The 115,343-nt window shown below is 37.8% G+C and carries 129 protein-coding genes and 2 riboswitches (2 of these 131 cut by a window edge); of the genes, 100 read left to right on the top strand and 29 right to left on the bottom strand.

The annotated features are described in order from the left end of the window. The 11 genes from AC3A54_RS15010 to yunB all read left to right on the top strand — a co-directional run. Window positions 1-593, top strand: the 3' portion of a protein-coding gene (locus tag AC3A54_RS15010; protein ID WP_309859606.1) for a MetQ/NlpA family ABC transporter substrate-binding protein. The gene continues 247 nt to the left of window position 1, outside the view; the window shows 593 of its 840 coding nt (coding positions 248-840); the start codon falls outside the window, past its left edge; it ends in the stop codon at window positions 591-593. A 405-nt stretch (window positions 594-998) separates the two neighbouring features. Then, the gene (gene sufC / locus AC3A54_RS15005; protein ID WP_308082628.1) at window positions 999-1,784 is read left to right on the top strand and encodes a Fe-S cluster assembly ATPase SufC; all 786 of its coding nucleotides are present in this window, start codon (window positions 999-1,001) and stop codon (window positions 1,782-1,784) included. A 21-nt stretch (window positions 1,785-1,805) separates the two neighbouring features. Further along, a complete protein-coding gene (sufD, locus tag AC3A54_RS15000; protein ID WP_487655044.1) occupies window positions 1,806-3,116 on the top strand; it encodes a Fe-S cluster assembly protein SufD in 1,311 nt (436 codons plus the stop codon). Further along, window positions 3,116-4,345: a cysteine desulfurase gene (locus AC3A54_RS14995; RefSeq protein WP_308082630.1), complete on the top strand. Its 1,230-nt coding sequence runs from the start codon at window positions 3,116-3,118 to the stop codon at window positions 4,343-4,345. The genes sufD and AC3A54_RS14995 overlap by 1 nt, the downstream gene beginning before the upstream one ends. After that, window positions 4,335-4,775, top strand: a complete 441-nt coding sequence (gene sufU, locus AC3A54_RS14990; protein WP_487655043.1) for a Fe-S cluster assembly sulfur transfer protein SufU — start codon at window positions 4,335-4,337, stop codon at window positions 4,773-4,775. Before AC3A54_RS14995 ends, sufU begins: the two co-directional genes overlap by 11 nt. 55 nt (window positions 4,776-4,830) lie before the next feature. Beyond that, entirely contained in the window at window positions 4,831-6,228 is a 1,398-nt protein-coding gene (gene sufB / locus AC3A54_RS14985) for a Fe-S cluster assembly protein SufB (protein WP_309859616.1), read from the top strand. A gap of 276 nt (window positions 6,229-6,504) precedes the next feature. Further along, window positions 6,505-7,350: a DUF72 domain-containing protein gene (locus tag AC3A54_RS14980; protein WP_487655042.1), complete on the top strand. Its 846-nt coding sequence runs from the start codon at window positions 6,505-6,507 to the stop codon at window positions 7,348-7,350. A gap of 40 nt (window positions 7,351-7,390) precedes the next feature. Then, window positions 7,391-8,212 (top strand): sulfite exporter TauE/SafE family protein, encoded by an 822-nt coding sequence (locus AC3A54_RS14975; protein WP_487655041.1) that lies wholly within the window; start codon window positions 7,391-7,393, stop codon window positions 8,210-8,212. Between the two features lie 9 nt (window positions 8,213-8,221). Further along, window positions 8,222-9,571 (top strand): bifunctional metallophosphatase/5'-nucleotidase, encoded by a 1,350-nt coding sequence (locus AC3A54_RS14970; protein WP_487655040.1) that lies wholly within the window; start codon window positions 8,222-8,224, stop codon window positions 9,569-9,571. A gap of 75 nt (window positions 9,572-9,646) precedes the next feature. After that, window positions 9,647-9,949 carry a YunC family protein gene (locus AC3A54_RS14965; RefSeq protein WP_308082636.1) on the top strand — a complete coding sequence of 101 codons (303 nt, stop codon included), beginning with the start codon at window positions 9,647-9,649 and terminating at the stop codon, window positions 9,947-9,949. Window positions 9,950-10,036: 87 nt separating this feature from the next. Continuing rightward, a complete protein-coding gene (gene yunB, locus AC3A54_RS14960) occupies window positions 10,037-10,837 on the top strand; it encodes a sporulation protein YunB (protein WP_487655039.1) in 801 nt (266 codons plus the stop codon). A 27-nt stretch (window positions 10,838-10,864) separates the two neighbouring features. Here the strand turns inward: yunB and AC3A54_RS14955 are convergent, their stop codons facing one another. Then, a complete protein-coding gene (locus AC3A54_RS14955) occupies window positions 10,865-11,857 on the bottom strand; it encodes a M23 family metallopeptidase (RefSeq protein WP_487655038.1) in 993 nt (330 codons plus the stop codon). 181 nt (window positions 11,858-12,038) lie between these two features. Between AC3A54_RS14955 and lipA the strand changes: the two genes are divergently transcribed. Beyond that, window positions 12,039-12,956 carry a lipoyl synthase gene (gene lipA / locus AC3A54_RS14950; protein ID WP_309859629.1) on the top strand — a complete coding sequence of 306 codons (918 nt, stop codon included), beginning with the start codon at window positions 12,039-12,041 and terminating at the stop codon, window positions 12,954-12,956. 49 nt (window positions 12,957-13,005) lie between these two features. On the opposite strand, the gene AC3A54_RS14945 is transcribed toward lipA, so the two are convergent. Beyond that, entirely contained in the window at window positions 13,006-13,659 is a 654-nt protein-coding gene (locus tag AC3A54_RS14945) for a YhcN/YlaJ family sporulation lipoprotein (RefSeq protein ID WP_487655037.1), read from the bottom strand. 113 nt (window positions 13,660-13,772) lie between these two features. On the opposite strand from AC3A54_RS14945, the gene AC3A54_RS14940 reads away from it, so the two are divergent. Beyond that, window positions 13,773-14,048 carry a YutD family protein gene (locus AC3A54_RS14940; RefSeq protein ID WP_308082641.1) on the top strand — a complete coding sequence of 92 codons (276 nt, stop codon included), beginning with the start codon at window positions 13,773-13,775 and terminating at the stop codon, window positions 14,046-14,048. A gap of 44 nt (window positions 14,049-14,092) precedes the next feature. Here the strand turns inward: AC3A54_RS14940 and AC3A54_RS14935 are convergent, their stop codons facing one another. After that, window positions 14,093-14,377: a cytosolic protein gene (locus AC3A54_RS14935; protein WP_335532749.1), complete on the bottom strand. Its 285-nt coding sequence runs from the start codon at window positions 14,375-14,377 to the stop codon at window positions 14,093-14,095. Between the two features lie 56 nt (window positions 14,378-14,433). Next, complete coding sequence (locus AC3A54_RS14930) at window positions 14,434-14,700, bottom strand: DUF3055 domain-containing protein (RefSeq protein ID WP_335532747.1); 267 nt, start codon at window positions 14,698-14,700, stop codon at window positions 14,434-14,436. Between the two features lie 185 nt (window positions 14,701-14,885). Here AC3A54_RS14930 and AC3A54_RS14925 point away from each other — a divergent pair, with 185 nt between their 5' ends. From AC3A54_RS14925 to AC3A54_RS14915, 3 genes are all read left to right on the top strand, one after another. Further along, window positions 14,886-16,187 (top strand): EAL domain-containing protein, encoded by a 1,302-nt coding sequence (locus AC3A54_RS14925; RefSeq protein WP_487655036.1) that lies wholly within the window; start codon window positions 14,886-14,888, stop codon window positions 16,185-16,187. Window positions 16,188-16,205: 18 nt separating this feature from the next. Next, window positions 16,206-16,643: a DUF86 domain-containing protein gene (locus tag AC3A54_RS14920; RefSeq protein WP_487655035.1), complete on the top strand. Its 438-nt coding sequence runs from the start codon at window positions 16,206-16,208 to the stop codon at window positions 16,641-16,643. A 228-nt stretch (window positions 16,644-16,871) separates the two neighbouring features. Further along, entirely contained in the window at window positions 16,872-17,636 is a 765-nt protein-coding gene (locus tag AC3A54_RS14915; protein WP_487655034.1) for a TIGR01457 family HAD-type hydrolase, read from the top strand. Window positions 17,637-17,687: 51 nt separating this feature from the next. Here AC3A54_RS14915 and AC3A54_RS14910 read toward each other — a convergent pair whose 3' ends face one another. Further along, on the bottom strand, window positions 17,688-18,209 hold the full coding sequence (locus AC3A54_RS14910; protein ID WP_309859647.1) for a phosphatidylglycerophosphatase A family protein: 522 nt from the start codon (window positions 18,207-18,209) through the stop codon (window positions 17,688-17,690). Between the two features lie 399 nt (window positions 18,210-18,608). On the opposite strand from AC3A54_RS14910, the gene yutH reads away from it, so the two are divergent. Both yutH and AC3A54_RS14900 read left to right on the top strand, forming a co-directional pair. Beyond that, window positions 18,609-19,616 (top strand): spore coat putative kinase YutH, encoded by a 1,008-nt coding sequence (gene yutH, locus AC3A54_RS14905; protein WP_487655033.1) that lies wholly within the window; start codon window positions 18,609-18,611, stop codon window positions 19,614-19,616. A 91-nt stretch (window positions 19,617-19,707) separates the two neighbouring features. Beyond that, window positions 19,708-20,697: a 2-hydroxyacid dehydrogenase gene (locus AC3A54_RS14900; RefSeq protein ID WP_487655032.1), complete on the top strand. Its 990-nt coding sequence runs from the start codon at window positions 19,708-19,710 to the stop codon at window positions 20,695-20,697. Between the two features lie 48 nt (window positions 20,698-20,745). On the opposite strand, the gene AC3A54_RS14895 is transcribed toward AC3A54_RS14900, so the two are convergent. After that, window positions 20,746-20,967, bottom strand: coding sequence for a NifU family protein (locus AC3A54_RS14895; RefSeq protein WP_087946365.1), 222 nt, complete (start codon window positions 20,965-20,967; stop codon window positions 20,746-20,748). A gap of 165 nt (window positions 20,968-21,132) precedes the next feature. Between AC3A54_RS14895 and AC3A54_RS14890 the strand changes: the two genes are divergently transcribed. Next, the gene (locus tag AC3A54_RS14890; RefSeq protein WP_487655031.1) at window positions 21,133-21,459 is read left to right on the top strand and encodes a YuzD family protein; all 327 of its coding nucleotides are present in this window, start codon (window positions 21,133-21,135) and stop codon (window positions 21,457-21,459) included. A 36-nt stretch (window positions 21,460-21,495) separates the two neighbouring features. On the opposite strand, the gene AC3A54_RS14885 is transcribed toward AC3A54_RS14890, so the two are convergent. Further along, entirely contained in the window at window positions 21,496-22,563 is a 1,068-nt protein-coding gene (locus tag AC3A54_RS14885; protein WP_487655030.1) for an NAD(P)/FAD-dependent oxidoreductase, read from the bottom strand. Window positions 22,564-22,788: 225 nt separating this feature from the next. Between AC3A54_RS14885 and AC3A54_RS14880 the strand changes: the two genes are divergently transcribed. Together AC3A54_RS14880 and erpA are read left to right on the top strand one after the other, a co-directional pair. After that, complete coding sequence (locus tag AC3A54_RS14880) at window positions 22,789-23,028, top strand: YuzB family protein (RefSeq protein ID WP_487655053.1); 240 nt, start codon at window positions 22,789-22,791, stop codon at window positions 23,026-23,028. A 130-nt stretch (window positions 23,029-23,158) separates the two neighbouring features. Next, window positions 23,159-23,524, top strand: coding sequence for an iron-sulfur cluster insertion protein ErpA (gene erpA, locus AC3A54_RS14875; RefSeq protein ID WP_335546851.1), 366 nt, complete (start codon window positions 23,159-23,161; stop codon window positions 23,522-23,524). Between the two features lie 38 nt (window positions 23,525-23,562). On the opposite strand, the gene AC3A54_RS14870 is transcribed toward erpA, so the two are convergent. Next, window positions 23,563-24,561, bottom strand: a complete 999-nt coding sequence (locus AC3A54_RS14870; RefSeq protein ID WP_308082654.1) for an NAD(P)/FAD-dependent oxidoreductase — start codon at window positions 24,559-24,561, stop codon at window positions 23,563-23,565. A 471-nt stretch (window positions 24,562-25,032) separates the two neighbouring features. On the opposite strand from AC3A54_RS14870, the gene AC3A54_RS14865 reads away from it, so the two are divergent. From AC3A54_RS14865 to kapD, 9 genes are all read left to right on the top strand, one after another. Further along, the gene (locus AC3A54_RS14865) at window positions 25,033-26,250 is read left to right on the top strand and encodes an NAD(P)/FAD-dependent oxidoreductase (protein WP_308082655.1); all 1,218 of its coding nucleotides are present in this window, start codon (window positions 25,033-25,035) and stop codon (window positions 26,248-26,250) included. A gap of 88 nt (window positions 26,251-26,338) precedes the next feature. Further along, window positions 26,339-26,833 (top strand): NUDIX domain-containing protein, encoded by a 495-nt coding sequence (locus tag AC3A54_RS14860; protein ID WP_487655029.1) that lies wholly within the window; start codon window positions 26,339-26,341, stop codon window positions 26,831-26,833. Window positions 26,834-26,989: 156 nt separating this feature from the next. Then, window positions 26,990-27,115 carry a YuiA family protein gene (locus AC3A54_RS14855; protein WP_308082657.1) on the top strand — a complete coding sequence of 42 codons (126 nt, stop codon included), beginning with the start codon at window positions 26,990-26,992 and terminating at the stop codon, window positions 27,113-27,115. 141 nt (window positions 27,116-27,256) lie between these two features. Next, entirely contained in the window at window positions 27,257-27,580 is a 324-nt protein-coding gene (locus AC3A54_RS14850) for a YuiB family protein (RefSeq protein ID WP_335546844.1), read from the top strand. A gap of 117 nt (window positions 27,581-27,697) precedes the next feature. After that, window positions 27,698-28,309, top strand: a complete 612-nt coding sequence (locus tag AC3A54_RS14845; protein WP_487655028.1) for a 3D domain-containing protein — start codon at window positions 27,698-27,700, stop codon at window positions 28,307-28,309. Between the two features lie 299 nt (window positions 28,310-28,608). Further along, complete coding sequence (locus tag AC3A54_RS14840; RefSeq protein ID WP_487655027.1) at window positions 28,609-30,114, top strand: leucyl aminopeptidase; 1,506 nt, start codon at window positions 28,609-28,611, stop codon at window positions 30,112-30,114. 120 nt (window positions 30,115-30,234) lie between these two features. Beyond that, the gene (locus tag AC3A54_RS14835; RefSeq protein WP_487655026.1) at window positions 30,235-30,483 is read left to right on the top strand and encodes a hypothetical protein; all 249 of its coding nucleotides are present in this window, start codon (window positions 30,235-30,237) and stop codon (window positions 30,481-30,483) included. Between the two features lie 123 nt (window positions 30,484-30,606). Further along, the gene (locus tag AC3A54_RS14830; protein ID WP_487655025.1) at window positions 30,607-30,990 is read left to right on the top strand and encodes a hotdog fold thioesterase; all 384 of its coding nucleotides are present in this window, start codon (window positions 30,607-30,609) and stop codon (window positions 30,988-30,990) included. Between the two features lie 347 nt (window positions 30,991-31,337). Continuing rightward, on the top strand, window positions 31,338-31,961 hold the full coding sequence (gene kapD, locus AC3A54_RS14825; protein WP_335532716.1) for a 3'-5' exonuclease KapD: 624 nt from the start codon (window positions 31,338-31,340) through the stop codon (window positions 31,959-31,961). 39 nt (window positions 31,962-32,000) lie between these two features. Here the strand turns inward: kapD and kapB are convergent, their stop codons facing one another. Then, on the bottom strand, window positions 32,001-32,381 hold the full coding sequence (kapB, locus tag AC3A54_RS14820; protein WP_487655024.1) for a kinase-associated lipoprotein KapB: 381 nt from the start codon (window positions 32,379-32,381) through the stop codon (window positions 32,001-32,003). Between the two features lie 323 nt (window positions 32,382-32,704). Between kapB and AC3A54_RS14815 the strand changes: the two genes are divergently transcribed. The 7 genes from AC3A54_RS14815 (at window position 32,705) to AC3A54_RS14785 (ending at window position 36,807) form a co-directional block, all read left to right on the top strand. After that, a complete protein-coding gene (locus AC3A54_RS14815) occupies window positions 32,705-33,241 on the top strand; it encodes a peptidylprolyl isomerase (RefSeq protein WP_374121061.1) in 537 nt (178 codons plus the stop codon). A gap of 90 nt (window positions 33,242-33,331) precedes the next feature. After that, window positions 33,332-33,544, top strand: coding sequence for a hypothetical protein (locus AC3A54_RS14810; RefSeq protein WP_308082667.1), 213 nt, complete (start codon window positions 33,332-33,334; stop codon window positions 33,542-33,544). A gap of 96 nt (window positions 33,545-33,640) precedes the next feature. Beyond that, complete coding sequence (locus tag AC3A54_RS14805) at window positions 33,641-34,189, top strand: superoxide dismutase family protein (RefSeq protein WP_487655023.1); 549 nt, start codon at window positions 33,641-33,643, stop codon at window positions 34,187-34,189. 136 nt (window positions 34,190-34,325) lie between these two features. Continuing rightward, on the top strand, window positions 34,326-34,745 hold the full coding sequence (locus AC3A54_RS14800; protein ID WP_487655022.1) for a hypothetical protein: 420 nt from the start codon (window positions 34,326-34,328) through the stop codon (window positions 34,743-34,745). A 128-nt stretch (window positions 34,746-34,873) separates the two neighbouring features. Further along, window positions 34,874-36,067, top strand: a complete 1,194-nt coding sequence (locus AC3A54_RS14795) for an alanyl-tRNA editing protein (RefSeq protein WP_487655021.1) — start codon at window positions 34,874-34,876, stop codon at window positions 36,065-36,067. Window positions 36,068-36,136: 69 nt separating this feature from the next. Then, window positions 36,137-36,514: a PH domain-containing protein gene (locus AC3A54_RS14790; RefSeq protein ID WP_308082671.1), complete on the top strand. Its 378-nt coding sequence runs from the start codon at window positions 36,137-36,139 to the stop codon at window positions 36,512-36,514. 29 nt (window positions 36,515-36,543) lie between these two features. After that, window positions 36,544-36,807: a DUF1871 family protein gene (locus AC3A54_RS14785; protein ID WP_308082672.1), complete on the top strand. Its 264-nt coding sequence runs from the start codon at window positions 36,544-36,546 to the stop codon at window positions 36,805-36,807. A gap of 160 nt (window positions 36,808-36,967) precedes the next feature. On the opposite strand, the gene AC3A54_RS14780 is transcribed toward AC3A54_RS14785, so the two are convergent. Further along, window positions 36,968-37,171 carry a helix-turn-helix domain-containing protein gene (locus tag AC3A54_RS14780; RefSeq protein WP_308082673.1) on the bottom strand — a complete coding sequence of 68 codons (204 nt, stop codon included), beginning with the start codon at window positions 37,169-37,171 and terminating at the stop codon, window positions 36,968-36,970. A gap of 212 nt (window positions 37,172-37,383) precedes the next feature. Between AC3A54_RS14780 and yugI the strand changes: the two genes are divergently transcribed. From yugI to AC3A54_RS14765, 3 genes are all read left to right on the top strand, one after another. After that, complete coding sequence (gene yugI, locus AC3A54_RS14775; protein WP_335544585.1) at window positions 37,384-37,791, top strand: S1 domain-containing post-transcriptional regulator GSP13; 408 nt, start codon at window positions 37,384-37,386, stop codon at window positions 37,789-37,791. Between the two features lie 160 nt (window positions 37,792-37,951). Beyond that, window positions 37,952-39,151, top strand: coding sequence for an ornithine--oxo-acid transaminase (locus tag AC3A54_RS14770; RefSeq protein ID WP_487655020.1), 1,200 nt, complete (start codon window positions 37,952-37,954; stop codon window positions 39,149-39,151). Window positions 39,152-39,175: 24 nt separating this feature from the next. Continuing rightward, a complete protein-coding gene (locus AC3A54_RS14765; protein WP_420489824.1) occupies window positions 39,176-40,447 on the top strand; it encodes a Glu/Leu/Phe/Val family dehydrogenase in 1,272 nt (423 codons plus the stop codon). Window positions 40,448-40,500: 53 nt separating this feature from the next. Here the strand turns inward: AC3A54_RS14765 and AC3A54_RS14760 are convergent, their stop codons facing one another. After that, window positions 40,501-40,731: a DUF378 domain-containing protein gene (locus AC3A54_RS14760; protein WP_335544583.1), complete on the bottom strand. Its 231-nt coding sequence runs from the start codon at window positions 40,729-40,731 to the stop codon at window positions 40,501-40,503. A gap of 139 nt (window positions 40,732-40,870) precedes the next feature. Between AC3A54_RS14760 and AC3A54_RS14755 the strand changes: the two genes are divergently transcribed. From AC3A54_RS14755 to AC3A54_RS14745, 3 genes are all read left to right on the top strand, one after another. Beyond that, window positions 40,871-42,034: an iron-containing alcohol dehydrogenase gene (locus AC3A54_RS14755; RefSeq protein ID WP_487655019.1), complete on the top strand. Its 1,164-nt coding sequence runs from the start codon at window positions 40,871-40,873 to the stop codon at window positions 42,032-42,034. 175 nt (window positions 42,035-42,209) lie between these two features. After that, window positions 42,210-43,559 carry a glucose-6-phosphate isomerase gene (locus AC3A54_RS14750; RefSeq protein WP_335544581.1) on the top strand — a complete coding sequence of 450 codons (1,350 nt, stop codon included), beginning with the start codon at window positions 42,210-42,212 and terminating at the stop codon, window positions 43,557-43,559. Between the two features lie 102 nt (window positions 43,560-43,661). After that, window positions 43,662-44,069: a YugN-like family protein gene (locus tag AC3A54_RS14745; RefSeq protein WP_487655018.1), complete on the top strand. Its 408-nt coding sequence runs from the start codon at window positions 43,662-43,664 to the stop codon at window positions 44,067-44,069. A gap of 2 nt (window positions 44,070-44,071) precedes the next feature. Here the strand turns inward: AC3A54_RS14745 and AC3A54_RS14740 are convergent, their stop codons facing one another. From AC3A54_RS14740 to AC3A54_RS14730, 3 genes are all read right to left on the bottom strand, one after another. Then, entirely contained in the window at window positions 44,072-45,052 is a 981-nt protein-coding gene (locus tag AC3A54_RS14740) for a potassium channel family protein (RefSeq protein WP_335544579.1), read from the bottom strand. A gap of 111 nt (window positions 45,053-45,163) precedes the next feature. After that, complete coding sequence (locus AC3A54_RS14735; RefSeq protein WP_487655017.1) at window positions 45,164-45,751, bottom strand: helix-turn-helix domain-containing protein; 588 nt, start codon at window positions 45,749-45,751, stop codon at window positions 45,164-45,166. A 16-nt stretch (window positions 45,752-45,767) separates the two neighbouring features. Next, the gene (locus AC3A54_RS14730; protein ID WP_487655016.1) at window positions 45,768-47,036 is read right to left on the bottom strand and encodes an MFS transporter; all 1,269 of its coding nucleotides are present in this window, start codon (window positions 47,034-47,036) and stop codon (window positions 45,768-45,770) included. Between the two features lie 203 nt (window positions 47,037-47,239). On the opposite strand from AC3A54_RS14730, the gene AC3A54_RS14725 reads away from it, so the two are divergent. The 4 genes from AC3A54_RS14725 (at window position 47,240) to AC3A54_RS14710 (ending at window position 51,305) form a co-directional block, all read left to right on the top strand. Next, complete coding sequence (locus AC3A54_RS14725) at window positions 47,240-48,916, top strand: DUF6044 family protein (protein ID WP_487655015.1); 1,677 nt, start codon at window positions 47,240-47,242, stop codon at window positions 48,914-48,916. Between the two features lie 20 nt (window positions 48,917-48,936). Continuing rightward, window positions 48,937-49,974 (top strand): glycosyltransferase family 2 protein, encoded by a 1,038-nt coding sequence (locus AC3A54_RS14720; RefSeq protein WP_487655014.1) that lies wholly within the window; start codon window positions 48,937-48,939, stop codon window positions 49,972-49,974. Continuing rightward, the gene (locus AC3A54_RS14715) at window positions 49,943-50,374 is read left to right on the top strand and encodes a GtrA family protein (protein ID WP_487655013.1); all 432 of its coding nucleotides are present in this window, start codon (window positions 49,943-49,945) and stop codon (window positions 50,372-50,374) included. The genes AC3A54_RS14720 and AC3A54_RS14715 overlap by 32 nt, the downstream gene beginning before the upstream one ends. A 304-nt stretch (window positions 50,375-50,678) precedes the next feature. Further along, on the top strand, window positions 50,679-51,305 hold the full coding sequence (locus AC3A54_RS14710) for a LysE family transporter (RefSeq protein ID WP_487655012.1): 627 nt from the start codon (window positions 50,679-50,681) through the stop codon (window positions 51,303-51,305). 35 nt (window positions 51,306-51,340) lie between these two features. On the opposite strand, the gene AC3A54_RS14705 is transcribed toward AC3A54_RS14710, so the two are convergent. Further along, window positions 51,341-52,669 carry an amino acid permease gene (locus AC3A54_RS14705; protein WP_487655011.1) on the bottom strand — a complete coding sequence of 443 codons (1,329 nt, stop codon included), beginning with the start codon at window positions 52,667-52,669 and terminating at the stop codon, window positions 51,341-51,343. Between the two features lie 35 nt (window positions 52,670-52,704). Further along, complete coding sequence (locus tag AC3A54_RS14700) at window positions 52,705-52,869, bottom strand: hypothetical protein (RefSeq protein WP_308082691.1); 165 nt, start codon at window positions 52,867-52,869, stop codon at window positions 52,705-52,707. Window positions 52,870-53,074: 205 nt separating this feature from the next. Here AC3A54_RS14700 and AC3A54_RS14695 point away from each other — a divergent pair, with 205 nt between their 5' ends. Beyond that, window positions 53,075-53,830 carry a yteA family sporulation protein gene (locus tag AC3A54_RS14695; RefSeq protein WP_487655010.1) on the top strand — a complete coding sequence of 252 codons (756 nt, stop codon included), beginning with the start codon at window positions 53,075-53,077 and terminating at the stop codon, window positions 53,828-53,830. Window positions 53,831-53,881: 51 nt separating this feature from the next. On the opposite strand, the gene AC3A54_RS14690 is transcribed toward AC3A54_RS14695, so the two are convergent. After that, entirely contained in the window at window positions 53,882-54,082 is a 201-nt protein-coding gene (locus AC3A54_RS14690) for a YozQ family protein (protein ID WP_308082693.1), read from the bottom strand. Between the two features lie 97 nt (window positions 54,083-54,179). On the opposite strand from AC3A54_RS14690, the gene AC3A54_RS14685 reads away from it, so the two are divergent. From AC3A54_RS14685 to AC3A54_RS14650, 8 genes are all read left to right on the top strand, one after another. Then, window positions 54,180-54,317, top strand: a complete 138-nt coding sequence (locus tag AC3A54_RS14685; protein ID WP_308082694.1) for a hypothetical protein — start codon at window positions 54,180-54,182, stop codon at window positions 54,315-54,317. A gap of 21 nt (window positions 54,318-54,338) precedes the next feature. Further along, window positions 54,339-55,235, top strand: a complete 897-nt coding sequence (locus tag AC3A54_RS14680; protein ID WP_487655009.1) for a cation diffusion facilitator family transporter — start codon at window positions 54,339-54,341, stop codon at window positions 55,233-55,235. Between the two features lie 219 nt (window positions 55,236-55,454). Next, window positions 55,455-56,393: a magnesium transporter CorA family protein gene (locus AC3A54_RS14675; protein WP_487655008.1), complete on the top strand. Its 939-nt coding sequence runs from the start codon at window positions 55,455-55,457 to the stop codon at window positions 56,391-56,393. A 175-nt stretch (window positions 56,394-56,568) separates the two neighbouring features. Further along, entirely contained in the window at window positions 56,569-57,834 is a 1,266-nt protein-coding gene (locus AC3A54_RS14670; protein WP_487655007.1) for a S8 family peptidase, read from the top strand. A 140-nt stretch (window positions 57,835-57,974) separates the two neighbouring features. Beyond that, the gene (locus AC3A54_RS14665) at window positions 57,975-59,207 is read left to right on the top strand and encodes a tetratricopeptide repeat protein (RefSeq protein WP_487655006.1); all 1,233 of its coding nucleotides are present in this window, start codon (window positions 57,975-57,977) and stop codon (window positions 59,205-59,207) included. Continuing rightward, window positions 59,204-59,347, top strand: a complete 144-nt coding sequence (locus tag AC3A54_RS14660; RefSeq protein WP_487655005.1) for a hypothetical protein — start codon at window positions 59,204-59,206, stop codon at window positions 59,345-59,347. Before AC3A54_RS14665 ends, AC3A54_RS14660 begins: the two co-directional genes overlap by 4 nt. 123 nt (window positions 59,348-59,470) lie before the next feature. Further along, entirely contained in the window at window positions 59,471-59,644 is a 174-nt protein-coding gene (locus AC3A54_RS14655; protein ID WP_487655004.1) for a hypothetical protein, read from the top strand. A gap of 90 nt (window positions 59,645-59,734) precedes the next feature. Further along, window positions 59,735-60,136, top strand: coding sequence for a cytosolic protein (locus AC3A54_RS14650; RefSeq protein ID WP_309859765.1), 402 nt, complete (start codon window positions 59,735-59,737; stop codon window positions 60,134-60,136). A 244-nt stretch (window positions 60,137-60,380) separates the two neighbouring features. On the opposite strand, the gene AC3A54_RS14645 is transcribed toward AC3A54_RS14650, so the two are convergent. After that, window positions 60,381-61,355 carry a nuclease-related domain-containing protein gene (locus AC3A54_RS14645; protein ID WP_487655003.1) on the bottom strand — a complete coding sequence of 325 codons (975 nt, stop codon included), beginning with the start codon at window positions 61,353-61,355 and terminating at the stop codon, window positions 60,381-60,383. A 276-nt stretch (window positions 61,356-61,631) separates the two neighbouring features. Between AC3A54_RS14645 and AC3A54_RS14640 the strand changes: the two genes are divergently transcribed. Further along, window positions 61,632-62,471, top strand: a complete 840-nt coding sequence (locus tag AC3A54_RS14640) for a pirin family protein (RefSeq protein WP_487655002.1) — start codon at window positions 61,632-61,634, stop codon at window positions 62,469-62,471. Between the two features lie 45 nt (window positions 62,472-62,516). Here AC3A54_RS14640 and AC3A54_RS14635 read toward each other — a convergent pair whose 3' ends face one another. Then, window positions 62,517-64,028 (bottom strand): MDR family MFS transporter, encoded by a 1,512-nt coding sequence (locus tag AC3A54_RS14635; RefSeq protein WP_487655001.1) that lies wholly within the window; start codon window positions 64,026-64,028, stop codon window positions 62,517-62,519. A gap of 200 nt (window positions 64,029-64,228) precedes the next feature. On the opposite strand from AC3A54_RS14635, the gene AC3A54_RS14630 reads away from it, so the two are divergent. Next, entirely contained in the window at window positions 64,229-65,095 is an 867-nt protein-coding gene (locus tag AC3A54_RS14630; RefSeq protein ID WP_487655000.1) for an aldose epimerase family protein, read from the top strand. A 52-nt stretch (window positions 65,096-65,147) separates the two neighbouring features. Here the strand turns inward: AC3A54_RS14630 and AC3A54_RS14625 are convergent, their stop codons facing one another. Together AC3A54_RS14625 and AC3A54_RS14620 are read right to left on the bottom strand one after the other, a co-directional pair. Beyond that, window positions 65,148-65,531, bottom strand: coding sequence for a VOC family protein (locus AC3A54_RS14625; RefSeq protein ID WP_335544561.1), 384 nt, complete (start codon window positions 65,529-65,531; stop codon window positions 65,148-65,150). Window positions 65,532-65,555: 24 nt separating this feature from the next. Further along, window positions 65,556-66,119, bottom strand: coding sequence for an NAD(P)/FAD-dependent oxidoreductase (locus AC3A54_RS14620; RefSeq protein WP_487654999.1), 564 nt, complete (start codon window positions 66,117-66,119; stop codon window positions 65,556-65,558). Window positions 66,120-66,284: 165 nt separating this feature from the next. Here AC3A54_RS14620 and pxpB point away from each other — a divergent pair, with 165 nt between their 5' ends. The 9 genes from pxpB (at window position 66,285) to AC3A54_RS14575 (ending at window position 74,949) form a co-directional block, all read left to right on the top strand. Next, window positions 66,285-67,019 carry a 5-oxoprolinase subunit PxpB gene (pxpB, locus tag AC3A54_RS14615; RefSeq protein ID WP_487654998.1) on the top strand — a complete coding sequence of 245 codons (735 nt, stop codon included), beginning with the start codon at window positions 66,285-66,287 and terminating at the stop codon, window positions 67,017-67,019. Beyond that, on the top strand, window positions 67,016-67,780 hold the full coding sequence (locus AC3A54_RS14610) for a LamB/YcsF family protein (protein ID WP_487654997.1): 765 nt from the start codon (window positions 67,016-67,018) through the stop codon (window positions 67,778-67,780). Before pxpB ends, AC3A54_RS14610 begins: the two co-directional genes overlap by 4 nt. Beyond that, a complete protein-coding gene (locus AC3A54_RS14605; protein ID WP_487654996.1) occupies window positions 67,780-68,724 on the top strand; it encodes a 5-oxoprolinase subunit C family protein in 945 nt (314 codons plus the stop codon). The genes AC3A54_RS14610 and AC3A54_RS14605 overlap by 1 nt, the downstream gene beginning before the upstream one ends. A 201-nt stretch (window positions 68,725-68,925) precedes the next feature. Continuing rightward, entirely contained in the window at window positions 68,926-70,503 is a 1,578-nt protein-coding gene (locus AC3A54_RS14600; RefSeq protein ID WP_487654995.1) for an ABC transporter substrate-binding protein, read from the top strand. 154 nt (window positions 70,504-70,657) lie between these two features. After that, window positions 70,658-71,614 carry an ABC transporter permease gene (locus AC3A54_RS14595; RefSeq protein WP_487654994.1) on the top strand — a complete coding sequence of 319 codons (957 nt, stop codon included), beginning with the start codon at window positions 70,658-70,660 and terminating at the stop codon, window positions 71,612-71,614. Between the two features lie 27 nt (window positions 71,615-71,641). Further along, window positions 71,642-72,472, top strand: coding sequence for an ABC transporter permease (locus AC3A54_RS14590; protein WP_487655052.1), 831 nt, complete (start codon window positions 71,642-71,644; stop codon window positions 72,470-72,472). A gap of 18 nt (window positions 72,473-72,490) precedes the next feature. Then, a complete protein-coding gene (locus AC3A54_RS14585) occupies window positions 72,491-73,495 on the top strand; it encodes an ABC transporter ATP-binding protein (RefSeq protein ID WP_487654993.1) in 1,005 nt (334 codons plus the stop codon). Further along, the gene (locus tag AC3A54_RS14580; protein ID WP_487654992.1) at window positions 73,488-74,468 is read left to right on the top strand and encodes an ABC transporter ATP-binding protein; all 981 of its coding nucleotides are present in this window, start codon (window positions 73,488-73,490) and stop codon (window positions 74,466-74,468) included. The genes AC3A54_RS14585 and AC3A54_RS14580 overlap by 8 nt, the downstream gene beginning before the upstream one ends. A gap of 19 nt (window positions 74,469-74,487) precedes the next feature. Next, window positions 74,488-74,949 carry a hypothetical protein gene (locus tag AC3A54_RS14575; protein WP_487654991.1) on the top strand — a complete coding sequence of 154 codons (462 nt, stop codon included), beginning with the start codon at window positions 74,488-74,490 and terminating at the stop codon, window positions 74,947-74,949. Here the strand turns inward: AC3A54_RS14575 and AC3A54_RS14570 are convergent. The 4 genes from AC3A54_RS14570 to AC3A54_RS14555 form a co-directional block, all read right to left on the bottom strand. Beyond that, window positions 74,946-75,149 carry a hypothetical protein gene (locus AC3A54_RS14570; protein WP_487654990.1) on the bottom strand — a complete coding sequence of 68 codons (204 nt, stop codon included), beginning with the start codon at window positions 75,147-75,149 and terminating at the stop codon, window positions 74,946-74,948. The genes AC3A54_RS14575 and AC3A54_RS14570 overlap by 4 nt on opposite strands. 121 nt (window positions 75,150-75,270) lie before the next feature. After that, complete coding sequence (locus tag AC3A54_RS14565) at window positions 75,271-75,666, bottom strand: hypothetical protein (RefSeq protein ID WP_487654989.1); 396 nt, start codon at window positions 75,664-75,666, stop codon at window positions 75,271-75,273. 160 nt (window positions 75,667-75,826) lie between these two features. Further along, on the bottom strand, window positions 75,827-77,023 hold the full coding sequence (locus AC3A54_RS14560; protein ID WP_487654988.1) for an MFS transporter: 1,197 nt from the start codon (window positions 77,021-77,023) through the stop codon (window positions 75,827-75,829). Window positions 77,024-77,040: 17 nt separating this feature from the next. After that, entirely contained in the window at window positions 77,041-77,454 is a 414-nt protein-coding gene (locus tag AC3A54_RS14555; RefSeq protein ID WP_487654987.1) for a MarR family winged helix-turn-helix transcriptional regulator, read from the bottom strand. Window positions 77,455-77,637: 183 nt separating this feature from the next. Continuing rightward, window positions 77,638-77,722, top strand: a riboswitch (cyclic di-GMP riboswitch). Between the two features lie 119 nt (window positions 77,723-77,841). Here AC3A54_RS14555 and AC3A54_RS14550 point away from each other — a divergent pair. Beyond that, on the top strand, window positions 77,842-78,063 hold the full coding sequence (locus tag AC3A54_RS14550) for a hypothetical protein (protein WP_487654986.1): 222 nt from the start codon (window positions 77,842-77,844) through the stop codon (window positions 78,061-78,063). A gap of 60 nt (window positions 78,064-78,123) precedes the next feature. On the opposite strand, the gene metH is transcribed toward AC3A54_RS14550, so the two are convergent. The 4 genes from metH to AC3A54_RS14530 are packed head-to-tail and all read right to left on the bottom strand — an operon-like array spanning window position 78,124 to window position 85,721. Continuing rightward, window positions 78,124-81,573 (bottom strand): methionine synthase, encoded by a 3,450-nt coding sequence (gene metH, locus AC3A54_RS14545; protein ID WP_487654985.1) that lies wholly within the window; start codon window positions 81,571-81,573, stop codon window positions 78,124-78,126. Then, complete coding sequence (locus tag AC3A54_RS14540) at window positions 81,551-83,419, bottom strand: bifunctional homocysteine S-methyltransferase/methylenetetrahydrofolate reductase (RefSeq protein ID WP_487654984.1); 1,869 nt, start codon at window positions 83,417-83,419, stop codon at window positions 81,551-81,553. Before AC3A54_RS14540 ends, metH begins: the two co-directional genes overlap by 23 nt. Before the next feature lie 2 nt (window positions 83,420-83,421). Further along, window positions 83,422-84,609 (bottom strand): cystathionine beta-lyase, encoded by a 1,188-nt coding sequence (gene metC, locus AC3A54_RS14535; protein ID WP_487654983.1) that lies wholly within the window; start codon window positions 84,607-84,609, stop codon window positions 83,422-83,424. Further along, window positions 84,609-85,721, bottom strand: a complete 1,113-nt coding sequence (locus AC3A54_RS14530) for a methionine biosynthesis PLP-dependent protein (protein ID WP_487654982.1) — start codon at window positions 85,719-85,721, stop codon at window positions 84,609-84,611. Before AC3A54_RS14530 ends, metC begins: the two co-directional genes overlap by 1 nt. Before the next feature lie 139 nt (window positions 85,722-85,860). After that, window positions 85,861-85,978: riboswitch (SAM riboswitch) on the bottom strand. A 371-nt stretch (window positions 85,979-86,349) separates the two neighbouring features. Here AC3A54_RS14530 and AC3A54_RS14525 point away from each other — a divergent pair. The 32 genes from AC3A54_RS14525 to AC3A54_RS14370 all read left to right on the top strand — a co-directional run. Then, window positions 86,350-88,284, top strand: a complete 1,935-nt coding sequence (locus tag AC3A54_RS14525) for an asparagine synthase-related protein (RefSeq protein WP_487654981.1) — start codon at window positions 86,350-86,352, stop codon at window positions 88,282-88,284. A gap of 15 nt (window positions 88,285-88,299) precedes the next feature. Further along, on the top strand, window positions 88,300-88,431 hold the full coding sequence (locus AC3A54_RS14520; protein WP_335549031.1) for a paeninodin family lasso peptide: 132 nt from the start codon (window positions 88,300-88,302) through the stop codon (window positions 88,429-88,431). Window positions 88,432-88,527: 96 nt separating this feature from the next. Continuing rightward, window positions 88,528-89,445, top strand: a complete 918-nt coding sequence (locus AC3A54_RS14515) for an aldolase (RefSeq protein WP_487654980.1) — start codon at window positions 88,528-88,530, stop codon at window positions 89,443-89,445. 17 nt (window positions 89,446-89,462) lie between these two features. Next, a complete protein-coding gene (locus AC3A54_RS14510; RefSeq protein ID WP_487654979.1) occupies window positions 89,463-89,753 on the top strand; it encodes a lasso peptide biosynthesis PqqD family chaperone in 291 nt (96 codons plus the stop codon). Window positions 89,754-89,796: 43 nt separating this feature from the next. Then, entirely contained in the window at window positions 89,797-90,297 is a 501-nt protein-coding gene (locus tag AC3A54_RS14505; RefSeq protein WP_487654978.1) for a lasso peptide biosynthesis B2 protein, read from the top strand. Beyond that, window positions 90,275-91,477, top strand: a complete 1,203-nt coding sequence (locus AC3A54_RS14500) for a nucleotidyltransferase domain-containing protein (RefSeq protein ID WP_487654977.1) — start codon at window positions 90,275-90,277, stop codon at window positions 91,475-91,477. The genes AC3A54_RS14505 and AC3A54_RS14500 overlap by 23 nt, the downstream gene beginning before the upstream one ends. After that, complete coding sequence (locus AC3A54_RS14495) at window positions 91,474-93,276, top strand: ABC transporter ATP-binding protein (protein ID WP_487654976.1); 1,803 nt, start codon at window positions 91,474-91,476, stop codon at window positions 93,274-93,276. The genes AC3A54_RS14500 and AC3A54_RS14495 overlap by 4 nt, the downstream gene beginning before the upstream one ends. A gap of 202 nt (window positions 93,277-93,478) precedes the next feature. Further along, window positions 93,479-94,186, top strand: coding sequence for a YveK family protein (locus tag AC3A54_RS14490; protein ID WP_487654975.1), 708 nt, complete (start codon window positions 93,479-93,481; stop codon window positions 94,184-94,186). Next, the gene (locus AC3A54_RS14485) at window positions 94,173-94,829 is read left to right on the top strand and encodes a CpsD/CapB family tyrosine-protein kinase (RefSeq protein ID WP_487654974.1); all 657 of its coding nucleotides are present in this window, start codon (window positions 94,173-94,175) and stop codon (window positions 94,827-94,829) included. Before AC3A54_RS14490 ends, AC3A54_RS14485 begins: the two co-directional genes overlap by 14 nt. A 258-nt stretch (window positions 94,830-95,087) precedes the next feature. Further along, window positions 95,088-95,228, top strand: coding sequence for a hypothetical protein (locus AC3A54_RS14480; protein ID WP_487654973.1), 141 nt, complete (start codon window positions 95,088-95,090; stop codon window positions 95,226-95,228). A gap of 26 nt (window positions 95,229-95,254) precedes the next feature. Continuing rightward, window positions 95,255-97,081 carry a polysaccharide biosynthesis protein gene (locus AC3A54_RS14475; protein ID WP_487654972.1) on the top strand — a complete coding sequence of 609 codons (1,827 nt, stop codon included), beginning with the start codon at window positions 95,255-95,257 and terminating at the stop codon, window positions 97,079-97,081. A gap of 14 nt (window positions 97,082-97,095) precedes the next feature. Further along, on the top strand, window positions 97,096-97,980 hold the full coding sequence (gene galU, locus AC3A54_RS14470; RefSeq protein WP_487654971.1) for a UTP--glucose-1-phosphate uridylyltransferase GalU: 885 nt from the start codon (window positions 97,096-97,098) through the stop codon (window positions 97,978-97,980). Window positions 97,981-98,011: 31 nt separating this feature from the next. Then, window positions 98,012-99,082 carry an EpsG family protein gene (locus tag AC3A54_RS14465; RefSeq protein WP_487654970.1) on the top strand — a complete coding sequence of 357 codons (1,071 nt, stop codon included), beginning with the start codon at window positions 98,012-98,014 and terminating at the stop codon, window positions 99,080-99,082. A 27-nt stretch (window positions 99,083-99,109) separates the two neighbouring features. Continuing rightward, on the top strand, window positions 99,110-100,186 hold the full coding sequence (gene galE, locus AC3A54_RS14460; RefSeq protein WP_487654969.1) for a UDP-glucose 4-epimerase GalE: 1,077 nt from the start codon (window positions 99,110-99,112) through the stop codon (window positions 100,184-100,186). A 21-nt stretch (window positions 100,187-100,207) separates the two neighbouring features. Further along, window positions 100,208-100,351: a YwzD family small protein gene (locus tag AC3A54_RS14455; RefSeq protein ID WP_487654968.1), complete on the top strand. Its 144-nt coding sequence runs from the start codon at window positions 100,208-100,210 to the stop codon at window positions 100,349-100,351. A 16-nt stretch (window positions 100,352-100,367) separates the two neighbouring features. Then, the gene (locus tag AC3A54_RS14450) at window positions 100,368-100,982 is read left to right on the top strand and encodes a sugar transferase (protein WP_487654967.1); all 615 of its coding nucleotides are present in this window, start codon (window positions 100,368-100,370) and stop codon (window positions 100,980-100,982) included. After that, a complete protein-coding gene (locus tag AC3A54_RS14445) occupies window positions 100,982-101,656 on the top strand; it encodes an acetyltransferase (RefSeq protein ID WP_487654966.1) in 675 nt (224 codons plus the stop codon). Before AC3A54_RS14450 ends, AC3A54_RS14445 begins: the two co-directional genes overlap by 1 nt. Continuing rightward, on the top strand, window positions 101,640-102,827 hold the full coding sequence (locus AC3A54_RS14440) for a DegT/DnrJ/EryC1/StrS family aminotransferase (protein ID WP_487654965.1): 1,188 nt from the start codon (window positions 101,640-101,642) through the stop codon (window positions 102,825-102,827). The genes AC3A54_RS14445 and AC3A54_RS14440 overlap by 17 nt, the downstream gene beginning before the upstream one ends. 31 nt (window positions 102,828-102,858) lie before the next feature. Further along, on the top strand, window positions 102,859-103,212 hold the full coding sequence (locus AC3A54_RS14435; protein WP_487654964.1) for a helix-turn-helix domain-containing protein: 354 nt from the start codon (window positions 102,859-102,861) through the stop codon (window positions 103,210-103,212). 10 nt (window positions 103,213-103,222) lie between these two features. After that, window positions 103,223-103,957 carry a glycosyltransferase family 32 protein gene (locus tag AC3A54_RS14430; RefSeq protein WP_487654963.1) on the top strand — a complete coding sequence of 245 codons (735 nt, stop codon included), beginning with the start codon at window positions 103,223-103,225 and terminating at the stop codon, window positions 103,955-103,957. 24 nt (window positions 103,958-103,981) lie between these two features. Beyond that, window positions 103,982-104,614 (top strand): acyltransferase, encoded by a 633-nt coding sequence (locus AC3A54_RS14425; protein ID WP_487654962.1) that lies wholly within the window; start codon window positions 103,982-103,984, stop codon window positions 104,612-104,614. Between the two features lie 26 nt (window positions 104,615-104,640). Further along, entirely contained in the window at window positions 104,641-105,840 is a 1,200-nt protein-coding gene (locus AC3A54_RS14420) for a glycosyltransferase (protein ID WP_487654961.1), read from the top strand. 238 nt (window positions 105,841-106,078) lie between these two features. Then, entirely contained in the window at window positions 106,079-107,872 is a 1,794-nt protein-coding gene (locus AC3A54_RS14415; protein ID WP_487654960.1) for an ABC transporter ATP-binding protein, read from the top strand. A 33-nt stretch (window positions 107,873-107,905) separates the two neighbouring features. Next, window positions 107,906-108,961: a glycosyltransferase family 2 protein gene (locus tag AC3A54_RS14410; RefSeq protein WP_487654959.1), complete on the top strand. Its 1,056-nt coding sequence runs from the start codon at window positions 107,906-107,908 to the stop codon at window positions 108,959-108,961. Between the two features lie 37 nt (window positions 108,962-108,998). Beyond that, complete coding sequence (locus AC3A54_RS14405; RefSeq protein ID WP_487654958.1) at window positions 108,999-110,180, top strand: glycosyltransferase; 1,182 nt, start codon at window positions 108,999-109,001, stop codon at window positions 110,178-110,180. A 51-nt stretch (window positions 110,181-110,231) separates the two neighbouring features. Continuing rightward, window positions 110,232-111,161, top strand: coding sequence for a glucosamine inositolphosphorylceramide transferase family protein (locus tag AC3A54_RS14400; protein ID WP_487654957.1), 930 nt, complete (start codon window positions 110,232-110,234; stop codon window positions 111,159-111,161). Window positions 111,162-111,197: 36 nt separating this feature from the next. Beyond that, entirely contained in the window at window positions 111,198-111,986 is a 789-nt protein-coding gene (locus AC3A54_RS14395; protein WP_487654956.1) for a 6-hydroxymethylpterin diphosphokinase MptE-like protein, read from the top strand. 16 nt (window positions 111,987-112,002) lie between these two features. Then, the gene (locus AC3A54_RS14390) at window positions 112,003-112,749 is read left to right on the top strand and encodes a 3-deoxy-manno-octulosonate cytidylyltransferase (protein ID WP_487654955.1); all 747 of its coding nucleotides are present in this window, start codon (window positions 112,003-112,005) and stop codon (window positions 112,747-112,749) included. A gap of 39 nt (window positions 112,750-112,788) precedes the next feature. Continuing rightward, the gene (gene kdsA, locus AC3A54_RS14385) at window positions 112,789-113,628 is read left to right on the top strand and encodes a 3-deoxy-8-phosphooctulonate synthase (RefSeq protein WP_487654954.1); all 840 of its coding nucleotides are present in this window, start codon (window positions 112,789-112,791) and stop codon (window positions 113,626-113,628) included. Further along, window positions 113,600-114,598 (top strand): KpsF/GutQ family sugar-phosphate isomerase, encoded by a 999-nt coding sequence (locus tag AC3A54_RS14380; protein WP_487654953.1) that lies wholly within the window; start codon window positions 113,600-113,602, stop codon window positions 114,596-114,598. The genes kdsA and AC3A54_RS14380 overlap by 29 nt, the downstream gene beginning before the upstream one ends. Beyond that, entirely contained in the window at window positions 114,595-115,077 is a 483-nt protein-coding gene (locus AC3A54_RS14375) for a KdsC family phosphatase (RefSeq protein WP_487654952.1), read from the top strand. The genes AC3A54_RS14380 and AC3A54_RS14375 overlap by 4 nt, the downstream gene beginning before the upstream one ends. A gap of 80 nt (window positions 115,078-115,157) precedes the next feature. Next, on the top strand, window positions 115,158-115,343 hold the 5' end (the start) of the coding sequence (locus tag AC3A54_RS14370) for a glycosyltransferase family 2 protein (RefSeq protein ID WP_487654951.1). 873 nt of this gene lie beyond the right edge of the window; only the first 186 of its 1,059 coding nucleotides appear in the window; the start codon lies at window positions 115,158-115,160; its stop codon lies beyond the right edge, outside the window.

Raw genomic sequence — 115,343 nt, 5'->3', positions numbered from 1 at the left:
CAAAAGAATTAGATGCAAACTACTTCCAGCACATCCCTTACTTAGAATCTCAAAATAAAGAATTTAACTACGGATTTGTTAACGCTGGCGGCATTCACATCGAGCCAATCGGTGTCTATTCTAAAAAATATAAAAAGTTAAGTGACCTTCCAAAGGGTGCTCACTTAATCATGAGTAACTCTGTAGCTGACCATGGCCGTCTACTTTCTTTACTAGAAGCACAAGGCTTAATTAAGTTAAAAGAAGGCATTGATAAAACAAAAGCAGAATTAAAAGACGTAGTAGAAAATCCAAAGAACCTAAAATTTGATGCGAACTATGAAGCGAAGCTTTTACCACAGATTTTCAATAATGGTGAAGGTGATGCAGTATTGATCAACTCTAACTACGCAATTGATGCAGGATTAAACCCAGTGAAGGATTCTATTGCAATTGAAGACAAAGAATCACCATATGTAAACGTCATTGCCGTTCGTAAAGGTGATGAAAATAAAGAGGCAATCAAAGCTCTAGTAGAAGTACTTCATTCAAAAGAAATCCAAGACTTCATCCTTGAAAAATACAAAGGTGCAGTTGTACCTGTTTCTGAATAAAAAACGATTCTCTTATAAATATGAAGAAAATAGTAAAAGTCAGTGAGCTATTCACTGGCTTTTGCTATTTCTGAAGTCATACATGAAACGTTAGGATTGGGTAAAAATAGAAGAGATATTACACCCAAATTCACTTGGCAAAAGTTAAAAAAATAAGGTATGATTTTAACCGAGTGTATTTTTACATAATTGGATATAAGAATTTTTTATCAGAAAATTCTTTAAAAATCACTTCCTATTCTCAATTAGCAATTACTTAATGAAAATAGAGGTACTGTTTTTACTGTTTAGGAGTTGCTAATACATTTCATTTGTTATAAGATTGTAATGAGAATAAAATGAGAATAGAGTTATAGACCTAACACGGTCTGCAAGATACAACACTTTCTTTTCGGAGGTATAGATATGGCTGGATCAACTTTAACGATCAAAGATTTACATGTAGGAATTGATGGGAAAGAAATTTTAAAAGGTGTTAACCTTGAAGTAAAAGGTGGAGAAATCCACGCAATTATGGGTCCTAACGGAACTGGTAAATCCACTTTATCATCTGCAATCATGGGTCACCCTAAATATGAAGTAACTAGTGGTAACATTACTTTAGATGGACAAAATGTTCTTGAAATGGAAGTAGATGAGCGCGCTCGTGCAGGTCTATTCCTAGCAATGCAATATCCAAGTGAAATCAACGGCGTAACCAATGCCGATTTTTTACGTTCAGCATTAAATAGCCGCCTAGGTGAAGGTAATGAAATTTCTTTAATGAAATTCATCCGTAAGATGGATAAGCAAATGGAATTCCTTGAAATGGACCTTGATATGGCGCAACGCTACTTAAATGAAGGTTTCTCTGGTGGAGAGAAAAAGCGTAATGAAATCTTACAATTAATGATGTTAGAACCAAAAATTGCGATCCTGGATGAAATTGACTCCGGTCTAGATATTGACGCATTAAAAGTTGTGTCAAAAGGAATCAATGAAATGCGCGGCGAAGAATTCGGATGCCTAGTTATTACTCACTATCAACGTCTTTTAGACTATATCACTCCTGACTATGTGCACGTTATGATGCAGGGCCGTATTGTGAAATCAGGCGGGCCAGAGTTAGCACAACGCTTAGAAGCAGAAGGATATGACTGGATCAAGCAAGAGCTTGGAATTGAAGATGAAACAGTTGGGCAAGAAGCGTAAGAGAGTGTTAGGAGGATTACAATGACAACAGAAACAAAATTACCATTTGATAAGGGTTTTGTAAGCTCCTTTTCGAAAGAAATGAACGAGCCTGCTTGGTTTGAAGAGTTCCGACTCAAAGCATTAGAGAGTTTTGAACAACTGCCAATGCCAAAACCTGATAAAACAAAAATAGATAAATGGAATTTCACTCAATTCAATCAACATACTGTTAAAAGTGCTGCTTATTCTTCTATTGATGAATTACCGGAGGAAGTAAAAGCTTTAGTTGATTTGGAAGCAGCTGATAAGAATCTATATATTCAACGTAATCAAACCCCTGCTTTTTTATCTTTATCAGAAGAACTAAAAAGTAAGGGTGTTATCTTTACAGACATTTTCACAGCAGCTAGAGAGCATGGCGAGCTTTTGAAAAAGTACTATATGACACAAGCAATTAATGCTGACGAACACCGTCTTACTGCCCTTCATACGGCACTTGTGAACGGTGGAGTCTTCTTATATGTTCCAAAGAACGTAGTCATCTCTCAACCTATTCAAGCGGTTTACGTTCACGACCATGCAGAGGCTAATCTTTTTAACCATGTTATCGTGGTAGCAGAAGATAATAGCTCTGTCACATATGTTGAAAACTACATTTCAACGATTGAAGCTTCTAATTCTGTGGTAAACATTCTTTCAGAGGTTATTGCTAATGCCAATGCGAAGGTTGTATATGGTGCAGTAGATTACCTTGCAAATGGAACAACTACCTATGTAAACCGTCGTGGTGTAGCTGGAAGAGATGCACGTATTGAGTGGGCGTTAGGGTTAATGAACGAAGGAAACACTATTTCTGAGAACACAACCAACCTTATTGGTGATGGTTCCTATGGTGATACAAAAACAGTTGTCGTTGGACGTGGAGAGCAAACTCAAAACTTTACGACAAAGGTTGTTCACTTTGGAAAAAATAGCGAAGGGTACATCTTAAAGCATGGTGTTATGAAGGATAGTGCGACTTCCATCTTTAATGGGATTGGAAAAATTGAGCATGGCGCTTCTAAATCAAATGCCGAGCAAGAATCACGTGTATTAATGCTTAGCGAAAAAGCGCGTGGAGATGCCAACCCAATTCTTTTAATTGATGAAGATGATGTAACAGCAGGTCACGCTGCATCTGTCGGCCGAGTAGATAAAGTACAACTTTACTACTTAATGAGCCGCGGAATTCCAAAGCAAGAAGCAGAGCGCCTTATCATTCATGGCTTCCTTGCACCAGTTGTTAACCAGCTTCCGATAGAAGGAGTAAAGAAACAACTGACTGAAGTGATCGAAAGGAAAGTACGCTAATGAATATCCAGGATATTCGCAAACAGTTTCCGATCCTAGACCAAGAAGTGAACGGCAATCCGTTGGTGTATTTAGATAGTTCTGCTACATCACAGAAGCCGCTTCAAGTTATCGAGGCAGTTGATAAATATTACCGTGAAATCAATTCCAATGTCCATCGTGGTGTGCATACTTTAGGAACAAGAGCTACTGATGCGTACGAAGGGGCAAGAGAAAAGGTTCGCAAATTTATCAATGCTAAATCGATTCAGGAAGTTATTTTTACAAGAGGAACAACGACTTCTATTAATACTGTGGCAGCAAGCTATGCAGCCGCTAATCTTAAAGAAGGCGATGAAATTGTTATAACTTATATGGAGCACCACAGCAATATTATCCCATGGCAGCAAGTGGCCAGACGGACTGGTGCCCAGTTAAAATACATTCCTCTCCAAGAGGATGGAACCATCTCACTTGATGATGTACGTGCAACCATTACAGCGAACACAAAGGTTGTTTCTGTGATGCAAGTATCAAATGTACTTGGCGTTATTAATCCGGTGAAAGAAATTGCACAAATCGCCCATGAAAATGGTGCAATTATGGTAGTAGATGGTGCGCAGAGTGCTCCGCATATGAAAATTGATGTTCAGGATTTGGATTGCGATTTCCTTGCATTCTCTGGACACAAAATGTGCGCTCCTACTGGTATCGGCGTTCTTTATGGAAAGAAACATTTACTAGAAAACATGGAGCCGATTGAATTTGGCGGTGAGATGATTGATTTCGTGCAATTGCAGGAATCAACGTGGAAAGAGCTTCCGTGGAAATTCGAAGGCGGAACACCTATAATTGCAGGTGCGATTGGTCTAGGAGCTGCAATCGACTTTTTAACTGAAATAGGCTTAGAGAATATTGCTGAGCACGAACATAAGCTTGCTGCTTATGCGTTAGATAAAATGTCTGCAGTTGAAGGTATGACGATTTATGGCCCGCTTGATGCGGCGAAACGCGCAGGTCTCATAACATTTAATTTAACAGACGTACATCCACACGATGTAGCAACCGTATTAGATGCAGAAGGTATTGCTGTCCGTGCGGGACATCATTGTGCACAGCCGTTGATGAGGTGGCTTAAGGCTTCAGCAACTGCTCGTGCTAGCTTCTATTTATATAATACTGAAGAGGATATTGATAAACTCGTTGAAGGGCTTGTCAAAACAAAGGAGTATTTCAGCGATGTCTTCTAATAATTTAGATTCACTTTACCGTCAAGTCATTATGGATCATTATAAAAATCCTCGAAACCGTGGTGTGTTGGAGGATGGAAACCATACGATTAACATGAATAACCCTACATGTGGAGACCGCATTCAATTGAGCCTTAAGGTGGAAAATGGAATTGTGGTTGACGCAAAGCAAGAAGGGGAAGGCTGTTCGATTTCCATGTCATCGGCTTCGATGATGACTCAAGCCATTAAAGGGAAAAAGATCGATGAGGCTTTAAAGATGTCACAAATCTTCTCTGATATGATGCAAGGGAAAGAGTATGATGAAGATCTTGATTTAGGTGATATTGAGGCCCTTCAAGGGGTTGCCAAGTTTCCAGCCCGCATTAAATGTGCCACGTTAGCGTGGAAGGCAATGGAAAAAGGATTGAAAGAAGATGAAAAAGAATAGGATGAAATAGGGCATTTTTAGGCCTTATTCGTTTAAGAAATGGAGGAATAAGACGATGGCGAAAAAAATGCCAGAAATCGGTGATTATAAATATGGTTTTGCCGATAAAGACGTTTCCATATTCCGATCTAAACGCGGTTTAACAGATGATATAGTAAAAGAAATTTCTAAGTTGAAGAACGAACCACAATGGATGTTAGACTTCCGTTTGAAGTCGCTTGAGCATTTTTACAAAATGCCAATGCCACAATGGGGCGGCGATATGGCTTCTTTAAACTTTGATGAAATCACGTATTATGTAAAACCATCGGAGAAATCTGAGAAGTCATGGGATGAAGTACCTGAAGAAATCAAGGCTACTTTTGATAAACTAGGAATTCCTGAAGCAGAGCAAAAGTACCTTGCTGGGGTATCTGCACAGTATGAATCTGAAGTTGTTTATCACAACATGAAGGTAGAACTTGAAGATTTAGGAATCGTCTTTAAAGATACCGATTCCGCTTTAAGAGAAAATGAAGATATTTTCCGCGAACACTTTGGAAAAACAATTCCACCAACAGATAACAAGTTTGCTGCACTTAACTCTGCCGTATGGTCAGGGGGCTCATTTATCTATGTACCACCAGGTGTGAAAGTGGATACTCCTTTACAGGCATACTTCCGCATTAACTCTGAAAACATGGGTCAATTTGAACGTACCTTAATCATTGTAGATGAAGGTGCACACGTGCATTACGTTGAGGGTTGTACTGCACCAGTCTATACAACTAACTCCCTGCACAGTGCAGTGGTTGAGATTGTTATTAAAAAAGATGCTTATTGCCGTTATACAACGATTCAAAACTGGGCAAATAACGTCTTTAACCTTGTTACGAAGCGTGCGGTTTGTGAAGCAAACGCAACAATGGAATGGATTGACGGAAATATCGGTTCTAAGTTAACAATGAAATACCCAGCCGTTATTTTAAAAGGTGAAGGTGCTCGTGGTTTGACTTTATCAATTGCGATTGCAGGTAAAGGTCAGCATCAGGATGCTGGAGCAAAAATGATTCATTTAGCACCAAACACATCTTCAACAATCGTTTCCAAGTCCATTTCTAAGCACGGTGGTAAAGTAACCTACCGTGGTCAGGTGCACTTCGGACGTAAGGCAGATGGTGCCCGTTCTAATATCGAATGTGATACATTAATTATGGATAACAAGTCGACATCAGATACCATTCCTTACAATGAGATATTAAACGATAACATTTCACTTGAGCACGAAGCCAAGGTTTCTAAAGTATCAGAAGAGCAGCTTTTCTACTTGATGAGCCGTGGTATTTCTGAACAAGAAGCTACTGAAATGATCGTTATGGGCTTCATTGAGCCATTTACAAAGGAATTACCAATGGAATATGCCGTTGAAATGAACCGTCTGATCAAGTTCGAAATGGAAGGCTCCATCGGTTAATATTTTTATAAAAGAAACCCGCCCGCTGGCTATAGCAGGCGGGTTTTTTCTGTGGGAAAATGAACTTACTGTCATATAAGGTGTGTTTACTGTCATATAAGGTGTGTTTACTGTCATATAAGGTGTGTTTACTGTCATATAAGGTGTGTTTACTGTCGGATAACAGGGGATTACTGTCGCATAGCATCTTATTACTGTCGTTTTCCGTTTTCTTGTTGAAAAATCTACGAGACATAAATTGGGTTATGCTATTATTAATAACTGGGGGTGAACGAATTGATTTATATCGGTGTCACAGGCTGGGGAGACCATGACAGCTTATATTCAAGTGGAACTTCCTCAAGGGACAAATTAAAGCACTATGCTGGCCACTTTCCAATTGTAGAGGTAGACTCTGCATTTTATGCAATTCAGCCCAAACGAAATGCAGAAAAGTGGGTGCAAGAAACGCCAGAAAGCTTCCAGTTTATCGTAAAGGCCTACCAAGGTATGACGGGGCATATGCGTGGAGAGATTCCCTTTGAAAGCAAACAAGCGATGTTTCTTGCATTTAAAGACTCCTTACAGCCATACATAGAAAAAAATAAACTAGCCATGGCCCTGTTTCAATTCCCACCGTGGTTCAGTTGTAAACGTGAAAATGTTGACTACTTAAGATGGTGTAAACAAGAAATGGAAGAGGTCCCTTGTGCATTAGAGTTCAGGCACCAATCCTGGTTTGCTCCCCCTTATAAACAAAAAACGCTTGATTTTATGAAACAGGAGAACTGGATCCATAGTATTTGTGACGAACCCCAGTCTGGTGAAGGTTCCATTCCCACCGTTTTAACGGCTGTAGATCATCAAAAGGTTCTGGTGAGATTCCATGGCCGCAATGTTCATGGCTGGCAAAAAAGGAATGCAGAAAATTGGCGTGAAGTACGCTATCTGTATCGATATAACGAGAAAGAATTAGAGGAATGGCGCGAGTTGATAGTAAAGCTGTCGGAAGAGACTGAACATGTCTATCTTTTGTTTAATAACAACTCTGGCGGAGATGCAGCGGATAACGCAAAGGATATGATGAATCTTTTAGACATAGAATACGAAGGACTAGCCCCAAGGCAATTGGATTTATTCTAGCAACTTAAAGCATCAAACAGAATAGAAGAAGGTGAAAGTTATGGAATGGATTATTTTAGTTATAGTTGGGCTGATTGCAAGCTCTTTAGGATCACTCATTGGCATGGGAGGAGGAATTATCGTTGTTCCTGCTTTACTATACTTAGCGAAACTGCCCGCATTCAGTCACCTCACCCCGCAAGTTGTGGTTGGCACCTCCCTTTTTACAATGATTTTTACAGGTCTTTCCTCCACACTTGCCTATATGAAAATTAAGACCGTGGATTATAAAAGTGGACTTATTTTTCTTATTGGAAGTGGTCCAGGTAGCATTCTAGGTGCCTGGATTACTGAAAAGCTCGATTTGCATTCATTTAATCTATATTTCGGATTATTTATTATTTTCGTTTCCTTTGTTTTACTAGTAAAGGATAAATTAAAGCCTCTTCCTTTTCGGAAAGATAAGGGAATTGTCCGTCAATTTACCGATAACATTGGGAGAAACTTCGAATATGGTTTTAACCCGATAATAGCCGTTCTCATTTCCTTTGTAGTTGGATTTTTATCAGGGATTTTTGGAATAGGCGGCGGATCTTTGATGGTACCAACGATGATTATTCTTTTCTTTTTCCCACCGCATGTAGCTGTGGCCACATCTATGTTCATGATTTTGCCAACAGCTATCTTAAGTTCCATTACTCATATTGCTTTAGGTAATGTGAATTGGCTGTATGCACTGGCATTAGTACCTGGTGCTTGGATGGGAGCAAAAGTAGGAGTATTTTTAAATACAAAACTAAAAAGCAAAACGATTGTCTGGATAATCAGAGTAATCCTTATTATTGTCGGTATACGATTAATCTATCAAGGAATAACAGGGTAAAGGTGAAAAATGGAAACGATACATATTTTTCATACCAATGATTTACACAGCCATCTCGAGCATTGGCCGCGCATTCAACATTTCTTGAAGCAGCAGAGAGAGCATCTCAAGAACATAGGAGAAGAAGTTTTCTTATTTGATATTGGCGATTATCTTGATCGTTGGCACCCCTATACAGAGGCAACGAGAGGCAAGGGGAATGTCACCCTTTTAAATGAGAGTCAATATACCGCTGTCACGATTGGTAATAATGAAGGGATTAATCTCCCATACGAGGATTTAAACCAGCTATATGATGAAGCTAAGTTTGACGTCATATTAGCCAATCTTTATGTAAATCAAGACTATCCTTATTGGGCAAAGCCTTATGAGATTTATCAGACAAGGAGGGGAACAAAGATTGGGGTCCTAGGATTAACCGCCCCATTTACCCATCTATACGAACTGCTTGGCTGGAGAATGACTGACCCAATTGAAGAACTGAGCAACTGGATACAGCCATTAAAAGAAGAAGCGGACATCATCATTCTACTTTCCCACCTTGGTTTACATGACGATGAACGAATTGCAGAAGAATTTCGAGATATTGATGTGATTCTAGGTGCCCACACCCATCATGTTCTGGAGAGAGGAAAGGTAATCAACCAAGTACTACTTGGGGCAGCCGGAAAGCATGGGAACTTCGTTGGTCATGTAACTCTTCATTTGGATGAGAAAAAGAAACTCTCCCAAAAAGAAGCAACCCTCTATGATTTTAACCAACTGCCGGCTGTCTTAAATGAACAAGATAAAATTGCGTCCTTTTTAAAAAAGGGGCAGGGTATGTTAAGCGAAAAAGTCACGTTCATTACCGAGCCTTTACAAAGTGATCCCTTCCGTGAAACCAATTTCGTACGATTGCTTTGTGAAGCGTTAAGGGAATGGTGCGGGACAGATTGTGCCGTCGTGAATGCAGGGCTCCTTCTGGGACCTTTATCGGGCGAAGTCACTGAGTACGATCTGCTCTCAATTTGTCCACATCCAATAAATCCGTGTGTCATTGAATTAACTGGGAAAGAATTAATGTCTATTCTAAAACAAACAAAGGATGAAGCCTTGCACCATAAACAAATAAAGGGCCTTGGCTTCAGAGGAACTGTGCTAGGGATCTTCGTCTATGACCAAATTATCACCAAAGGAAAAACAATCTTTGTTGCAGGGAAGGAATTGGAGCTTGATCAGACCTACACCCTCGCACTTCCTGACATGTTTACCTTTGGCCATTTTTTCAAAGACATCCTTCCAAAAAAAGAAAAGAAGTATTTCTTGCCTGAGTTTTTACGGGATATATTAAAATGGAAGCTTTCAGGTTCCCATTAATAATTAAAACACTATGGATACACGCTTTTTCCAAACTTATCATAAAGTGATAGTGAGGAAAGGAGTGTTGGGAAATTGATTGATCTTTCGCCAATTGAAATAAACGGCCATACCTTCCTGGCTGTTTCCGTATTACTTCCAAAGACAACTTTGCTTGCTGTGACAAGCGATAAAGGATATATTATGTGCGGTGCATTAGATGTGGGCTTATTAAACGAGAAGTTAAAGGACCGTAAAATCATTGCTGGTCGTGCAGTCGGTGTGAGGACTATTGATCAGCTACTAAATGCTCCGCTAGAATCTGTCACATTAGAAGCAGAAGAATTAGGTATTCATCAAGGGATGATCGGTAAAGATGCCTTGTTGAAGATGGTTTAAAAAGCTTGCTGAAAAAATAGCAGGCTTTTTTTTATGGGCTAGTTCATCTTTTCTTTGCATACATATAGCATGAAGGGGTGATTGTTCTTGAGAAAATTACGCCGGCGTCTACCTAAACGTGGACCGCTGCCTTTCCGATATGTCATGTTGCTGACCTTTGTTTTTTTTCTGTTTTCCACTGCTACTGGCTTATGGCTGGTTAATAAGGGGATCGAGCCCACATTAATGAGATATGCTGAATCAGAAACGCGTAATATTGCTTCGCTTGTTATTAATCGGGCCATTACCAAGCGAACAACAAATGTGGGGGATAATAATGAGGTTATTAAAATCCTGCCGAGTAGCAATGGAACAGGGGAAAATGCTCAATTGAATACAGATTTAATCAATCGTGTGTTAGCTGAAACCACTGCACAAATTCAAAAGAATTTAAAAACAGCCAAAAGGGGTGAAATTTCCTTACTAGAAACGGATGTTGAAATCGAAACGGAAAATACGGAAAAGGATGATGGGATTGTCTGGTATGTACCATTAGGGCAAGCAACAAATATTTCCCTGTTGGGGAATATTGGACCGAAAATACCAGTCAAATTTCATGCCATTGGTGAAGTGGAACCGGATGTCCATATCCAAACAAAAGAAATGGGAATCAATAATACATGGGTGGAGGTTTCTGTAGATATACAAGTGTCCGTTCAGATTATTACTCCGTTTGCAACGAAAATTACCAAATTAAAACAAAGCATACCTGTAGGTGGCACGTTGGTCCATGGAGAGGTCCCACAATTCTATAATGGAGGCGGAGGAAGCATCACACCATCCTTTCAGATACCAGAAAAGAAAACAGAAACAAAGAAGAAAACTGAAACGAAAAAGTCTGGAAATTAGGAAAGAGGCTGATATAAATTTCAGCCTCTATTTTTTTCGTATATTAATCCGTTCAATCCGTTTCCATTTGGCTAAATGTGGATAAGGGTCAAATGACCATTCGGTTATTCCATTATCTTTGTACATACCATAGTGTAAGTGCGGAGGGAATTTTCCTGAAGTTCCTGGAGGGCCGTATCCAGAGCTTCCAACACCACCAATGACCATTCCTGGCTCTACAATCTGCCCAACTTTTAAATCCTTAGCAAATCCGCTGAGATGGGCAAAGTAATGATACGTATTATTAATATCTCGAATACCAATTCTCCAGCCACCAAACTTATTCCAGCCCTTCATTTCAATAATGCCATAGTTGGTAGCTCGAACAGGAACGCCATAGCCTGCAAAAATATCCGTACCTTCGTGTATTCTTCTCCCGCCCCAACCTCGCGCATCTCCCCAAGTACTTCTATAGCTATGATTGCTACGAATAGGCACAGGGAATACTTGAGTATCTAAATTAAGCCGTCCGAAGTGGCGATAAATTTTTGCCTTACCAGCAATAATTCCCACCGTTTTATCACGATGGTAATAATTCCAAAGTCCAATCTTTATATTATCAGGGTCTACACCGTAAGAAAGAAGATAATGGGCAAATGCATATAAAACATCCTCATCGCTTTTAAGGCTTGCTTTTCCATCCCCATTTGCATCCACACCCATTCCATTGAAAAACTGGATGACAGCAGGGTTTTCTTCTTCCGAGTTCGGATTGGTCAGACCCGCCCACTCCTCAGGACGAAAGTAGATTCCGATTACACTATCTGGTTTAGGCAAGTCTTTGCGGACTTGACGGATGCTTCTTTCGTATTGATCAATGGCTGCTAAATAATACCACGGAATTTGTGTGACCGTTTCAACTTTTTTATATAATTTCATTCTTTCCTTATATGGATCGGGTTCCTCCGCATGAGCATCCCTAACTGCAAAAGAAGAGGTGAAGAATAAAAGGAAAGTTCCAATAATCAGAACAGCCCGCAACAGGAATCCTCCTTCCCAATTAATGTACAAGTTTAGTTTATGGATAATGAGTCATTTCATTATCGCTAATAATTGGTAATATAAAAAAATCTACTTGCTTGTCGTTCCTTTTCTAGTATGGTAAAGTGACAAAGAAGAACTCACTCACCATACATATTAATGGGATTCAAGGGGTGTCATAATGAGTAAAAAAGAAGAAATTCTACGAAAGCCTGACTGGCTAAAAATAAAGCTAAATACTAATGAGTCATACACAGGGTTAAAGAAAATGATGCGTGAAAAAAATCTTCATACAGTTTGTGAAGAGGCCCGCTGCCCTAATATACACGAATGCTGGGCAGTAAGACGTACAGCAACCTTTATGATTCTAGGTGATACATGTACTCGTGCGTGCCGTTTCTGTGCCGTTAAAACGGGTTTACCAACTGAATTAGATTTACAAGAGCCTGAAAGAGTGGCAGACTCCGTTCAATTAATGAACTTAAAGCATGTGGTAGTTACAGCAGTTGCACGTGATGATTTAAAAGACGGCGGGGCCGCTGTTTTTGCTGAAACGGTTCGTGCCATTCGTCGTAAAAATCCATTTACCAGTATTGAAGTACTTCCTTCTGATATGGGCGGGAAAGAAGAAAATTTACAGCTATTAATGGATGCGAAACCGGATATCCTTAATCATAATATTGAAACCGTTAGACGCTTAACACCAAGAGTGAGAGCTCGCGCTAAATATGATCGCTCTCTCGAGTTCCTCCGTCGTGCGAAAGAAATGCAGCCAAGCATTCCCACTAAATCAAGTTTAATGATTGGTATCGGAGAAACGAAAGAAGAAATCTTGGAAGTAATGGATGACTTAAGAGCGAATCATGTAGATATTATGACGATAGGTCAGTATTTACAGCCAACGAAAAGTCATCTTAAGGTTGAGAAGTATTATAGCCCTGATGAATTTAAGGAATTACAACAAATCGCAATGAGCAAGGGATTTAGCCACTGTGAAGCAGGGCCACTTGTCCGTTCATCTTATCATGCGGATGAACAAGTAAATGCAGCAGCGAAACATAAACACTTACTTGGTGAAAAAGAAGCCCAGGAAGCATAAAAAAGTGGGAAGAGAGAGGTTGACTGATGTCAACCTCTCTCTTTTAGTCTTAACGCTTATGCATATTAATCCTTTTGATATCCATATCATCTTTTGTTTCGCCGTTTTCGTTTTCGCTATCACTCAAACGCATACCCTGAGGGGATTTTTTCATTTGCGTAATCAGTTCAGTAACGGCATGACGCGCATTACGGCTTGTAGAGTCCAGATTAGCTAAATTCTCGACATCGCGCATTAGCGTTTTATTATCTGTTACATAGACGTGATAGTATCTTGGTACGACTGAAAAAGCGGTTTTCTTCACCTGATCAGCCGTCATATTACGATCTTTTGAATCGGTAGTATAAGCAATCAACACTTCCTGATCAGTAACAAGTGTGGCTGCGTCATTCACGTTAGGAACATTTACACTATATTTACTAATAATATTGGCAAGCTGTTCGCGGTCTAAGGCTGTATAGCCGTCATTTGCCGTATTATCATTCATTATTGGGCTTTTTTGGTGGCGAACAAAACCATAATTGTCGCTAACGTTACGTACGCCACGGCTTGCACCTTCATTGTAAAGTTCGTGTCTTTTGTTATTCACATTAATGGTATTACCGCTTTCTTCATATACATCACGATTTCCCATATCCTTTGAGCATCCAGTTAATGCTGTTATGGTACATAATCCAGCGATTATGACAAATTTTTTCATCATATACACCTCCTTTTATTAGAATGGCCAATGTTCCGTTTTTTTTTCTTAGTAATTGATGGTGAATCGGTTATAATGGATAGTAGGAAATGGCTGGGATAACTGAGGTGAATAATATGATCGTAATAAACAATATCTCTTATGAAATTCTCCAGGAATATCGGGATGGGTATAATGAAGAGGCTTTTAAATCAAGGTATAGCGATATTTTATCTAGGTATGATTATATTGTAGGGGATTGGGGATACGGACAGCTGCGCCTGAAAGGGTTCTTTGATGACCAAAACCAAAAAGCTACTTTTGATACAAAAATTAGCACGTTAAGTGAGTACCTTTATGAATATTGCAACTTTGGCTGTGCATACTTTGTATTGAAAAAAGTGAAAAAATAAAGAGGTCGACTTGTGTCAACCTCTTTTTACTTTGCCATTGGTTTCTATTCATTATAGGGAGCCTGTTTGTCTGTTTCAGGGTCATCATGTGGCGGGTGTGCCCCGTCCATCTGTCTAGGCAAATCTTCATGAAGTGATTTATATTCATAATTAAATGCACTATAGTAGCGCTGTTCTTGTTCCCAGGGGGTGCTTTTATTCTCAACTGGATCATTTTTACCCCTCGGAGATCCGTATGGTCCCTCTGGAAGATCCTCTACCGTTAAGAAGTTCCTTTGAGCTTCCACATTTGAGAAATCATGATACTGCTCAGAATCTTTATCTGCCATGATAAACACACTCCTTTACTCCCTATTATTTGAAAAGAAGTGTGTATTTATGAAACTTAAATTAACTCCATCAAAAAGCCGCGTAATTCCTCGGCATCTTCTTCACTTAACTGAAAAGCATATTCTAAATAACCCTCTTCTTGTAAATCATCCAATCCAATAATAGCAAAGCGGTTTCCTTGCATATCAAGTACCAAATGCTTTCCGTAATGACGGTCACTTTGGACAATAGCTAAATCAAATCGCTGGTTTTCTCCAACAAAGCTAACAAATCTTGTTTTTGTATTTTCTGTATCATCGTATAGGAAAAAGCGTTCTTTCATGAAATGGTCTCCTTTAATTAAAACTGACATCTCTTATATAGTAACAAATAAATAGGACGGAGGGGAGTAAAGAATATTCCGTGACTTTTTACTAGAAATTTATGGTTAAAAAAACACGAACGGTGTCAAATTATGCTACAATATACGTAAATCATGTATGTTGGCTTCTGAGAGGGATGAATTTAATGGTCCGTCAGTACATAGAAAAGGTCAAAAGTGTATTGAAATGGGGAAAGATCGTCTTACCTCTTTCAACCATGCGCTTTTATCCTCCCCAATTTATATTAAGAAATCCTGTGCTAGAAGGGGTAAAAGCTGCCTTTCATGAAGGACACGAGGTAGCTGTTGTTGTCTTTCATATAAAAGATATGAATGAATTGTCAGAGCAGTTAAGCCAGTCCCAAAGCCATCAATTTATCAAACATACTAAGAAATTCTTTCGCTCTGCTGTGGAGAAAGAAATAGACAAGCAAGACGTGATTACCCTTGATGATTTTTACGGTGATGGACTAACGTTATACATAAAAGTAGATTATACACGTCATTCTCTCTCTGAGATTGATTTAGCGATGAGGAGAATCGTTTATAGCGTGGAGCATAGCCTGCAAAAGGCTTATCCTTACCTACAGCCTGTATTTAAGACTGGATATATGTTTGTAGAAAAAAAGCATTTGTCCATTCAGGATGCAATTGGAAGAGCTCAAAGGCAGGCTATTGCCATGGCTGAGAAACGAGTGAAATCTGAATTTAATGAAATGGTCTACTTAATGAAAAGAATTATTTCCAAAAAAGATATAAGATTATTAGCACAACCAATCATAGACGTGGCTACAAAAGAAGTACACGCGTGGGAGATGCTGACACGTGGTCCAGTAGGATCGGGTCTCGAAAGCCCTTTACCGTTGTTTTCGGTAGCAAGGCAAACAGGCTTGCTATATGAATTAGAAATGATCGTGATTGAAAAGGTACTTGAACAAATAAAAGCTGCCAAGTGCAGGAAAGATATATTTGTGAATTGTACCCCACTTACACTTGGAAATATCCGATTTACCCGCGATCTTAAAAATTTAATGCAGCAATATAAAGATATATCCCCTCGTCAGATTACCATTGAGGTAACGGAAAATGATTCGATTGAAGGCTTGAAAAACTTTATCTTTAATATAAAAATGCTGCGCTTAATGGGCTATAAGATTGCCATGGATGATACAGGTGCTGGGTATTCTAGCTTGAGTATTATTAGTGACATCATGCCAGATATTATTAAAATTGATCGTTCAGTTATTCAAAATATAGATAAAAATTCCATTAAAGAATCCATGTTAAAAGGACTGATGCTGGTAGCTAGGGAAGCGGGCTCCCTAGTTGTAGCAGAAGGAATCGAAAATGAAAACGAGGCATCCGTCCTCACAAGAAATAATGTGGATTTGGCACAAGGGTATTTTTATGCACGACCTACAGCGTTGGTTTCAGCTATTGCAACCTAGAAAAAGGAGTGGGATCCCATGTATTTTGTAGACAGGGAAAAAATAGAAGCAACATTAATTTACTTAGAAGAACTTATTCACCTCTTTTCGCAGCAAAAAAATTGGTCATCATCCCTGGAAAAAGCGGCTTTAGAACGGTTAAATCAAATGATGATTGAGTCTGTTTTAGATGTCGGAAATGCAATGATTGACGGCTTTATCATGCGTGATCCAGGAAGCTATGAAGACATTATCGATATCTTAGTCGATGAAAAGGTCATAACGGCTGAAACAGGAGAAAGTTTAAAAGTCTTAATTCACTATCGTAAAAAACTTGTACAGGACTATATTAGTATCAATCATATAGAACTTAACGAACAGTTTTCAGCCTATCTTCATGAGCTGGTCACTTTCGCGGCAAATGTTCGGGATTATTTGGCCAATGAACTAGGACCTGTTTCTGCATTTAAAAACTAATTAGAGGTTGACGCAGTCAACCTTTTTCTTTTTACATGATAAGAAAGTTTAAAATTCGACTTCGAGAACTGTCCAGCTCCAGCGCCTAGCCCCTCGGGTCAAATAACCTTCTGCAATAAAAGTCAAAAGACGTACTTTTCTTGCCGAAGAACATTTGCCTGTCGGGGCTGATCAAGGCGCTTGCGCTTTTCTTATTATTTTAGGGAAAAATACTAAGGGAGTGATAATATGAAAAAGTATAAAGGCTATTTAATTGATTTAGATGGAACGATGTATAAAGGATCGGAGCGGATTGAAGCTGCCTCTGATTTTGTGAAAAATCTACGAGACAATGGAATCCCGTATCTGTTTGTCACGAATAATTCATCAAGGACACCTGCCCAGGTGGCTGAGAAACTGGTTAGTTTTGATATTCCAGCCGAAGAAAAAATGGTCTTTACTACGAGTCAAGCTACCGCAAATTTCATTTATGAACAAAAAAAGGATGCATCTGTGTATGTTATTGGTGAAGAGGGGATACAGACAGCTATTGAAGAAAAAGGTTTTTCATTTGCGGGTGTTGAGGCTGATTTTGTCGTTGTTGGCATAGACCGTGAAATCACCTATGAAAAATTAGCTGTTGCTTGTTTAGCGGTACGAAACGGGGCTACATTTATCTCAACTAATGGGGATATAGCAATCCCAACTGAAAGAGGGCTATTACCGGGGAATGGTTCCCTAACATCTGTTATTTCCGTTTCCACCCAGACCAAACCAATCTTTATTGGAAAACCTGAGTCGATTATTATGGAACAAGCGTTAAAGGTTTTAGGAACCGCTAAGGAAGAAACATTGATGGTTGGAGACTATTATGATACAGACATATTAGCAGGAATGAATGCAGGAATGGATACCTTACTAGTCCATACAGGAGTCACCACAAAAGAATTGCTCACCGGCTATGACCGCCAGCCAACCTTTGTTGTTGATACCCTAGACCAATGGAAACTATAAAGGGGACAGTCCCCCGACGCTTTAACGCGGCGGGGGACTGTCCCCGTTTTTTTATTTCTCCTTTTCTCTTTCTTCCTCTTGTCGTGCGGCACGGTGTGCCAGTCGGCTTGAGGCAGCGGCGGCGATGGCGCCGACGATATCATCTAAAAATGTATGGCATTCACCAGTAGATTTATCATTTAAGTGCGCTAAAATCCCGGGCTTTAATTTGTCGATGTATCCATAGTTTGTAAAACCGATGGAGCCGTATACATTCACAATAGAAAATGCCAGGATTTCATCCACCCCATAAAGACTTTCGTCGGATCCAATGATCGATTGAAGAGGCTCCTCTAACATCCCTTTTTCTGCAAGCATATCAAGCTGTATTCCTGTGATTATGGCATTTTGTACTTCACGTTTAGAAAGAACACGTTCCACGTTTGCTATACAGTCTTCCATTTTGAGGTTTTTATGGTACTTTTCCTGCAAAAAGAAGACTAAATCAGCCATATCCTGAACTTCAACGCCTCTTTCTTTAAGCCATCTGCGAGCTGTTTCTTCAGTGAGATCTACTTTTTTGTGGTCTGCCATCCTCTGATCACCTTTTCTTTGGATTTTCACTATATATATACTCTTTTTCCATAAGATATGCAATTTTATGTAAAAGGAGTAAACCAAAATTTTATTTTCTCCTTCACCAAACTCCGCTATTCTTTTTAAACGTTCTGTTAATCTTGCCTGTTGATTTCCGCTCCAGGCACTGCGATTTCCGTGGGTGTTTCGGCGAGCCTCCTCGGCGCTTGCGCCTGCGGGGTCTCCCCTGAACCATACTCCCACAGGAGTCTTCGTGCCTTCCACTCCAATCAACAGGGGGATAAAAATCAACAATGTTCTTTAACTCTGCTTTTTAAAAAATAGGGGAAGAAACAAGTTTTTGAATGCCCATACATATATATGAGGTAAATAGATGTCTAGAGACGAGGTGGAGGAATGCTTCAAAAATTGCTTGAGAATCAATATGGGATTACTGTTGAGGAATATGTGAAATTAGATAGGTATGATGCGCTAAGAGGAAATGGCTGGTTGTATTTAGTCTCTAATCCTTCTGGCAGGGAAGAAGCAGATGTGACAGAGCTTGAGAAAATTGCGGAACATTTAAGGAATTATGGCGATCAATATGTCCCCATCTTCTTGCCAACCAAGGAAGGCCAACTAATTACCACTTGGGAGAAAAATAAATATTGTGTGTTAGCCAATCGACAAATGGAAGAGCAACGAAAAATCAAACTGGGACGAAAGCTAGCTAAATTTCACGAACGTGGCCGCAGGGTCCCCTTTCAAATTGAAAGGTCGAGCAGAATTGGGGAGTGGAAGTCCTTATGGGAAAAGCGTCTCGAACAGATGGAGAAAGTGTGGAACAATCTGCTCTTCCAAACACCAGAAGATGAATTCGAAAAGATGTTCATTGATTCATTTCCTTACTACTTAGGATTAACGGAGAATGCGATTCAATATTTGGTTGATTCGGAGCTTGATGATGAGCCTACAGAAACAGATGGTGGGACTGTTTGTCATGAACGTTTTACACAGCAAACATGGGGTGGACATTATATGATTAAAAGTCCATTTGACTGGGTTTTTGATCACCGCAGCCGAGACTTAGCTGAATGGACAAGGGAAAGATATTTCCGCAATATCCAAACCTATGATGTAGATTTAAAACAGTTTTTTAACGAATACCAAAGTGTTTCCCCATTAACATCCTTTTCTTGGAGGTTGTTATATTCTCGATTGATTTTTCCACTTCACTATTATGATTGTATTGAAAGTTATTATATTACTCGTTCTGAACAGGATAAGAAGGTATTAGAGGAACGTTTAAGCAAAATATTACGGCAAGCAAGTGAATACGAACGGTTTTTGGCTGGGTTCTTCCAAATGGCTGGAGCACCGATTCGCCGGTTCAACCTCCCCCAACTGGAGTGGCTTGGAAAATAATTTATAGTATTCAGATTTGTGGAACAATGTTTTAAAAAACATATGGTAAAATAATAATGTGATTCAGAATAATTAAGGAAGTGAATGCAGCATGAAGCCATACGTTTTTATTACACGGAAGCTTCCAGACGAAGTTGTAAAACCACTACTGCAAAACTATGAAGTGAGCATGTGGGAACAGGAGGATATTCCTGTTCCAAAAGATTTACTCCTTTCCGAAGCAAAAAAAGCGGATGCACTACTAACGATGCTCTCAGATTCCATTGATGAAAAGGTTCTAACCGCTGGAAAGAAGTTAAAGGTAGTCGCAAACCTTGCTGTGGGTTTTGACAATATTGATCTAAAAGTTGCCAGCAGAGAGGGAGTCGCAGTGTGCAATACACCTGATGTGTTAACGGATACTACTGCTGATTTAACCTTTGGACTGCTTATGGCGACAGCAAGAAGATTAATGGAAGCGGCAGAGTTTGTGAAAGACGGAAAATGGAAAAGTTGGAGTCCTTTGTTATTAGCTGGACATGACATTCATCATAAAACAATTGGCATTGTTGGTATGGGGAAAATCGGTGAGACGGTAGCAAAACGGGCAACTGGTTTTGAGATGAATATTCTGTACCATAACCGAACACGTAAGCCAGCGGTTGAACAAGAGCTTGGAGCAGTGTACGTGAGCCTTGATGAATTAGTGGAAAAAGCAGATTTTATTGTCTGCCTAACTCCGCTTACGAGTGAAACGAAAAATATGTTTACCCGAGAGATGTTTAAGAAAATGAAGCAGTCAGCTATTTTTATTAATGCCGGAAGAGGTCCAGTTGTTGATGAACAGGCTCTATTTGATGCATTAGTTGCAGGAGAGATTGCTGGTGCGGGTCTTGATGTGTTTGAGAAAGAACCAATTGGGGCAGACCATCCGTTATTACAGCTTCCTAATGTTGTGGCATTGCCGCATATTGGAAGTTCTAGTGTGGAAACAAGAATGGAAATGATGAAGCTCTGCTTGTCAAATATTCAAGCGGGGATAGAGGGAAATGAACCGAAGACATTGGTGAATAAAGATTGGAAACCCTTAGTCAAGGCTTAATAGCATAAATAAAGCGATTGCCGCCTTGGCAATCGCTTTAACATTTTATTAAAATACTTGTTCTACTTCAACAACGCCTGGAACTTCTTCTAATAATGCTCTTTCAATCCCAGCCTTTAATGTGATCGTTGAACTTGGGCAGCTTCCGCAAGCACCTAATAAGCGGAGCTTAACAATACCATCCTCTACATCTACTAATTCACAATCCCCGCCATCGCGAAGAAGAAATGGACGTAACTTATCTAATACTTCTTGAACTTGCTCAATCATTTGTTGTTCTTCCACTGTTAATCGACTCCTTTCCTACTTATATTATAATGTCATTAGTGCTAAAAATCCATTCTCAGAAATTAGTAAAGCACACATTTAAATACATTTTCTTAGTTTTTATAGTAAATATAAAGTACAATAAAAGAAAAAAGGCAGGAAGTATACATGAGTAGAATTGAAGTGGAAATCGTTCTTTATGGTGCTGAACAATTGTGTCCTAGCTGTGTGAATTTACCTTCTTCAAAAGAAACCTTCGAATGGCTTGAAGCTGCTGTTGCAAGAAAGTTTCCTAATCAACCCGTTAAGATGGTTTATGTAGATATAGAGCAACCCACTGGTGATGATGAAAAACGTAGCTTTGCCCAAAGAGTCATTGATGAGGACATGTTTTATCCTGTTGTCGTGATCAAAGACAAAGTAGTGGGTGAAGGAAACCCACGATTAAAGACCATATTTTCAGAACTAGAAAAATATGGATATCAAGCAATGTAAAAAAGAAGCATTCCGCAGTGGAATGCTTCTTTTCCATTATCCATTATGAAATTTATACATCCAAAGAATTCCTGATTTCAATAAACGGGCCACACGTCCGGTAATGGCATGATCAGCCATCAATCCAAAGCCATGCTTTTTGCCGAGAGAGCCAAGGATGCCCTTTAATTTAATTGGAGGGAAAGATGTAGGAGGCTCTTCCCCTTTCCAGCGTCTTTTTAGTACCTCAACAATTTGCTCTGCCTGTCCCTCAGCCAATTGAGCACTAGGAGCATGTGGAAGGCTTGCACAGTCACCGACAACAAACACGTGCTCATCACTTGGCAAATGATGAAGTGGAGTAAGGACCAATCTTCCCATACGATCTTTTTCCCCGTCCATATCGCGGACAATTTTACTTGCTTGAATGCCAGCCGTCCATACAATGACATCACAATCGATAGGAACATCGTGATTGTATAACTTCTTTTCTTCTACTTTGGTGATGTTTGAATTGTTAATGATTTCCACATTGTTTTTAACAAACCAATTTTCCACGTATTTACTTAAACGTTCAGGAAAAGAGGATAAAATATGGTTCCCTCTATCAAATAATTTAATCTGAAGGTCTTCTCGGCTTTCACTTAATTCGCTAGCTAACTCTACTCCACTTAGACCAGCACCGACAATCGCTACAACAGAACCAGGTCCGAGATTGTTTAAAACAGAATAAGTGTGACGTGATTTATCAATACTCTGTATGCTATAGGTATATTGCTCTGCACCTGGAACATCATGATACTTATCCTCGCAGCCAAGACCCACAACTAAATCATCGTAGCTAATTGCCTCAGCATCCTTTAATTCAATCTTTTTATCAGTCGTATTAATCCCGATAACCTCGCCGTATTTTACGACTAAACGAGGGTGTTCCGGGAAGGTAACACGGATTTCTTTATCTGAAATCGTTCCAGCAGCTAATGCATAATATTCCGTTTTTAAGCAGTGGTAAGGGACTCGGTCAACAAGTGTAATTGTTACGTCCTCTGGTAAATGATTTGGAAGAAGTTCATTTAAGATCTTCATCCCGCCGTATCCACCACCGAGAATGACAAGGTTTTTCATTATTAATTCCCCTTTGTTTATCCGGTTTTTCATAAAGAATGGTTAGCGCTTGCAATTTTAAAATATTAGAATAATAATCTCTTTCTTTACCACATACGAGTATAACTAAAATGTGTACAAATAACAACATTTTTCATACTATTCTTGACACTGAACCCTAGAACATGGTAATTGACGAAGAGGTTGAAATAGAGTAGCATATCTAGGTGTGGAGAGGTGAAACTAGTGATTCAGCCTATCATTGAATTTTGTATAAGTAACTTGGCAAATGGTGCTCAAAAGGCACTTGAAAAATTACAAAAAGATCCTGACTTGGATATTATTGAATATGGATGTCTCGGATATTGTGGGAAATGTGCCACCACACTTTATGCTCTAGTGAACGGAGAGGTCGTTACTGGTAACACAGCAGATGAATTGGTTGATAATATTTACCAATATCTAGAGGGAAATCCGATGTTTTAACTAAAGGGAGCAAGCCGCTTCCTTTTTTTCTTAAATAGAATAGATTATAGTATGTGAATCTTAACAGTTGAGTCCTGTAATTGTAGTGTATATACTATATTAAAAGCGCAGGTAAAGGTGGGGAATTTGAATGAGTAAGGAAGTTGTTATACTAACTGAAGCAGCAGCACTTCATATTAAAGAAATGATGAAGCATAACGAGGAAGAAGGTGCACTCTTACGTGTTAGCGTAAAAGGGGGCGGATGCAGCGGATTATCCTACGGGATGGGCTTTGATCATGAGGTAAATGAAAATGACCTTCAACTCGAACAGCATGGGATTCAAATACTTGTTGATAAAGAAAGTGCAGCTATCCTCCAAGGGACAAAAATTGATTATAAAGAATCCATGATGGGTGGGGGCTTCACCATTGATAACCCGAATGCCATCGCTTCATGCGGATGCGGATCTTCTTTTAGAACAGCAACTGCTACAGGAACTCCGGAAGAATGTTAGAAAATAGAAAAAGGCGCCCAACGGACGCCTTTTGTTTTTTATTGCTTAAACATAGAAGAACTGTGTAATGGCTGTGCTTTTGCCTTTGGATCGATGTATGTTTTGGCGTTATTAACAGCTGTTGGTGCTTCACCAAAACCACAAGCAATTAGTTTCACTTTTCCATCATAGGTACAAATGTCTCCAGCAGCATAAATACCTGGTGTATTTGTTTCCATTTTTGAATTAACAAGGATGGAATTCTTTTCAATTTCAAGACCCCATTCTTTAATTGGTCCAAGGGAAGAAACAAACCCATAATTACAGATGACTGCATCTACATCAATTGTTTCCTTTTCTTCACCATTTACCGTGGAAAGAACGACTTGTTTAATTCCGTTCTCATCGCCAATTAATTCAGCAGGCACGTATGGAGTCTTTACATCCACTTTTGAATTGTAAAGGTTTTCCACACTGTGTTCATGTGCACGGAACTTATCGCGACGGTGAACAATTGTTACCTTTTCAGCAATTGGTTCAAGCATTAATGCCCAGTCAACTGCAGAATCTCCGCCACCGAATACGACTACCTTTTGACCAGCAAACTGATTTAAATCTTCTATGAAATAATAGAGGTTTTTATGTTCATATTGCTGTGCACTTTCTAATTCAAGACGGCGCGGTTGGAAAGCCCCATTTCCAGCAGTGATAATAACTGTCTTTGAATAATGCACTTCTTTATTAGTTGTTAATTTGAACGTTCCATCTTCTAGTTTCTCTAACTTTTCAACAGATTGCTCAAGAGCGATAGAAGGGTCGAACTTGGCCATTTGTTCTTTTAGGTTATTAATTAATTCTTGAGCACGGACTTTTGGGAAGCCAGCTACGTCATAAATATATTTTTCCGGATAAAGAGCCGATAGTTGTCCACCAAGCTGTGGTAAGCTTTCAATGATTTTCACTGATGCTTGTCTCATTCCGCCATAAAAGGCAGTAAATAGACCAACAGGGCCGCCTCCGATTATTGTAATGTCATAAACTGTTTGATTTTCTTGCACTCCGTATCCCCCCAACTAGTAGTAACAAACTCCACTCACTATAATATCATAAAACTAGGAAATCCTCACAACTTTCTAGCAATTATTCAGAGTAGGTGTAATTTTTAAATAATAAAATATCGGTCATAATGGGGCCGGTTTTATAATATTGTTAAGGTAAATATTTTAAAAAATCCGCTTGAAAATAGTGTTAAAGTAGCATAAGATGTAATGTGGATATATTGTTAACATTCTGTGGCAAAAAAGGCACATTTATGTGAATGATGTAACAGGTTCAAATATTCAGTCAAATTTATTTATTTTATTCATTCCCTATGTGCTTACTAGTTTATTCTTTTTCTTTGAAGCCATTCGTGAATAATATCACATACATTTTTACACAAAGCAAAATAAAAATGGGCTTAGCAGTGGAAGATAAGAAAAAGAGAAATTTATTCAAAAATATTATTATAAAAGGTGGAAGTGATCACTTTGAGAAAGCCTAAAATCGTTATTATCGGTGCTGGTTACGGCGGACTTATGACAACAGTTCGTTTACAAAAGTTAATCGGTGTAAATGAAGCAGATATCGTATTAATAAATAAGAACGACTATCATTATGAAACAACATGGTTACACGAGGCTTCTGCTGGTACATTACATCATGATCGTGTTCGTTATGATATTAGAGATGTCATTGATCGTAGTAAGGTTGATTTTGTTCAAGATACGGTGGTTGAAATCAACAGAGAAGAGAAAAAGGTTATTTTAGACAAAGGTGAAGTCGATTATGACTACCTTGTTATCGCCCTTGGAGGCGAGCCTGAAACGTTTGGAATCAAAGGCTTAAAAGAATATGCATTTGGAATTACCAATGTGAATTCTTCCCGCCAATTACGTGAGCATATTGAATATCAATTTGCTACGTACAATATGGAAGAAGAAAAGAACGACAATCGCTTGGTTATTGTTGTTGGTGGTGCAGGATTTACAGGAATTGAATTCCTGGGTGAGTTAACGAACCGTATTCCTGAATTATGTCATGAATATGATGTGGATTTCCATAAGGTAAAGATTATCTGTGTGGAAGCTGCACCAACGGTATTACCAGGATTTGACCCAGAGCTTGTAAATTATGCGGTTTCTCAACTAGAGCGTAAAGGCGTTGAATTCCTTATTGGAACGGCGATTAAAGAAGCGACTCCTGAAGGTATTTTTGTAGCTAAAGGTGAAGAGGAAACACGCGAAATTAAGGCTGGCACAGTTGTTTGGGCAGCAGGTGTACGTGGTAATGCGATTATCGAAAAGTCTGGTTTTGAAGCAATGAGAGGTCGTGTAAAAGTACAATCTGACCTACGCGCACCTGGACATGATGAGGTATTCATTATTGGTGATAGTTCTCTTGTAATCAATGAAGAAATCAATCGTCCATATCCACCAACCGCACAGATTGCTATGCAGCAAGGTGAAGTGGTTGCGCGCAACTTAGCAGCACTAGTTCGCAACAAGTCTGAACTTGAATCCTTCACATTCGACAACAAAGGTACAGTATGTTCCCTTGGCGAAGATGATGCAATTGGTGTAGTATTTGGTAAAAAATTAACTGGTGCTAAAGCATCCTTCATGAAGAAAGTAATCGACAATCGTTCTCTTTATATGATTGGTGGAGCAGGCCTAGTATTGAAAAAGGGTAAATTTAACGTATTCTAAAAATACAACAGGTAAAAGGACAGAGAATCTTCTGTCCTTTTTTTGGTATAGTAGATTAAATAGTTTAGTTTACGTAGGGAGTGTTAATATGAGCAGTCGTGAAAAACGCGGGAAGGTATGGTTGGCTGTTTCTGGATTAGTGAAATCCAGCGAAGGCCATTGGCTCGTGGTAAAGAAGAGGTACGGAGGCCTAAAGGGGCAATGGTCTTTACCTGCAGGTTTTGTTGAGGAGGGGGAGACCGCTGACGAGGCTGTGATTAGGGAAGTGAAAGAAGAAACCGGAATCAGCTGTACTGTTAAGGGGTTAATTGGATTAAGAACAGGTGTTTTAAAAGGGGAAATAAGTGATAATATGCTTGTATTCTTGCTTGAACCTGTGAAACAGGAAGAAAGAATTATACATCAGGAGAATGAGCTGTATGAAGCAAGATTTATAGCTCCACATAAATTGCTTCTTGAAAAGGATGCGTCCATTCTTTTACATTATTTAATTGAACAAATGGAATTAACTAGTAAGCCCGGTGTAGAGGATCTAAACCCTGGAAATCAATTTGGATATACAGCTTATAAATTATTTTTGTAATTTTTAGAAAATTTAAGTAACACTTAGAAAATGAAAGAAAACTTACAATGTATCCGTTTTCTTTGCCTTATTTGGTGAATTTCCGGTCTTTTCTTTTTACTCGATCCTTGATATATTATCAGAAAATTAAGTTAATAATTTAAGGGGATGATCAAGATGACAGTGAAGAGCGTGGATACAAAAAAGTGTGATTATTGTTCAGGTAATGGGTATTTTCAACTATTGCTAGGAGGATCGGAAACTTGTTCCTGCTGCGGCGGTTCAGGGACGAAAAAAGACTAAAGATAAATCGAATGATTGTAAAATGCTCTACATTGCTTCTTCGGATCACTTCGAAGAGCTATTTTTTTGTCTGTTTTTGTGTTGACTCCCTTTTAGACATTCAGTACACTAAAAGTTGATGTATAAAGGGAGGAATCTCGGATGCAAATGAGCATTGTGGTGTTAATCATATCGATTGTGCTATTTTTTGTCTTATTTTTTGGAATTGGGTTTATCCTTAATATGCTACTAAGAATGTCATGGGTAATGGCTATAGTGTACCCTGTAGTGGCAATTTTAATTGTAGATAAAGTCCGTTTTGTTGAATATTTTACAAATAGTAAAGTGGCCTTTCAGGAACTAGGACAAAAGTTCAGTTCTTTAGCCACTGCAGATATTCTAATATTGGTAAGTGGGTTAGCAGGGGCCATTGCTGCTGGTTTTACAATTAAGTTATTACGTAAGAATGGATATCAGATGTTCTAAGACTTTTTACCTTAAGGTAAAAAGTCTTTTTTAGTTGTTGGAAAAAATTTCTCACTTCTTTTTTGAATATTTCCCTTCAGCTTGGGAATGAATATTTTGGGAGGAGTGAAAATTTTAATGAATAAAACAAAAAATTGGATTAAACGATTTGCTCTTGTATGTCTATTCTTAATGGCATTATTAGCAACCTTCCAATCCATCTCTGGCGTAAATGCAAGAATTCTAATTAATCATATTGCGTCTGGACTTTCTGTAAGTGAAACTGCTTCAAACACAACGTCGCCATCGTTAGAGGATGCTTTTGATTGGTCAAAGTACCCTAAACATACAGTTACGGCCACAGGATATACAGCAGGGATTGAATCAACAGGTAAGAGCAAAGGACACCCGGAGTATGGAATTACCTATTCCGGTGTAAAAGTAAAACGTGATTTATTCTCCACCGTTGCAGCTGATTTAAACGTTTTCCCTATTGGTACGATCCTATTTGTTCCAGGCTATGGATATGGTGTCGTCGCGGATAAAGGAGGAGCCATTAAAGGAAATGAGCTCGACCTTTATTACGAAACGGTTGAGGATGTTTATAACAAATGGGGCAAAAAACAGGTCGACGTGTATGTTGTTCAAAAAGGGAATGGTAAGCTCACTGAGGAACAGCTGCAGGCATTAAACGAAGATAAGGCTCTGCAGGTATTTCGTCAGCAGTATACAAGCTCAGAGAAAAGGTAAGAAACAGGCCCAGTGCCTGTTTTTTTTTATAGACTGTGTTAAAGAACATTGTTGATTTTAATACCCTGTTGATTGGAGCGGAAGGCGCGAAGACTCCTGTGGGAGTACGGTTCAGGGGAGACCCCGCAGGCGTAAACGCCGAGGAGGCTCGCCGAAACGCCCACGGAAAGCGAAGCGCCTGGAGCGGAAATCAACAGACAAGTTTAACGAAGCCTTTTTATAGGATGAAAATTTAGTCTATCGAAATAAACAAACCTTTTCGATATAATAGAGAAGACTAACATGGAGGTGGAGTGGACATGTTTCACGTTAAAAAAGAATTGGATTTTACAACAGAGCATGAAGGCTTGGTTATCGGTTTGTTTGATAAACCCGAGAAATTTACTGGACCATTAGCCAATCTTGATGAGAGGTTTGATGGACAACTTACCGAATTGGTTAAGTCAGGTGACCTTTCTGCAAAATTAAAAAGTATTACAAAAGTACATAGCTTTGGAAAAATTGCAGCCAAGCGCATTTGGTTTGTCGGATTAGGAAAAGAAAAAGAGGTATCCTTTGAAAAGGTTAGAGCCGCATTTGGTAAACTATTCAAGGAGGTTAAAGCAAGTAAGATTGTAGAAACAGCTATTTACTTAGATTCGTTTATTACAGACAAAGTAGATGCTTTGGATGCAGCACACGCATTAAGTGAGGCGTTTTCGTTATCTACCTATCAATTCGAAGGCTATAAGCAAAGGTCGAATGAGCCAGAGAAAAAATTAGAGAATCTGACTGTTTACTGTAACACTAATGAAGAAGATTTACAGGCATCATTGAATGTTGGTTATGCTTTTGGAAGAGGGACCAACTCTGCAAGGACACTTGTGAACACTCCAGGTAACTTACTAACAGCCACTGATATGGCGAACTATGCAAAAGTGCTTGCAGCCAAGTATGATTTTGAAGTAGAAATTTTAGAGAAGGCAGAGCTTGAAAAGCTTGGGATGGGTGCGTTTCTAGCGGTTAATCAAGGGTCTACGGAGCCACCTAAGATGATTGTTTTAAAATATCAAGGAAAAGACGAATGGAAGGATGTCATTGGTCTTGTTGGAAAAGGAATTACCTTTGATACGGGTGGCTACTCGATTAAAACAAAGGCTGGAATCGTGGGCATGAAAACCGACATGGGCGGAGCGGCTGCTGTCCTTGGTGCTATGGAGATTATCGGAGAAATAAGACCAGAGCAAAACGTTGTAGTAGTCATTCCTTCAACAGATAATATGATTAGCGGTGGGGCGTTTAAGCCAGACGACGTCATTACGTCCATGAGTGGGAAAACCATAGAGGTGTTAAATACAGACGCAGAAGGCCGCCTTGTGCTAGCAGATGCTGTTACATATGCTAAGCATCATGGGGCGGATTATTTAGTGGATGTTGCCACATTAACTGGTGGCGTTATCACTGCACTAGGGTTGCATACAACAGGTGCAATGACGAACCATGAATCTTTATATGAGCAAGTACTGGAAGCTTCGATGGAAGCGGGAGAAAAAATGTGGCAATTGCCATTGTTTGAAACCGAAATTGAACGTGTAAGAAACAGTAAAGTAGCTGATTTGAATAACTCTCCTGGCAGTGAAGGTCATGCGTTAGTCGCTGGTGCGTTTATTGGCGAGTTTGCTGAAGGGACCCCATGGGTACACCTGGATATTGCTGGGACGGCCACTTCTTCGAAGGACTATGACCTGGGTCCAGCAGGTGCAACAGGAGTTATGACGCGTACGCTTGCCTTATTTGTTGAACGATTTGAACCGATTGGAAAATAGACTGGAGAAAGCTTCATATTCGATTTAGAGGATTACATACGCTTTTGCCCACTCCAAACCCCATCTTTTTGCATATGCAATAGTGTAGGCAAGTATAGATGAAAAAGGAGGTAATGGTGTATGTACCCTTATCGAAGCCCGTACCCGGTACACGATCAACGATTTATTGGCTTTGGATTGCCGTTAGCGATAGGTGGACTTAGTTTTCTAGGAGGCTTACTAGGAGGCGGATTAGGAGCATCTTTTGCAGCTCGCCCTTTTTATGGCGGATTCGGTTACCCAGGTTTTGGCTACCCAGGTTTCGGCTATCCACCAATGGGCTTTCTGCCTGGAGGCTATCCACCTATGGGATTCCCAGGTTATTATTAGGAACAAGTTAAAAACAGCTCTCGAGGCTGTTTTTTTCGTTTAGATGATAGATAAAAAAAGGAAATTTTTAAGAAATGGAGAATAGGTTTAGATAGTAAAGATCTACATACCGGAGGGGTAGAAATGATAAAGGACACATTAATTGAAGCGCTCGGAATAAAGATTACTCAATTAGGAGAAGGGAAAGTCACTGCCACAATGCCAGTAGATGAGCGAACTCGCCAACCATTTGGATTACTGCACGGAGGCGCATCTGTTGCCTTAGCAGAGACAGTCGCAAGTGTTGGAGCTTATGAATTAGTGGATAAAGAAACAGAGGGTGTAGCTGGATTAGAAATAAACGCAAACCATGTTCGTCCGAAAACCGAAGGTGTGGTTACGGCAGTAGGGACAGTTCTGCACCAAGGAAAATCAACGATGGTTTGGGATATTAAAATTACAGATGAACAAGACAGACTAATTTGTGTTTCTAGATGTACAATGGCAGTGATTAAATTAAAAAAATAAAACAGTAACCAAATAAAGAATGGGATTTTTTCCATTCTTTATTAGATTATAAGAAAAGTATAAAATACTTTGAGAATTGTCCAGCTCCAGCGCCTAGCCCCTCGGGTCAAATAACCTTCGGCAAGAAAAGTCAAAAGGCGGACTTTTCTTGCCGAAGAACATTTGCCTGTCGGGGCTGACCAAGGCGCTTGCACTTTTCTGTGTCTATTGTACAAAAATTTAAAAAATTTAGATTGGTTTCATGATATAATCAAAGAAATAAAAAAAATAGAAAAAAAGCACAATTTTTTGTACAGGTTTCTTTATATAATGATAGTAAGATGGAAACGAATGGTGGTGATAGTAAAATGAGAACGAAGAAACAATATTTATTTATTGATTTTGAGTTTACAATGCCTGAAAGAAATATGCGTATGAAGGACTTTTTTGCGGAAATCATCGAGGTTGGAATAGTTGCCGTAGTTGATGATGAGGTTACGGAACAATTTTCATCCTATGTTTCACCACTTAAATTCCCAAAACTATCAGAACGCTGCAAATCATTCTTACATATTTCACAGCAGCAGGTCGATAAGGGGCTATCAATTTATGAACTTATAAAAAAGCTGGAGGAGTTCAATAAAAATAACTATGATACCACTATTGTTACTTGGGGAAATATGGATATGAAGGTCTTACGGCATAATTGTTTACAGGCGGGCATGGCATTTCCTTTTAAGGCAGCTGAAATTGATTTGTCTATGGAATATAAACGGTTCTTTGGTGATCAAAATCAAACCGGTCTATGGAAAGCTGTTCAGGAATATGGCAAAGAAGGGACAGGCAGGCACCACCGGGCATTAGATGATGCGTTGACTACCTACAATATATTCAAACTTGTTGAAAAGGATAAACGGTACTTGGAAAAACCAAAACCAACAACTATTGGGGATCGTATTGATTTTTCAAAGCTATTAAATGAATTTGCATAAAAGGCCAAATCATTCAAACTGATTTGGCCTTTTGTTCTTCTATAACTTATAATCCTTTTCTAATGCTGCGACCGCTTTCAAGCTCATTTCAGCCCATTCTGATGGAGCTTCCTCGAGGTCTTTTTTCATTTTGGCCATAGCTTCTTTTAAGGATTCCTGATAATCAGGGATTTCACCATCAAACTGTTTTACCATCTGTTTCGGAATATTAGCTTGCTCCCTAAAAGCGAGTGCCCGTCTTTCATGGAAAATTAGAACATCAGCATCCTTAGGATTATGAAGATCCCCTTGCATCGGGTGTTTAAGAACACCCAAAACTCTTACTAAAAAATGCTGAGGTCGAACTTCCGTTAATTCCCCAATATATTTCCCAGTTTTATAAATCCCTGTAACAATATCACCAATTTGCAACTCCGACACATCCATCACTCCTCCATCTAATTGTTTCTCCTTTCATTTTATAAGAAAACATAGTAAATTAAAAACAATGTGTGAAATAATATTCATTCGTTTAAAGTGGATAATTGGAGGGAAGCTAAATGAGAAAGAAATTGCAAATAATTGTCACACTAATGACAATCGTTCTAGTATTGGCAGCATGTGGGACAAGTTCGAACAAGGAAGAAGCAAAAGTGAAGACTGCCACGCCAAAAACAGAACAAAAGAAAGGAGACGAACAAGTGTCAAATACAGTGTATCCTCAGTTAACTACTGAAGTAGCTGAAAATGAGAAATTGATTGAAATGGAAACTTCCATGGGGAAAATCAAAATTAAATTATTTCCCGAGTATGCACCAAAAGCAGTTGAGAACTTTGTGAAACACAGTGAAGAAGGGTATTACGACGGACTTATTTTTCATAGAGTAATAAATGATTTCATGATTCAGGGCGGAGATCCTAATGGGAATGGAACAGGTGGAGAAAGTATTTACGGCAATCCGTTTGAAGATGAATTCTCTAATAATCTTTTCAATCTACGCGGAGCCCTTTCAATGGCTAACTCCGGTGCGAACACAAATGGAAGTCAGTTTTTTATTGTTCAAAAGACCTCTCTAGATCCATCTATGAAATCGGAAATGGAAAAAGCGGGTTATCCAAAAGAGATGATAGAAGCCTACGATAAAAATGGTGGAACACCATGGCTTGATCATAAACATACAGTTTTCGGTCAAGTGGTTGAGGGGATGGATATTGTTGATAAGATTGCCAATACCCCAGTAGATCCAAAGGACAAGCCAGAAAAAGACGTAATCATCAAAAAAATTACCGTTTTAAAATAAACGGAACGGTGAAAGGATTCATTGGTAAGAAACGTTTTTTGTTGCTATAATTACTTTTTAGAGCCATTCCTTTTAGAAAGGGAGATAAAAATGTTTCTACCATCCGTTCTATCATTGTTTTTATATTTTCCGGAAGATAAATCAGAGTATATTCCTGCAGCCATTACGTTTGCTATTTTTTTAATTGGTGCTCTTCTGACGATGAGATTCATCATAAAGATTTCCAAACGTGAGGCTCTGAAGACAAAAGAGCTAGAGGAACAAATACTAAAAAATAATCAGTCCAATCAGAGAAACAGTTAACCAGTGCTGTTTCTTTTTTTATACGAAAAGAGATGAATAGGTCTACCCACTCAAGCCCATACTAAGCGCAAATTGTCTATTAATGGGGGAGTACATATGAAAAATAGCTGGTTGATTATTCCACTTCTTTTGCTGACAGGATGTATGGAAAAGGAAATAAAAAAACTGGATGTTGAGATGTTCAATGCTTCAGGAGACTCACTTGGAACAGTTACATTGGCCGAGCAAACCAGCGGTGTGAAAATGTCGGTAAGTTTAAAGGGTCTTCCAGCTGGAGAGCATGCCATTCATATTCATGAAAAGGGGAAATGTGAAGCACCTGATTTTAAATCGGCAGGTAATCATTTTAACCCAGAAAAAAAAGAACATGGACTCCTTCATCCCAAAGGGGCACATGCGGGAGACTTGCCAAATTTAATTGTAGAGGATAGTGGGTCTGTAACGGCAGAATTAATGGCGCCAAATGTAACGTTAAAGAATGGGAAGAAATCGTTGTTTACGAAAGAAGGAACATCTATTGTCGTCACCGAAGGAAAGGATGATGGGATGACCCAACCAACGGGTGACTCTGGAAATCGAATCGCTTGTGGTGAAATTTCAAAGAATAAACAAGGACAAAAAAAGGCGCAGGAAGAACAAGAATAAAATCGAGGGCTATCTCTATCAAGGGATAGCTTTTTTGTTTGAATACTCTTAAAAAATTTATTCATAATGGGTAGGAATCTAAGCTTATCCAAAAAGTGAGACATACACTACAGAGAGACGGTAAGGAGGCGATAAAATGGACAAAAGACAATTTGGCGGATTCCCCGGACAAATGGGTTACCCGCAAATGGGGGGCTATCAGCAACCTGGATTTGGACAAATGGGAGGTTATCAGCAACCTGGATTTGGACAAATGGGAGGCTATCAGCAACCTGGATTTGGACAAATGGGAGGTTACCAGCAGCCTGGATTTGGACAGATGATGGGAGGCTATCACCACCATCACGGCTATCCACAAATGATGGGAGGCTTTCCTCAACAAATGGGAGGCTTTCAACAACCGATGATGGGTGGGCAGCAAACAGGCTTTCCACAAATGATGGGTGGACAGCAACCTGGATTCCCACAAATGATGGGCGGGCAACAGATGGGTGGATCGACTCAAGGACAGAAACCACCATCAATGGGCGGCCAACGGAAAAAAGACAAAAAATAATGAGTGTCATTTGAATTATAGGTAAACCTGTCATCTTTTTATAAGGGACAGGTTTTTCTATTTCTTGCTTTTTATCGTAATTTTCAAGACAATGAATTCATTAAATTAATTATTGGAGTGCATGGACAATGGAACAAAAATTATATTACCAAGATGCGTACATACAAACGTTTTCTGCCCAAATAGTAAAACAAGAACAAGACGAACAAGGACAGTGGTATGTTGTTTTAGACCAGACAGCCTTTTATCCAACAGGTGGCGGACAGCCATATGATCAAGGAACCATTGCGGATAGGAACGTTATCAATGTGGAAGAAAAAGAGGGAGAAATTCGTCATTACCTGGAAACCCCTTTACAAGAGATTGAAGGAATAAAAGAAGGGATAGTTGATTGGGAAAGACGGTTCGACCATATGCAACAGCATTGCGGACAGCATATTTTATCAGCAACCTTTGATCATCTTTTTCAATATAAAACGGTTGGTTTTCATTTAGGAGCAGAGACGCTGACAATAGACCTTGAAACTGTGACTCTAACAGAACACGAAGTAAAGAGGGCAGAGGAACTTGCAAATAAAATTATTTTAGAAAATAGAGAGATTAAAGTGAAATGGGTAACGGAAGAAGAGTTATCCCAATATGCTCTTCGAAAAGAGACAAAGGTAAAAGAGGATATTCGACTTGTGATTATCCCTGATTTTGATTATAACGGCTGTGGTGGAACACATCCTAAATCAACAGGGGAAGTTAGCGCCATTAAAATATTAAATTGGGAAAAACAGAAGAAAAAGATTCGACTGCAATTTGTTTGCGGGCACCGAGTAATAAAGCAGCTTGAGAAAAAGCAAAAGGTGATGCTTGAATTAACTAAGCTACTCAATGCTCCCGAAAAAGAAATGGAATCTGCTGTCAGTCGATTGGTTGAAAACGGAAAAAGTTTGGAAAAGGCGTTGGAGCAAGCGCGGGAAAATTTACTTCAGTATGAAGCAAAGGACCTATTGGCCAAATCAGAGGACGCTCGTCAAATAGTGGGTGAGGTATTTCAAAATCGAACCATCCAAGAGCTACAAAAGCTTGCTCGACTTATAACTGCGGAAAACGATCAGGTCCTAGTTTTCATTGTATCAACCAATGAAGGTAGGTTACAGCTTGTGTGTGCTAGGGGTGCTGCAAGAGAAGAGAATATGAAAGCAATAGTTGGAGAAATTCTACCAAAGATAAATGGAAAGGGCGGTGGAAATGAATCCTTTGCACAAGGCGGAGGAGATGCCCACCTACCAGCAGAAGAGATTCTTGAACTTATCCTAGCGCGTTTAAAATAGCTTCATGTAAGTTTTCTTTGCTTGGATATTTAGGTATACTTGGATTAGAAATGTGAGAGGGTGAAAATCGTGGGATTTTTAGATGGATTAATGGGAAATGCATCAGAAGTAAATGCTGCAGAAGTACAGCGGGAATTTGGACGAGTTCTAGCACCGGCTGAACAAATTGAAAAGGCATATAAACTTATTCGTGATATGTTTATTTTTACTAATAAGCGATTAATATTAGTAGACAAACAAGGACTTACAGGGAAAAAAGTCGAGTACCATTCGATTCCTTATAAAAGCATTACACATTTCAGTATTGAAACAGCAGGAAACTTTGACTTAGATGCAGAACTAAAAATCTGGATCTCAGGAAATGCTCTTCCATTACAAAAGCAATTTAACAAAAACCTTAACATCTATGAACTTCAAAGTGTTCTTGCAGAATATGTTCTGAAATAATACGACGAAGATGAGCTGGGGAGAATAATATGAGAAAAGAGCTTCAAACAAACTTGCAATATGTGGACGCATTAAATGAGTGGGATCCATTTCAATTAAAGACGGGCGGCTATGAAACAGAAATTGCTGATACCGTGCAAGCAGTGCATGAATTAAATGATTCAAAAAAGCTTGCGGAGCGAATTCAAGCCATTTATGAGTTATCATTTGAAAAACTAATCCCGATGGAAAGCTGTTTGAAAATGGCAGAGAAATTACTCATCATAAAAGAAAATGAATCTTGTTCTATCTAATAAAAAAAAGGACAAACCATTATGGTTGTCCTCTCAAAAAGGGGGAATACTAGAAAGCTTTATATTTTAAGCTTTTCCAGATTCCTCTTTTTATATACTCCTAAAAGAAAAAAATAAAAAAGCGGTACTTTTGAACCCGCTTTTCAACGTTGCTTTATAATCACTCACTATGTGCTAATAATTCAGTAGCAGGGATATCTAGAACAGTAGATATTTTTAGAATCGTTTGGTTACTTGGAATTTGTTCCCCAGATTCATACTTTTCAATGGTTTGCGTCCCCACTCTAATCTTTTGAGCTAGTTCCTCTTGGGTCATGTTTACTCTTTCGCGGTAAGTTTTAATGGTGTGGCCGATTGTATTCATACCGTTCACCTCTTTTTAGAAAATATATTTTCTCACTATTAGTATATCATTGTATTATTTTTTTACTTATTCCCTTTTTGAACATTTTGTTAAAAAATTCTTCTAGAGCCATTAATTCATGGAGAAGCTTTTTTGATTAAACCTATTTAGTATGATATAATCTTTAAATGCGTATATAAGGGTATAAATAATTATTACTTAGGAGTGTTTTCATGTCAGAAAAATTCGAAACAGGCAGTATAGTAACAGGTAAAGTAACGGGTATTCAACCATATGGTGCGTTCGTTGCGCTAGACGAAAATACACAAGGTCTTGTACACATCTCCGAAATCACGCACGGCTATGTAAAAGATATTAATGAACACCTTAAAGTTGGAGATGAAATCAAGGTTAAGGTATTATCTGTGGACGAAAGTGCTGGAAAAATTGGCTTATCTATTCGTGCAACAGAAGAAGCACCTGTTCAACAACAACAACAAGCTGTTAAAGCTAAGAAGCCTCGTAAGCGCCAGGCAGCAGCAATTATTCCTGAAGCTGATGGTCAACAAGGTTTTAACACGTTAAAAGATAAGCTTCAAGAGTGGATTGATCAGTCACAACGTGAAGAAATTAAAAAATAATGAATCTAAAAGCCTAGTACCTGCTATGACACATAGCTTGGACTAGGCTTTTTTTTAGAGATTAAAAAAAGTTTATTAGAAGTGTTCATTCTTTTTTGGGGCTCGGCTACAATAGTACTATACATACTTAAATTTCAGGATTGAAATGGAGGAAGGATTCATGAAATCTAACGTTAATACAAGTGAATTGATTGAGAAAACAGAGAAATATGGTGCAAATAACTATCATCCACTTCCAATTGTCATATCACGTGCTGAAGGTGTCTGGGTGGAAGACCCGGAAGGCAACAAATACATGGACATGCTTAGTGCATATTCTGCAGTAAACCAGGGTCATCGTCATCCGAAAATCATTCAAGCATTAAAGGATCAGGCAGACAAAGTCACATTAACTTCACGTGCCTTCCATAATGACCAGCTTGGCCCGTGGTATGAAAAAGTTAGCCAATTAACGAATAAAGAAATGGTCCTTCCAATGAATACAGGGGCAGAAGCTGTTGAGACGGCTGTAAAGGCAGCTCGCCGCTGGAGCTATGATGTGAAAGGGATTGCCGAAGACCAAGCAGAAATCATTGCTTGTGTAGGAAACTTCCACGGAAGAACAATGACAGCCGTTTCATTATCGTCCGATCCTGAATATAAACGTGGATTTGGTCCAATGCTTCCAGGTATTAAGCTCATTCCTTATGGAGATTTAGAGGCGTTAAAAGCAGCGATTACTCCAAATACAGCTGCATTCTTAATTGAACCGATTCAAGGTGAAGCTGGCATTGTCATTCCACCGGAAGGGTTTATCAAGCAAGCAATGGACCTTTGTAAGAAAAATAATGTTCTTTTTATAGCGGATGAAATTCAAGCGGGACTAGCACGTACGGGTAAAATGTTTGCATGTGAATGGGAGGGAATTGAACCGGACATGTATATTCTTGGCAAAGCACTTGGCGGGGGTGTATTCCCCATTTCATGTGTCGTTGCCAATAAGGATATCTTGGGAGTATTTAATCCAGGTTCACATGGTTCTACTTTTGGCGGAAATCCAATGGCTTGTGCGGTTTCTATTGCAGCATTAGATGTGTTGGTTGATGAACAGCTTGCACAAAAATCACTTGAGCTTGGAGAATATTTTATTAGCAAATTAAAAGAAATTAAGAATCCTAAAATAAAGGACGTCCGCGGAAGAGGATTGTTCATCGGAGTGGAATTGACAGAAGCTGCTCGTCCGTATTGTGAACAATTAAAGGATTTTGGACTTCTTTGTAAAGAAACTCATGATACAGTCATTCGTTTTGCACCTCCCCTCGTCATCACTAAAGAAGAGTTAGATTGGGCAATCGAGCGGATTGTCAAAGTATTAGGCTAAGATTATCAAAATAGGGGTGCAAAAATGGGGACTAATGATGGAGATGGAATGGAAAAGGAAATAATCAACCTTCTTACATCAACGCAGATTGTTATTCATGATGCATTAAAAAAGCTAGGGCTTAATCAAGAAGTGTATCATTTGCTGGAAGAACCTTTAAGAACCATGACCGTACGAATTCCCATTCGTATGGATGATGGTTCTACGAAAATTTATACAGGCTTCCGTGCCCAGCATAATGATGCTGTTGGACCGACAATGGGCGGTGTCCGCTTTCACCCCATGGTAAGCGAACATGAAGTCAAAGCATTATCCATGTGGATGAGCTTGAAATGTGGGATTGCTGATTTACCCTTTGGTGGGGGGAAGGGCGGTATTGTATGTAACCCAAGGACCATGTCATCGGGGGAACTTGAACGTCTAAGCCGTGGGTATGTTCGTGCAATCAGTCAAATCGTTGGGCCGACGAAGGATATACCGGCACCAGATATGTATACAAATTCTCAGATTATGGCCTGGATGATGGATGAATACAGCCGTCTCCGCCAATTTGATTCTCCAGGGTTTATAACGGGGAAACCGCTCGTGCTTGGAGGATCTGAGGGCCGGGAAAAAGCAGGAGCAAAGGGTGTAACGATTTGTATTGAAGAAGCAGCCAAAAAAAGTGGAATTAACATAAAAGGTGCCCAAGTTATTATCCAAGGTTTTGGAAATGCGGGAAGTTTTATTGCGGAATTTCTTCATGAAATGGGTGCCAGGATTATTGGAATCTCAGATGTCTATGGTGCACTTTATGATCCTGACGGCCTGCCAATTCAATATTTATTAGACCGTCGCGATAGCTTTGGTACCATAACTACCCTTTTTGATGGCGTGATTACCAATCAAGAACTGCTTGAACAGGAATGTGATATTTTAATACCAGCTGCTGTCTCGAATCAAATTACTGCTGAAAATGCTTATAATATTAAAGCGAAGATTGTGGTAGAAGCTGCCAATGGCCCTACTACATTTGAAGCAACAAAAATACTAACAGAGCGTAATATTATGCTTGTGCCTGATGTCCTTGCAGGTGCCGGTGGTGTTACCGTTTCCTATTTTGAGTGGGTCCAAAACAATCAAGGATACTATTGGAGTGAGGAAGAGGTTGAGTTCAGATTGAGGAAAAGAATCATCCAATCCTTCCATGATATTTATGAGCTTGCCATAGCACGGAATATTAATATGCGTTTAGCTGCTTATATGGTGGGCGTAAGAAAAATGGCAGAGGCATCCTTATTTAGAGGATGGATATAAATGAAAAAAAACCTTGCAGTCTCTTTTGAGCTGCAAGGTTTTTTGTAAGTGACTTACACTCGATCCGTTTCTGGATCTCTTACACGTTCTTCGTTTGGTTTAAAGAGAAGACCAAGGTTGATCAATCCAGCAATACCTACTAAACCATAGATAATTCTAGAGAGGGCAGAATCTTGGCCACCAAATATGCTAGCGACAAGATCAAATTGAAAGAAGCCAATTAAGCCCCAATTAATGGCGCCAATAATAGTAAGAACTAGTGCGATACGTTGAATAGAACTCATGATTTATCCTCCTTTAAGATTGTTTCAGGTTTAGTTTGATTCAATATTTGCTTAACTATTCATAAAAAAATAAAATCCTTATTTTTGCAAAAAGGGAGATAATAATTAATAATGTTTAATGAAAAGGAGAGTGCATACGATGGAAAATTTCACATTTTGGAATCCTACAAAGCTAATTTTCGGTAAGGGACAACTCGAACAATTAAAAAAAGAAATTCCTGTATATGGAAAAAAGGTATTGCTCGTTTATGGCGGTGGCAGTATTAAAAAGAGCGGTCTATACGATAAGATTCAAGCGCTTTTACAAGAAATAGGTGCTGAGGTATTTGAACTTTCAGGCGTGGAACCAAATCCACGTATCGCAACTGCGAGAAAAGGCGTAGAAATATGTAAAAAAGAAGGAATCGAATTCCTTTTAGCCGTAGGTGGAGGAAGTGTAATCGACTGTACAAAGTTGATTGCTGCTGGAGCAAAATATGACGGAGACGCCTGGGATCTAGTGATTAAAAAGGCGTTTGCTCGTGAGGCCCTTCCATTCGGAACAGTATTGACCCTCGCAGCAACTGGTTCAGAAATGAACGCAGGCTCGGTTATTACTAATTGGGAAACCAATGAAAAATATGGGTGGGGCAGTCCTGTTACTTTCCCTAAATTTTCTATCTTAGATCCTGTTCATACGTATACTGTTCCAAAGAATCAAACGATTTATGGAATAGTTGATATGATGTCACATGTTCTTGAACATTACTTCCATTTGGAAGAAAAAACGGAGTTTCAAGACCGTATGTGTGAATCCCTGCTCGTAACTATTATGGAGACTGCGCCGAAATTATTAGCGGACCTTGAAAATTACGATTATCGAGCGACCATTCTCTACAGCGGTACGATGGCATTAAACGGCATCTTGAATATGGGCTATCGAGGAGATTGGGCAACACACAATCTAGAACATGCGGTTTCAGCTGTTTATGATATTCCACATGGAGGAGGCTTAGCCATCCTTTTCCCTCACTGGATGAGACATAACCTAGCGGTAAAACCAGAGCGCTTTAAGCAATTAGCTGTAAGAGTATTTGGAGTGAACCCTGAAGGAAAGACTGCCGAGGAAGCAGGTATTGAGGGAATTCAAAAATTACGTGAATTCTGGACCAGCATTGAAGCACCAGCTCGTTTAGCTGACTACGATATAGATGATAGCAAGCTGGATTTAATGGCTGACCGGGCAATGGCAAACGGTGAGTTCGGTAATTTCAAAAAGTTGAATAGAGAAGATACCTTAGCTATTTATCGGGCATCATTATAATTGGGAGAGACTCGGAGCATACATTGTCCGAGTCTTTTCTTTAATTTCATCATTAAGTGACAATTTTTTTAAAACTGTCGAAAATGGGTACGCTTACAAGAGGGTACCTTCCTTGATTATCCGCTCATCATTGGTTAAAGTGGTTATTGAAAAATAAATTTATGGAGGATCATACATGACACACGTTCGTTTTGATTACTCAAAAGCACTTACTTTTTTTGGGGAACATGAACTTACATACCTTCGCGATGCAGTGAAAGTAGCACACCATTCTCTACATGAGAAAACGGGAGCAGGCAATGACTTTTTAGGATGGATTGACCTGCCAACTAATTATGATAAAGAAGAGTTCTCTCGTATTCAGAAATCTGCTGCGAAAATTAAAGGCGATTCCGATGTCCTTCTTGTGATTGGGATTGGTGGATCTTATCTTGGCGCAAGAGCAGCCATTGAAATGCTGCAGCACAGCTTTTATAATGCTTTAACAAAGGAACAACGTAAAACTCCACAAATCATCTTTGTAGGGAACAATATCAGTTCCACTTATATGAGAGATTTAATGGATCTCCTTGAAGGAAAAGATTTTTCTATCAATGTGATTTCTAAGTCTGGAACAACGACAGAACCAGCGATTGCCTTCCGTATTTTCCGCAAGCTTCTTGAGGAAAAGTACGGTGTGGAAGAAGCAAGAAAAAGAATTTATGCAACAACTGACAAAGCAAGAGGAGCTTTAAAGACGCTTGCAACAGAAGAAGGTTACGAAACCTTTGTGATTGCAGATGATATTGGTGGTCGCTACTCTGTTTTAACCGCTGTAGGACTGCTTCCCATTGCGGTGAGTGGCGCAAATATTGAAAGAATGATGGAGGGTGCAGCAGTAGCACAAGAGGACTTTGGTCATTCAGAGCTAGAAGAGAATCCAGCTTATCAATATGCAGCCGTTAGAAATGCCCTCTACAACAAAGGTAAAACTATTGAAATGCTGATTAATTATGAGCCAGGTCTTCAGTATTTCTCTGAATGGTGGAAGCAATTGTTTGGAGAAAGTGAAGGGAAAGATCAAAAGGGAATCTTCCCATCTTCAGCCAATTTCTCAACAGATCTTCACTCACTTGGACAATATGTTCAAGAAGGACGCCGTGATTTATTTGAAACCATCATTAAGGTGGATAAGCCGCGTCATGAGTTGAAAATTGAAGCGTTTGATAATGATTTGGACGGTCTTAATTATTTGGCTGGACAAACAGTGGATTTTGTTAATAATAAAGCATTTGAAGGAACTATGCTTGCACATACAGACGGAGGCGTACCAAACCTTATTGTCTCTATCCCTGCAATGGATGAATATACATTTGGGTACCTTGTCTATTTCTTTGAAAAAGCTTGTGCGATGAGCGGTTATCTTCTGGGTGTAAACCCATTTGATCAGCCGGGTGTGGAAGCTTATAAAGTGAACATGTTCGCCCTATTAGGCAAGCCTGGATTTGAAGAGAAAAAGGCAGAATTAGAAAAACGGTTGAAATAATGTTGAAAAAAGAGTGCTGATGCTTAAAGCGTTAGCACTCTTTTGTTATGAAACAATTTAGTTTGGAGAAACTAACCCTAATGACTAAAGGGGGTAAAATAGATGATTGAATTACCATCAAAGGTAGAAGGGCTTCAGTTTGATTTATATAAGCTGGAACAAAAATTAAAGCCAATTGGCTATTCAATTGGCGGCAACTGGGATTATGATCATGGTGCTTTTGATTATAAGCTGAATGATGAAGAGGGCTACCAATTTTTAAGGCTGCCATTTTCAGCAGTAGATGGACAGCTTGATGCAAGGAACTGTACTGTTGAATTAGGGCGACCGTTTCTGTTGTCCCATTTATACGAAGGAAATCTAGACGATGATGCGTCTACAGGAACCTTTTCAGGTTCAATAAATCAATTTCAGGATCCAATTGATAAGGATGCCAGCTTTCCTAAAAAATATATAGAAAATGGAAAGAACCTTGTTTCCGAATTAGAGATGCTTCTTTTAACCGATTAAACTTATTTAAAGGTTAATAATTCATCATTTTTCTCAATTGAAATGGAGTGGGAGGGATTCAACAGGGTTTCTTCCCCTCTTTTTACTCCAATTAACAGGAGTCCGTTTAACATTAACTCTTGGCAGCATTCTCCGAATGATTTTCCAATATATGCTTCATCCACCGAATGGGAGGATAATCTTCGTTCCTGAAGCTGATGTACAACATTTGACAACAACCCATCTCCATTGGAATGAAGGCTATTAATCATAAAGACACTTGTTAGCTTATTGGATTGAATAACTTCGTCTGCGCCTGCGCGTAACGCATTAATGACTTGTTCTGCCGTCAATATTTCGACAATGCATTTGACTTGGGAGCAGAGGCCTTTAATCGTAAGTAACGTTAATATGCTATTCATATCTGCCTGGAGTTCTTCACTTCCTCTATCTGCTGTAATCAGGACCTTCTGAGCCTTCTCTATATCACTTTTAATAATCGTTTCATCGACATGTCCTTTCCCTTGAATAAAATGAACGTATCTTGAATGGACTGGATTTGCTTCAAGGGTATCATCAATAAGGACGATCATTTGCGGGAATTGAATCAATTTATTAATCAACTCTTTCGATCGTTCATTCCAGCCGATAATAACAATGTGGCCACTTCCTTTAAAGGGGATTTTTCCCTCGGACAAGGCATCTTGTTTAGTCACAGCAGCGGCTGCTAAGGTTCCAAAATAGGAGGAAACAAATCCGACACCTAGTAATATCAAAATTAACGCAGTAATTCTGCCTAAAATAGAATGTGGTACATAATCTCCATAGCCAACTGTAGAGGCAGTGATAATAGCCCACCATATTCCGTCAAAAACCGTAGGAAAGGTTTGAGGTTCTAACAAGTGAATGGAAACTCCAAACGTTAGAAAGACAAGAATGGCTATAAATAGAATACGAATAAGGAGCGGCATTCGTAAAAAGCTGATATAAACTCTGTTCGGCACATACTTCACCTCCCTTGGATAGTATCTATTATTATCCAAAAATGCTCATCTCATTATTAAGAGATAGAAAGAGGCTGACTCAAATGAGTCAGCCTCCACAGTTATTGATCGTTACTGAGCATCTTCGACTCGATAACTTAACATGAAATAAGCATATTTTGACTTTTTATTTCTGTCTTCTTCTGAAAGCTTTGGCAGACTGTAATCATCGAAGGATCCTTGCTGCTCACTTTCTTCGCGAATCGACCGCATCATTCGATCATGAGAGGTTTCCCATTCTCTGCCTGTCAGGGTGGGCAAACTAATCATTAAATTTACTTGCTTATCAAAATCTGATGTCCCTTTTTTTAACTCGGATTGAAGGAGCTTCAAGCCAGGCTCAAGAAGTTTCATGATTTCCTCCATGACTGAATCATGATGTTCTCTTAATAATGCTTCATCCAATTCAAATCTTTCTCCTGCAACCTTGGTTCTTTGATAGTACTTTTCAATTAAATTCCCCTGTTGCCGGGTCTCCACCAATTCTAGTAATCCTGCCTCCTCCAGCTTTTTTACATGATAATATAGCCGAGATTGTTTTTCATTTAATTCCTCGGCAATTTGACTGACGGTCACAGGTTTGCTAGCAATGTCAATAATACTTCTTTTTCTTACATCTAACATCATTTTTGCAATTTCAATATCATCTATTTTTTTCACAAACGTACCTCCAAGATTAATTAACGGCCGCAGGCTGCTTTGTTTTTCGGACAGCGTCTGCGTCACTATGTTCCGAAAGGCTCCTATATCCCTTCAGTAATGGCATCAATATCGCAACAACGACTAGAAGGGCGCCTGAGAATGCAGTACCATACAATACACCAATTTCTCTAGAAAGCCAACCGCCCACTAAAATTCCAACAATAGAGGAGGTGCTTGCTGTTATTCCTAATAAAGAGGAACCTCTTCCTCTAAAGGCAGCAGGTGTCACTTTTAAAAATAAACTGCTCAACGGGACATTTAAAAAGGCGTTTAATACACCTACCATTATACTCCAAATATAGACAGGCAGGAGGCCAAATTGTAAACGGAAGCTGTCAACAGGGATGATAACCACCATCCAAAGTCCAATTACAGCAGTACCTGCTAAAAAAATAGTACTTGGACTAATGCGCTTGAGTGCAAATGGTGCGGCAAAGCCTGCACCGAATATAACACCAACAGCGGTAGCGGCTTCAATAAATCCAAAATGGAAGGCGGATACATGGAACTGATTGGTGAGAACGGCAATAAGGTTGGTGTTCAATATTCCGCATACAAGTGTTATAGGAATCAATAGAATCAGCAAAAAACGTAATGCAGGCATACCAATGACCTCTTTTACGCCCGAGCGTATAGACATGAAATAAGATTCTTTAACTGCATCTTTTAAATATGTCATTCTACCAAGATTTCGGAGCGTAAGGATGAACATAGCTGACAGCCCGAAGGTAACCGCATCAATGGCAAAAATAAAATTATAATTGTTTGTCATCATCAATAAGGCACCAACAGAAGGACCAATGATATCCATGGCCGCTCTTGTTGATTGTGACAGAGAGATGGCCTGCTGAATATTTTCTTCACCAACTAAGTCCGGTATGGATGAGGAGCGGGCAGGGTCAAAGAGGGCAGAACCAATCCCTTGAAGAGCGATAAGTAGGATCAGGGCTAATGCAGAATGGTGGAAAGGAATCATTAAAAGTACGATAACCATTCGATATACATCGGCCCCGACCATTAACCATCTACGATTGTATTTATCAGCTAATGGGCCTAAGAAAATACCAAAAAAGGCCGTTGGCAGAAGCTGGGCAAAAATGACTAAACCAATCGCAAAGGGATCCTTTGTTAAGGTAGCTACTAAATAGACAATGGCAATTCGTGTAAATCCATCGCCCAATTGTGAAATGATTTGACCTAACCAAAAACGAAAATAGGTCCGGTTACTAAGAATCTTCAACATTGTTGATCATCCTTCCAAAATATATTTTATCGTTAAAAAAAATTTTAATGGTTAAATTTATTTTAACGGTAATTTATTAATATGTAAATAATGGAAAATGTCTAGTTTTGTCGAAGTTTAGAGTATAGGAATAATTTTCATCGTAGAAGCAAAATTTAAAACGGAAGTTCTCTTTTTAGAAGAAGGTTTTGAGGTGTAGAAGAGTGGTTAATGAAACGAAAAAGGAGCAGAGATTCATCCTCTTTGCTTTACTAGTTCTAGTGATCTATCTCTCTCCGCTATTTATTTTACAGGAAAATGCCCATATCCGGGTTCATGATAATTTAGATTCAAACCTGGCTTGGTACAAGGTGCTTGCGAGGAGCGGGGAAATGTTTGGAGCAGTCGATGCCACTATTCCTCAGATTATCAATGGACAGCTACAGAGAAATGCTTTTGGGACGGAATACAGCATCATCGTTTGGTTGTATGCACTTTTCCCAACGATGATTGCATATGGGCTCAGTCAGGCATTAACAAGGCTGGCAGCTTTTATCGGGATGTATTTATTGTTAAAGAAACATTTCCTTCCGGGCGGGAAATGGATGGACCTGCAAATTGGCTGTGCACTTGCGTTTGCATTAACACCATTTTGGCCGTCAGGGATGCTCAGCACTTTAGGGATGCCCTTGGCACTGTGGGCTTTCTTAAACATTCGAGCAGGGACGGGTACCTGGAAGGAATATCTTGTCCTTACGTTATTGCCCTTGTACGCTAGCATTGTATTGGGATTCTTCTTTTTTCTAAGTGCGATGGGGATTTTCTGGCTGGTAGATGGTTTACGTGGGAAGGGCTGGAATCTGCGATTTTTGACCGCTATTGCTTATATGACTTCTATATTTATGCTCGTGGAATACCGCTTGGTTTTTTCATTTCTATATACAGCTGAGCCGAATAGTCGTGATGAATATTTTCATGCCCACTTGTCTTTTTGGAGAGCAGTAAGGCTTACCTTAAAGAATTATACGCTTGGACACACTCATGTCATGACTGTACATACGCTATTTATTTTGCCTGCAACGTTTATCGCTATTTATTTTATTTTTAGAAAAAAGCTTTGGAAGCAGGAAAAGCTGTTTGTGTTTTTATTTGCATTAAATATTCTGCTATCTATCTGGTATGCCTTTTGGTTTTATGAAGGCTGGGTTCCTTTAACCAAACGATTTCATTTTATGAATACCTTTAATTTTGCACGGTATCATTTTTTAAGACCGCTGGTCATTTATAGTGGGTTTGCTCTTGCCTTAAAAATCATCGCCTTACAGGGTGGAAGCTGGGTCAGAACTGCAAAGTGGTTGCTTCTCTTACAAATTCTTTTTTTAGGCTTATTTAATGATGAGATTATTTATCAACAAAAGCCAACAGTCCAAGAGTTTTTTGCGGAGGATCTGTTCAAGGACATTAAAGAGCATATTGGTTTAAGGCAGGAAGAATACCGCGTCGCTAGTATCGGAATCCATCCTGCCATTTCTCAGTATAATGGATTTTACACGATCGATACCTATAATAATTTTTATCCCTTAAGCTATAAACACCAGTTTAGAAAAATAATTGAAAAGGAATTAGCGAAAAATAAAACCATTCGTAAATACTTTGACCAATGGGGAGGTCGCTGTTATCTGTTTACAGCACAGCTTGGAAAAAGATATATGATAAAAAAAGATTCAAAGCGACATTTGAAACATTTGCAGTTGAATACAGAAGTGTTTAAAGAGATGGGCGGCAGGTACATCCTTTCAGCTTTACCGATTGACAATGCCGAGGAAAATCACCTTTCATTGGATAGAGTATTTGTTTCAAAGACATCGGCATGGAAAATTTACTTATACAAGACTTTGTAGACACCGGGGGTTTTGAACAGATGATGGAACCAGTCCTAACTATTGTTGTACCATGCTATAACGAGGAAGAGATCTTACCTGATACCATTGATCAACTTCAGTGGCTGTTAAAAGATCTGATAAACGAAGCACTTGTTTCAAAACAAAGTAAAATTTTACTTGTTGATGATGGAAGTAAAGATCGAACATGGGAGTTAATTTATAAAGAAGGGCTCCGGAGCGATTATGTCCGGGGATTAAAATTATCAAGGAATGTCGGGCATCAAAATGCACTGCTTGCTGGGTTATTTGCCGCAAATGAGCTTTCTGATTGTGTCGTCTCCATTGACGCTGACTTACAGGATGATATTCAAGTAATCCGTGAATTTATTAATAAGTTTCAAAAAGGCACTGATATTGTTTATGGTGTACGTAAAGGAAGAGATTCAGATACATTCTTTAAAAGGAGTACCGCACAAGGATTCTATAAGTTAATGAAAAAGATGGGAGTAGACCTCGTCTATAATCATGCTGATTTTCGTTTAATGAGCAAACGGGCTATAGAAGAGCTAGAGCGCTTTAAAGAAGTGAATATGTTTTTGCGGGGAATCGTGCCACTGCTGGGGTTTAAATCAGATGTCGTTTATTATAATCGGTTAGAAAGGCAGGCTGGTGAAACAAAATACCCGTTAAAAAAAATGCTAGGCTTTGCCTTTGATGGAATCACCTCCTTTTCGGTGTCACCCATCCGGTTTGTGTTGCTTATTGGATTTATTTCCTTTTTCATGAGTCTCTTATTCGGAGGGTACTTTTTAACTCTCAAATTTTTTGGTCATACAACCATGGGATGGACATCGTTAATTACATCGATATGGTTAATTGGTGGATTGCAATTAATCGCAATCGGACTGATTGGTGAATATGTCGGGAAAATTTATAAAGAGGCCAAACAGCGGCCAAAATATATCGTCGATATCGATTCCTTTAATCTCCCAAAACCAAGGCACCATTTAGTTAATCAAACCAAAGAAGATGAGGTATTTAATCTTGATTTCAGAAAAGTATCTGATACCAACTAATCATTCACTTGTCCGTTTTTTGCTTGTGGGGTTGGTGAATACAGGTATAGGTTTGGCCATTATGTTTTTGTTGCTTAATGTTGTCGGAGCCAGCTATTGGGTCTCCACATTTACTGGGAATGCAATCGGTGCATGTGTCAGCTTCTTATTAAATAGAGCCTTTACGTTTAAAAGTACGGTTTCCTATCATAAAGGGCTACCACGGTTTATCATTGTTATATTACTATGTTATTTTAGCTCTTATTTTCTTAGTGGGAAAATGGGGGAGTGGATTAGCCAATATTTTATCATCAGTCCCGAAATGGCGAAAAATGTTTCTGTTCTTTTAGGCAGTGTGTTTTATACCATTAGCAATTATTTAGGGCAAAAATACTTTGTCTTTACAAATAGGCTCTGTTAAACTTGCCTGTTGATTTCCGCTCCAGGCACAAGCGGTTCGTGGGTGTTTCGGCGAGCCTCCTCGGGCATGCGCCTGCGGGGTCTCCCCTGAACCATACTCCCACAGGAGTCTTCGTGCCTTCCGCTTCAATCAACAGGGTGTTAAAAATCAACATTGTTCTTTAACACAGATTACAAATAAAACCGGCTAAAAAGAGCTTTCCATATAAAGGTAGGCTCTTTTTTACTTTTTTGTCGTACAACCCTCCCTTGCTGAATAAAAATGGGTAGACAGGCTTTTTATGTTCAAATAGGGAGAGATAAAAATGAATGTATTCTTAAGCTATATCTTACTGGGGTTGTCGCTTGCTGCTCCTATTGGACCGATTAATGCGGCACAAATTGACAGGGGAATAAGAAATGGCTTTATGCACTCTTGGCTTATTGGAGTGGGGGCCGTTGTCGCTGATGGAGTGTATATGCTTGTTGTTTACATAGGCGTGGTTCAGTTTCTAGAGACAGCCTTTATGCAAACTTTTCTTTGGTGTTTTGGCTGTTTTGTTCTCATGTATACCGGCATTGAAACCTTCATGAGTGCGGGGAAAATTAACCTTGAGTATTCGAGGAGCAATGAACCTCTTATAAAGTCATTTGCTTCTGGTTTCTTGATGTCCATATCGAATCCACTAACTATTTTGTTTTGGCTGGGTATATACGGTTCTGTCCTTGCAAAGACAGCTGCAACCTATGACAGCAGCGAGCTGATTCTTTACAGCAGTGCCATTTTTATCGGTCTGTTACTTTGGGATATAACAATGGCAGGAGTGGCCAGCAGTTTTCGAAAGTTCCTGACCTCCAGATTACTAGTTAGTATTTCTCTTCTTTCTGGGGTTTCCTTAATCGGTTTTGGTATTTACTTCGGCATGCAGGCCTTTCAGGTGTTATTTGGATAATATGAAGAGGCTGACCCCTTATGAGTCAGCCTCTTCTATGCTGTTGGCCACGGCTTAAGCACTTTCTTTTTACTCTTCTTTTTTTCTTTATTCCATTTAAAGTGCATAATAAAGGTGATAACACCTATGACGCACAAAAAGGCTAAGCTGATAAAAAATCCAGGTCTACTTGTCTCATGGAACAAAGTTCCGGATACGGCAATCAAAATAAACAGCGCACCAATTGAATAGAATATTTTATCCTTTACCTTCAATTCCAAAATTTTTCTTGAGGAAGCTAAAATGAAAATCCAATTATATAGAAGCATTAAGCTTGCTGCTGTTGTGATATATTCGTAAATTTTATCAGGCATCACCAATGCTGCCACAATAGAGGCAGTAATTCCTATCATGGTAATCAGCAAAGTAAATAGAGGGACCTTTAGTTTCCCTTTTTTAGAAAAACATGCTGGCGCATCTCCTTCTTCTCCTAAGGTCATAAGGACGCTTGTAACCCCATAAAGAGAAGCAGTCATTGTTGAAAAACCAGCAATAATTAACGCAGCATTAAAGAAGTGAGGCACAAACGAAAGGTGATAAGTATCTAAGGCAACGACAAAGGGACTTTCTTTCGTATTAAATTCCTTCCACGGAACCATAAGCACAGCCAAACCAATCGAAAGGACATAAATAAAGGTGAGCAAAAATAGCATCACTTTACCGGCTTTCGGTGCCTCTTCAGGATTTTTTAAATTGGTTGCCATTAATCCTAAAATTTCGATGCCTCCGAATGCGTAGAAGGCAAAAATGACGGCAGACCATAAACCTTTTAGCCCATGAGGAATTAAATCCTGCTGGCTGTCTGGATATGAAATTGGCCTGTCGCCGTCGATTACACCAAAAATAGCTAAAGCAGCAATAATGACAAACATTAAGATGGCAGAAATTTTTAAAATGGCAAGAATGTTTTCCATTTTATTTAAAAGGCCAATTCCAATAAGAATGACGGTTATTCCTAAAACACCGTAGATGGTGGCAAAAATCCATAAAGGTATTTTAGGAAACCAAAAGCGAGAAAAAATCGATAAGGCCGTCATTTGGCTTCCCATAATGAGTACTTCTGAGCTCCAATACACCCATCCGCTGCTAAAGCCTGCCCATCGACCGTAGGCTTTTTTGGCATAGGATCTAAAACCGCCTTTAAGCGGCTCCTTAGATGTCATTTTAGACAGTGCATCAAAGACAAAGTAGGTTCCAATGGCAGCAATGATAAATGCAATTAAGATGGATGGTCCCGTCATCTTTATTGCTAAGCTTGAGCCAAGGAAAAAGCCAGTACCAATTGTGCAGCCAACTCCAAAGAGAGAAAGCTGCCACCATTTCATATTGCCTTGTTCCCCTTTCGTCGATTTAGCTTTACTCATTGAAGGTCACGGCCAGTTGCTCCTGGCGATTTATCGGTATTATCTTGGTTATTATACTCAGGGTCATTTAAACCTGGCTTTTGTTCTCTGTCAGAACCTAGATATTCCCCTTCGTGTTTTTGTTGAACACTTCTAAATTTACGAAAGTTTTCATTTACCATAAAATCTCCTCTTTCTCATCATTTATATCCTTTAAGATGCGCGTGAAGACAAATCTTATTCGAATTCCTAGGAAGCATTACAGATTGAATTTTACTGGAATTAAATTTTTGTTACATAATCAAACGCGAAACAAATGAAAATATAAAGTATAAATGTTTCTTGAAAAAAGATTCACTTGCGCTTTTCATGAAAGGGGTTTATCTCATGTTATCTACACAGCAGTTAGCTGAGTTACGTTTGCAATTGTTGCAGGAAAAGAATGATGTGGAAGAGCATTTAGAACAAAATGATCATCTCGGGTTGGAAAGAGGTCATTTTCATGAGTCAATGGGGGAATTGTCTAGTTATGATAATCACCCCGCAGATGAAGGAACCGAGCTTTATGAACGTGAGAAGGATCTTGCTTTAAATGAACATTATGAGCTGCAACTTAGAAATATTAATCACGCTCTTGAAGCCATGGAAAATGGAACCTACGGAAAATGTGAAGTATGTGGTAGTGAGATACCGATTGAGCGATTAGAGGCTTTGCCAAACACTACTTATTGTATTGAGCATAGTCCGGATCAAATCGTTTCACACAATCGTCCCGTTGAAGAAGGAGTATTAATGCCGGATTTCGGGAAGTTTGATATGGATGAAAAGGATGAAAATGTTGCTTATGATGCAGAGGATTCTTGGCAGGAGGTTGCTCAGTGGGGTACTTCTGAAACACCGTCAGATTTAGCCTTCCCACAGGGTAGTTATCAGGATATATACGAAGAAGCAAACGAAAATGTTGGATATGTAGAAGACTTCGAAAATTTTGTTGGTACTGATATGTATGGAAAGAATATAACGGTTTATCCTAATCCACAGCATGAGCAATACGAAAATGCACTGGATGAAGAAGGAATCATGACCAGTTTCGGCGACTTACCAGCCTATGAACATGATCCGTATGTGGATGATGATAAATAAGTAACTCAAAAAAGAAAACAGCTTTCGATTGAGAGCTGTTTTCTCTGATTTTTATTCTTCGGCGTTATCGGTGTCCTGACCATTTGCGTCATCACTAACGCCACCAATATCACCTTCCATATAGGTGTCGCTCACTTGTTCATGTGTGGTTGCAAGTCCAGATGAAAGGGCATCCCCTTTTTGGTAATCGCTTGTATCAAAAACTCGACCTGCGATTTCTGCACTTTTGTTATTCGTACTCTTTTTTTCCAAATGAACCACTCCTTTATTAATTTTGGTACAACGGTATTTTTTCCCTTTTTACTCATGTATTACACATAAAAAAATAAATCTTTAAGGAGTGAAAAAAATGAACAAAAAAAATGAATTTCCATCAAGAGAAGAATTAGACGAAGCTTTTCATTTTCTTCATGACCAAATTAACAAAATTTCTGTGGTTGAGGAAGTTGAAATGATAAAAGAAAATCAAGATAATCCAAAGGCATAAGAATTAAAAAGGTGGTTTAGTATGGAAATGAGAGAAACCTTGGCTAAAAAAATAGCCTGGATCAGTGTAATCAGCAATATTATTTTAACGGTAGGAAAAATTGCCATCGGGTGGTACGGAAATAGTGATGCAGTCTTTGCTGATGGGATTCATTCTGCTGCCGATGTCTTTGCTTCGATTATTGTCCTGTTGGTGATTAAAATAGCGAATAAACCTGCAGACCTTGAACATCCCTACGGACATGGGAAAGCTGAGGTTATTGTTTCGGGCATTATAGGTATCTTACTCTTCCTTGTCGCTATATATGTCGTTTACGAGGGAATCAGCGGCTTTTTTCATGAAGTGGAGTCGCCGAGTTTACTGGCCATGTGGGTTGCCTTATTTTCTTATATTACCAAGATTATTTTATACAGGAGTTCACTTAAGGTTGCTCAGCAGCATAATAGTAAGGCGATTGAAGCCATTGCGTTTGACCATAAAGCAGATATTGTGGCGTCTATTGCTGCGGCTATCGGGGTCCTCCTTTCCATTATTGGGGAACGTATGGATATTCACTTCTTACTTTATGGAGATAAGGCAGCAAGTATATTTGTGGCCTACTTAATTTTTAAGATTGCTAAGGAAATGTTGATGGAAGCATTTGATATCTTATTAGAACGAAATATCAATTCAGAAACACTACAGGAATACATTGAAGTGATCAATCATTTTGAAGAAGTTAGAAGGATTGACCGCATAAGAGCGAGAGAGCATGGACATTATGTATTGGTTGATTTACGTATCTCCATTGATCATTTCAAAACAATTAAGCAAGGTCATGATCTCGCCAAAACCATTAAACAAAAGCTTATGGATCAATTTGATAACATTCATGAAGTGTTGATTCATTTAAATCCGTATTTTCCAGAAGATAAATAAAAAAACTCCTTTGTACTTTTGAGCGTTAGGGTTTATGATAGGAAAGGATATAAAAAAGTTAGAGGGAGTTGATATTGTTGAGTTATTCCGTTGACCCGGACCCAAGTAGGCGAGGGGAAGTCAATGTCTTTGAATGGATTGAATTGAATAATAGCAAGAATATCAACTCTGGAAAAGGTTGTTGGCTTCCTCAAAACAAGTAGGCGAGGAGGTTTTTGCATGTTAGAAATTTTTAAAAGTACGGAAACAAAAGTCTTGGAAAAAGTTGATGTGATTTCAAAAGGCTGCTGGGTTAATATGTATGCTCCGACAGCAGAAGAAATCAATCGAGTTTCTACCGATGCCCAAGTAGACGTTGATATCTTAAAAGATGCATTGGATGATGAAGAACGTCCAAGGATTGAACGCGATGACGGCAGAGTATATATCATCGTTGACTTTCCGTATATCGTTAAGGATGAAACAGGCTATGAAGGGTATGAGACCATTCCAATTGGCATTATCCTAACGGATGAATGTATTATCACTGTTTCATTGAAGGATACACCGATTTTAGAGGAATTTAAGAGAAACAGAGTTAAAGAGTTTTTTACCTTTAAGAAGACCCGCTTCGCTCTGCAAATCTTGTTTGTAATTTCATCGTATTATCTTCGGTACCTAAAACAAATTAACAAGAAAACCAATGAAATTGAACGAGTCGTTCACCAGTCATTGAAGAATAAAGAGCTATATGCGTTTCTAGCTTTAGAAAAAAGTTTGGTGTACTTTACGACTTCATTAAAATCTAATAAGGTCGTTCTTGATAAAATTTTGCGCTTTAACTACCTAAAAATGTATGAAGAAGACAAGGATTTGTTGGAAGATGTAATTATTGAAAAAACACAGGCAATAGAAATGGCTGAAACTTACCGTTCGATCTTAACCGGGATGATGAACGCTTTTGCCTCCATTATTTCAAATAACTTGAATATCGTGATGAAGTTCTTAACTTCCATAACAATCATCTTAGCCTTGCCAACGATGGTAGCAAGCTTTTATGGAATGAACGTAGACATTCCTTTTCAACATATTCGTCACCCCTATGTCATTCCACTTTCTATCTCGGTCTTTTTTGCTAGCTTAACCGCATTTATATTTTGGAAAAAGAAATATTTCTAGATTGCCAGCCATTTATTGGGCTGGCTTTTTATTTTTTTTCTGATTCCTTTTAGTTGAAAATCAAAAATTTTCCCAACTTCCAATAGGACTATTTGTTCATATATTTTCAGAAAAATCAAAATATAATTAAGAAGCAGTGAGTTTGCTGTAAACATATTTTGAGAGGAGTTTCTTGATGAAGAGAAAGAAAGTTCTTGGGGCTACGGTAATGAGTGTGGTAATGGGGATTTCAATGTTTGCAACCGGTGCATTTGGTCAGCAAACAAACGGTAAGGAATCTTTTCGAGTATTAATTCAGGGACCTGCCTCCGAAAAGTCAAAAGCAAAGGCGAATTATGGGGTTCGCTGGGACTTTAGCAGCAAAGGGTTTACAACAACAGTCAATGCACAGCAATACCAGGCACTTTTACAAAACAAAAACTTAACGATTGAAAAAATTTCTGAGGTAAACATAGGAACCATGAGAGAAGAAGCGGCCGCCAAACCAGGCGGAACAACTGGTGCAGTTCCTAGTGATCAAACACCATGGGGAATTCAGGCGATCTATAATGATTCTGCCATCGCGGCTACATCCGGAGGAAGTGGCATCACGGTAGCGGTCTTGGATACAGGTGTAAATAAAAACCATGCTGATTTAGCTAGCAACGTAAAACAATGTCAAGACTTTTCACAAACAAAAGTTTCATGGGTAGATGGGACCTGTTCAGATGGTAACGGACATGGAACACATGTATCTGGTACGGTGCTTGCTAACGGCGGAAGCACAGGTAAGGGAATTTACGGTGTGGCTCCACAAGCAAACCTATGGTCGTATAAAGTATTGAACGACCGCGGCAGCGGCTATTCTGATGATATTGCAGCAGCCATTAATAAAGTAGCAGATGAAGCGGTTCGTACGGGTTCAAAAGTCATTATTTCTATGTCACTTGGTTCAAGCTCGAAGGATTCGCTAATCTCTAATGCGGTTGATTATGCATATGGTAAAGGTGTACTTGTTGTCGCGGCTGCAGGAAATGACGGACCTGGAGACAATACAATTGGTTACCCAGGTGCGTTAGTCAATGCAGTAGCTGTTGCTGCTTTAGAGAATGTACAGGAAAATGGTACGTATCGTGTGGCAGATTTCTCATCCAGAGGAAATCCAGCAACCGACGGTGACTATGTAATCCAAGAACGTGATGTAGAGGTATCTGCACCAGGTAGAGCGATTGAGTCAACTTGGAAGGATGGCGGATACAACACCATTAGTGGAACATCGATGGCTACTCCACATGTCTCAGGTCTTGCTGCGAAGATTTGGTCAGCAAACCCATCTTGGTCAGCCAGCCAGCTACGTGCGGAACTGCAAAACAGAGCGAAAGCGTATGATATTAAAGGTGGAACAGGTGCTGCTACTGGCGATGATTACGCCTCAGGTTTCGGCTTCCCTAGAGTGAAATAATGATTATGGCCATCTAGACCTGGGTCTGGATGGCTTTTAAATGAACTATTCAATCTTTTGAAAATAATCTGAAAAATATCTGTAAAAATAGTTACTATAGTAGTAAAATGGTAAAAAACGAAAGGCAAGCTGGTGGTTATATGGAATTCGGGGCATTAATTAAATTTTATCGAACTCAAAGAGGAATCACTCAAGCAGAGCTTGCAAAAGGGATTTGCTCTGTCCCGCATTTAAGCAAAATTGAGAACAACTCCAAAGAAGCGAATGAGGAAACGATTTCTCTATTATTGGAGCGGCTAAATATTAGTTTAGAAGAGATGGAAGAAAAGGAGGAACAAATAAAGGTTCTATTAAGAGAATTTAATGCAAATATTAATTTCTATCTTAGGGATGAAGTCGATGAAACCTATCAGAAGTTTAAAAAGATAGAACATATTATCCCGTTTTCAAAGCATATTTATAATTGCGAGTTATATAAATATAGGTACTTATTATTCAAAGGGTTGTTTGCAGAAGCAGAGTCTCAAAGGGACCTATTATACAAGCAAAAGAAGAATTTTTCCCAACATGAGGACTATTTATTTAGATACTTTAATGCGATATTCTTAATCTTAAGAGGTCAATTTAAAAATGCAGATTATATTTTGGATGCCCTCTACACAGAGAATGATCATGAAACGACAAGTGGAGAATTCCTCTATCATCGGGCCCTTGTAAAGAGCTCCCTTGAACAATCAGGTCATGCTATTCATTTTGGTAAAATGGCATTGCAAATTTTTATGAACCAGCATAACTTCTTACGTATTCTACATACCCTTATGCTGTTAGGTATTAATTATACCCATTCAAAGATTTATGAAGAAGCAGAAGGTTGTTTTCGGCATTTAATCCGTAATGCCGAATTATTAAGACAAGAGAAAATGCTGCCACAAATTTATCATAACATGGGCTATCTACAAAATAAGATGAAGAATGTAAAGGAAGCCCTATATTATTATGAGAAAAGTTTGGAGCTACAATCTAACTTTAATCAACACTATCTGGTTACTCTCTATTCAGTCGGCGAAATGCATTATTTTCTTAAAGATACGGATAAAGCTAAAGAATGTCTTCAGGAAGTAGCCTCACTTTCAAAAGAGCTAGGGAATAAAAAATATAGGCTACTGGCAGATTTTTATTTATTTCATATGGCCTCACCGCAAAAAGCGTTCAAATACTTAGAAACAAAAGTTATACCTTATTTTGAAGAGGCAAATGAACATATAGATGACCTAACCCGTTTTTATAAAATGCTATCAGATTATTACAATGAAAACGGATTGGTTCATGAAGCATTTAAATATTTAAATAAAATAACAGGAGGTATACTATGAAAAAGTATATTGTACTTCTATTTTCAGTTTCAATGCTAGTTCTTTTTACTTCAAATGCTGATGTGAAAAGTGAAAAGTTTTCAAACCATGTAGCCTATTCTGATCCATCAGACCATCCAATTCAACCACCAGTTGGATGATGTCATTAACTAAATCCCTGATTCTATCAGGGATTTTTTTATTTGTGGGAATGTATGTGCAACTGTAGGCAGACAATAGGATTAATTTCATGAATTTATCTAAAGGTAAGAGAGGTGATAGAAATGAAAGAACAAGAAAAGGACCGGAAAAGTATGGAGGAAGAGTGGGAAAAGAAGGCCATGCAAGAATTGTTTGGGATGGAATCAGAGATGAGTTTGCAATCAGCTCGATTTGCTACAACTGAAAATCCGCTCTTAACCGAATATCATATTGAGCGAAATGAAAAGGAAGAATAGTTATTTTAGATAAAAAGAATGAATCCTACCTTTTAAGGGGTATCCTAAGAATATGTGTTTTAATTCCAATAGAAGGTTAAGGAGGACAAAATGAAATCATTTATTGTTGGTTTTCATCAAGAAGATAACGTGGATTCAATGCAAATACAAAAGCTTAGTCAAGAGGAGTTTGGGAAGGCCACGGAGGGTGGGACAAGGCATTTATTTGAACTCGACACAAACATTGGACTCTTTGTATTTTTTGATGGAGCAGATAAAGATGGAAATCTATCCTATATGGTGCTGCAGTATGAAGAAGAAAATGAAGAGCCTTCTGCCTGCTATTCTTTCCAGCTGAAGGACTTCTACGAATTTATGGCGCTATACTTAAATGACATTGATTACGAGGAAGTTGAAGGGGAGGAGCAAGAGGAGCAAGAATACGGGGCCATGCAACACCTCGCTCATTTAATCTTCCATATCGTTGAAGAGGGTAGAGATTTGAAGGTTTAGGAAGATTTTTTTAAAATAAACTATTTTTTATTGAAAAATGAAACTGATTTGATCACTTATTAAAAAAAGGGCACCTAATTTAGGTGCCCTTTTTGGCTTTAAAAAGTTTTTTGGCTCTTATTTAATTTCTATCGGCGAATTTATGAGGTCTATCGGCGAATTCGTAGCTTCTATCGGCGAATATATACATTCTATCGGCGAATTTTCGGTTTCTATCGGCGAATTTAACTTTTGTATTTCAAACTCACCATGGAAAAGCCTTAGGAGTATAAAAGCGGTATCTGTTTGTTCCTAAATATTGTAAGGAGCTCGATTGAAGCAATCTTTTTGAAATATAAGGTGATTTTAATCGAACAAACTCCCGAAACTCACTATTTGTTATTTTCAAATCAACCAACAAAAAATAGTCCATAAGTGCTTGAATGTGTGCATCTTTTGAATAGGAATCGCAAGAGGGACAGTACCACTGCTGTTTCTTACGAATAAGATGCAGATGCTTGCAGAAAGGACAGTGGACACCGGTTAACAAATCCGTCTTTTGAATACCATATTTTTTTAGTATTTGAATTGTAGGTGGAGTATTCATTTTCAGTAGGAGTCTGCCAAGCTTACGGAGATCTTTTTTAGTGAGGACGGGGTCGGTGAACGTTTTTTCCACTTGTTTAATCCGATTCAGCATCACATCAGCTTTACAAATTCGTGGTTTCACTTTATACGAATTTTTCCCTGTAACGATGTATGAAGTGTAACTGTTACTGATGACAACTAAATACACGATTGGAACAGGAGGAAAGTGGTGAGCCCGAAGCAGTTCTTGAATATATTTTTTGTGCCGCTCTGCTTGCGCAATTGGATAATCATATCCTTTTTCTTTATCATTGTTATTTTGGATAAACTGTTCGTTATCAGTATCAAAGGTTAATTTCCCAGCCATATTTTTCACATCAATAATAAGGCCGAATTCTGGAGTTAATAGAAAAGTGTCAATTTGACAGTTGTAATCACCGTCAGGAAGGTTTAAATCGTGGAAAATCATATACTTTTGTTGTGGAAGCGACCGATAATAGTAGTCAAGAGCTTTCTCGCCTTGATAGCCAGCAGAGCGCCTTCCTGCTTCTTCTGAAATTTGCTGATATTTTTCGTGACTTAAGGGGAGACGACGTAATAAAGCCTGTAAGATGAGTAACCTCAACGGAATAGACCTCTCTTTTATAATCAAACATTATCACTCCTTTCATTTTAACTAATACATTCTAAATAATATTGAGGAATCCTGCTGAATTTTATCGAAACTTGCAAAAAAAATTACAGACCAAAATTTTATGAGCGAATCTACTGAGTTTATGAGCGAATCTCACAGGTTTATGAGCGAATCTTATCCAGATATGAGCGAATATAGGTCACTTATGAGCGAACCTCAAAACCAGTCCATTTTATTTGATAATACCCCGGAACAGCGCTACCATTAATTTGAATACCAAAAGGAGGAAAAATAATGACTTCTATTCAACAAAGGGGTATCGAACGGATTTGGACGGTGGAACATCACCAGAATAGTCCGATTCATATAGCAGGAATGGTGTTAGATCCAAATAAAATGAAAGAATCAGATCCTTTTCTTTTTTTAGCAGAGGATTGGTTTAAAAAAGGAACATTTGACTTCCACCCGCACCGCGGCATCGAGACCGTTACCTATGTCATCGAAGGGAAACTCGAGCATCAAGATAATAAAGCAGGTAAAGGGGAACTGGAACCAGGTGATGTTCAATGGATGACAGCCGGCAGAGGTGTTATTCACATCGAGGACCCAGCCGAAGGAGAGACTGTGCACTCCTTGCAGCTTTGGGTGAACCTGCCCCGTGAACATAAGATGGCAGAACCGCGCTATCAAAATCTTCGTGCGAAAGACATGCCAGTCCGTAAAGAAGACGGAGCCTTAATCAGGATTTTCTCTGGTTCTTCAGGTGGCATTCAGTCAGATACAAAAAATTATGTTCCAGTAACTATGGTTGAAATTAACGTCGAACCTGGTACATCGGTTACACAGGACCTGCCAGGTGATTACAACGGCTTCATGTATATTTTAGAAGGAAAAGGACTTTTCGGGAAAAATCAGACAGAGGCTGAGAAAGGTCACGTACTCTTGTTAGAAAAAAGCAATCCTAACCAAGAAAGCGAAATCTCAATAAAGGCAGAGGAAAACCTCCGAGTCTTGTTATATGCAGGTAGACCTCTAAACGAACCAATCGTAGCTAGAGGACCATTTGTCATGAATACCGAAGAAGAAATTCGCCAGGCATACCGCGATTACATGGCCGGCAAATTCGCAGAATAAAATAAGCACTGGGCCACGTCACAAGAGCGGTCCAGTGCTTTTCTTTTACCCTTTAGCAGGCTTCTTACTCACTACTACACGAGCATTGCCCATAAAAAAGATAGTAACTGCAGCGATTGCAATCGGAATCAGCGTAAGCAAAAAAGTATGTGTAATCGAATTAGACATCGCGTGAACGATTTTATCTAAAACAAAATCAGGAATCTTTGAGCGTTGTTCTGGTTGGAAAATTTGCCGAGGATCACCCATTTTGAAATTCCCCGCACCTTGCATCCCTTTAAATGCTTCCTTTAACTGATCTGTAAACATATTCGTTTGCAGCGTTCCGTAAATGGTTACGCCAAGGGTCATACCAAACGAACGTAGAAACGAGTTAGTAGAGTTAGCCGTTCCGCGATACTGTGGTTCCAAATTGTGCATCGACGCCGTTGGCAACAAGGAGAATGAAAACCCTACCCCAAATCCAACAAGAATCATATAGATTGTTAGTAAGTAGCGAGCCGTATCAATCGTCATCGTTCCAAGGAAATACATACCAAGAACATAAGATACAATCGAAATAAACATCAAGTTACGATAAGAGGTTTTAGCTAAGAAAATACCTCCTACGGAACTTCCCGCAACGGACCCTAACATCATAGGTGTTAAGATTAACCCTGCATTTTTAGCTGAGCCGCCATAAACAGCCTGCACGAAGATCGGAATAAAGACAGTTAGAATGATAAACGTCCCACCATATAAAAAGGAAAGAATCTGGGATGTCGCAAACAAACGCCTTTTAAAAAGCCAAAGTGGTAGAATCGGTTCTTCTGCCTTAAATTCCGCAATGAAAAAGGCAATAAAGAAAACAAAGAAGCTAGCAAATAAACCGATGATTTGAACAGAATCCCAATCGTATTCTTTGCCGCCCAACTCAAGAGCAAACATCAAGCTAACGACGGAAATGACAAGCGTAATTGCTCCAAGATAGTCGATTTTTTGCTTAGAGTGCTGTAAGGATTCATGATAATAACGAACAATTAAAATAATTGAAACAATACCAATCGGAACATTCACATAAAACACCCAGTGCCAGCTGATATAATCAGTTATATACGCACCTAGCAATGGCCCAAGGACACTGGAGGCACCAAATACTGCTCCAAGAAGACCTGTCATTTTTCCACGATTTTCTGGGGGGAAGATATCAAATACGATGGTAAAAGCAATTGGCATCAAGGCGCCGCCACCAATCCCCTGAATCGCCCGGTAAATACTTAACTGAACAATCGACTGAGCAATTCCGCAAAGGGCAGAGCCAATAAGGAATACCACCAATCCGAAAATAAAGAAGCGTTTCCTTCCATACATATCGGAGAGCTTTCCAAAGATCGGCATCCCGGCCATAACTGCTACCATATAAGCAGAAGTTACCCAAATAAATTTGTCAAAACCGCCAAGGTCAGAAACAATCGTACCCATGGCTGTTGCGACAATTGTATTGTCCATGGCTGCCATCAAGATGGCTAGTAACAAGCCTGTGACAACGAACTTAAGATTATTGTCTTTTTTAATCAAATTAATCACCCTTTAATTTTCCAAAGTGTAAGTATGCTAAAACAAAAGATCGCTCCTTTTCGATTATTTTAAGGTGTGTCCATTAAAAAAAGCTGCTAGAAAGATAGCTAAAGTAATTCTATAAGGCAGGTTGAAAACTTGTCAAATTATAACTAAAATGAGTAGAATGTTGTTTTTACATAGAAGGGACGAATAAGGACATGTATCAGCTTAAGGTAACGAAAGAGCAAGAACTAGGTGTATATGAACTAAGGAACTCCGAGTTAGGCAACTGGATTAAAGTTGTACCAGAGCGTGGCGGAATTATTACTAGCTACGGGATAAATGGAGAGGAAGTCCTCTTTTTAAATAAAGAAACACTATATGATTTTAAGAAAAATATAAGAGGTGGAATTCCGATTCTCTTTCCGATTTCTGGTCAGTTAGAAAATGGGAAATATGAATGGGATGGTACTGTTTATCAAATGAAAAACCATGGAGTCGCGAGGAATTATCCATGGGAAGTAGTCAATACTCATACGGATGACAGACAAGCCACTATTACTTTACGTTTAGTAAGTAATGAAGAGACCAAAAAGGAATATCCTTTTGATTTTGAGGTGGTTTTTACCTACTCATTGACCCAAAACGGACTCACTATTGCCCAAGCCTATCAAAATATTTCGGGTGCGCCTATGCCAATTTATGCAGGGTTTCATCCTTATTTCAAAACGGCCAACAAAAACTTAGTTTATCATTCCGACGCGAAGACCTATTTAGATTATAATGATATGGAAACAAAACCCATTCAAAGCTCATTAGATTTAACTAATAAAAAAGAGTCTCTCGTCCTCTTGGATGCCGTACAAAAGGAAATCTCATTTGAGCTACCCGATCGCCAGATGTCAATTACGATGACATACGGGGAGGAATTTAAGTACGTCGTGTTGTGGACCGAGCAGGATCAAGAATTTGTCTGTGTCGAACCATGGATGGCAATGACAGATGAACTGAATCGGAAAGAAGAATTAGTGATGGTGAGTCCAGGGGAAACGCTGCAAACCGCACTTACGATATCGGTAAAATAAAAAAGGGACTTTAAAGTCCCTTTTCATATAAAAAAATCCCTATGCTTTCGACCTACCGTTGGAAAAATTCAACCTTCTCACCATCAGGGCCTTGTACAAAGAAGTTACGATAGCCGTTAGGAAGAGTGCTAATATCTTCACTAAGAAAGGATACGTCTAGATCCTTTAAACGTGCGAATTCTTCTTCAATGTCATCTACTAAAAAGGCGATATGATTCACGATTCCTTCGTTAGGGAGATTAGGCTTTCCGCCTAGGACTAATTCTAACTCTGTTTCATCGGAACCATTAAATCCAAGGAAGGCTAAAGTGACAGCCCCATCTGAAATAGTGAATCTGTCTTTTAAGTCCAACCCTACGACTTCTTGATAAAAAGTCAGGGATGTTTCTAAGTTGCTTACGTATACACCAACATGGTCCATTTTCTTAACTGCCATTTGGCACCCACCTACCTATCTGTCTTAGGCTTTTAATACATCGTGGTCAACGTAGCGCTCACCGTTTAGTTCACTAATTACATTGATCGCTACCTTAGCACCGTCTCCAGCAGTAATAATCGTATGCATGCTCACTCCAGCAACTGTACCTGCTGCCCAAATACCGTCAATATTTGTTTTTCCAGCAGCATCCACGTCAAGGATTGTCTTGATTCTTGGCTCAGTTCCAGGCTTTGTTGTTAGTCCAACTGCTTCAGCAAGGTCAACAGACATTCCAGTAGCCAAAATTACATGCTTTGCTTCGTATTCACCTTGATCTGTTTCTACTTTAAAACCGCTTTCAGTTTTACTGATAGTTGAAACAGTAGCTTGGACGATTTCAGCACCAAATTTCATCGCTTGTTTTTTACCAGTTTCAACAAGGTCAGGTCCTGTAATTTCTGTTACACCATAATGATTTTCAATCCATGCACGCTTAGTTACACTTTTATCATTATCAACCACTACGGTTTTCTTTCCAGCCTTTGCTGTAAAAATAGCAGCACTCGCACCGGTAGGCCCAGCTCCAACAACTAAAACATCAAACATTTCCAAAACCTCCAATTATTATATAGTCACAAAATAACTGTAGCTTAACAAACAGGGAATTGTAAAATAAACTGCTCTTTTCAAGATATTTGGAAAACGAAATGTAAAAATAGGTTGAAATATTCTAAGCAAGCAGATAACTTAAAAGCAAAGAAGAACTTAGGAGTGAGGATCATAGAAATCAAACCACTCGGGGATACGGCTATTGTGATTTATTTTGGTGAAAAAATTAGTGAAAAGATTCATAGGGAGATTCGCCAATTTATTGTCGGACTGAACAATACGAGGGTGAAAGGGATCATAGAATGGGTACCGTCCTATACTTCCCTTGCCATCTATTATCGTCCGGAGGAGATAAGCTATCATACCTTAGTGGATAAGGTAAAGGGCATTTATACCACTTCAAAGCATAATGAACCCTATCAGCCGATCGTATATGAAATCCCCGTTTACTATGGAGGTGAAACAGGTCCGGATTTAGCCTCTATTGCTCAGTATTGTGAGATAAGTCAAAAGGAAGTCATTGCACTTCATAGTAATAAAGAATACCTCATTTATATGCTAGGGTTTATACCTGGATTTCCCTATCTAGGAGGATTACCATCAATGCTTTCTGTCCCAAGGCTTGAACATCCAAGAAGAGGTGTCCCTGCCGGTTCAGTGGGCATTGGCGGAAACCAAACAGGCATCTATCCTTCAGAGGTACCGTCGGGCTGGAGGATTCTTGGTATAACACCACTAAAGCTGTTTGCTATTGAAAATTCCCCTCCGGCCCTTGTTGCACCAGGCAATTATATAAAATTTATTCCGATCAATTTTGAAGAATATAAAACTATTAAACAATTGGTCGATAGGAAAGAATACAAAGTGAAAACCTACATAAGGGGGGGAGCAACATGAAAATCATTGATCTCAATAGTGATATCGGAGAAAGTTTTGGAGCCTTTAAAATAGGAAATGACGTAGAGGTGTTAAAGTATATCTCCTCTGCTAATATAGCTTGTGGCTACCATGCGGGTGACCATAATGTCATGTTTGAAACAGTCAAGTTTGCCCAAAAAAACGGTGTGAAAATAGGGGCGCATCCAGGATTTCCTGACCTTGCTGGATTCGGCCGCCGGGAAATGAATCTTTCCACAAGGGAAATATACAATCTAATCATTTATCAAATAGGGGCCTTACAAGGTGTATGTAAGGCAAACGGAGCGTCTCTTTCCCATGTCAAACCCCATGGTGCCTTATATAACATGGCGGGTAGAAGTAGGGAGATAGCAGATGCAATTGCTGAGGCAATTGTTGCCCTCGATTCCCAACTTGTTCTATTTGGCCTAGCAGGAAGCGAATTAATCAAGGCTGGACGGGAAAAAGGGCTTCAGGTTGCGCAGGAAGTGTTTACGGACCGTACCTATCTGCCGGATGGGACATTGACATTAAGAAGTGAAAACAACGCATTCATTCATGATTCTAGCGAAGCCATCCAAAGAGTGGTTCGGATGATTACCGAAGGGAAAGTAGAAGCGGTAGATGGAACCGACGTTGATATTCAGGCTGATACGATTTGTGTACATGGGGATGGACCGAAGGCTGTAGAGTTCTTATCCAAGTTAAAGATGGCATTGGCACATGAAAACATTTTTCTTCGAAAAAGCTGGAGCGAATAATGAAAACAGCTATTTTTAAAGTAATAAAACCAGGTTTACAAACGACTATTCAGGATTTGGGAAGGGTTGGCTATCAACAATTCGGAATCAGTCCATCTGGAGCAATGGATTCTTACGCCATGCAGGTAGCAAATATCCTGGTTGGAAATCATCCGGGGGAGGCGGTACTTGAAGCGGCGTTAATAGGACCTGTTTTAGAAGCCACCCAAAACATCGTCATTGCTATTTGTGGCGGGGACTTTTCGCCGAGGGTAAATCATCGGGAAGTGCCCCTGTGGAAGAGCTTTTTGTTGAAAAAAGGAGAGACTTTATCTTTGGCCTCGTGTAAACAAGGTGCACGGGTTTATATTGCCATTGCTGGTGGAATCGATGTACCTGTTGTTTTGAATAGTAAATCCACCTCTTTAAATGGAAGGTTTGGAGGTTATAAAGGACGACCATTACAAAAGGAAGACCTTTTATATGGAGAGCCGGTCATTAGAAAGCCGTTTAAATCACTGCCTCCTGAGTATATTCCTAGCTATAAAAAGCAGCTAACTGTAAGGGTTATTCTTGGTCCACATGAGCAGAGGTTTAGCCCTTCAAGTGTCGAGCGATTTCTCTCAGAAGAGTATGTTGTGACACCACAATCGAATCGAATGGGTTATCAGCTAAAGGGACCAAAGCTTGACCAAGTTGAAGGTTCAGATGTCATCTCCGATCCCATTCCATTAGGAGGGATTCAAGTTCCTGCCAGCGGCCAACCCATCATCCTCATGGCTGACCGACAAACAACCGGCGGCTATACCCGAATAGGAACAGTCATATCAGTCGACATCCCACACCTCGCTCAAGCGGTGCCTGACACCAAAATCCATTTTGTGGAAACTTCTCTTGAGGAAGCACAACGATTATATATAGAAAGACAGCTTTTTTTGAAGCATTTGTCGCTTGCTGCGAAATAAAATAATTCTTTTTTACAATCATGTGACTACGCGTTTTTTTTCATAAGTATAATGGGAAAATAAAAGAAATTATTATTTACTTGAATCTAACAATCATGTAGAATGAATCCATGCAATACATATAAGAATAGTAGGGATTAAAACAGTACAAATTATAACTACTATTCTATGTCTCTAAAAAAACGTAGGGGGTAAGACAAAATGGGTCGTAAAAATGTAAATATTCTAGTAGCCATCTTATTAACGATCTTTCTAGCACTTGCTGGCTGTTCTTCAAAATCGACAGATAAAGCAAGCACAAAAAATGAAGGGACCAACAAACCAGATACTTTTATTTATGGAATTGATGGAGATCCAGGAAATGCGGTTAACGTCATCTCAACCGGTGACCGTTATGGTTTAATGGAAATTAAAACTATTTATTCTCCATTGTATATGTATAACGGGAAAGATGATGTTAAGTATTTCTTAGCGGAAAGTATGACACCATCAGAAGATTTCTTAACGTATACAGCGAAATTAAGAAAAGACGTGAAATGGCATGATGGCCAGCCATTTACTGCCGATGATGTTGTCTTCACTTATGAGCAAATGTTAAAAGAAGAAAATGGTGGTTGGGCAAGAAGCCAGCTATTATTTAATAATCAACCAGTTAAAGTCGAAAAAGTAGATGACTATACAGTGAAATTCACATTGCCAACTGTTAGTATGGGTGCAATGGAAGCATTAGGTAACATTTTCATTATGCCGAAACATGTTTACGAAGGTGAAACAAACATTGCGAATAGTACAAAGAACGCTACTCCAGTGGGGACTGGTCCTTACAAATTAAAAGAATATAAAGCTGGGGAAAGTGTTACATTTGAAAAGAATGACGATTATTTCTTAGGTGCTCCAAAGATTGCAAAAGTGGTTTACCGTATTATTATGGATCCAAATACAGCTACAATGGCTCTTCAAAAAGGTGAGATTAACGCTTTAGCTATTCAGCCTTCAGATGCAGGCAAGTTTAAAGATTCAAATGTGACTATTAAACCTTATGAAGAAGGTCGAATTGGTTACTTAGCGTTTAACTTAAGCTCAAAAGCAGTACAGAATAAAGAGGTAAGACAGGCAATTGCTTTCGGATTAAATCGTGATGAAATCAATACAGCAAGCTATGTATCTACTGATTATTCTAAGCCTGCCTATTCATTCTTGCCAAAGAAAGCAACTTATTTTACTGACAAAGTAGAAAAACATAAATTTGATACAAAAAAAGCGAAAGACTTACTTTCAAAAACAGGAGCTTCTAATCTTAAATTAAAGCTCGCGTTTATTGCTAATAATCCAATCCAGCAGAAGCAAGCGGCTGTGATCCAACAAAACTTAAAGGCAGCGGGTATTTCCGTTGAGTTGGTAGGAATGGATGCTACTGCATTAAGCAAGAAGCTACAAAGCGTTCAAACTGATTTTGATATGTATCTTAGCGGATATATCATGGGAATTGACCCAGACACCTTTAATTCATTATTTGTAACGAACGGTGAAGCAAACTACATGCATTACAGCAATACAAAAGTGGATGAGTTATTTAATCAAGGCCGTGTAGAGAGAGACGATGCGAAGCGTAAAGCCATTTATGAAGAAATTCAAAAACTTATTATCGAAGATGCTGCCTTCTATCCTCTAACTGAAAACAAACGTATTCTTGCAATTGATTCTAGAATCAAAGGCATCGATGAAGCGGGGCTAGTACCTGTTTACACATTCGAGGATATGTCGAAGCTGTCCTATTAATAAAATTGCTTATTTGAAGATAAAGATAAACAGTCCGCTGTTTATCTTTATTTTTTAACAGAAAAAGTAATAGAATGGTAAAGTAAAAGAGTGTTAGAATTCGTTTCCATTAGGCAAATCGTCTAGTTGAGAAGCGTAAGGAGTGGGGTTATTTTTGTTAAAGTACATTTTTAAAAGGATTTTACAGGCGATCCCGTTACTGTTCATCATTTCAATCATTTGTTTTGCTCTCATCCAATTGGCTCCATATGATGCGGTAGATGCAATGACGACACCAAACATGACGAAGAAAACAGTTGAACTGATTAAAGCTAGATATGGGTTAGACCAGCCTGCATATATGCAATATTTTTATTGGGTTAAAGGGATTTTAAGTGGAGAATGGGGATATTCCATTGTCACGCATGAAAGCATTACAAAGGATCTTACAGCCAGGATACCAAATACGATTCTACTCGTTCTTCCCGCTTACATACTAGCCTTACTTTTTTCTATTATTCTTGGATTAATTGCCGGTGCTAAGATGGGGAAATTAGCGGATAAAATCATTGATGGTTTAAGTTCATTTGGGATTGCCATTCCTAGCTTTTGGATGGCGATGATTCTTGTGTTCATTTTTGGCCACCGTCTAAATATCTTTCCAATCCTCGGGATGCACACCATTGGGAATGAAGAGTCTTTTTCCGATCTTCTCAGTCATATGGTCCTACCTTGTACGGTGTTAATGCTTTCATTCATGCCAGAGCTTGTAAGGTATGTCAGGTCATCTACAATTGGCCAGCTTTCTGAAGATTATGTTATGGTACAACAGGCATACGGGGCCCATTCAACTTCTATTTTATTTAGGCATGTACTTAGGAACGTCTTACTGCCTATCATTACTATTGTAGGGATGAGCCTTCCAATGTTAGTCACTGGAGCAGTCGTAACGGAGACAGTTTTCGGATGGCCGGGAATTGGTACGTATTTTGTAAAAGCGATTCAAGGGTTTGATTATCCAGTTGTCATGGCAATCATGCTGCTATCAGCGAGCCTTGTTATTATTGGGAATTTGGTTTCAGATATTTTATATAGCATTGTCGATCCAAGAATTAAGGGAATGGGGGAATAAAAGTTGGCCGGAAAGAAAAATAGAAGAATGCAACAGTTTAAAAAAGAGTTTAAACGCAATAAAACGGCAGCCATAGCCCTAATTTTCCTTTTTCTTATTCTATTAATATCGATCTTTGCCTTTTTATCACCCTATCCTCCTGATAAGGTTGATGTAACAAGTGTTCTTGAAGGACCAAGTGGTAAGCATTGGTTTGGTACAGACGAGCTTGGAAGAGATTATCTGACAAGGGCATTATATGGTGGACGAATTTCCCTCACAGTTGGGATTTTAGCGATGCTTATTTCTACTAGCATTGGAGTATTAATTGGTACGATAAGCGGCTATTTTGGAGGCAGAGTGGATAACTTTTTAATGAGGACCGTAGATGTGATTTCTTCGATTCCATGGATGATCCTTGTGACGGTTGTAAGTATCTATCTTACCCCTGGTTTAAAAGCCATTATCTTTGTTATTGGTCTTTTTACATGGATGAGCACGGCTAGATTAGTTCGTGCTGAGACACTTTCGATAAAAGAAAGAGAATATGTATTATATGCTAAATCTTCAGGACAATCATTAAAAAAAGTGATTCTGAAACATATCATTCCAGCCGTATTTCCTACATTTATTGTGGCATCTACCGTCAGTATTGCTAATGCCATATTAATGGAGTCAGCTTTAAGCTTTCTTGGCTTAGGCATACAGCAGCCATTATCCTCATGGGGGAGCATGCTGCAAAATGCACAAGGAAACTTAGGGAATGCCCCATATATGGCCATATTACCTGGACTTCTCATTGTACTAACCGTTTATTCTTTTAATAGACTTGGTGATATTCTTAGAGCGGTTATTGAGCCAAAGACGAGTGGGAAGTAAATAGGAGGTTTAGATGATATGAAAAATAATATAATAGATAATAATAGTTTACTAGATGTTAAAAACCTCAGTACAAGCTTTTATAAAGGCAAGTCGAAAACGGAGGTAGTCCGTGGGATAGACTTTTCTGTTCAAAAGGGCGAAATCCTCGGAATTGTCGGTGAATCTGGGAGCGGAAAGAGTATCTTGGTGAAGTCGATTCTCGGAATTATTCCGAGTAACGCAAAAGTTGATTCAGGAGAGATTATTTTAGATGGGAAGCATTTCGAAAGCCTATCGAATAAAGAAAAAAGAGCCATAAGAGGCCGAGATATTGCAATGATCTTTCAAGATCCAATGACAGCTCTTAATCCATTAAAAAAAGCAGGAGATCATCTTGTTGAATTATTGGTTAGAGTTAGAGGGATGAAAAAGAAAGAAGCCAAGCTCGAGGCAGTGGAATTACTGAGATTGGTAGGAATTCCTTCTCCTGAAACAAGAGTAGACCAGTACCCTCATGAATTTTCGGGTGGAATGAGACAAAGGGTTTTAATTGCAATGGCGTTAGCTTGTAATCCCAAGCTGTTAATTGCTGATGAACCAACAACGGCATTGGATGTAACGATTCAGGCACAAATTCTAGAATTGTTAAAAAAACTGCAGCAAGAAAATGATATGTCGGTAGTGTTCATTACCCATGATCTTGGGGTCGTGGCGACAATATGCAGCCGCATTTTGGTTATGTATGCAGGAAAGGTGATGGAAGAGGGACTTGCGAATGAAATTTTTTATTCACCCAAACATCCCTATACAAAGGCGTTATTGAATTCTATACCAAGGGTGGACGGAGAAAAAACGAGATTAAAGCCGATAAAAGGTGCAGCTCCATCGCTTGAAAGTATGAGGAGTGGTTGTCCCTTTGCCGAACGTTGCGATTATGCGATGGATAAATGTTTTAAGGAAATACCCGATTACAAAAACTTCTCAGCAACACAGAAAAGTATGTGCTTCTTAACAGGGGAAGGAGATCACTTAGATGACTGAGACACAACAAAGATTCATTGAAGTAAGGAATCTAAAGAAATACTTTCCATTAAAAACTTCGATGTTTAGCAAAAGCAAACAAGTGGTAAAGGCTGTGGATGATGTCTCGTTTCATATTTATAAAGGGGAAACGTTTGGACTAGTAGGAGAATCGGGGTGTGGTAAGTCCACATTAGGCAGAACCCTAAATCGCTTGTACGACCCGACTGCGGGAGAAATTCTTTTTGATGGGAAAGATATTGCCAACTTAAATAACAAAGATCTTCAACCGTATCGAAAAAGAATGCAGATGATCTTTCAGGATCCGTATTCATCACTTAACCCCTATATGAATGTGGAAGAAATCATTGATGAGCCACTCGAAATTCATACCGCTCTATCGAAAAATGAAAGAAGAGAAATCATTATCGATATGCTTGAAAAAGTTGGACTGAAAAAGGACGACTTAGAAAAATTTCCACATGAATTCAGTGGTGGTCAACGTCAAAGAATAGGTATTGCCCGTGCTTTAGCAATTAATCCTGATTTCATTTTATGCGATGAGGCCATTTCAGCACTCGATGTTTCCATTCAAGCGCAAGTCATTAATATGTTAGAAGATTTACAGAGAGAGATGAATCTTACTTATTTGTTTGTAGCACATGATTTATCAATGGTGCGCCATATCTCTGACCGAATAGGTGTGATGTATCTCGGAAAAATGGTCGAGATATCCATGAGTGATGAGCTATACGACAAACCGCTGCATCCATATACACAAGCGTTATTATCTGCGATCCCCATACCGGATCCCATCAAAGCACAGAATAGTAAGCGTGAAATTATTAAAGGAGAGCTTCCAAGCCCAATTGAGATGGAAACAGGCTGTCGCTTCCGAACTCGCTGTCCATTTGCAAAGCCAATTTGTGCAGAAGTGGATCCACAGTTGAAAGAAGTAGATAGTGAGCATTTGGTTGCCTGCCATTTATATTAGAACAAGGTGGATGGATTACATGGAAAAAGTAAAATTAGCGTTAAATTATGCTCTAATGATTGAAATGATGAAAGCAAAAGGGTTCGATAATCCAACCATTGTAGCTCTTTTAAATGAAGGAAATGAAGAAAAGCTAGAGAGTAACGGAGAAGGAATCCCTTCATGGAAAACAATGGTTGATTATTATCATGGAAATAAAGAAAAGTGCCAGCAGGCGATCACAACTGGTTATGAATTTTCATTCATGACGAAAGGTTCACTAAAATCCTTGTTAGCCATTAAGTTTGGAATGAAGGAAGGCGAAGACTTCGTTGACACGGGAGAATTTCTAGATCAGGTTAGTATGACCAGTGAAAATCTTCAGATACTCCGCGACATGATTGCTAAAAATTGGACGATCGTGCAAGAGAAAGAAATGAACCAAGACAAGCAATTACTAAAGATTGAGCTAACCTACAAACCAACATTCAATATTAACTAGCTTACCAAACAAAAAGAACCATCATGTCCGTCCTGGGATTGATGGTTCTTGTGTTTAAATTGGTATAAATGGTCTTTTTTCGTTTTTGTTGCTCTTGTTCTCATATCTGTAAAAACAAATGGGCTTCGCTTTGCTTCTGGATTCATTTTTCCCTCGCGTGACAGTTTTTCACGTAGCTTTTTGGCTGTTGATTTCGCCATTCTCTTCACTCCTTATACCATGTTTATACTATTATATACCAATTATTTAAAGTGTAAATAAAAAAGCAAAATGACCTTTCCAAAATAGTCATTTTGCCCTTTTTAGGTATATGTAGGGAATCTACCTGCAATACCACCTTTTCCAAATCTCTGCAGAGTCTATACAACCGTTGTCATTGCCCCAGCTTCCCTTGCTTTCTCGACATTCATCATCATGGCCACCACCGCCGCCACCACCGTTCCACCATTTGCAAAAATCATCCCACCAATCACCATCGTCATGGTGGTCATCATCATATCGATCGTGATAGCCATCATTATTCCAGCTATATTCATGATAATCAGCAGCTTTATAATCCTTATTGAAAAAGGTGAAAATATTCGCTAGTGAAAAGGTTTGTAAAAATCCGTACTGGGTAATTGATTCAGTAGTATTATCAGAGGCATAGGCAGAAGTAGGAAGCATTATTGCACATACTAATAGCAGGATAAGGACTAAACCCTTTATTGTTTTCAAACTTAGTATACACCTCCTTTTTTGCGAATTCTTTATTATGGTAAAAAATGTTCCTTATAAAGAATATTATTATATTTTACTATTTTTGTAAATGAGTATAATTAGGGGTTGTACAATAAAAAACCCCCCCTATAAATGTAAGGAGGGCAAAACTGACAAATTAATTCTCTTGATTTTTCAATTTTGGTACAGGTGCTTGTTTCTTTGTATGAAGAAAATAATAAAGTACTGCACCGATTAAAATATAGAAAGAACACATGAAATATAACGAGCTATAATCTATTTTAGCAGCAAGTAAGCCAACGACGAAGGAGCCAAGAGCAATACCTGTATCATAGATAGATAAGAAGGTCGCTGTAGCTAAACCTCTTTTTCGAGGTTCGGCATCTTGGATAGCGATGGTTTGGAAGGTAGGAAAAAGTGTTCCCCATCCTAATCCAATCATACCCGCTGATATGAGAAATGTGACTGCACCACTGCTTTGGCTTAAGACAAACATCCCAATTGAGAAAAGCAAAATAGAAGGATAAGAAATAACGTTTGGTCCATAAAGATCAAGCCATTTTCCAGTGAATGGTCTAGATAGTAAAAGAACAATCGCATAGACCACAAAGAAGAGACTAGACACACTAGCCAAATGAATTTCATTTGCGTAGATCGAAACAAATGAAAGAAGGGCAGAATAGACAATCGCTAGGAAGCTTCCGACAATCGAGATAGGAATGGCAGATGTCTCAAATAGATTTTTAAAAGAAAAAGCAGAAGCGGCTTTTGGCTGATCCAGCTGTTCTGAATGATTCAATTTAACACTTAGTCCAGTAATAAGAGAACCGACCGCAACAATGACGCTGAGAATAAATAGGGTGTTTGGCCCCCATTGCTGAATAGCCATCAATCCGACAAATGGTCCTAAAACCATTGCCATATTCGTTGACATGACGAAATATCCCATTCCTTCGCCCCTACGTGAAGCTGGAATGATATTAGCTACAATTGTTCCGACTGCTGTTGTTGCCATACCGAAACCAACACCATGAAGCAGACGAATAACTAGAAAACCGGCGACTGTTTTAGGAATAAAGTAAAGAAGAGAGGCTGCAGAGAAAATAATGAGCGCCGATAAGAGAACTTTCTTATTACTCGCGCGTTCGAGCCACTGTCCAGCAAGCGGACGTGAGATGATGGCGGATAGTAAAAATACGGTTGTCATTAATCCCGCGACAGATGCACTGCTATGTAATTCATCCAACGCATAGGTGGGAAGAGTGACGAGCAGGATATAAAAAGTTAAGAAAAGAAAAAAGTTACTTAAAGATACACTAATAAAATCCTTCGTCCATAATTTGGGTTTGTTCATAGATGTAATGCACTCCTTTATAAAAGCTGCTTTAACCAGCTAGATTGCAATGACAGTAATTCCTCTTGAGATGTTAATGGAAAATGCTGCAGTAATGTCTGGTTGACCTCGTTCACAACACTTTCCCATTCGGGATATAATTTCAATGCTTCTTCTGTTAATTCAATGTACTTTGCCCGCTTGTCTGTACCTGACACCTGTCTAACATAGCCTTGTTTAACGAGGCGTTGGATGGTTCGCGTCATGGGCGGTGCCTCAACAAAAAGATAATCACAAAGTTCTCTCTGTGTTAGCGAGCCTTTGTTTTTTAAAACAAAAATAACGGCCCATTGAGAACCGTATAAGCCCATAGGCTTCAATGCTTCATTGAGTTTGTTAGTGAGATGACGTGAAAGCTGGTGAAGAGTATGGAATAATTCGTGGGTTATCATAAATGCACTCCGTTACTACACATAATTAGTTACCTAGGTAACTATAGTGTATTTATTATTAAATGTCAAGAAATGTTCACAGGGGCATAAATGCTCATAAATTGTTAAAAAAATCAATTTTTTTGTAAAAAATTGACGAAAAACATTGAATTGTTCCTAGTTAGATTTTACTATTAAGGTATACAGTGAAAAAGGCAAACTTTTTGAAAAAAAAGGACGCAAAGCCACGAGTCTAAGGTCATATGACTATGATAGTCGGGTTGCCAAAAAGAACGGAATCTAATGTTTGAATAAAACTTCTACGGCATTACGGTTTGTTAGTCCCCCTCTTTTTGGAGGCTTTTTATTCGTTGAAAAAAACATAAAAGGATGGGTGGAAAATTGAAGGTGTTTTTTGGTTCTATTGAATATTTTGAGAAGGAAATCATGAGTTTTGCCAAAAAGAGAAGTTACATTAATTTGGCACGTGAAGAAGTGATGGAGATTTACTCCGAATTAAAAGATGAATTAATGAATGAATTTATATGTGAGGATCACATAAAAAAAGAGTGCATAAATAATCTTAATCTTGCAAGTCAAAGATTCTTACATAAATATCAGGCTGTGTAATGATGAACCATATGTAAAAAGAGTGACTAAAAAATAGTCACTCTTTTTACATTGAGATGATTATCTTAACACATTAAAATATCTCGCTTCTGGATGGGCAAACACCATCGCAGAAACCGAAGCTTCTGGTTCCATCATACAACCATCTGTTAATTGGATTCCAATTTCTTCAGGCTGAATTAATTTAAACAACTTTTTCTGGTCTTCTAAATCTGGGCAGGCCGGATATCCGAAGGAGAAACGTTGTCCCTGATACTTAGCAGCAAATCGGTCCTGCATGGAAAAATCAAGTGGATCCGGGAAGCCCCAGCGGTCGCGTATTTGACGGTGAATTAATTCAGCAAAGCCTTCTGCAGTCTCGAGTGCTAATGCCTGGAGAGCATGGCATTCCAGAAAACGACCGGCAGACTTGAATTCATCCGCTTTTTCGCGAATCCCTCTACCGGCTGTTACGGTAAAGAAGCCAACATAATCCATTACACCACTGTCAACCGATTTTAAGAAATCAGCTAAACAAAGATGTGGCGCGGAATCCTGACGTGGGAAATCAAAAGTTTCTATAACTTGATCATGATTTTCAGGATTATAAATATAAATCTTATTTCCGTCTGACTGTGCCGGAAAGAACTGATAAACAGCATTCGGTGTAATCCAATTTTCACGATTTGCATCAGCTAGCAGTTGGTCTACAACCTCTTTTACTTTTACTGCTTTTTCATCCTTTTCAGCAAGCAAGTTAGCAACCTTCCCCTTAACACCGAGATGATGTCCAATCAGCATCTGCATATTGATGTATGGCTCAATATGAGATAAGGAATAGGTTTTTAAAATGTGCCTTTTTGTATCCATTGGCGTAAAGACTGGTGCCTCTGTGGATATAGCCGGCTTCACTTTCACTGCAACAGATCCTGTAGAGCGGACAGGTAACTCTCTTGGTACCTCTAATGCAGCAAGCTTTTCAGCCTTCTCATCCAACAGCTTTTGGTGTTCCTCCTGGTTTTGCAGTTGGTTTGCCAGTGATAATCCATTCATCGCATCCTTAGCGTAAAGCACAAGTCCATCATATTCCTTAGCAATCTTCGTATCGGTAAACTTACGGGATAGTGCAGCACCGCCAACTAAGATAGGGAGTGAGATGCCAGCATCCTTCATATCTTGAGCCGTTAACACCATTTGCTGTGCTGACTTAACTAGTAAACCGGATAATCCAACCATGTCTGGTTTTTCCCTAAGAATAGCTTGAACTAAATCAGTTGGATTCACTTTAATCCCGAGGTCTATCACATCATAGCCATTATTACTCAGTATAATGTCAACAAGGTTTTTACCAATATCATGGACGTCACCTTTTACAGTAGCTAATATAATTTTGCCCTTTGAGGCAGACACATCGCCTTTTTCCATATGCGGCTCTAAATGAGATACCGCTGCTTTCATCACTTCTGCACTTTGCAAAACTTCAGCCACAATCAATTGATTATCATTAAATAGTCGCCCAACTTCTTTCATACCATTCATTAACGGTCCATTAATGATATCAAGCGGAGCAGGATAGCTTTCCAGCGCCAAATCCAAATCTGGTAATAATCCTTCTTTCGTGCCCTCCACGACATAATAGGCGAGACGCTCTTCTAAAGTCATGTTTGGAACCGTGCTCTTCGCTTCTTTCTTTTTACCACGGTAAAACTCTGTAAAAACAGCTAACGTCTCATCAGTTGTTTTAAATAACAAATCCTCCGCTAATGTAACTTCTTCCTTAGAAATGGAGGCAAAGCGCTCCAACTTTTCCGTATTTACAATGGCGTAATCCAAACCAGCCTGTGTACAGTGATAAAGGAATACCGAATTCAAAATTTCTCTTCCAACCGGTGGTAATCCAAAGGAAACGTTACTGATTCCAAGAATCGTCTGCACCCCTGGAAGCTGCTCCTTAATTAACTTGATACCTTCCACGGTCGCTTTTGCAGAACCGATATATTGTTCGTCCCCAGTCCCTACTGGAAAAACTAATGGGTCAAAAATTAAGTCCTGTGGTTTGAGTCCATATTTGTTTACCAACAAATCATGAGATCGTTTAGCAATCTCAAGCTTGCGCTCGGCAGTAACTCCCATACCTTCCTCATCGATGGTACCGACAACAACCGCTCCACCGTAACGATGAATCAAAGGAACAATCGCTTCAAAACGTTCCTCGCCATCCTCAAGATTTATCGAATTAATAATCGCTTTTCCTTGCGAATATTTGAGTGCTTTTTCAATAACCTTCTCATCGGTTGAGTCGATTACAAGAGGTACCTTAACCTTTTTTACGACCTCTTTAATGAAATTTTCCATGTCCACGATTTCATCGCGGTCAGGGTCAGCCAGGCAGATATCAATGACATGAGCGCCGCCTTTCACCTGTGCCCGTGCAACTTCTGACGCTTCTTCAAATTTCCCTTCGGTGATTAACCGTTTGAATTTACGAGAGCCAATGACATTCGTGCGCTCTCCCACCATGATCGGACGTAGTGTCGGGTCATCGTAAACAAATGGTTCAATTCCGGAAACCATATGCACTGAAGATGGCTCATATCCCCGCGGCTGATAGTTTTTCATTGCTTCTGAAATAGCACTAATATGTTCAGGAGTCGTGCCGCAGCAGCCGCCAACAATATTTAACCAGCCATGCGCAGCAAAATCAGACAGCTTTTTCGCAAGGATTTCCGGTGTTTCATGATAGTGTCCTTCTTCATCTGGCAGACCAGCATTCGGATAACAGCTAACGGCAGTTGTCGCAAGATTGGAAAGGGAACGAATATGATCCTGCATAAACTCTGGACCCGTTGCACAGTTTAGTCCCACTGCAGCTGGTTTCATATGCTCAACTGAAATATAGAACGCTTCGATAGACTGTCCCGCAAGAGTGGTTCCCATCGGTTCAATCGTACCCGATATCACAATCGGAAGTGTAGTACCTGTCTTCGAAAAAGCACTTTGGATACCAGCGAACCCAGCTTTTACATTCAACATATCCTGGCTTGTTTCTAAAAGCAGCAAGTCAACGCCGCCATCGATTAAGCCAATTGCTTGTTCCTCGTAACTTGCCGCAAGTTCATCAAAGGTAGTTCCGCCAGTCACACTTAATGTTTTCGTAGTCGGACCCATCGAACCAGCAACAAAACGTGGCCAGTCCTCTGAATATACCTTTTGCACCTCACCAATCGCAATCATCGCAGCGATTTTATTGATTTCATAGGCTTTGTAGCCAAGACCGTATTCATCAAGCACTAGGCTAGTTGCCCCAAACGTATTGGTTTCAATAATGTCTGCGCCAGCCTCAAGATATTCTCGGTGAATATTGGCTATAACAGAGGGAGCAGTTAAATTAAGGTTTTCATTACAGCCCTCGAATTCCTCTCCGCCAAAATCCTCAGCGGTAAGGTGGACTCGTTGCAGCATCGTTCCCATGGCTCCGTCCATTACGAGGATTCGTTTCTTCAACTGATCAGTAAATGATGTTTTCAGCAATGTTGTTCCCCCTCACTTCACTTGCACGCTGACGGGCATAATGAGCCAGCTCTGCAGTTAATTCGTAACGTAAAAATGGTGTAATTAAATAAATTCCATTAAATAAATCTAAAGCCGCGTCAATGAGTGACTTCGTTATAGCAATACCTTCCCGCGCTGCTTGAAGCGGTTGGTCATTCAACCTGGCCATTCGCTCACGTATCGAATCGGCAATTTTAATCCCAGGCACTTCATTATGAAGGAATTCAGCGTTTTTACTGCTTGTCAGTGGCATGAGTCCAATATAAATAGGTGCCTTAAGGTGTTTCGTATGTTCATAGATTTCAATCAGTTTTTCTTCTGAAAAAACAGGCTGGGAGATGAAATAATCTGCACCAAATTGAATTTTCTTCTCAAGCCTTTTAACAGCCTTCTCGAGTGAGCGCACATTCGGGTTAAAAGCTGCTGCCACACTAAAGTCGGTTTTTTGTCCTAAGTCTTTACCCGAAAAAGACAAACCTTCATTTAGTTGCTTAATCATCTGAATTAGCTCAAATGAAGAAACATCATACACGGATGAAGCACCAGGGAAATCTCCTACTCTTGCAGGGTCGCCTGTAATCGCAAGCACGTCATTTAATCCTAGAGTATGGAGCCCCATTAAGTGGGATTGTAATCCAATAATATTACGGTCGCGACAGGCAATGTGAATAAGCGGTCGCATGCCTAATTTTTCCTTCACTAAATATCCCAATGATTCATTGGAGATACGTACAGTTGCAAGGGAATTATCAGCTAAAGTAATAGAATCTATGCCGGCTTCTTTTAACGCTTTTGCTCCTTCGAAAAACTTGGTCGTATCTAGCTTTCTAGGAGGATCTAATTCTACAATAACAGAAGGTCTTTCTCTCACAATCTCTTGTAGGGGAGCATACTCCCTTATCGGAGAGGGACTTGTTTCAACCACAATCTGCTTTGGCTTTAATTTTACTATTTTTTCAGTAATTGGAACACTATTCTTTAATTCCGCTGCAAAGGCTCGAATATGATCTGGCGTTGTCCCGCAGCAGCCACCAATTAAACGTACCCCTTGATCACGGAACGCTTTTGCCGAATTTCGGAAATAATTGGCATCTCCCTCATAGTGGAACTTTCCGTCCGTATAGGCAGGGAGACTGGCATTTGGATAGGCTGATAGAAATGCATGCTCAGGTATTTCTATCTGCTCCAATGCTAACAACATATGATGGGGGCCAAGCCGGCAGTTCAGACCGACGACATCGGCGCCAAGACCTTCAAGCCGTTTTAAGGCATCATTGACAGGAGTTCGATCCTGCAAAAATCCTGGCTCCTGATGGGAGACTTGTGCAATGATTGGCAGGTTGGTTTCCTTTCTAGCAATAGTTAAAATCGTTTCAAGTTCTTCTAAATCGTAAAAGGTTTCAAGTAACAAACCATCTACGCCTTCAAGCAGTAGACAATATAATTGTTCACGGAAGCTTCGTTTTAATTCTTCAATGGTGACCGAATCCGGTTTAATTCCTCGATTCCCGCCAATCGTTCCAAGGACGAATGCATGGCTTTTTGCAGCGGCTCTTTTAGCATTAGCTACAGCAGCACTGTTAATTTCCTTTACAGAATCCTCCAAACCATATCGCTGCAGCTTTAAATAATTGGCAGCATATGTGTTGGTTTGAATGACATCAGCACCGGCATCGATATACGCTTGATGGATCGTTTGGATATGATCTGCCTGGGAAAGATTCAGTTCCTCTAAACAACTATCCTTTCCGTACGAATACAATAAAGTACCCATAGCTCCATCGGCTATTAAGATTTGATTTGTTAATTTTTCTAAAAAGCTCATCACTATTCTCCCCGCTCGAATACTAATTGACTTCGATTAACTTTTTCAAACGCTTGGGAAAAATCCTTGATTAAATCATCTGGATTTTCTAGTCCAACCGATAGTCGGACGAGGCTATTAGTAATCCCGCGTTTTTCTCTTTCCTCTTGCGGCATGGCGGCATGTGACATTTTCGCTGGATAAGAAAGAATTGATTCGACTGCTCCAAGGCTGACAGCGAAAACAGGGATTTCTACATTAGCCAAAAAGGTTCGAAGCGCATCTTCACTTTCTAATTCAAACGATAAGACAGCTCCCGGCCCCGCTGCTTGCTTGTTCTGGATGTGATATTGAGGGTGACTTTCGAGCCCAGGATAATGCACCTTTTTCACAAGCGGATGTTCATCTAAAAATTTTGCGAGTTTAATAGCTGATTTCTGTGATTGTTCTAGCCGAACGTGAAGTGTCTTTATCCCTCTTAGTACGAGCCAGGCATCCTGGACGCCCAATATAGCACCAAATCCATTCTGTAAAAAGCCTAATCTTTTCGCCAAGTCTTCATCCTTAACCACAGCGAGACCCGCAACGACATCACTATGCCCAGATAAAAATTTCGTTGCGCTATGCAGGACTACATCAGCCCCTAATTCCAAAGGCTTTTGATGAGAAGGGGTAAGAAACGTATTATCAACAAAGGTTAACGCGCCAATTTCCTTTGCTAAACTGCTAATTGCCTCAATATCAGTCACTTTCATTAATGGATTGGAGGGTGTTTCCACATAAAATGCTTTTGTATTCGGCAAAATCGCTTGTTTTACTTCGTCTAAATTGGTCATATCCACAAAGGTATGTTCAATACTGAACCGGGAAAGGACCTGTGTGACCATCCGAAACGTACCGCCATATACATCTTCAGTAATGACAATATGATCACCAGCGGAAAGCAGAAGGAAGGCTGTCGAAATGGCGGCCATACCAGATGAAAAAGCAAAGCCTTTTAAACCACCCTCCAGCTCTGCAATCACATCTTCCAATGCTTCCCTTGTTGGATTTAAGCTGCGGCCATAATCGTATTTACCGAACTGGTCGAAATCAAATTGGTGGAAGGTGGATGCATGCTGAATGGGCACACTAACAGCACCCGTTGTCGGGTCCACTTTATGCTGATTATGAAGAAGCCTTGTTTCAAAGGTGTATTCCTCGTGTGACATTACACAATCACTCCTTCTTTCACGTTCTCGAACGCCTTTTTCAAGTCTTCAATTAAGTCTTGAGGATCTTCAATCCCAACGGAAAAACGTAATAAACGATTACAAACTCCAGATTGAATTCGTATTTCTTCCGGAATATCCGCATGTGTTTGTGTAGCAGGATACGTAATAAAGCTTTCCGTTCCACCGAGACTTTCTGCAAACGTAATGAGCGATAATCCTTGTAGGAATGGATTCACCCATGCTTCATCTTTTACTCGGAAAGAAACCATTCCACCGCGTCCAGGATATAGAACATCTGTCACATCTTCATGATTAGAAAGATACTCTACCACAGCTTTTGCATTCTTTTCGTGTCTTTCCATTCTAAGCGATAGAGTTTTCATTCCGCGCATTAACAGCCAGGAGTCAAATGGGCTAAGTACGGCACCCGCACCGTTATGATGAAAAGCTAATGCTTCACATAGTTCCTTTCCTTTAGCAACAATCAATCCTGCAAGTACGTCGTTATGACCACCCAGGTACTTCGTTGCACTATGAATAACGATATCAGCCCCGAGCTTAATGGGTTGCTGTAATAGTGGAGTATAGAAGGTATTATCAACAATCAAGAGTATTCCGTGCTCCTTTGCAATTTGAGAAACAGCGGCAATGTCCGATTGCTGCATGAGGGGATTAGTAGGAGTCTCCAAAAAAATGGCCTTTGTTTGTGGAGTAATCTTCCCTTCGATTTCTTCCGGACAACAGGTATTTACATATTGAGTGTTTAATCCCCATTTTTTAAAGCCTTGTTCTAATAAGCGATAGGTACCGCCATATAAATCTTCGCTAACAAGCCATTCATCTCCCGATTGAAATAAGGAAAGAATTGTGAAAATAGCAGCCATACCTGAACTGCAGGCAAAGCCTTGATCACCTGATTCTAAATCAGCAATCGTTTTTTCCAGGAGCTGACGCGTTGGGTTCCCTGTTCGACTATAGTCAAACCCTGTTGATTGCCCGATGCCTTCGTGTCGATAAGCAGTAGAAAAATAAACAGGCGGGTTCACTGTACCTGTCGCTGTCTCGCTGCGGTTTCCAATTTGGGCTAGTTTTGTGTCAATTTTGTACATAACGCACACTCCTTAAAGTTTGTTGTAATTAGAGTTAGTTTGCTAACTTTAACGCTACAGGGCGCTAAAGCTTTCAGATAAATAAAAAAAGTCTTCTTATAAGAAGAAGACTTTTGTACGTACGACCAAATTGTCATTCTTCTTATCTTGCAAATTAGTAAAATTTGCAGGACTTAGCACCTTTTCAATGAACGGATCGTTCTTTGAAGGTTGCTGAGGCGTCGCAGGGCCATTCCCTCAACCTCTCTTGATAAGAAATCAATTATTTAGATTATTTATAAAATTTACTACAAATTGGGGGGGATGTCAATTTGTTTTTATCTTAATGAGGAAACTTTAGTTATAACGGAGAGGACAAAATATTTAATTTATTATCTTAAAATTTATTGACAGTAATAGTTTATGGATTTATTATTAGTTATAACGAACGTTCTTGATAAAGAACTAATCTGGGTAATAAGTTACATAGAACGACAGTTTAAAAACTTAATTATACTAAATTTCAGGTATATCGGATTAGATATGATTCCTGATAATTAAGTGTGGTCTTACTGTTCTTTTTAGTGAACTAATAATGAAGTTGAAAATAATAAATGCTATGAATTTTTTTGATTGGCAGGAGGAAAAGATGAGCGCAATAGCCGGAATATATCATTTAAATAATGAACCTATCAATCTAGAGCAAGGAAACCGGATGATGAAAGAATTAGAAAAATATCCGGCCGATGATATTCAAACTTGGCATAACGACAAAGTCTTCCTTGGCTGCCATGCACAGTGGATTACACCGGAATCAGTTGGTGAAAAACTTCCTTACTATGACCATCAACGGAAGTTAGCCATTACCGCTGATGCAATTATTGATAATAGGGATGAATTGTTTGAGAGATTACAAGTTGATAAAAGGAAAAGAAAAGAGATCACTGATAGTGAATTGATTTTGCTTTCTTATCATAAATGGGGAGAAGACTGTCCGAAATTCCTAATTGGAGACTTCGCCTTTATGATTTGGGATGAAACAAAGCAAAAACTATTTGGTGCGAGGGATTTTTCCGGTGCCAGGACCCTTTATCTTTTTCGAGACAAACAAAGGGTTGTTTTTTGCACAACGATTAAACCATTATTTTCCTTACCATATATTCAGAAAAAATTAAATGAACATTGGTTAGCAGAATATCTTGCTATCTCAAACATGATTGACAACATAGATCCATCTTCAACGGTCTATAAAGACTTAGAACAACTACCTCCTTCACATACAATTTCAGTATCAAACGGGCGAATTACAATCTCAAAATTTAATGTAATTGAAATTACAGATTTAGGACTAAAAACTAATGAAGATTACGAAGAAGCTTTTAGGGATGTAGTCGATAAAGCTGTAAGATCAAGACTCCGAACACATCGTCGTGTGGGTGCACATTTAAGTGGAGGGTTAGATTCAAGTACAGTTGTTAGTTTTGCAGCCAAAGCTTTGAGTGAGAAAAATAGGAAATTACATACGTATAGTTCTGTACCTGTTGATGACTTTTTAGATTGGACACGGGCTCATACAATGGCTGACGAGAGACCGTACATACAGTCAACGGTCCAATATGTTGGTAATATTACAGAGCAGTATTTGGACTTTAAAGGAAAAACCCCCTACTCAGAAATTGATGATTGGCTTGAAACTATGGAAATGCCTTACAAATTTTTCGAAAATTCAATATGGGTTAAAGGAATTTATGAAAAAGCACAACAGGATGGGATAGGAGTGCTATTAGGAGGAGCAAGAGGAAACTTTACCATCTCTTGGGGGCCTGCATTAGACTATTATGCATTTCTATTAAAGAAGTTTAACCTGTATCGGCTCTTTCGTGAAGTAAATATATATAGTAAAAATATTGGTGCGGAAAGATCTAAAATCTTAAAAGTAGTTGGAAAAAAGGCATTCCCACTTCTAAAAGATCTATTTCCTCCAAAATACCAATACGACCTGCCAGTATTAATTAATTCTGAATTTGCCAAGAAAACTAATGTTTTTTCTGCATTAGAGGAATCTGGTTTAAACACTGGAAATTCCATAGCTCGTAATATACATGAAATACGAGGAAATCATTTTGGACAAATAAATTTATGGAACACAACAGGTACCAGTGGGACAAAATTATCATTACGTTATTCAGTACAGAGCCACGATCCTACAAATGATTTACGAGTTATTCGCTTTTGCTTATCCACTCCTATTGAACAATTTGTTCAGAATGGATTAGATAGAGCACTTATCCGTAGGGCAACAAATACCTATCTTCCTGATGATGTTAGGTTAAATCAACGTGTTAGGGGAATACAAGCTGCAGATGTGGTACATCGAATGAAGCCTTCTTGGAATGAATTTATTGAAGAGCTTAGACAGGTTAGTGTAAATCCATTAGCCTCAGAATTCCTAAATATGGAGGTAATTAAGGATGCACTAACCAAGATCAAGGACGAACCACGTCCAGAGTATGCATTTAATCCTGATTTTAGAATATTAATGCGAAGTCTAATTATCACTCGATTTTTAAATACCATTAATTGAAAGGAGGTGAGTTTTATGAAAAAGAATTGGCAAGCGCCTACATTAGAAGTACTAGATATTAAAATGACAATGGCTGGCCCAGGTATAGCTATTGTTGATCAGGTATACGAAGATGAGGATGAAAGAGGAGCACTTCACCACAGTTAAATAATTATTCAAAATTAAGGTTATTAGCACGCCCTTATACATATGAAAAAGTATAAGGGTTTTTTATCACATAGAGAATAAGTTGGAGTGAAATTTATGATTGGAACCGAGAAAAGAACGGTTTACACAGCATTTGGCCTAAGGATTTCAAGTGATATCCTCCTTCCAGAGTTAGACCAATGTAGCAACATAGAAGATAATGTGGATTTAGAAATTAAATATGGTGATTTGTCCGAAACCTGGAATAGATTATCATACCCTGAAGCAGTATTCATTGTTAAAGATGACTTCATAATGTTTCAAATCCCTGATACTGCGACGTTTTGTATACAAAATAGCAAAAAAATCATTGTCTGCCCAATAAATGGTGCAGATCTTGGGAAGATCCGACTGTACATCCTTGGTACATGTATGGGAGCCATTTTGCTGCAAAATAGGTTATTACCATTACATGGAAGTGCTGTTGAAATCAATGGGGAGGCATATGCTTTTATTGGTGAGTCGGGTGCTGGGAAGTCTACATTGGCTGCAGCCTTTTTAAACAATGGATACAAACTATTGAGTGATGACGTTATTGCTGTTTCATTATCAAACGATAATATTCCTCATGTTATTCCTTCTTTTCCACAGCAAAAGTTGTGGCATGAGAGTTTAGATCAATTTGGTATGGATACAGCCGATCTAAAGCCTTTATTTGATAGGGAAACAAAATATGCAGTACCCATTCCAACAAAGTTCTGTGAGAAACCCTTACCACTAGCAGGGATATTTGAACTAGTAAAAACACATAATGAAGAAATTGAGATGCATAAAATTGGAAAGTTGGAGTGTTTTCTGACTTTGTTAAATCATACGTACCGAAAGTCATTAATCAGGCGTCTTGGTTTAGAAGAATGGCACTTTACATATTCATCTAGAGTCTTAAGTAATATAGAAATCTTTAAATTACAACGCCCAACTTCGACATTTACAGCTCAAAATCTATTAACTTTAATTTTAAATACTATCAAATAGGAGGGACTTAAAATATTATGATAAATACTCTAAAGGTGACAACTCGTTCTACAATAGTACAAAGTCAAAAGCAGTTAGTAAGTGATATGGATGGGGAAAAGGTGATGCTTAGTATTACTAACGGGAAATATTATAACCTAGGGGATATAGGTGGGGATATATGGGGATTATTAGAAAAACCCATATTGGTTAAAGAACTAGTTACAGCATTATTATCAAAATATGAGGTTGAACAAGCAGAATGTGAGATTCAGGTGATTGATTTCTTACATGATTTATTGAAGGAAGGATTGGTAAAGTTTATATAATCGAAAGTTTAATATTGGAAATTGTTTAATTGAGGTAGCTTTCATGTATATTTTTAGAAAAATAAAGAAATTCTTACTGTTTGATAATGAAATGAGGTTGCTACTTTTAGAGGCACTTTTTTATTTAGGATACGCTCGCCTACTTAAATCTTTACCTTTTTCAAAGATTATTCCCATATTAGGTGTGTATATGGATAAAACCTCAATTAATAATTTTGATTCTAATTCTAATAGAAAGTTATTAGAGGAGATATCCTCCGCTATCCATTTAATGAGTAGATTTACACTTTGGGAAAGTCAATGTTTAGTAAAAGCAATAGCAGCTATGAAAATGCTAGAGAAGCGTCGGATTGAAAGCATACTTTACTTAGGAACAAATAAAGATAGAAACGGCAAATTGATTGCGCATGCATGGTTACGAAGTGGGAATTATTATTTAACTGGTGCAGAAGAAATGAACAAGTTTGCTGTTGTTTGTAAGATCGCAAAACTATTCAGTAACCAAAATGAAGGGGAACTAAATGAAAACCAAACCCAATCTTGATGTATCCGGCTTTTCAAACGAGTTAAAATTACTACTTGGTATTTTGAGGATGGATAAAGACTATAAAGAACTACAGTTAATAGAGGGTATGTTTAAAGATATTGATTGGAGTCTATTTATTGAATTAGTTAAGCATCATCGAGTTTACCCAATTATTTATAAAAAAATAAAAAATATTGGTGAGAATGCCATTCCTTCACATGTACAAAAAACATTATATGAATTGTATAAAAAGAATACTTTCCAAATGTTATTGATGAGCGGGGAAATGGAGCGGCTAGGAAAACTATTAGATGAACATGAGATTCAGACCCTTTTTTTAAAAGGTCCAATACTTTCTTCAGAGCTTTATTCGGATATCTCCCTTCGGACATGTAATGATATTGATCTACTTATCCCACAATGTGATTTGGGGAAAATGGAAACTCTCCTTAAGGAGAATGGCTATGTAAAGGATGATTATATACAAACAGTACTAGGAGACTGGAAATGGAGGCATCACCATGTAGCTTTTTACAATTATGAAAAAGGCATTAAGCTTGAAGTACATTGGAGACTTAATCCTGGACCGTCAAAGGAACCTAGCTTTTATGAAATGTGGAAACGAAAAAGAAAATGTTCGCTATTTAGTTCTCCGGTTTATTATTTAGGGCGTGAGGATCTATTTTATTTCTTGGTTACACATGGTGCTCGACATGGGTGGTCAAGACTTCGTTGGTTAGTAGATATTAGCCAATTATTGAAACAAGAGATTTGTGTAAAACAAACACTTAAGTTAATGCAAAAATATAAAACCCTTCATTTATGTGGGCAAGCTGCCATATTAACTTCTCAATTAATAGGTACTGAATTAAAAGGAGAAATTAGTCAAATAGCAACCGGTAAAAGGTCAAGAAAGTTAGCTCATGATGCATTGTTTTATATTAAACAAATGATTAATTTGCATTCAGAGCCACTTACTATTGAAGTATCTAAATACCATAAATATCATCTATTTTCATTAATGTCCTTTCAGCATAAATTATTATTTATTTTAAGCTTTCTTTATCCATACCATGAGGATGCTATAACATTGCCATTACCAAAAAAGGTACACTTTTTATATTTCCCATTACGCCCACTCCTATGGGTATGGAGGAGAGTTAGGAAATTTGCTTTCACTCAGGAGGATATCAAGTGAAACATCTATTTTATTTTACTAAATCTTTACAAGCTTTTGCTGGAAAAAAACTATATTTTAATCTTATTGGTATGGTATTAATAAGTTTCCTTGAAGGGTTAGGGATTGTTTTGTTAATTCCCATGATCAGCACGATTGGAATTTTAACCGTAAACATACATTCTGCTCCTATACCAGCAATACATGAATTGCTTGATAAATATCCTAAAACCCAGAGTTTATCTATAATACTTTGTATCTATATCCTATTGGTTGTTGGTCAGGGAGTTATACAAAAAAAAGTGGTTCTAAATAATATAAAAATACAAATTGGGTTTATAAATAACTTAAGATTAGAAACGTATCGAATTCTTTTAGAAGCAGATTGGGCTTTTTTAATGAAAAAAAGGAAGTCTGATTTAATTAATTCTTTAACAGATGAACTTGGACGTGTAAGTGCCGGAACTAACCTTTTTCTACAGTTAATTACTTCATTAATATTTACAATGATCCAGTTGGGTGTTGCTTTGTGGCTTTCTGTGAAAATAACTCTATTCGTTTTAGTTAGTAGTTTAATACTTGCATATTTTTCAAAAAGATTTGTGGTACAGTCAAGGGTTTTAGGTGGAAAAACCACTAAAATAGCAAAAAAATATCTAGGGGAAATTACAGATAATTTTAACGGAATAAAAGAAATAAAAAGTAATATATTAGAGGAATCGCGTATAGGATTGTTACGGTCGTGGTGTCATGAAATTGAGAAGGAAAAAATTGAACAGGTTAAATTAAAAAATAATTCGCAATTCTTTTATAAATTTTCATCAGCTATTTTAATTGCTATTCTCATTTTTTTATCGGTGGAAGTATTTAAAGCCAAGCCAGAACAATTATTACTAATTGTTTTAATATTTTCTAGATTGTGGCCGAGATTTTCTGGGATTCAGTCAAATGTGGAACAAATTGCTGCAAACCTTCCTGCTTTTACATCAATAAGAGAATTACAAGAAGAGAGTATAATTGCAAGGGAATTAAAAGATTCTAATCTTATTTTTGGTGAAAGATTTCCAATTATGATAAAAAAAGGTATTGAGTGTAAGGATATCTGTTTTCGATATAATTGTGAAGAGAAAATTTTCGCAATAAAAAATGCATCATTTAAAATATTCTCCAATACTATGACCGCAGTTGTTGGCCAATCAGGGGCAGGGAAAAGTACTTTAATTGATATCATAATGGGACTTTTACAACCTGAAAAGGGAACAATATTTATAGATGGGAAACCTTTATCAAGTAGTAATTTATATTCATTTAGAAAATCTATTAGTTACGTTCCCCAAGATCCATTCCTTTTTAATGGAAGTATAAGAGAAAACCTACTTATGATGGAACCTAATTCAACTGAAGAGCAAATATGGGAAGCATTAGAGCTTTCATCTGTTGCTGAGTTTGTAAGAAAGTTACCATTAGGGCTAGATACAACTGTAGGTGATAGAGGTGTTAGGTTGTCCGGTGGAGAACGCCAAAGACTTGTATTAGCACGTGCTCTCCTACGTAATCCCTCTATACTAGTTTTAGACGAGGCAACAAGTTCTTTAGACACAGAAAATGAGTTCAAAATTCAGGAAGCAATTGAGAGACTAAAAGGTAAAATGACTATAATAGTGATCGCCCATAGGCTATCAACCATTCGAAATGCTGACCAAGTAATTGTCTTAGATAACGGGGAGATAGTCCAACAAGGTCAGTATAATCAACTAGCCAATGAAAAAAAAGGTGTATTTAGTACGATGCTCAGAAAACAGATGGAAGTCAGTATGTAAAAAGGTGTATTTTATAATTCAGTCACCTACTTTTGAGAGGGTAATAAAAGGAAGAATTTCTATTGACTTGTTCTATATAAAGAACTACTATATGGATAAGTAGACATAACTTAGGCAACGTAAATTTTTTTTGAAAACTCGTTCTTTATTTAGAACCCGCAGTTCTTAATTGAATGAAAAATCTTAAAGTAAAGGTGATATTGTGAATCCAACTCATAAAGCTAAAGATATAAATTTATTGGAAATATTTCTTGTTGTAAAGCGGCGCATTTGGATTCTTGTTGGGGCAGTTTTACTTGCAAGTATAGTGGGCGGATTTCTAAATAGTTCAACATCTGTTCCACTGTTTCAATCATCCACTAAGATTATTTTTGATGCAGATGCAAAAGGACAAAAAACACTACAAGTAATTATAAGAGATTCAGCTGTGTTAGATAATGTGATTGAAAAGTTGAAATTAAATGAAACGGCAGACTCCTTAGCTGGAAAAATTAGTGTTTCAAGTGTTGATGAAACTCAGGTGGTAAGTATTAGTGTTATTTATTCTGAGGCCAGCATGGCAGCAAAAATTGCAGACACAACAGCTGAAGTATTCATTGGGAAAGTGCCGGAATATTCAACCAATGATTATGTTCGTATATTATCTAAAGCAAAAGTAAGAAATGTTCCCATAAACCCTAAAAGTAATAATAAATTGTACTTAGCAATTATTGGAGGTTTTGTTGCAGGTTTTGGACTGATATTTTTCTTAGAGTCTTTAGACGATAAGATTCGGTCTAAAAATGAAATTGAATTATTCCTTGAGCTTCCAGTTCTAGGGGGAGTGTCGAAAGTGAACAAAAGGAATGTAAAAAGAAAGACCAATAAAATTCAACTTGATGTGAGGGGGGAGACGATTGGCTATAAGTAAACGGAAATTGTTAGCTGAATCTAAAAAAAGGACAATTATAACTAATTCTTATCCTGAATCTGTCATTTCGGAACAATACCGAATGATTCAAACAAATATAAAATTTGTAATGTCTGATCAAAAAAGTCAAACTTTTCTAATTACTTCGCCTTGTGACATGGAAGGGAAATCTACAATCACAGCAAATTTAGCCGTGTCTATCGCACAACAGAAAAAAAAAGTTTTAGTCATTGATGCAAATCTTAGAAAACCTGCTTTACATACATTTTTTAAAGCACAAAATTCGAATGGATTAACAGACGTCTTAACAGGTAGGCTGTCCTTCAATGAGGCTGTTTACCATACTGAGACTTGGAGGCTTGATCTTCTCCCGAGTGGAATTGTCCCATTGAACCCGGTGGAATTGCTAGGTTCACAAATGATGGAAGAATTGTTAAGCAAAGTGAAACAATTGTACGATGTTGTTTTGATTGATTCTCAAGCAGTTCTTGAAGTAACCGATACTAGACTTCTAGCTAATCAGTGTGATGGAGTAGTATTGGTTATTCAGAAAAATAAGACAAAATTAACCAAGGCTGCTGAGGCAAAAAGAGTTTTAGAATTCGCCAAAGCAAAAATAGTTGGAGTCGTTCTGAATCAGTAAATAAGACAATAAAGGGTTAATTTTTCCTCTGATGTTCTTTATTGAGTACGATTATACATCTTTTATAGATTGGTGATGTCTCCTTACCGATATCCATGGAGGCACTCGGTCATGCTGTGGGTAAAGGACCTTAGACGCAAGTCGTCGATAGTATGATGTGAGGACGGGTTAGATGCCCACACTTAATTAAAATGGTTAAGTATGTGTTCTTATTTAAAGTGCATTTACTTAACCATTTTAAAATGAAGGAGTTTGGACATGAAAGATATTAATGATTATCCAAAATCATATAAAAAGGCCATAAGGTACATCAATCAAGAGGCAACTAAAGAACAATTAGCGGAAAATAGAAAACTAATAGATTATGCAATCAAGTTAAGACATCAGAGGGTAGATTAATAGTGAATTAGGAAAGGAGAGAATGTATGACCTATCGCCAACGAATGTCACTTTTTGTGATTATTGATTCATGTATTGTCTTAACAGCTATTTTTGTTAGCCGTTTTTTTGTTAACGGAACGATTCAAGTGATTACCTTCCCAATTGTTTTAAGTTCATTTGTTATTTTGTTCAGCCATCTTTTATTATCATTTAAATTTCATTTATACAATAAAGCCTGGGAGTACGCCAGTGTAGGTGAGCTAATAAGTATTTTAAAAGTGGTTACAACCTCTATTCTCATTGCTGCAATAGTACAACGTGGTGTGATCCATGAAATATTCTTTCGACTACTTTCAGTTACTTGGTTACTTAACATGTCATTAATTGGGGGTTCGCGGTTTTGCTGGAGAATGCTAAGAGATTCAAAGCTTAATAAAAAGGATAATAAAAAGAGGACTCTTATTATCGGAGCAGGGTCGGCGGGGACTATGGTGGTAAGACAATTACAAAAGAATAATCACACTGATTTAGTACCGGTGGGTTTTATTGATGATGATGAAAGAAAGCGTAAACTTGATATTTTAGGCCTACCTGTTATTGGTGGGACAAAAATGATTGAAGCAGCTGTAAAGGAATTAGATATAGAGAATATTGTAATTGCTATTCCTTCATTAAGCAAAAGAGAGCTTAATAGTATTTTCCAAGAATGTGCAAAAACAGAGGCAAAAACGCAAATTCTTCCCATGCTTGAAGATCTAATGACAGGAAAAGTTTCGGTTAATCAATTTCGCGATGTGCAAGTTGAGGACCTATTAGGCAGAGAACCTATCGACCTTGATATTAATAGCATATCGGAGAACATCAAGGATAAAGTTGTGTTAGTTTCAGGAGCAGGAGGATCTATTGGTTCCGAAATCTGCCGGCAAATTTCAAATTTTAAACCAAAGCAGCTGATTTTATTAGGCCACGGTGAAAACAGTATCTATTCTATTGAAATGGAATTAAAAGAAACATATAAAGACAGTGGTATTCAATTTGTCCCGGTAATTGCTGATATACAGGATGAAAAGAAAATGATGTCGGTAATGAGTGTATACCAACCAGATACGGTCTATCATGCTGCTGCTCATAAGCATGTACCATTAATGGAAGCTAATCCTGAAGAAGCTGTAAAGAATAATATAATAGGAACAATGACTATTGCCAAGTCTGCCAGTTGGAATGGCATAAAAACGTTTGTAATGATTTCAACAGACAAGGCAGTTAATCCAACCAGTGTCATGGGTGCTTCAAAAAGGCTTGCAGAAATGATTATCCAAAACATGGACCAGGAAAGTGCAACTAAATTTGTAACGGTTCGTTTTGGAAATGTCCTTGGAAGCAGGGGGAGTGTAATTCCATTATTTAAAAGACAAATTGAAAAGGGCGGACCTGTAACCGTGACGCATCCGGATATGATTCGTTACTTTATGACCATTCCTGAAGCATCTAGATTGGTTCTCCAAGCAGGTGCTCTTGCGAACGGGGGAGAAATATTTGTCTTAGATATGGGTGATCCAGTCAAGATTGTTGATTTGGCCAAAAACTTAATCAAACTATCTGGAAATTCTATTGATGAAATCGGAATTGAATATACTGGAATTAGACCTGGGGAAAAACTTTTTGAAGAATTATTAAAAGAGGATGAAGTTCATGAAGAACAGATATATCCGAAGATTTATATTGGGAAAACCTCGGAAATTCTAACTGAAGAAATAAATGATATTATTTCTAGTTACTCCCGTCTAAGTAAAGAGGAGATACGAGAAAGGCTCATCTTATTAGCAAATTATAAAGTATTAACGCAACCTCAAATATCCATGTCTATTTAAAGGAGTGTAAGAAATTGAAGGTTAGAAAAGCAATTATTCCTGCTGCGGGACTTGGAACAAGATTTCTTCCTGCTACAAAGGCCATGCCGAAAGAAATGCTGCCAATTGTTGACAAGCCAACCATCCAATATATCGTAGAGGAAGCTGTGGAATCTGGTATTGAAGATATTATTATTGTAACGGGGAAAGGGAAAAGAGCAATTGAAGATCACTTTGACCACTCTTTTGAACTAGAAAACAACTTATTTGAAAAAGGAAAATTTGAATTATTAAGCGAAGTCCAAAAATCTTCCAAACTGGTGGATATTCATTATATCCGTCAAAAAGAACCTAAGGGTTTGGGACATGCCATTTGGTGTGCTAGAAAGTTTATTGGAGATGAGCCATTTGCCGTGCTGTTAGGTGACGATATCGTAACAGCTGAGAAACCCTGCTTAAAACAAATGATAGAACAATATGAAAGATATAATGCCTCTATACTGGGGGTGCAGACAGTACCTGACAACCAAGTTTCTAGATATGGTATTGTGGGCGGAAGAAGTATAGGTGAACGTTTCTATAGTGTCGATAGCTTAGTGGAGAAGCCCAAAAAAGAAGACGCTCCTTCAAATCTAGCCATTCTAGGTCGATATATTTTAAGTCCTAAGATTTTTGACATATTAAGCAAACAAGAACCTGGGGCGGGTGGAGAGATTCAACTTACCGATGCTATTGCTGCTTTGAACCATTATGAAGCCGTTTATGCATATGACTTTGAAGGTACGCGGTATGATGTGGGGGAAAAAATGGGATTTATTCAAACAACAATTGAATTTGCTTTGAAGAACAAGGATTTAAGAGGTCAATTATTGGATTATCTCTCTTCAACGTTAGATAGAGAACTAGTTAAAAAACCATAATGATTTTTAAAACTCTGAAAGGACCTATCGTATGACTGTCCTCTGGATCAATCTTACTATAGTTTTTTTATGTTCTATTCTTTCTCGTTATTTTTCAAGAGTCCTAGTATTCAATGATTCATTGGTGTCATTAAAACCTAATAAATTATTTGCTTTTTTGACTATCGTGTCATTTATTTTAGTTTCTGGGCTCCGTAATAATATTGGGGATACCCCATTCTATGTTCATACATTCAAAATTAATAATTTTACTTGGGAGTATGTTAAGTCTCAAGATGATATTGGATTTGGAATTCTACAAATGATTCTTAAAAGTTATTCAGAGGATCCACAAATTCTCATATTTACAACTGCAGTCATAACTAATGCTCTAATTTTAATTGGTTTATTCAAATATTCAAGATTAGTTGAATTAAGCACCTATGTATATATAACAGGTGGCTTATTTTTAGTCACTATGAACGGGATAAGACAATGTTTAGCAACAGCTATTATCTTTTCTGCAACGAAATACTTAATTGAGGGTAAAAAGTTTAGATATATTATAGTTGTAATTTTTGCATCGTTTTTCCATCAAAGTGCATTGATCTTAATTCCCATATATTTTTTAGTAAGATATAAAGCTTGGTCGAAGGCGACTGTAATTCTACTTCTGTTTTCGGTACTTATAGTATTGGGCTTCAATGAGTTCTCAAAAGTACTATTTTCCGCCATACAAGATAGTCAATATGGTGTTTATAGCCAATTTAATGAAGGCGGTGCAAATATCTTCAGGGTAATTGTTTTTGCCGTTCCAATAGTACTAGCATTCTTTGGAAGAGAAAAACTAAGGGAAATATACCCAGATAGTGACGTTGTAATTAATATGGCGATCATTGGTTTGTCGTTTATGATTATCTCAATTGGAAACTGGATTTTTGCTAGATTTAATATTTATTTTGAACTTTACCAAATCATTTTAATTTCATGGGTAGTCAAGGTATTCAGAAATAAGGATCAGAAGCTTGTATATTATGCAATCGTATTATGCTATTTTGCTTATTATTACTACGAAAGTGTAATCAACTTAAATATTAAATATGCAAGTAATTATTTTGGTTAAAAACCAATTTAGTTTAGGGGGGAAATAATGGCGATATTAATCACCGGTGGAGCCGGTTATATTGGTAGTCATACCTGTGTTGAATTACTGAATGCAGGTTATGAAATTGTGGTCTTGGATAATTTTATGAATAGTAAGCCTGAAGCCATTAATAGAATCAAAGAAATTACAAGTACTCCTTTTAAATTTTATAATATCGATTTATTAGATAAAAATAGTCTAGATGAGGTTTTCTCAGAGAATAATATTGAAGCAGTCATTCATTTTGCAGGATTAAAAGCAGTTGGAGAATCTGTGTATCTTCCTCTTCACTATTTTTATAACAATATTACCAGTACTCTTGTCCTTTGTAAGATAATGAAAAAATACAATGTAAAAAAATTGGTTTTTAGTTCATCAGCAACGGTATATGGAACACCTAACCGATTCCCGATTTCTGAGGATAGTCCTTTAGGAGCATTAAATCCTTATGGGCGTACAAAGCTTATGATTGAAGAAATGTTACAAGATTTATACGTTTCAGATCATAACTGGAGTATATCTATTTTGAGGTATTTTAACCCTATTGGAGCTCATGAAAGTGGATTAATTGGAGAAGATCCGAATGGAGTTCCAAATAATCTTATGCCATATATATCTCAAGTGGCTATTGGAAAGCAAAAGGAGCTTAATATTTTTGGTAATCAATATCCTACAAAGGATGGAACAGGTGTAAGGGATTATATTCATGTTGTTGATCTAGCATTAGGACATTTAAAAGCTTTAGAAACGATTACATATTCAACAGGTATTGATGTATATAATCTTGGTACGGGAAAAGGTTATAGCGTGTTGGAAATGATAAGTGCCTTTGAAAAAGCCTCAGGAAAGAAAATTCCGTATAAAATAGTGGAGCCGCGACCAGGTGATATAGCTGTTTGTTTTGCTGATCCATTGAAAGCAAAAAGGAAACTTGGGTGGGTTGCTAAAAAAGGAATAAACGAAATGTGTGAAGATGCTTGGCGATGGCAATTAAGAAACCCAAATGGTTATGAAAAAATTCAAGATATAGAAAGTCCTCACTTTATTGGAAGTGAGGACTTTTTTATTGGAAATAAATCATGATTCTTAAGAGAGGTTAGTAAGATGGCTATATCGGAACATATCACCCAACAGAAGCTGCAAGCAATCTTGAAGAATATGTATGTTAAGGGAATAGAGACAGAGAATCTGCAAGTAAAAGAATTTATTGAAGAAATAAAAAAACAATTATTAGCTGATTCCAAATAGCTCGGGGGGACCAAACATGAAGAGGCTTTTTGATTTAACGGTTTCTTTCATTCTGTTTTTTGGTCTTTCTTCCATCTTCATCGTGATTGCGTTGTTAGTTAAAAAGAAGCTAGGTTCTCCAGTCATCTTTAAGCAGGTACGGCCTGGTTTATTTGGCAAACCTTTTTACTTATATAAGTTCAGAACGATGACAGATGAAAAAGACAATCAAGGGGAATTACTACCTGATTACATTAGGTTAACTACTTTTGGAAAATTTCTTCGTAAATACAGCCTAGATGAATATCCTCAATTATGGAATGTCATAAAAGGGGATTTGAGCTTAGTCGGACCAAGACCGTTGCTTGTAGAATATCTGCCACTTTATACAAAAGAGCAATCCTTAAGGCACAACGTTCGACCTGGGATTACGGGATGGGCCCAGATAAACGGTCGAAACTCCATATCCTGGGAAGAAAAATTTAATTTAGATGTCTGGTATGTTCATAACCGTTCATTTTTTTTAGATATGAAAATTTTATTTCTAACAATCTATAAAGTCTTAAGTTCGCAAGGTATTAACCAACAAGGTAAAGCTACCGTAGATAGTTTTACAGGTTCAAAAAATTCCTCTGTTGGAGGCGGGCATTGATGAGGTTTATCATAATTGGCCATGGAGGACATAGTAAGGTGATATCGGATATGATCCTTACTAATCCAAAAAATAAAATTATTGGTTATTTAGATGACCAATATAAAGAAATTCATTTTATTAAGAACCAAGTACAAGGTCCTATTTTGTGGGCAAAGGTACTAGCAAAATATTATGAAGATATTAAATTCATTTTTGCAATCGGTGACAATAAAGTCAGACAATCAATCGTGCAGAATTTGAGTATTCCAATAAAGTACTATGCAACAACAATTACCCATCCAACCGCAACGATTAGCCCTAGTGCAAAAATTGGTTTTGGAACGGTTGTTATGCCGCATGCTGTCATTAACGCCGATGCAGTTATTGGAAATCATTGCATAATTAACACCGGTTCGGTAATCGAACATGATTGTGTAATTGATGATTTTGTACATGTGTGTCCCCACTCTACACTTACGGGCTCCGTCCAATTGGCTGAAGGGGTGCTTACCGGAGCCGGTTCCACAATAATCCCTAAAGTGAAAATTGGAAAATGGGCTACTATCGGGGCCGGGGCGACAGTGACACATAATATACCCCCATATTGTACGGCAGTGGGTATTCCTGCCAAAGTGAAGTCTTACAATCAAAAAAGTGTAGAGAGAGGTGTATTAATTGATAAATACAGCTAATAAAAAAAGAATTTATCTTTCTTCCCCGCATATGAGTGGGAAGGAACATAAATATATAAATGAAGCATTTCAAACTAATTGGATTGCTCCTCTTGGACCTAATGTGGATGCCTTTGAAACCGGTATAGCAGAATACGTAGGAGTCAATGAAGCAGTGGCCGTAAGCTCAGGAACGGCTGCCATTCATCTGGCTCTTTTATTATTAGGTGTGGGAAAGGGAGATAAGGTGTTTTGCTCGAGTCTTACCTTTATTGCGAGTGCCAACCCGATTATTTATCAAGGAGCGGAGCCGATTTTTATCGATTCTGAACCTGAAACTTGGAATATGTCACCCCAGGCTTTAGAGCGGGCGTTTGAGGATGCAATAGAGGATGGTACTCTCCCGAAGGCAGTAATTGTTGTGAATTTGTATGGCCAAAGTGCCAAGATGGATGAAATTATAAGCATCTGCAACCATTATGAAGTTCCTATAATTGAAGATGCTGCAGAATCACTTGGGGCCATGTATAAGGGGAAAGCAAGTGGAACGTTTGGAAAATTCGGGGTCTTCTCCTTCAATGGAAATAAAATTATTACCACTTCTGGAGGCGGAATGCTGGTTTCAAACGATCGAGAAGCTATGCGGAAAGCGCGATTCTTAGCTACACAAGCAAGGGATGCTGCACCACATTACCAACACAGTCAAATCGGATTCAATTATCGATTGAGTAACATTTTAGCTGGTATTGGAAGGGCACAATTAGAAGTATTGGAGGAAAGAATTGCTGCAAGAAGAGCTACTTTTCAGCGGTACTATGATGAACTTTCTAATCTATCTGGGTTTACGTTTATGCCTGAGTTAAAAGATACCTATTCTAATCGATGGCTAACAGCCCTTACCATTAATGAGAAAGAGGCTGGAATCACTGTAACAGATATACTGAGAGCATTAAGCGAGGAAAACATTGAAGCAAGGCCTGTGTGGAAGCCACTTCATCTACAACCCGTATTCAAAGGAATGAAATATTTTCCCCATAATGAGCAAGAGAGTGTTTCAGGAGTAGTCTTTAATAATGGGTTGTGCTTACCGTCAGGGTCAAATATGACGGAGGAGGACATAGAAACAGTTATTCACCATATTAAACAAACAGTTATTAAAAGGAAGGAAAGAGCGGAGATGTTTAGTAGTTAGTAATTACTTTATGATAAACGGGGTATGAGTTGTGATCGGAAATACGATATTTGAATTTCGGAAGAAAAAGGGGATCACTTTGTCCGAATTAGCGAAACGTGCAAAAATATCTAAGTCATATTTAAGTAATATTGAACGAAATCTAAATCGGAATCCTTCTATCGAGGTTGTAAAAAGAATTGCTGCAGTGCTAGATATGGAAATAGATACATTCTTGAGTCCCATAAAAACAAATGACTTACAACATGGAGTTGACCAAGATTTAATTGATTTCGCTGCAGAATTAAAGGAAACGGGAATCGAAAAAGAACAAATTAAAGAATATAAAACTGTGTTTGAATTTATAAAATGGAAAAATCAGTACTCACGAGGAGAGCGAAATTGAGGTATTCGAAATGGAGAATATAAAAAAGATACCTAAGATCATTCATTATTGTTGGTTTGGTGGGAAAGAGAAACCCAAGGTAGTAAGTAAATGTATAGAAAGCTGGAAAGAAAATCTTCCAGATTATGAAATTATTGAATGGAATGAGAGTAATTTTAATATCAATCTAAATTCATATGTAAAAGAAGCATACAACGCAGGTAAATTTGCATTTGTAAGTGATTACGTTCGAGTGTATGTGCTTTATCAATACGGGGGGATTTATCTAGATACAGACGTAGAAGTTTTTAAATCCTTTGATGATCTATTACACCATACTTCCTTTTGGGGATTCGAACAGGAAAACTATATCGCTACTAGTACGATAGGGGCAGAAAAAGGTAACAAGTTAATTAAAGCGTTTCTTGATACCTATAAAGATAATCATTTCATAAAATCCGATGGAAATTTTAACGTATTAACTAATGTAGCAATTATCACTAAGATTTTGAGAAACATTGGTCTGAAAACAAATGGACAGTTTCAGGAAGTAGAGGGAATGGGGGCTTTTTATCCTCAGACTTACTTTTCACCATATGATTATATCAATTGCCAAACATTCATTACAGATAAAACATATACGATTCATCATTTTTATAAAAGTTGGCTTCCATTCAAGGTTAGATTAAAAGGAAAAATAAAATTAATCCTATCAAAGGTAATAGGTGGTCAAAATATTGCTAGATTAAGAAAAATATATCGTTAAGCAGTTTTTAAGGAGAATGGTAAGGTGAATATAACCAGGAAAATCATTTTAACCTTGATATCCGAGGGTAAAAAACGGGGTTTTTTTATTATGATTCTTATGAATCTATCCCACTTAGTCGGAATAATAAGAGGACTGTTTTACAAGTTTATTTATTTTAAGAACATACAGTCTTCTATTTTTTCTCTTCAATCCAATAGTAAAATAGAAATTTTTAATAAACAGGCAAGGATGGATATAGGAAAGTTTGTTTTTATTAGAAAAAATGCGAGCATTCGTATTGATTTTACTGGAGTTCTGCAAATAGGAAATAATGTTTTTATTAATGACAACTGTACTATTAATTGCGTTAACAAAATTACGATAGGAAAAAATACAAAGATTGCCCCAAATGTCTGCATTAATGACCATGATCATAATTATAAAAAAAATACATCTGATCACTTAATAAGGGGAGAAGTTAGTATTGGCCAAAATGTATGGATTGGATCGAATGTCGTAATCTTAAGGAATACCCACATTGGCGATAATGTGGTTATTGCAGCAGGCAGTGTCGTTAAAGGAATCGTACCGCCTAATACAATATTTCTAAATAAAAGAGAAACAGAAATAAAACCTTATAAAAGCAAAGAAAAGGTAGTGCAATTTACTGTTTAATACTTCTTTTTAGGTGAGGATAAAGGATGAAAAAGAATATTTTAATTTCTGTTTATAATATGGAAATTGGCGGAATTGAAAGAAGTTTAATTAATATGTTAGAAAGTTTTGATTATCAAAAATACAATGTTGATCTTTTAATCTTTCATCATGTTGGCGAGTTCATGAATTTAATTCCTAATTCGGCTACCGTTCTCCCTCAGGTAGAAAAGTACACTGTTTTCCGTAAACCAGTTACTCTTTGTCTTAAAGAAAGACATTATCTATTAGCTTTTATTAGGCTTCTATCTAAGTACATAGCAAAAATAAAAGCCAAAAATAGAGAACTGGAAGAGGGGGCAGGATATATACAAATGCAGCTAACGCAAAAATACTCATCCTTCTTTATACCAAAGCTAAAAAAAGAATACGATGTAGCAATTAGCTATGCCTGGCCACACGATATTATCGCAAATAAGGTGAAAGCAAAGAAAAAAATTGCATGGGTTCATACTGATTACAGTAAGCTGGAAATTGATAATGAACTGGACCTGAAAGTTTGGAATCAATTTGATTATATTGCTTCGGTTTCGGATGCATGCAGGGATGCATTTATATCTACCTATCCCACTTTACTGGAGAAAGTGTTAGTTGTAGAAAATCTTACATCACCGCAATTCATAAAGAAAATGGCTGAGGAGGAACAACCGCTTCCCCAGGTAAAATCTCAAACCTTTAACCTTGTTTCTGTAGGCAGGTTATCTTATGTCAAAGGGTTTGACCTAGCAGTAGAGGCTCTTAGACTTCTGCATAACAAGGGTTTAACAAATATTAAGTGGTACATCGTGGGCTATGGAGGATACGAGAAGGAATTGAAAGAGTTAATTACCAAACACAATCTAAACGATAGTTTTATTCTTTTAGGTAAAAAAACAAATCCCTATCCATATATGAAAAATTGTGACTTATATGTTCAACCGTCCAGGTATGAAGGAAAAGCAGTAACTGTGTCTGAAGCGAAAATTCTAGGGAAACCTATACTAATTACCAATTATCCCACTGCAGCCAGCCAAATAGATAATGGAATTGAAGGAATCATTTGTGATTTAAGTGTTTCAGGTTTGGCTCGAGGAATAGATGAGTTTTATCGTAATCAAGAATTGAAGGATACATTAGTAAACAATGTAAGAAGTAGGGATTATAGTAATGTTTATGAATTAGAAAAGCTATATAAAATTATTTGTTAAATCAAAGGAATGGAAGGAAGTTTCATAATAAATTCTGTAGATTTATGTCGAAGAAATGTGCTTTAAAAAGAACAAATTAAGAGTTATAATTTAAAAAAACATCACTAAAAGTTTATGCTATTGTAGGTATAGTAAAGTTATATATTTTTTTGGAAATGTTGTTCATTATAATGAACAAATGAAGCGTTTGAAGTAACTAGATATGATTTATTGATTTGTTATTTATTAATTTTAAGGTGTGACTAAATTGAAGGATACAATAATAAAGCTATGGGTTCTTTTTAATAAAAGAGATAAGAAAAAGTTTTTATTACTTTTTTTTATGTTAATCATTGCAGCTATTTTTGAAACGGCAGGAATTGGTTTAATTGTTCCTTTTGTTGGAATTGTTACTGATCCAGCTAAAATACATCAACAATGGATTTTATCATATATTTACAAAACATTAAGCTTTCATTCGACTAATACTTTTATTTTATTTGCTGTAGGCGTATTACTTACAGTTTTTATAATCAAAAATACCTATCTATTGTTATTTTACTATTTACAATATAGGGTTATTTTCAATCAAAAAGTAAAACTATCAAGTACATTGTTTAAAGAATATTTAACAAAACCATATTCATTTCACTTACAACGAAATTCCGCGGAATTGCTCAGGAATATAAATGGAGAAGTACCGAAAGTATTTGATGGTATTTTATTAGCGAGTTTTCAATTATTAACTGAAATACTGGTGATCATTTCTATACTTACTTTATTAATAGTTACAGCGCCAGTAGCTACGCTTACTTCAGGTATATTGTTGGGTGGAAGTGTATTTATATTTTTTAGGATCTTCCGCAATAAGATTACCTATTTAGGAAAGGAAAATCAAAGAGTAGGCCGTGAGATGATTAAATGGGTAAATCAAGGATTAGGGGCAAGTAAAGAAGTAAAAGTTTCAGGAAAAGAAAGCTATTTTGTGGATTCGTATGAAAAGCAAAGTAAGATAATGGCAAGTAATACTATTTATAAAAGTATACTAGATCAATTACCAAGGCTTTTTATTGAGACATTATTAGTATCTGTTGTCCTTATTACGATGATTATTCTTGTTTTTCAAGGGACAGATTCATCTACACTAGTGGGTACCATGTCATTATTTGCTATGGCGGCTTTCCGTCTAATGCCTTCAATAAATCGAATTGTTGCTACTCTATCATCAATTCGATTTAGTAAACCTGGTTTAACGGTAGTTTATGATGATTTGATAAATGATAATAAAGGTACAATTCGAATCCAAGAAGAGCCAACTGTTAAGCCAAGATCAGTAAAGGTGAATATTAATGAGAAGACATTCCTACATTCAATTAATTTGGAAAATGTATATTTCCGTTATCCAAATCATAGAGAATATTCCGTTAAGAATTTATCTTTAACTATTCCGATTGGGAATTCAGTTGCATTTATTGGAACTTCTGGAGCAGGTAAAACAACTATAGTTGATTTAATACTTGGCCTTTTTGAACCTGAGAAAGGTCGACTAACAGTTGATGGTAAAGAGCTAAATGAACTACTACCTATATGGCAAAATAAAATTGGTTATATTCCGCAATCCATTTATTTATCAGATGAAACTATAAGGAAAAATGTGGCATTTGGAATTGCTGATAAAGATATTGACGAATCAGCTATTAAAAGAGCAATTCATGATGCACAGTTAAAAGATTTTATAGATTCACTTCCTGAAGGTTTAGATACTGTTGTAGGGGAGAGAGGAGTAAGGCTCTCAGGAGGACAACGTCAACGAATTGGGATCGCTAGGGCATTGTATCATAATCCCGAAATTATCTTTTTAGATGAGGCAACATCTGCTTTAGATAATGAAACAGAAAAAGAGATTATGAAGGCAATAGACGGTCTTAAAGGGGAAAAGACACTAATAATTATTGCTCATAGATTAAGTACTATTGAAAATTGTGACATAGTTTTCAAAGTAGATAAGGGTAAATTAATTTCAGTAGATAACAGATTAAAACAGTCAATTTAAGAAATACCAAAAAGTTAAGAAAGGAGGAAAAGGATGCTACCAAAAATCAGTGTGATAATCCCAGTTTATAATGTTGAAAAATATTTACCTAGATGTGTGGAGAGTATTTTAAACCAGACATTTCAAGATTTTGAAATAATTCTAATAAATGATGGTTCCGAGGATAGATCTGGTCAAATTTGTGATGAATATGCTCAAAAGGATAAGCGAATAAAAGTAATACACAAAAAGAATGCTAGAGTTTCAGCAGCTAGAAACGATGGTATTAAAATGGCCAAAGGAAATTATGTGAGTTTTATTGACTCAGATGATTGGATAGAACCGGTGATGTACCAGGAGATGGTTAGAAAAGTTGAAGAATTAAATCTAGATTTTATTATGTGTGATTACAAGAAAAAAGCAAGCAATTATGAAGATAAAAGAACACAACCTATCCGTGGTGGCTATTATTCAAAAGAGGACATTAAAAATGAACTATATCAATGTTTAATCATGTTTGATCATATCGAATTTCCGCCAACGATTTCTAATTGGGTATGTTTGTTTAATCTGGGATTCATCAGGAAAAATAACCTTTACTATGATGAAGATATACATTATTGTGAGGATTCTATTCTAGGTTCGAAGATTCTGTATCACGCAACTAATTTTTATTATCTGAAAGAACAATATTATTATAACTACTTCTACAATCCTACCTCTACGACGAATACATTTAATGAAAAAAAGTGGAATGCTTACCTTAAAATTAATGAAAGTCTAAAAAATTATTTCGGAGAAATAGAGGATTTTGATTTCTCCAGACAGATTAAGATAAACATGCTGTATTTTACATTAAATATGTTAGGACAAATTAAGTATTCTGGGTACGACAAAGAAGACAATATACAAATGATAAAAGAAATCATGCATCATCCAAAAGTATTAGATATATTTAATGACTTTAAAATACCTAATGTTTCATGGAAGGTGAAAGTCGCGATCCTCCTTATAAAATTTAAAATGGTTAAGTTGTACAATCTAGGGATCATTAACCAAAGGTCTAATAAACTTCATTTTATTAATGGCTTGTTGAATAAACAAAAATAATTAGTAGAAAAACAATTCTTTATTGTGAGGTTAAACTTTGAAAAAAAAAGTTTTGTTTGTAAATGGACATCTAAATATTGGTGGAGTAGAAAAATCACTTATTGATGTACTAAAAAGTTTTAATTACGACATGTATGAGGTTGACCTTGTATTATTTGAAGGAATTGGTGACTATGCTAGCGAAGTTCCAGCTGCGGTAAATATTATTTATTACGATTTATCAAAAACTTATGGTCCATTTAAAAAATGTATACTAGAAAACCTCATTAATAGAAATTGGTTCGCCCTTTGTCTGAGATTTATATTCTTTCTTGAAAAGTTTATAGGTGTCAATGCATTATCTCTTGCAAAACCACTTTTTAAGTTATCCAAAAAGTATGATTGTGCTATTGCTTATCGAGTCGGCTTCTGTACTGAATTCGTTGGATATATAGTTAATAGTCACAATAAAGTAACCTGGTGGCACCACGGAACCTATGATTATCCTGATAAGTATGGTAAACGTTTGATCAAGGTATTTAGTAACTTTAACAAGATTATTGCTGTTTCGAATAGCTGCAAGGAGATGTTATTAAATAATATTGAAGGAATTAGTAAAAAAATCACTATGATACCTAATATGATTAACACTAATGAAATTATTTGGAAAGCAAATCAAGAAACATGTAAAGAATTTAAAACTAATGGAAATATTACACTCCTGAGTGTAGGTAGGTTATCACCAGAAAAAGGTATGATTAATTGTGTCTATGCTTGCAGAAAGTTAATTGATAGTGGTTATAGCATTAAATGGTATCTCATAGGTGATGGAACAGAACGTGAGAAAATTGAACGTTGTATAGAAAAGAACCAATTAGAAAATTATATTTATCTTTTAGGTGCAAAACCCAATCCTTACCCCTATATAAAGGGCGCATACATATATGTTCATCCATCTCTTGTTGAATCACTGTCGATAACGGTACTGGAGGCTCTTGCTCTAAATACACCTGTTACAGTTGCACGATCTATGGGACCAGAGGAGTTTATACACAACAAGACAAATGGTTTACTAGTAGATCCGTCTCCGGAAGGTCTATTTAAGGGAATTGTAACTCTATTAACAGATGATACTTTATATAATCAATTAAAAAAGGACAAATTTGATGTTTTAAAAGATTACAGTCCGGAAGTTATTATGAAAAAAATTCATGATTTAATTGAGGCAAAACTAGCATGAGATAAAAATCAATTATCTAATCTTTTTAGCTTTTGAAAGGAGGGCATAATGTTGAATTTTTTTCAAAGGTTTCATCGGACGGATTATATGATTGCATATAGGTTTATAGATAGGCATATTGAGATCAAAAAAAAAAATAAAGAAAAATTTATTCCTTTTAAAAATAGTGTTAAATATTGGTATGCAGATCCTATCCTGTATAAGGTAGATAATAAAATCTACATGTTCTATGAAGCATATAATAAAATGAAAAATCGCGGGGAAATAGGGGTTGCCAAAATTATAGACCATAAAATTGTAGACCGACAGATTATATTAAAAGAGCCTTTTCACATGTCTTACCCCTTTGTTTTTAACTTTAACAACAAAATATACATGATACCTGAAACTTCATCTGTGCAAAAGTTACTCCTATATGAGTCGATAGATTTTCCTTCAAAATGGAAATTAAGCAAAGTGTTAATGGATAATATTGAATTCTCTGATGCAACAATTTTATTTCAAAAAGAGAAGATGTATTTATTTGTATCAAAATTATTATCTACAAGTCCTTATAGTGACGAATTATTACTGTATACACTTGATAATGAATTTAATCTTATACCACATAAAAATAATCCGATTATCACTGATAATGAATTTTCAAGACCTGCAGGAAGGATATTAGACTTTAACAGTAAATTGATTAGGGTATCCCAGGATTGTTCAAACGGCAGGTATGGGAAAGCAATAAAGTTCAATGAAATTATTGAAATCTCAGACAGTGTCTACTGTGAAAAAAATATCTCTTCCATTTTACCTGATGATATTCCAATAAACTTCCATAAAAAACTAACCGGGGCCCATACATATGGTAAGTGTGATGACTTTGAGGTAATTGATATAAGATACTCAGTCTTTGATCTTGGAAAACTATTAAAATTCCTCTATAAACTACCCAACAAGGTAGTGAGGAAATCCAAAGCAGCAATAATTAAGTAGGGTTACTAAAGTATTATTCGATTAGAGGAGTCTGTCATGTTAAAGAAATATAAAAGTACAATGAGCACTACCTTCTATAGACTAACGAGACTAGCCAAAGTTATTAATTTCCCACTTTCACAAAACGCTTTAGCCTTAAAGAAATTTAAAAATATACATCTAAACCAGAGATGTTTTATTATTGGAAATGGTCCCAGTTTGAAAGCTGAATACTTAGATAAACTTAAACACGAAATTACATTTGCCTTCAATCGAATTTACTATCTATTTGACCAAACAGATTGGCGTCCTACATATTACTGCTCTGAAGATGAAAAAACAATTTTTAAAAGTAAAGAAGAAATAGATAAATTAAAGATAGAAAATAAGTTTTTCCCTGTTAATTTCCCATGGGATTACAAGATTAACTTTCAAAATGCAAACTATTATATCTTTAAATTAGGTGACAGCAAACTCGAACCCACGTTTTCTGAAGACATTGCTAAAGGGATATACTGGGGAAATACCGTAGCTTATACCGCATTACAAATGGCAGTATATATGGGAATTAAAGAGATTTATCTTTTAGGTGTTGATCATCATTTCAGTAAAATGGAAAACGATAAGGGCGAAATAATAATTGATAAGATGGCCAAAGACTATTTTAGTGAAAAGTATAATTCTGACAAAGATGACTTATATATTCCAAATATAGAAATCTCAACTAGAGCATTTATAGCAGCAAAAAAATATGCAGATGAACATAATATAAAAATATATAATGCAACTCGTGGAGGCAAATTAGAAGTCTTTGATAGAGTAAATTTTGATAAAATAATTTTTTAGAAAGCGTGGTATAAGTATGAGAATAGTTGGAGTAATACCTGCTAGAGGCGGTTCTTCAAGATTTAATAATAAACCATTAGCAAATATTCTAGGAAAACCTATGGTTTGGTGGGTTTACACACATTCTAAGGAAGTTGAATGCTTTGATGAGGTATATGTTGCAACAGACAGTGAAGAAATTAAGGACCTATGTGAAAATTTTGGAGCAAAAGTGATTATGACCTCAAAGGAACATGAAACAGCAACGGAAAGACTATATGAAGTATCGGAACTTATAGATGCCGATCTTTATGTAATGATAAATGGTGACGAACCTGCGATTGAAGCAATAGATATTGTGAAGTGCATTCCATCTAATTTAAATAAAGATGAATTCTACGTATCAAATCTTATGACAGATTTTACGGATCCGGTGGAAGTTGTGGATACATCAAACTTAAAAATAGTAACTAATAAAGACGGGATTTGTCTTTTCATTTCCCGTAGTCCAATTCCGTTCCCTAAAGGAGGAATGAATTATACTTACCAGAAATTTGTGGGGGTTGGGGCATTTACTAAAAAGGCTCTACAATATTATCACGATACACCACGAGGACCTATTGAAAAAATTGAAGAGAATGATTCTTTTAGATTTATTGAAAACAGAAAAGACATTTTTTATATAAACGCACATTGTAAGACAATTTCAGTTGATACACCTAAAGATATTGAAAAAGTGGAAGAGTATATGAAAGAAAGTGGAAAAGTTCCAGCATTAAATTAGAGTTGATGTCGATATAAAAAATGCGAAAGGAAGATTCTCATGGAAAAAATGAAAGTAGGTAATATTACGGTAGATAATACAATGTTTACGTTAATTGCAGGTCCTTGTGTAATCGAATCTGAAGAACAAGTAATGGAAGTGGCAACAAGATTAAAGGAAATTACAGGACTACTTGGTATTCCTTTTATTTTTAAATCATCGTTCGATAAAGCGAATAGAACGTCTATTACATCGTACAGAGGTCCTGGATTAAATGAAGGTCTTCGTATATTAAAAAGAGTAAAAGATGAATTAGGCATACCAGTAGTAACAGATATTCATGAGCCATATCAAGCAAGGGTTGCTGCTGAGGTTCTGGATATGCTACAAATACCTGCTTTTCTATGCAGACAAACAGATCTATTGGTAGCAGCAGCTGAAACCGGATTGCCGGTAAACATTAAAAAGGCACAGTTTCTATCAGCAAAAGATATGAAAAACGTTATTTTGAAGGTTGAAGAATCAGGTAACGAAAACATTCTTTTGTGCGAAAGAGGGAACACCTTTGGTTATAACAATTTAGTTGTTGATATGACTAGCATTATTGAAATGAAAAAGTTTGGCTATCCAGTCGTATTTGATGCAACTCACAGTGTTCAGAAGCCTGGAGGCAACCTCACAACTACAGGTGGAAATCGAGAGTATGTAGAGCATTTGGCAAAAGCAGCTTTAGCTGTCGGTGCAGATGTTTTATTTATGGAAGTGCATGAGGATCCAGATAATGCAAAGTCTGATGGCCCTAACATGGTTAAACTTGATGAGATTGAAGTGATGCTAAAAAAACTAATGAATATATATAAGGCGGTGAGTGATGTTGAATCAATTAGAATTTCTCACTGAACCTCAAATAGATATTCTATCTGAATCTAAATATGTTTTTGAAACTGAGATAAACGCCATAAACCTAGTTAAAGATGCTCTAGATGAAAGATTTGTAAAAATAGTAGAACTAATTTCAAATTGTACCGGTAAGGTGATTGTTACAGGAATGGGGAAACCTGGGCATGTTTCGAGGAAAATTGCTGCAACCATGTCTAGCCTAGGGACATCATCATTTTTCCTTCATCCCGCAGAAGCACTTCATGGAGACTTAGGTATGATTTCGGCAAATGATATTGTAATAGCTATTAGTTATAGTGGCGAAAGTGAAGAAATCACTAGAATTTTACCTAATATTAAACTAATAGGTGCAACATTGATTGGTATTTCTGGAAATCAAAATTCATCACTTGTTAAATATAGTGATTACTCCTTTGTATTTCCTAAATTTAACGAAGCATGTTCAATGAATTTGGCACCTACATCAAGTACAACAGTTGAAATGGTTTTGGGGGATGCTTTAGCAGTCTGCTTATCAAAAATCTATGGTTTCCAAGAACGAAATTATGCATTGTATCATCCTGCAGGATCCCTTGGGAAAAAACTGCTAGTAAAGGCGAAGGATATCATGCACACAGGAGATAACAACGCAGTTGTGAAGGCCGGGACGAAGTTAAAAGATGCAATTATTGAGATGAGTACAAAAGCAATAGGAATTATTAATATTGTAAATCAAAAAAATGAATTAATCGGAGTCTTTACGGATGGAGATTTAAGAAGAACATTTACTAGAGAAGTGAATGTTTATGATCTGTCAGTAGATGATGTTATGGTAAAAACGCCCATTTATATAAATCCAGATATGCTCGCTGTAGATGCACTTAGGACAATGAAAGAAAACAATATCTCTGCGTTGCCAATCATTAGTGATAATAAACTGGTTGGAACTGTAAGAGTTAACGATATTTTTGGGGTGGGTATATTTGCATGATTAAAGATAAGGATTTATCAAAAATTAAAATGCTAGTAATGGATGTGGATGGCACCCTAACGGATGGGAAAATTTATGTCGGTGATAATGGTGAGATTTTTAAAGCGTTTAATGTTAAAGATGGTTATCGTTTAATTAATATTAAAAAGTATAATATTATCCCAGTTATCATTACTGGGAAGAAATCCGAGATTTTAGAGAAACGTGCTGCTGAACTAAAGATTGAGGAAGTTCATCAAAGAGTTGACGATAAGTTAAAGGTTTTGGACGATGTTATTAAAAGATACCAGCTAAGATATGAAAATGTTGCATATATAGGTGACGATTTAAATGATATCGACTGTATGAAAGTTTGCTATTTTAAAGCTTGTCCAGCAGATGCAATGGATGAAGTTATTAGTGTAGTGGATTATGTTTGCAAGTCTAATGGTGGAAATGGAGCCGTTCGAGAATTTATTGATTTGCTAATAAAGCAATGAGAATTCGGAAATATACAAGTGTTTATTAATTAAAGTATCACACGATAAAAATGCTAATAAAATAAAGTGTATGTAATGAGGTGAGAAAAATAAAGCCATTAATTTCAATAATAGTACCTGTTTATAATGTAGAAAAATATATTCACCGCTGCATAGATAGTATTTTGGCACAAGCTTTTTCAGATTTTGAATTAATATTAGTAGATGACGGATCAATAGATAAGAGTGGTAGGATCTGTGATAACTATGCTAGAAAGGATAGCAGA

This window comes from Neobacillus sp. Soil_C_43 (assembly GCF_057656715.1).
This window is presented reverse-complemented; position numbering and strand designations above follow the sequence as displayed.

Bases quoted from the DNA above. Each gene is read 5' to 3' on its own strand.
- galE (WP_487654969.1), top strand. From the start codon at position 99,110: ATGGCGATATTAATCACCGGTGGAGCCGGTTATATTGGTAGTCATACC.
- AC3A54_RS14700 (WP_308082691.1), bottom strand. From the start codon at position 52,869: ATGGTAAATGAAAACTTTCGTAAATTTAGAAGTGTTCAACAAAAACAC.
- AC3A54_RS14675 (WP_487655008.1), top strand. From the start codon at position 55,455: ATGTTAGAAATTTTTAAAAGTACGGAAACAAAAGTCTTGGAAAAAGTT.
- AC3A54_RS14540 (WP_487654984.1), bottom strand. From the start codon at position 83,419: ATGAGCTTTTTAGAAAAATTAACAAATCAAATCTTAATAGCCGATGGA.
- AC3A54_RS14810 (WP_308082667.1), top strand. From the start codon at position 33,332: ATGTTTCTACCATCCGTTCTATCATTGTTTTTATATTTTCCGGAAGAT.
- AC3A54_RS14855 (WP_308082657.1), top strand. From the start codon at position 26,990: ATGACAGTGAAGAGCGTGGATACAAAAAAGTGTGATTATTGTTCAGGT.
- AC3A54_RS14610 (WP_487654997.1), top strand. From the start codon at position 67,016: ATGAAAATCATTGATCTCAATAGTGATATCGGAGAAAGTTTTGGAGCC.
- AC3A54_RS14525 (WP_487654981.1), top strand. From the start codon at position 86,350: ATGAGCGCAATAGCCGGAATATATCATTTAAATAATGAACCTATCAAT.
- kapD (WP_335532716.1), top strand. From the start codon at position 31,338: ATGAGAACGAAGAAACAATATTTATTTATTGATTTTGAGTTTACAATG.
- AC3A54_RS14670 (WP_487655007.1), top strand. From the start codon at position 56,569: ATGAAGAGAAAGAAAGTTCTTGGGGCTACGGTAATGAGTGTGGTAATG.
- AC3A54_RS14570 (WP_487654990.1), bottom strand. From the start codon at position 75,149: ATGGCGAAATCAACAGCCAAAAAGCTACGTGAAAAACTGTCACGCGAG.
- sufD (WP_487655044.1), top strand. From the start codon at position 1,806: ATGACAACAGAAACAAAATTACCATTTGATAAGGGTTTTGTAAGCTCC.
- AC3A54_RS14970 (WP_487655040.1), top strand. From the start codon at position 8,222: ATGGAAACGATACATATTTTTCATACCAATGATTTACACAGCCATCTC.
- AC3A54_RS14730 (WP_487655016.1), bottom strand. From the start codon at position 47,036: ATGTTGAAGATTCTTAGTAACCGGACCTATTTTCGTTTTTGGTTAGGT.
- AC3A54_RS14375 (WP_487654952.1), top strand. From the start codon at position 114,595: ATGATTAAAGATAAGGATTTATCAAAAATTAAAATGCTAGTAATGGAT.
- AC3A54_RS14835 (WP_487655026.1), top strand. From the start codon at position 30,235: ATGTACCCTTATCGAAGCCCGTACCCGGTACACGATCAACGATTTATT.
- AC3A54_RS14800 (WP_487655022.1), top strand. From the start codon at position 34,326: ATGGACAAAAGACAATTTGGCGGATTCCCCGGACAAATGGGTTACCCG.
- AC3A54_RS14745 (WP_487655018.1), top strand. From the start codon at position 43,662: ATGATTGAATTACCATCAAAGGTAGAAGGGCTTCAGTTTGATTTATAT.
- AC3A54_RS14845 (WP_487655028.1), top strand. From the start codon at position 27,698: ATGAATAAAACAAAAAATTGGATTAAACGATTTGCTCTTGTATGTCTA.
- AC3A54_RS14655 (WP_487655004.1), top strand. From the start codon at position 59,471: ATGAAAGAACAAGAAAAGGACCGGAAAAGTATGGAGGAAGAGTGGGAA.
- AC3A54_RS14830 (WP_487655025.1), top strand. From the start codon at position 30,607: ATGATAAAGGACACATTAATTGAAGCGCTCGGAATAAAGATTACTCAA.
- lipA (WP_309859629.1), top strand. From the start codon at position 12,039: ATGAGTAAAAAAGAAGAAATTCTACGAAAGCCTGACTGGCTAAAAATA.
- AC3A54_RS14995 (WP_308082630.1), top strand. From the start codon at position 3,116: ATGAATATCCAGGATATTCGCAAACAGTTTCCGATCCTAGACCAAGAA.
- AC3A54_RS14410 (WP_487654959.1), top strand. From the start codon at position 107,906: ATGCTACCAAAAATCAGTGTGATAATCCCAGTTTATAATGTTGAAAAA.
- AC3A54_RS14395 (WP_487654956.1), top strand. From the start codon at position 111,198: ATGTTAAAGAAATATAAAAGTACAATGAGCACTACCTTCTATAGACTA.
- AC3A54_RS14920 (WP_487655035.1), top strand. From the start codon at position 16,206: ATGTATTTTGTAGACAGGGAAAAAATAGAAGCAACATTAATTTACTTA.
- AC3A54_RS14630 (WP_487655000.1), top strand. From the start codon at position 64,229: ATGTATCAGCTTAAGGTAACGAAAGAGCAAGAACTAGGTGTATATGAA.
- AC3A54_RS14480 (WP_487654973.1), top strand. From the start codon at position 95,088: ATGAAAGATATTAATGATTATCCAAAATCATATAAAAAGGCCATAAGG.
- AC3A54_RS14510 (WP_487654979.1), top strand. From the start codon at position 89,463: ATGATAAATACTCTAAAGGTGACAACTCGTTCTACAATAGTACAAAGT.
- AC3A54_RS14770 (WP_487655020.1), top strand. From the start codon at position 37,952: ATGAAATCTAACGTTAATACAAGTGAATTGATTGAGAAAACAGAGAAA.
- AC3A54_RS14450 (WP_487654967.1), top strand. From the start codon at position 100,368: ATGAAGAGGCTTTTTGATTTAACGGTTTCTTTCATTCTGTTTTTTGGT.
- AC3A54_RS14380 (WP_487654953.1), top strand. From the start codon at position 113,600: ATGTTGAATCAATTAGAATTTCTCACTGAACCTCAAATAGATATTCTA.
- AC3A54_RS14890 (WP_487655031.1), top strand. From the start codon at position 21,133: ATGAGTAGAATTGAAGTGGAAATCGTTCTTTATGGTGCTGAACAATTG.
- AC3A54_RS14885 (WP_487655030.1), bottom strand. From the start codon at position 22,563: ATGAAAAACCTTGTCATTCTCGGTGGTGGATACGGCGGGATGAAGATC.
- AC3A54_RS14505 (WP_487654978.1), top strand. From the start codon at position 89,797: ATGTATATTTTTAGAAAAATAAAGAAATTCTTACTGTTTGATAATGAA.
- AC3A54_RS14585 (WP_487654993.1), top strand. From the start codon at position 72,491: ATGAAAAATAATATAATAGATAATAATAGTTTACTAGATGTTAAAAAC.
- AC3A54_RS14860 (WP_487655029.1), top strand. From the start codon at position 26,339: ATGAGCAGTCGTGAAAAACGCGGGAAGGTATGGTTGGCTGTTTCTGGA.
- AC3A54_RS14695 (WP_487655010.1), top strand. From the start codon at position 53,075: ATGTTATCTACACAGCAGTTAGCTGAGTTACGTTTGCAATTGTTGCAG.
- AC3A54_RS14500 (WP_487654977.1), top strand. From the start codon at position 90,275: ATGAAAACCAAACCCAATCTTGATGTATCCGGCTTTTCAAACGAGTTA.
- AC3A54_RS14910 (WP_309859647.1), bottom strand. From the start codon at position 18,209: ATGGCAGACCACAAAAAAGTAGATCTCACTGAAGAAACAGCTCGCAGA.
- AC3A54_RS14580 (WP_487654992.1), top strand. From the start codon at position 73,488: ATGACTGAGACACAACAAAGATTCATTGAAGTAAGGAATCTAAAGAAA.
- AC3A54_RS14620 (WP_487654999.1), bottom strand. From the start codon at position 66,119: ATGTTTGATGTTTTAGTTGTTGGAGCTGGGCCTACCGGTGCGAGTGCT.
- AC3A54_RS14640 (WP_487655002.1), top strand. From the start codon at position 61,632: ATGACTTCTATTCAACAAAGGGGTATCGAACGGATTTGGACGGTGGAA.
- sufC (WP_308082628.1), top strand. From the start codon at position 999: ATGGCTGGATCAACTTTAACGATCAAAGATTTACATGTAGGAATTGAT.
- AC3A54_RS14665 (WP_487655006.1), top strand. From the start codon at position 57,975: ATGGAATTCGGGGCATTAATTAAATTTTATCGAACTCAAAGAGGAATC.
- metC (WP_487654983.1), bottom strand. From the start codon at position 84,609: ATGTCACACGAGGAATACACCTTTGAAACAAGGCTTCTTCATAATCAG.
- AC3A54_RS14445 (WP_487654966.1), top strand. From the start codon at position 100,982: ATGAGGTTTATCATAATTGGCCATGGAGGACATAGTAAGGTGATATCG.
- kdsA (WP_487654954.1), top strand. From the start codon at position 112,789: ATGGAAAAAATGAAAGTAGGTAATATTACGGTAGATAATACAATGTTT.
- AC3A54_RS14600 (WP_487654995.1), top strand. From the start codon at position 68,926: ATGGGTCGTAAAAATGTAAATATTCTAGTAGCCATCTTATTAACGATC.
- AC3A54_RS14430 (WP_487654963.1), top strand. From the start codon at position 103,223: ATGGAGAATATAAAAAAGATACCTAAGATCATTCATTATTGTTGGTTT.
- AC3A54_RS14765 (WP_420489824.1), top strand. From the start codon at position 39,176: ATGGGGACTAATGATGGAGATGGAATGGAAAAGGAAATAATCAACCTT.
- AC3A54_RS14420 (WP_487654961.1), top strand. From the start codon at position 104,641: ATGAAAAAGAATATTTTAATTTCTGTTTATAATATGGAAATTGGCGGA.
- sufB (WP_309859616.1), top strand. From the start codon at position 4,831: ATGGCGAAAAAAATGCCAGAAATCGGTGATTATAAATATGGTTTTGCC.
- AC3A54_RS14750 (WP_335544581.1), top strand. From the start codon at position 42,210: ATGACACACGTTCGTTTTGATTACTCAAAAGCACTTACTTTTTTTGGG.
- AC3A54_RS14680 (WP_487655009.1), top strand. From the start codon at position 54,339: ATGGAAATGAGAGAAACCTTGGCTAAAAAAATAGCCTGGATCAGTGTA.
- AC3A54_RS14515 (WP_487654980.1), top strand. From the start codon at position 88,528: ATGATTGGAACCGAGAAAAGAACGGTTTACACAGCATTTGGCCTAAGG.
- AC3A54_RS14625 (WP_335544561.1), bottom strand. From the start codon at position 65,531: ATGGCAGTTAAGAAAATGGACCATGTTGGTGTATACGTAAGCAACTTA.
- AC3A54_RS14605 (WP_487654996.1), top strand. From the start codon at position 67,780: ATGAAAACAGCTATTTTTAAAGTAATAAAACCAGGTTTACAAACGACT.
- AC3A54_RS14560 (WP_487654988.1), bottom strand. From the start codon at position 77,023: ATGAACAAACCCAAATTATGGACGAAGGATTTTATTAGTGTATCTTTA.
- AC3A54_RS14815 (WP_374121061.1), top strand. From the start codon at position 32,705: ATGGAAACTTCCATGGGGAAAATCAAAATTAAATTATTTCCCGAGTAT.
- yutH (WP_487655033.1), top strand. From the start codon at position 18,609: ATGCTTCAAAAATTGCTTGAGAATCAATATGGGATTACTGTTGAGGAA.
- AC3A54_RS14575 (WP_487654991.1), top strand. From the start codon at position 74,488: ATGGAAAAAGTAAAATTAGCGTTAAATTATGCTCTAATGATTGAAATG.
- AC3A54_RS14520 (WP_335549031.1), top strand. From the start codon at position 88,300: ATGAAAAAGAATTGGCAAGCGCCTACATTAGAAGTACTAGATATTAAA.
- AC3A54_RS14895 (WP_087946365.1), bottom strand. From the start codon at position 20,967: ATGATTGAGCAAGTTCAAGAAGTATTAGATAAGTTACGTCCATTTCTT.
- AC3A54_RS14760 (WP_335544583.1), bottom strand. From the start codon at position 40,731: ATGAGTTCTATTCAACGTATCGCACTAGTTCTTACTATTATTGGCGCC.
- AC3A54_RS14755 (WP_487655019.1), top strand. From the start codon at position 40,871: ATGGAAAATTTCACATTTTGGAATCCTACAAAGCTAATTTTCGGTAAG.
- AC3A54_RS14805 (WP_487655023.1), top strand. From the start codon at position 33,641: ATGAAAAATAGCTGGTTGATTATTCCACTTCTTTTGCTGACAGGATGT.
- AC3A54_RS14465 (WP_487654970.1), top strand. From the start codon at position 98,012: ATGACTGTCCTCTGGATCAATCTTACTATAGTTTTTTTATGTTCTATT.
- AC3A54_RS14705 (WP_487655011.1), bottom strand. From the start codon at position 52,669: ATGAAATGGTGGCAGCTTTCTCTCTTTGGAGTTGGCTGCACAATTGGT.
- AC3A54_RS14785 (WP_308082672.1), top strand. From the start codon at position 36,544: ATGAGAAAAGAGCTTCAAACAAACTTGCAATATGTGGACGCATTAAAT.
- erpA (WP_335546851.1), top strand. From the start codon at position 23,159: ATGAGTAAGGAAGTTGTTATACTAACTGAAGCAGCAGCACTTCATATT.
- AC3A54_RS14935 (WP_335532749.1), bottom strand. From the start codon at position 14,377: ATGGCAGATAAAGATTCTGAGCAGTATCATGATTTCTCAAATGTGGAA.
- AC3A54_RS14840 (WP_487655027.1), top strand. From the start codon at position 28,609: ATGTTTCACGTTAAAAAAGAATTGGATTTTACAACAGAGCATGAAGGC.
- AC3A54_RS14930 (WP_335532747.1), bottom strand. From the start codon at position 14,700: ATGAAAGAACGCTTTTTCCTATACGATGATACAGAAAATACAAAAACA.
- AC3A54_RS14555 (WP_487654987.1), bottom strand. From the start codon at position 77,454: ATGATAACCCACGAATTATTCCATACTCTTCACCAGCTTTCACGTCAT.
- AC3A54_RS14780 (WP_308082673.1), bottom strand. From the start codon at position 37,171: ATGAATACAATCGGCCACACCATTAAAACTTACCGCGAAAGAGTAAAC.
- AC3A54_RS14720 (WP_487655014.1), top strand. From the start codon at position 48,937: ATGATGGAACCAGTCCTAACTATTGTTGTACCATGCTATAACGAGGAA.
- AC3A54_RS14530 (WP_487654982.1), bottom strand. From the start codon at position 85,721: ATGTACAAAATTGACACAAAACTAGCCCAAATTGGAAACCGCAGCGAG.
- AC3A54_RS14650 (WP_309859765.1), top strand. From the start codon at position 59,735: ATGAAATCATTTATTGTTGGTTTTCATCAAGAAGATAACGTGGATTCA.
- sufU (WP_487655043.1), top strand. From the start codon at position 4,335: ATGTCTTCTAATAATTTAGATTCACTTTACCGTCAAGTCATTATGGAT.
- AC3A54_RS14850 (WP_335546844.1), top strand. From the start codon at position 27,257: ATGCAAATGAGCATTGTGGTGTTAATCATATCGATTGTGCTATTTTTT.
- AC3A54_RS14975 (WP_487655041.1), top strand. From the start codon at position 7,391: ATGGAATGGATTATTTTAGTTATAGTTGGGCTGATTGCAAGCTCTTTA.
- AC3A54_RS14660 (WP_487655005.1), top strand. From the start codon at position 59,204: ATGAAAAAGTATATTGTACTTCTATTTTCAGTTTCAATGCTAGTTCTT.
- AC3A54_RS14475 (WP_487654972.1), top strand. From the start codon at position 95,255: ATGACCTATCGCCAACGAATGTCACTTTTTGTGATTATTGATTCATGT.
- AC3A54_RS14940 (WP_308082641.1), top strand. From the start codon at position 13,773: ATGATCGTAATAAACAATATCTCTTATGAAATTCTCCAGGAATATCGG.
- AC3A54_RS14925 (WP_487655036.1), top strand. From the start codon at position 14,886: ATGGTCCGTCAGTACATAGAAAAGGTCAAAAGTGTATTGAAATGGGGA.
- AC3A54_RS14590 (WP_487655052.1), top strand. From the start codon at position 71,642: ATGCAACAGTTTAAAAAAGAGTTTAAACGCAATAAAACGGCAGCCATA.
- AC3A54_RS14945 (WP_487655037.1), bottom strand. From the start codon at position 13,659: ATGATGAAAAAATTTGTCATAATCGCTGGATTATGTACCATAACAGCA.
- AC3A54_RS14685 (WP_308082694.1), top strand. From the start codon at position 54,180: ATGAACAAAAAAAATGAATTTCCATCAAGAGAAGAATTAGACGAAGCT.
- AC3A54_RS14915 (WP_487655034.1), top strand. From the start codon at position 16,872: ATGAAAAAGTATAAAGGCTATTTAATTGATTTAGATGGAACGATGTAT.
- AC3A54_RS14795 (WP_487655021.1), top strand. From the start codon at position 34,874: ATGGAACAAAAATTATATTACCAAGATGCGTACATACAAACGTTTTCT.
- AC3A54_RS14900 (WP_487655032.1), top strand. From the start codon at position 19,708: ATGAAGCCATACGTTTTTATTACACGGAAGCTTCCAGACGAAGTTGTA.
- AC3A54_RS14455 (WP_487654968.1), top strand. From the start codon at position 100,208: ATGGCTATATCGGAACATATCACCCAACAGAAGCTGCAAGCAATCTTG.
- AC3A54_RS14710 (WP_487655012.1), top strand. From the start codon at position 50,679: ATGAATGTATTCTTAAGCTATATCTTACTGGGGTTGTCGCTTGCTGCT.
- yugI (WP_335544585.1), top strand. From the start codon at position 37,384: ATGTCAGAAAAATTCGAAACAGGCAGTATAGTAACAGGTAAAGTAACG.
- AC3A54_RS14390 (WP_487654955.1), top strand. From the start codon at position 112,003: ATGAGAATAGTTGGAGTAATACCTGCTAGAGGCGGTTCTTCAAGATTT.